Annotated in this window: 116 protein-coding genes and 2 tRNA genes (2 of these 118 only partly in view); 46 read left to right on the top strand and 72 right to left on the bottom strand. The window is 58.8% G+C overall.

All coding sequences use genetic code 11. The features are described from left to right. Together AC30D7_RS12865 and AC30D7_RS12860 are read left to right on the top strand one after the other, a co-directional pair. Window positions 1-64, top strand: partial view of an RNA methyltransferase gene (locus tag AC30D7_RS12865; RefSeq protein WP_007942196.1) — the 3' portion only. The gene continues 407 nt to the left of window position 1, outside the view; only the last 64 of its 471 coding nucleotides appear in the window; its start codon lies off the left edge, out of view; it ends in the stop codon at window positions 62-64. 80 nt (window positions 65-144) lie between these two features. Then, window positions 145-522, top strand: a complete 378-nt coding sequence (locus AC30D7_RS12860; protein ID WP_490134299.1) for a YgaP family membrane protein — start codon at window positions 145-147, stop codon at window positions 520-522. 111 nt (window positions 523-633) lie between these two features. Here the strand turns inward: AC30D7_RS12860 and AC30D7_RS12855 are convergent, their stop codons facing one another. Together AC30D7_RS12855 and AC30D7_RS12850 are read right to left on the bottom strand one after the other, a co-directional pair. Continuing rightward, window positions 634-1,863: a hypothetical protein gene (locus tag AC30D7_RS12855; RefSeq protein ID WP_490134298.1), complete on the bottom strand. Its 1,230-nt coding sequence runs from the start codon at window positions 1,861-1,863 to the stop codon at window positions 634-636. Window positions 1,864-2,005: 142 nt separating this feature from the next. Continuing rightward, a complete protein-coding gene (locus AC30D7_RS12850; RefSeq protein WP_007942199.1) occupies window positions 2,006-2,455 on the bottom strand; it encodes a YcgN family cysteine cluster protein in 450 nt (149 codons plus the stop codon). Window positions 2,456-2,733: 278 nt separating this feature from the next. Here AC30D7_RS12850 and AC30D7_RS12845 point away from each other — a divergent pair, with 278 nt between their 5' ends. Next, a complete protein-coding gene (locus AC30D7_RS12845) occupies window positions 2,734-3,327 on the top strand; it encodes a nitroreductase family protein (RefSeq protein WP_019648000.1) in 594 nt (197 codons plus the stop codon). 125 nt (window positions 3,328-3,452) lie between these two features. Here AC30D7_RS12845 and AC30D7_RS12840 read toward each other — a convergent pair whose 3' ends face one another. From AC30D7_RS12840 to AC30D7_RS12815, 6 genes are all read right to left on the bottom strand, one after another. Further along, window positions 3,453-4,385 carry a D-2-hydroxyacid dehydrogenase gene (locus AC30D7_RS12840; protein ID WP_490134297.1) on the bottom strand — a complete coding sequence of 311 codons (933 nt, stop codon included), beginning with the start codon at window positions 4,383-4,385 and terminating at the stop codon, window positions 3,453-3,455. Between the two features lie 120 nt (window positions 4,386-4,505). Continuing rightward, on the bottom strand, window positions 4,506-4,799 hold the full coding sequence (locus AC30D7_RS12835) for a YcgL domain-containing protein (protein ID WP_490134296.1): 294 nt from the start codon (window positions 4,797-4,799) through the stop codon (window positions 4,506-4,508). Beyond that, window positions 4,796-5,929, bottom strand: coding sequence for a ribonuclease D (gene rnd, locus AC30D7_RS12830; RefSeq protein ID WP_490134295.1), 1,134 nt, complete (start codon window positions 5,927-5,929; stop codon window positions 4,796-4,798). The genes AC30D7_RS12835 and rnd overlap by 4 nt, the downstream gene beginning before the upstream one ends. A gap of 123 nt (window positions 5,930-6,052) precedes the next feature. After that, a complete protein-coding gene (locus AC30D7_RS12825) occupies window positions 6,053-6,715 on the bottom strand; it encodes a class I SAM-dependent methyltransferase (protein ID WP_490134294.1) in 663 nt (220 codons plus the stop codon). Window positions 6,716-6,788: 73 nt separating this feature from the next. Then, window positions 6,789-8,438, bottom strand: a complete 1,650-nt coding sequence (locus tag AC30D7_RS12820) for a phosphoethanolamine transferase (protein WP_490134293.1) — start codon at window positions 8,436-8,438, stop codon at window positions 6,789-6,791. A gap of 166 nt (window positions 8,439-8,604) precedes the next feature. After that, window positions 8,605-9,912: a glutamine synthetase family protein gene (locus tag AC30D7_RS12815; protein WP_490134316.1), complete on the bottom strand. Its 1,308-nt coding sequence runs from the start codon at window positions 9,910-9,912 to the stop codon at window positions 8,605-8,607. A 540-nt stretch (window positions 9,913-10,452) separates the two neighbouring features. Between AC30D7_RS12815 and AC30D7_RS12810 the strand changes: the two genes are divergently transcribed. The 3 genes from AC30D7_RS12810 (at window position 10,453) to AC30D7_RS12800 (ending at window position 13,682) form a co-directional block, all read left to right on the top strand. Further along, window positions 10,453-11,637: a cyanate transporter gene (locus AC30D7_RS12810; protein WP_490134292.1), complete on the top strand. Its 1,185-nt coding sequence runs from the start codon at window positions 10,453-10,455 to the stop codon at window positions 11,635-11,637. A gap of 14 nt (window positions 11,638-11,651) precedes the next feature. Continuing rightward, window positions 11,652-12,599 carry a DMT family transporter gene (locus tag AC30D7_RS12805; protein WP_490134291.1) on the top strand — a complete coding sequence of 316 codons (948 nt, stop codon included), beginning with the start codon at window positions 11,652-11,654 and terminating at the stop codon, window positions 12,597-12,599. A gap of 147 nt (window positions 12,600-12,746) precedes the next feature. Continuing rightward, window positions 12,747-13,682, top strand: coding sequence for a LysR family transcriptional regulator (locus tag AC30D7_RS12800; RefSeq protein WP_490134290.1), 936 nt, complete (start codon window positions 12,747-12,749; stop codon window positions 13,680-13,682). Window positions 13,683-13,685: 3 nt separating this feature from the next. On the opposite strand, the gene AC30D7_RS12795 is transcribed toward AC30D7_RS12800, so the two are convergent. The 8 genes from AC30D7_RS12795 to dapA form a co-directional block, all read right to left on the bottom strand. After that, window positions 13,686-14,048: a 5-carboxymethyl-2-hydroxymuconate Delta-isomerase gene (locus AC30D7_RS12795; protein WP_019647992.1), complete on the bottom strand. Its 363-nt coding sequence runs from the start codon at window positions 14,046-14,048 to the stop codon at window positions 13,686-13,688. Window positions 14,049-14,100: 52 nt separating this feature from the next. Further along, a complete protein-coding gene (locus AC30D7_RS12790) occupies window positions 14,101-15,027 on the bottom strand; it encodes a LysR substrate-binding domain-containing protein (RefSeq protein WP_033064228.1) in 927 nt (308 codons plus the stop codon). A 169-nt stretch (window positions 15,028-15,196) separates the two neighbouring features. Beyond that, window positions 15,197-15,388, bottom strand: coding sequence for a YegP family protein (locus AC30D7_RS12785; RefSeq protein ID WP_490134289.1), 192 nt, complete (start codon window positions 15,386-15,388; stop codon window positions 15,197-15,199). 349 nt (window positions 15,389-15,737) lie between these two features. Next, window positions 15,738-15,827, bottom strand: a tRNA-Ser gene (locus AC30D7_RS12780). An 84-nt stretch (window positions 15,828-15,911) separates the two neighbouring features. Beyond that, window positions 15,912-16,625, bottom strand: a complete 714-nt coding sequence (gene purC, locus AC30D7_RS12775; protein ID WP_018926775.1) for a phosphoribosylaminoimidazolesuccinocarboxamide synthase — start codon at window positions 16,623-16,625, stop codon at window positions 15,912-15,914. Window positions 16,626-16,653: 28 nt separating this feature from the next. After that, the gene (locus AC30D7_RS12770) at window positions 16,654-17,412 is read right to left on the bottom strand and encodes an MBL fold metallo-hydrolase (protein ID WP_490134288.1); all 759 of its coding nucleotides are present in this window, start codon (window positions 17,410-17,412) and stop codon (window positions 16,654-16,656) included. A gap of 4 nt (window positions 17,413-17,416) precedes the next feature. Beyond that, the gene (gene bamC / locus AC30D7_RS12765; protein WP_018926776.1) at window positions 17,417-18,532 is read right to left on the bottom strand and encodes an NlpB/DapX family lipoprotein; all 1,116 of its coding nucleotides are present in this window, start codon (window positions 18,530-18,532) and stop codon (window positions 17,417-17,419) included. 17 nt (window positions 18,533-18,549) lie between these two features. Beyond that, window positions 18,550-19,428 carry a 4-hydroxy-tetrahydrodipicolinate synthase gene (gene dapA, locus AC30D7_RS12760; protein WP_007941448.1) on the bottom strand — a complete coding sequence of 293 codons (879 nt, stop codon included), beginning with the start codon at window positions 19,426-19,428 and terminating at the stop codon, window positions 18,550-18,552. A 329-nt stretch (window positions 19,429-19,757) separates the two neighbouring features. Between dapA and AC30D7_RS12755 the strand changes: the two genes are divergently transcribed. Continuing rightward, window positions 19,758-20,318 carry a glycine cleavage system transcriptional repressor gene (locus AC30D7_RS12755; protein WP_490134287.1) on the top strand — a complete coding sequence of 187 codons (561 nt, stop codon included), beginning with the start codon at window positions 19,758-19,760 and terminating at the stop codon, window positions 20,316-20,318. A gap of 10 nt (window positions 20,319-20,328) precedes the next feature. Then, window positions 20,329-20,802: a peroxiredoxin gene (locus AC30D7_RS12750; RefSeq protein WP_490134286.1), complete on the top strand. Its 474-nt coding sequence runs from the start codon at window positions 20,329-20,331 to the stop codon at window positions 20,800-20,802. 119 nt (window positions 20,803-20,921) lie between these two features. Here AC30D7_RS12750 and AC30D7_RS12745 read toward each other — a convergent pair whose 3' ends face one another. Both AC30D7_RS12745 and AC30D7_RS12740 read right to left on the bottom strand, forming a co-directional pair. Further along, a complete protein-coding gene (locus AC30D7_RS12745; protein WP_007941446.1) occupies window positions 20,922-21,992 on the bottom strand; it encodes an AI-2E family transporter in 1,071 nt (356 codons plus the stop codon). A 31-nt stretch (window positions 21,993-22,023) separates the two neighbouring features. Beyond that, entirely contained in the window at window positions 22,024-22,263 is a 240-nt protein-coding gene (locus AC30D7_RS12740; RefSeq protein WP_490134285.1) for a sulfurtransferase TusA family protein, read from the bottom strand. 98 nt (window positions 22,264-22,361) lie between these two features. Between AC30D7_RS12740 and AC30D7_RS12735 the strand changes: the two genes are divergently transcribed. Continuing rightward, window positions 22,362-23,795 carry a M48 family metalloprotease gene (locus tag AC30D7_RS12735; protein WP_490134284.1) on the top strand — a complete coding sequence of 478 codons (1,434 nt, stop codon included), beginning with the start codon at window positions 22,362-22,364 and terminating at the stop codon, window positions 23,793-23,795. Between the two features lie 78 nt (window positions 23,796-23,873). Here the strand turns inward: AC30D7_RS12735 and AC30D7_RS12730 are convergent, their stop codons facing one another. The 4 genes from AC30D7_RS12730 to rpoE form a co-directional block, all read right to left on the bottom strand. Further along, complete coding sequence (locus tag AC30D7_RS12730; RefSeq protein WP_490134283.1) at window positions 23,874-25,292, bottom strand: DegQ family serine endoprotease; 1,419 nt, start codon at window positions 25,290-25,292, stop codon at window positions 23,874-23,876. Window positions 25,293-25,541: 249 nt separating this feature from the next. Further along, entirely contained in the window at window positions 25,542-26,501 is a 960-nt protein-coding gene (locus tag AC30D7_RS12725; protein WP_490134282.1) for a MucB/RseB C-terminal domain-containing protein, read from the bottom strand. 8 nt (window positions 26,502-26,509) lie between these two features. After that, window positions 26,510-27,097: a sigma-E factor negative regulatory protein gene (locus AC30D7_RS12720; RefSeq protein WP_490134281.1), complete on the bottom strand. Its 588-nt coding sequence runs from the start codon at window positions 27,095-27,097 to the stop codon at window positions 26,510-26,512. Between the two features lie 30 nt (window positions 27,098-27,127). Then, window positions 27,128-27,709 (bottom strand): RNA polymerase sigma factor RpoE/AlgU, encoded by a 582-nt coding sequence (gene rpoE / locus AC30D7_RS12715; RefSeq protein ID WP_003172477.1) that lies wholly within the window; start codon window positions 27,707-27,709, stop codon window positions 27,128-27,130. A gap of 556 nt (window positions 27,710-28,265) precedes the next feature. Here rpoE and nadB point away from each other — a divergent pair. Further along, entirely contained in the window at window positions 28,266-29,882 is a 1,617-nt protein-coding gene (nadB, locus tag AC30D7_RS12710; protein WP_490134280.1) for an L-aspartate oxidase, read from the top strand. Here nadB and AC30D7_RS12705 read toward each other — a convergent pair. Both AC30D7_RS12705 and AC30D7_RS12700 read right to left on the bottom strand, forming a co-directional pair. After that, window positions 29,851-30,303, bottom strand: coding sequence for a protein YgfX (locus AC30D7_RS12705; RefSeq protein WP_490134279.1), 453 nt, complete (start codon window positions 30,301-30,303; stop codon window positions 29,851-29,853). The genes nadB and AC30D7_RS12705 overlap by 32 nt on opposite strands. Continuing rightward, entirely contained in the window at window positions 30,287-30,541 is a 255-nt protein-coding gene (locus AC30D7_RS12700; RefSeq protein ID WP_007898624.1) for an FAD assembly factor SdhE, read from the bottom strand. Before AC30D7_RS12700 ends, AC30D7_RS12705 begins: the two co-directional genes overlap by 17 nt. Window positions 30,542-30,690: 149 nt before the next feature. Between AC30D7_RS12700 and ygfZ the strand changes: the two genes are divergently transcribed. Then, window positions 30,691-31,632, top strand: coding sequence for a CAF17-like 4Fe-4S cluster assembly/insertion protein YgfZ (ygfZ, locus tag AC30D7_RS12695; RefSeq protein WP_490134278.1), 942 nt, complete (start codon window positions 30,691-30,693; stop codon window positions 31,630-31,632). A 35-nt stretch (window positions 31,633-31,667) separates the two neighbouring features. Then, window positions 31,668-32,489, top strand: coding sequence for an HDOD domain-containing protein (locus AC30D7_RS12690; protein WP_490134277.1), 822 nt, complete (start codon window positions 31,668-31,670; stop codon window positions 32,487-32,489). Window positions 32,490-32,614: 125 nt separating this feature from the next. Here the strand turns inward: AC30D7_RS12690 and AC30D7_RS12685 are convergent, their stop codons facing one another. Both AC30D7_RS12685 and AC30D7_RS12680 read right to left on the bottom strand, forming a co-directional pair. After that, the gene (locus AC30D7_RS12685) at window positions 32,615-34,003 is read right to left on the bottom strand and encodes a sensor histidine kinase (RefSeq protein WP_490134276.1); all 1,389 of its coding nucleotides are present in this window, start codon (window positions 34,001-34,003) and stop codon (window positions 32,615-32,617) included. Further along, the gene (locus tag AC30D7_RS12680; protein ID WP_007941432.1) at window positions 33,996-34,667 is read right to left on the bottom strand and encodes a response regulator; all 672 of its coding nucleotides are present in this window, start codon (window positions 34,665-34,667) and stop codon (window positions 33,996-33,998) included. Before AC30D7_RS12680 ends, AC30D7_RS12685 begins: the two co-directional genes overlap by 8 nt. A 234-nt stretch (window positions 34,668-34,901) precedes the next feature. Here AC30D7_RS12680 and AC30D7_RS12675 point away from each other — a divergent pair, with 234 nt between their 5' ends. The 5 genes from AC30D7_RS12675 to AC30D7_RS12655 are packed head-to-tail and all read left to right on the top strand — an operon-like array spanning window position 34,902 to window position 40,275. Beyond that, window positions 34,902-36,194 carry an OprD family porin gene (locus AC30D7_RS12675; RefSeq protein ID WP_490134275.1) on the top strand — a complete coding sequence of 431 codons (1,293 nt, stop codon included), beginning with the start codon at window positions 34,902-34,904 and terminating at the stop codon, window positions 36,192-36,194. A gap of 37 nt (window positions 36,195-36,231) precedes the next feature. After that, window positions 36,232-37,209: a Bug family tripartite tricarboxylate transporter substrate binding protein gene (locus AC30D7_RS12670; RefSeq protein WP_018926791.1), complete on the top strand. Its 978-nt coding sequence runs from the start codon at window positions 36,232-36,234 to the stop codon at window positions 37,207-37,209. 58 nt (window positions 37,210-37,267) lie between these two features. Further along, window positions 37,268-37,726, top strand: a complete 459-nt coding sequence (locus AC30D7_RS12665) for a tripartite tricarboxylate transporter TctB family protein (protein WP_018926792.1) — start codon at window positions 37,268-37,270, stop codon at window positions 37,724-37,726. A 1-nt stretch (window position 37,727) separates the two neighbouring features. Continuing rightward, complete coding sequence (locus tag AC30D7_RS12660) at window positions 37,728-39,242, top strand: tripartite tricarboxylate transporter permease (RefSeq protein WP_064619745.1); 1,515 nt, start codon at window positions 37,728-37,730, stop codon at window positions 39,240-39,242. Continuing rightward, entirely contained in the window at window positions 39,235-40,275 is a 1,041-nt protein-coding gene (locus tag AC30D7_RS12655; protein WP_490134274.1) for an AbrB family transcriptional regulator, read from the top strand. Before AC30D7_RS12660 ends, AC30D7_RS12655 begins: the two co-directional genes overlap by 8 nt. Before the next feature lie 129 nt (window positions 40,276-40,404). Here AC30D7_RS12655 and ung read toward each other — a convergent pair whose 3' ends face one another. After that, the gene (ung, locus tag AC30D7_RS12650; protein ID WP_490134273.1) at window positions 40,405-41,097 is read right to left on the bottom strand and encodes a uracil-DNA glycosylase; all 693 of its coding nucleotides are present in this window, start codon (window positions 41,095-41,097) and stop codon (window positions 40,405-40,407) included. A 132-nt stretch (window positions 41,098-41,229) separates the two neighbouring features. Between ung and dspII the strand changes: the two genes are divergently transcribed. Next, window positions 41,230-42,342 (top strand): enoyl-CoA hydratase/isomerase DspII, encoded by a 1,113-nt coding sequence (gene dspII / locus AC30D7_RS12645; RefSeq protein WP_490134272.1) that lies wholly within the window; start codon window positions 41,230-41,232, stop codon window positions 42,340-42,342. A gap of 53 nt (window positions 42,343-42,395) precedes the next feature. Here dspII and AC30D7_RS12640 read toward each other — a convergent pair whose 3' ends face one another. Together AC30D7_RS12640 and AC30D7_RS12635 are read right to left on the bottom strand one after the other, a co-directional pair. Continuing rightward, complete coding sequence (locus AC30D7_RS12640) at window positions 42,396-42,860, bottom strand: hypothetical protein (RefSeq protein ID WP_490134271.1); 465 nt, start codon at window positions 42,858-42,860, stop codon at window positions 42,396-42,398. Between the two features lie 212 nt (window positions 42,861-43,072). Next, window positions 43,073-43,321: a hypothetical protein gene (locus AC30D7_RS12635; protein WP_490134270.1), complete on the bottom strand. Its 249-nt coding sequence runs from the start codon at window positions 43,319-43,321 to the stop codon at window positions 43,073-43,075. Window positions 43,322-43,513: 192 nt separating this feature from the next. Here AC30D7_RS12635 and AC30D7_RS12630 point away from each other — a divergent pair, with 192 nt between their 5' ends. From AC30D7_RS12630 to AC30D7_RS12610, 5 genes are all read left to right on the top strand, one after another. Beyond that, a complete protein-coding gene (locus tag AC30D7_RS12630) occupies window positions 43,514-43,732 on the top strand; it encodes a cysteine-rich CWC family protein (protein WP_018926806.1) in 219 nt (72 codons plus the stop codon). 33 nt (window positions 43,733-43,765) lie between these two features. Then, the gene (locus tag AC30D7_RS12625; RefSeq protein ID WP_490134269.1) at window positions 43,766-44,458 is read left to right on the top strand and encodes a pseudouridine synthase; all 693 of its coding nucleotides are present in this window, start codon (window positions 43,766-43,768) and stop codon (window positions 44,456-44,458) included. A gap of 315 nt (window positions 44,459-44,773) precedes the next feature. Next, a complete protein-coding gene (locus tag AC30D7_RS12620) occupies window positions 44,774-45,658 on the top strand; it encodes an alpha/beta fold hydrolase (protein WP_490134268.1) in 885 nt (294 codons plus the stop codon). Between the two features lie 182 nt (window positions 45,659-45,840). Further along, window positions 45,841-45,914 (top strand) — tRNA-Gly (locus tag AC30D7_RS12615). 265 nt (window positions 45,915-46,179) lie between these two features. Continuing rightward, complete coding sequence (locus tag AC30D7_RS12610; RefSeq protein WP_490134267.1) at window positions 46,180-46,734, top strand: magnesium transporter; 555 nt, start codon at window positions 46,180-46,182, stop codon at window positions 46,732-46,734. Window positions 46,735-46,785: 51 nt separating this feature from the next. Here the strand turns inward: AC30D7_RS12610 and AC30D7_RS12605 are convergent, their stop codons facing one another. Genes AC30D7_RS12605 through AC30D7_RS12585 form a run of 5 tightly spaced genes read right to left on the bottom strand, consistent with a single transcriptional unit; the run spans window position 46,786 to window position 51,816 of the window. Then, window positions 46,786-47,103: a cytochrome C oxidase subunit IV family protein gene (locus tag AC30D7_RS12605; RefSeq protein ID WP_007935708.1), complete on the bottom strand. Its 318-nt coding sequence runs from the start codon at window positions 47,101-47,103 to the stop codon at window positions 46,786-46,788. A gap of 13 nt (window positions 47,104-47,116) precedes the next feature. Next, the gene (locus AC30D7_RS12600; protein WP_026286474.1) at window positions 47,117-47,830 is read right to left on the bottom strand and encodes a heme-copper oxidase subunit III family protein; all 714 of its coding nucleotides are present in this window, start codon (window positions 47,828-47,830) and stop codon (window positions 47,117-47,119) included. Between the two features lie 6 nt (window positions 47,831-47,836). Then, window positions 47,837-48,523 (bottom strand): cytochrome c oxidase subunit 3, encoded by a 687-nt coding sequence (locus AC30D7_RS12595; protein WP_490134266.1) that lies wholly within the window; start codon window positions 48,521-48,523, stop codon window positions 47,837-47,839. Beyond that, window positions 48,520-50,295, bottom strand: coding sequence for a cytochrome c oxidase subunit I (ctaD, locus tag AC30D7_RS12590; protein ID WP_490134315.1), 1,776 nt, complete (start codon window positions 50,293-50,295; stop codon window positions 48,520-48,522). Before ctaD ends, AC30D7_RS12595 begins: the two co-directional genes overlap by 4 nt. A 48-nt stretch (window positions 50,296-50,343) precedes the next feature. Then, window positions 50,344-51,816 carry a c-type cytochrome gene (locus tag AC30D7_RS12585; protein WP_490134314.1) on the bottom strand — a complete coding sequence of 491 codons (1,473 nt, stop codon included), beginning with the start codon at window positions 51,814-51,816 and terminating at the stop codon, window positions 50,344-50,346. 308 nt (window positions 51,817-52,124) lie between these two features. On the opposite strand from AC30D7_RS12585, the gene AC30D7_RS12580 reads away from it, so the two are divergent. From AC30D7_RS12580 to AC30D7_RS12570, 3 genes are all read left to right on the top strand, one after another. Then, complete coding sequence (locus AC30D7_RS12580) at window positions 52,125-52,460, top strand: hypothetical protein (RefSeq protein WP_018926814.1); 336 nt, start codon at window positions 52,125-52,127, stop codon at window positions 52,458-52,460. Between the two features lie 267 nt (window positions 52,461-52,727). Further along, entirely contained in the window at window positions 52,728-52,907 is a 180-nt protein-coding gene (locus AC30D7_RS12575) for a type II toxin-antitoxin system HicA family toxin (protein ID WP_007984690.1), read from the top strand. A gap of 36 nt (window positions 52,908-52,943) precedes the next feature. Next, window positions 52,944-53,351, top strand: coding sequence for a type II toxin-antitoxin system HicB family antitoxin (locus AC30D7_RS12570; protein ID WP_008074516.1), 408 nt, complete (start codon window positions 52,944-52,946; stop codon window positions 53,349-53,351). Between the two features lie 49 nt (window positions 53,352-53,400). On the opposite strand, the gene tam is transcribed toward AC30D7_RS12570, so the two are convergent. Further along, window positions 53,401-54,171, bottom strand: coding sequence for a trans-aconitate 2-methyltransferase (gene tam / locus AC30D7_RS12565; RefSeq protein WP_490134265.1), 771 nt, complete (start codon window positions 54,169-54,171; stop codon window positions 53,401-53,403). A 71-nt stretch (window positions 54,172-54,242) separates the two neighbouring features. After that, window positions 54,243-54,572: a YXWGXW repeat-containing protein gene (locus AC30D7_RS12560; RefSeq protein WP_490134264.1), complete on the bottom strand. Its 330-nt coding sequence runs from the start codon at window positions 54,570-54,572 to the stop codon at window positions 54,243-54,245. A gap of 443 nt (window positions 54,573-55,015) precedes the next feature. Here AC30D7_RS12560 and AC30D7_RS12555 point away from each other — a divergent pair, with 443 nt between their 5' ends. Together AC30D7_RS12555 and AC30D7_RS12550 are read left to right on the top strand one after the other, a co-directional pair. Further along, window positions 55,016-55,519, top strand: a complete 504-nt coding sequence (locus AC30D7_RS12555) for an inclusion body family protein (RefSeq protein WP_490134263.1) — start codon at window positions 55,016-55,018, stop codon at window positions 55,517-55,519. A 126-nt stretch (window positions 55,520-55,645) separates the two neighbouring features. Next, window positions 55,646-56,185: an AidA/PixA family protein gene (locus AC30D7_RS12550; protein ID WP_490134262.1), complete on the top strand. Its 540-nt coding sequence runs from the start codon at window positions 55,646-55,648 to the stop codon at window positions 56,183-56,185. Window positions 56,186-56,269: 84 nt separating this feature from the next. Here the strand turns inward: AC30D7_RS12550 and AC30D7_RS12545 are convergent, their stop codons facing one another. Next, the gene (locus AC30D7_RS12545; RefSeq protein WP_490134261.1) at window positions 56,270-56,800 is read right to left on the bottom strand and encodes an Lrp/AsnC family transcriptional regulator; all 531 of its coding nucleotides are present in this window, start codon (window positions 56,798-56,800) and stop codon (window positions 56,270-56,272) included. Between the two features lie 196 nt (window positions 56,801-56,996). On the opposite strand from AC30D7_RS12545, the gene bcaP reads away from it, so the two are divergent. After that, entirely contained in the window at window positions 56,997-58,385 is a 1,389-nt protein-coding gene (gene bcaP / locus AC30D7_RS12540) for a branched-chain amino acid transporter BcaP (protein WP_490134260.1), read from the top strand. A 202-nt stretch (window positions 58,386-58,587) separates the two neighbouring features. On the opposite strand, the gene AC30D7_RS12535 is transcribed toward bcaP, so the two are convergent. Then, a complete protein-coding gene (locus AC30D7_RS12535) occupies window positions 58,588-59,142 on the bottom strand; it encodes a TetR/AcrR family transcriptional regulator (RefSeq protein ID WP_081625760.1) in 555 nt (184 codons plus the stop codon). A 126-nt stretch (window positions 59,143-59,268) separates the two neighbouring features. On the opposite strand from AC30D7_RS12535, the gene AC30D7_RS12530 reads away from it, so the two are divergent. Both AC30D7_RS12530 and AC30D7_RS12525 read left to right on the top strand, forming a co-directional pair. Beyond that, the gene (locus AC30D7_RS12530; RefSeq protein ID WP_026286477.1) at window positions 59,269-59,937 is read left to right on the top strand and encodes a DJ-1/PfpI family protein; all 669 of its coding nucleotides are present in this window, start codon (window positions 59,269-59,271) and stop codon (window positions 59,935-59,937) included. A gap of 23 nt (window positions 59,938-59,960) precedes the next feature. Beyond that, complete coding sequence (locus tag AC30D7_RS12525) at window positions 59,961-60,491, top strand: DUF2867 domain-containing protein (protein ID WP_490134259.1); 531 nt, start codon at window positions 59,961-59,963, stop codon at window positions 60,489-60,491. Between the two features lie 166 nt (window positions 60,492-60,657). On the opposite strand, the gene AC30D7_RS12520 is transcribed toward AC30D7_RS12525, so the two are convergent. Beyond that, window positions 60,658-61,743, bottom strand: coding sequence for a type I restriction endonuclease (locus AC30D7_RS12520; RefSeq protein WP_204124961.1), 1,086 nt, complete (start codon window positions 61,741-61,743; stop codon window positions 60,658-60,660). Window positions 61,744-61,971: 228 nt separating this feature from the next. Here AC30D7_RS12520 and AC30D7_RS12515 point away from each other — a divergent pair, with 228 nt between their 5' ends. Then, window positions 61,972-62,382: a low affinity iron permease family protein gene (locus tag AC30D7_RS12515; RefSeq protein WP_490134258.1), complete on the top strand. Its 411-nt coding sequence runs from the start codon at window positions 61,972-61,974 to the stop codon at window positions 62,380-62,382. Window positions 62,383-62,426: 44 nt separating this feature from the next. On the opposite strand, the gene AC30D7_RS12510 is transcribed toward AC30D7_RS12515, so the two are convergent. The 9 genes from AC30D7_RS12510 to AC30D7_RS12470 form a co-directional block, all read right to left on the bottom strand. Then, complete coding sequence (locus AC30D7_RS12510; protein WP_490134257.1) at window positions 62,427-62,930, bottom strand: DUF4142 domain-containing protein; 504 nt, start codon at window positions 62,928-62,930, stop codon at window positions 62,427-62,429. 73 nt (window positions 62,931-63,003) lie between these two features. Next, window positions 63,004-63,162, bottom strand: coding sequence for a KGG domain-containing protein (locus AC30D7_RS12505; protein ID WP_490134256.1), 159 nt, complete (start codon window positions 63,160-63,162; stop codon window positions 63,004-63,006). Window positions 63,163-63,278: 116 nt separating this feature from the next. After that, on the bottom strand, window positions 63,279-64,628 hold the full coding sequence (locus tag AC30D7_RS12500; protein ID WP_490134255.1) for a sensor domain-containing protein: 1,350 nt from the start codon (window positions 64,626-64,628) through the stop codon (window positions 63,279-63,281). A gap of 104 nt (window positions 64,629-64,732) precedes the next feature. Next, window positions 64,733-65,371: a LysE family translocator gene (locus tag AC30D7_RS12495; protein WP_490134254.1), complete on the bottom strand. Its 639-nt coding sequence runs from the start codon at window positions 65,369-65,371 to the stop codon at window positions 64,733-64,735. Between the two features lie 62 nt (window positions 65,372-65,433). After that, window positions 65,434-65,850 carry a fosfomycin resistance glutathione transferase gene (fos, locus tag AC30D7_RS12490; RefSeq protein ID WP_490134253.1) on the bottom strand — a complete coding sequence of 139 codons (417 nt, stop codon included), beginning with the start codon at window positions 65,848-65,850 and terminating at the stop codon, window positions 65,434-65,436. A 220-nt stretch (window positions 65,851-66,070) separates the two neighbouring features. Beyond that, entirely contained in the window at window positions 66,071-67,402 is a 1,332-nt protein-coding gene (locus AC30D7_RS12485; protein WP_019580877.1) for an MFS transporter, read from the bottom strand. 176 nt (window positions 67,403-67,578) lie between these two features. Then, complete coding sequence (locus AC30D7_RS12480; protein ID WP_018926830.1) at window positions 67,579-68,505, bottom strand: hydroxymethylglutaryl-CoA lyase; 927 nt, start codon at window positions 68,503-68,505, stop codon at window positions 67,579-67,581. Beyond that, window positions 68,502-69,695, bottom strand: coding sequence for a CaiB/BaiF CoA transferase family protein (locus AC30D7_RS12475; RefSeq protein WP_490134252.1), 1,194 nt, complete (start codon window positions 69,693-69,695; stop codon window positions 68,502-68,504). The genes AC30D7_RS12480 and AC30D7_RS12475 overlap by 4 nt, the downstream gene beginning before the upstream one ends. Before the next feature lie 260 nt (window positions 69,696-69,955). Continuing rightward, window positions 69,956-70,864: a LysR family transcriptional regulator gene (locus AC30D7_RS12470; protein ID WP_490134251.1), complete on the bottom strand. Its 909-nt coding sequence runs from the start codon at window positions 70,862-70,864 to the stop codon at window positions 69,956-69,958. A 240-nt stretch (window positions 70,865-71,104) separates the two neighbouring features. Here AC30D7_RS12470 and AC30D7_RS12465 point away from each other — a divergent pair, with 240 nt between their 5' ends. Beyond that, on the top strand, window positions 71,105-72,340 hold the full coding sequence (locus tag AC30D7_RS12465) for an aminotransferase class I/II-fold pyridoxal phosphate-dependent enzyme (RefSeq protein WP_490134250.1): 1,236 nt from the start codon (window positions 71,105-71,107) through the stop codon (window positions 72,338-72,340). Window positions 72,341-72,359: 19 nt separating this feature from the next. Next, on the top strand, window positions 72,360-73,526 hold the full coding sequence (locus tag AC30D7_RS12460) for an MFS transporter (protein WP_490134249.1): 1,167 nt from the start codon (window positions 72,360-72,362) through the stop codon (window positions 73,524-73,526). Here AC30D7_RS12460 and yiaY read toward each other — a convergent pair. Next, window positions 73,523-74,671: an L-threonine dehydrogenase gene (gene yiaY / locus AC30D7_RS12455; RefSeq protein WP_490134248.1), complete on the bottom strand. Its 1,149-nt coding sequence runs from the start codon at window positions 74,669-74,671 to the stop codon at window positions 73,523-73,525. The genes AC30D7_RS12460 and yiaY overlap by 4 nt on opposite strands. A gap of 156 nt (window positions 74,672-74,827) precedes the next feature. Between yiaY and AC30D7_RS12450 the strand changes: the two genes are divergently transcribed. Then, entirely contained in the window at window positions 74,828-75,847 is a 1,020-nt protein-coding gene (locus AC30D7_RS12450; RefSeq protein WP_490134247.1) for a DUF4917 family protein, read from the top strand. 68 nt (window positions 75,848-75,915) lie between these two features. Here the strand turns inward: AC30D7_RS12450 and AC30D7_RS12445 are convergent, their stop codons facing one another. The 5 genes from AC30D7_RS12445 to AC30D7_RS12425 form a co-directional block, all read right to left on the bottom strand. Then, window positions 75,916-76,437 (bottom strand): hypothetical protein, encoded by a 522-nt coding sequence (locus AC30D7_RS12445; protein WP_490134246.1) that lies wholly within the window; start codon window positions 76,435-76,437, stop codon window positions 75,916-75,918. Continuing rightward, window positions 76,437-77,081 carry a hypothetical protein gene (locus AC30D7_RS12440; RefSeq protein ID WP_490134245.1) on the bottom strand — a complete coding sequence of 215 codons (645 nt, stop codon included), beginning with the start codon at window positions 77,079-77,081 and terminating at the stop codon, window positions 76,437-76,439. Before AC30D7_RS12440 ends, AC30D7_RS12445 begins: the two co-directional genes overlap by 1 nt. A gap of 158 nt (window positions 77,082-77,239) precedes the next feature. Next, window positions 77,240-77,584 (bottom strand): YegP family protein, encoded by a 345-nt coding sequence (locus tag AC30D7_RS12435; RefSeq protein ID WP_490134244.1) that lies wholly within the window; start codon window positions 77,582-77,584, stop codon window positions 77,240-77,242. 192 nt (window positions 77,585-77,776) lie between these two features. Then, a complete protein-coding gene (locus tag AC30D7_RS12430; RefSeq protein WP_019580887.1) occupies window positions 77,777-78,082 on the bottom strand; it encodes a ribbon-helix-helix domain-containing protein in 306 nt (101 codons plus the stop codon). A gap of 14 nt (window positions 78,083-78,096) precedes the next feature. Continuing rightward, entirely contained in the window at window positions 78,097-78,678 is a 582-nt protein-coding gene (locus AC30D7_RS12425; RefSeq protein WP_105348322.1) for a DJ-1/PfpI family protein, read from the bottom strand. Window positions 78,679-78,981: 303 nt separating this feature from the next. Here AC30D7_RS12425 and AC30D7_RS12420 point away from each other — a divergent pair, with 303 nt between their 5' ends. Further along, a complete protein-coding gene (locus AC30D7_RS12420) occupies window positions 78,982-79,896 on the top strand; it encodes a DMT family transporter (RefSeq protein ID WP_430954140.1) in 915 nt (304 codons plus the stop codon). On the opposite strand, the gene AC30D7_RS12415 is transcribed toward AC30D7_RS12420, so the two are convergent. From AC30D7_RS12415 to AC30D7_RS12400, 4 genes are all read right to left on the bottom strand, one after another. Next, window positions 79,886-81,112, bottom strand: coding sequence for a class I SAM-dependent methyltransferase (locus AC30D7_RS12415; protein WP_490134243.1), 1,227 nt, complete (start codon window positions 81,110-81,112; stop codon window positions 79,886-79,888). The genes AC30D7_RS12420 and AC30D7_RS12415 overlap by 11 nt on opposite strands. Window positions 81,113-81,385: 273 nt before the next feature. Continuing rightward, window positions 81,386-82,003 carry a TPM domain-containing protein gene (locus AC30D7_RS12410; protein WP_018926845.1) on the bottom strand — a complete coding sequence of 206 codons (618 nt, stop codon included), beginning with the start codon at window positions 82,001-82,003 and terminating at the stop codon, window positions 81,386-81,388. Between the two features lie 48 nt (window positions 82,004-82,051). Continuing rightward, the gene (locus AC30D7_RS12405) at window positions 82,052-82,792 is read right to left on the bottom strand and encodes a TPM domain-containing protein (protein ID WP_490134242.1); all 741 of its coding nucleotides are present in this window, start codon (window positions 82,790-82,792) and stop codon (window positions 82,052-82,054) included. 43 nt (window positions 82,793-82,835) lie between these two features. Then, window positions 82,836-83,447: a LemA family protein gene (locus AC30D7_RS12400; protein WP_490134241.1), complete on the bottom strand. Its 612-nt coding sequence runs from the start codon at window positions 83,445-83,447 to the stop codon at window positions 82,836-82,838. 247 nt (window positions 83,448-83,694) lie between these two features. Between AC30D7_RS12400 and bglX the strand changes: the two genes are divergently transcribed. Further along, window positions 83,695-85,986 (top strand): beta-glucosidase BglX, encoded by a 2,292-nt coding sequence (gene bglX / locus AC30D7_RS12395; protein ID WP_490134240.1) that lies wholly within the window; start codon window positions 83,695-83,697, stop codon window positions 85,984-85,986. 131 nt (window positions 85,987-86,117) lie between these two features. On the opposite strand, the gene AC30D7_RS12390 is transcribed toward bglX, so the two are convergent. The 5 genes from AC30D7_RS12390 to AC30D7_RS12370 form a co-directional block, all read right to left on the bottom strand. Further along, window positions 86,118-87,275: a phospholipase D-like domain-containing protein gene (locus AC30D7_RS12390; RefSeq protein ID WP_490134239.1), complete on the bottom strand. Its 1,158-nt coding sequence runs from the start codon at window positions 87,273-87,275 to the stop codon at window positions 86,118-86,120. Window position 87,276: 1 nt separating this feature from the next. Continuing rightward, the gene (locus tag AC30D7_RS12385) at window positions 87,277-87,867 is read right to left on the bottom strand and encodes a YceI family protein (protein WP_028939271.1); all 591 of its coding nucleotides are present in this window, start codon (window positions 87,865-87,867) and stop codon (window positions 87,277-87,279) included. A 99-nt stretch (window positions 87,868-87,966) separates the two neighbouring features. Continuing rightward, window positions 87,967-88,296 carry an amidase gene (locus AC30D7_RS12380; RefSeq protein ID WP_490134238.1) on the bottom strand — a complete coding sequence of 110 codons (330 nt, stop codon included), beginning with the start codon at window positions 88,294-88,296 and terminating at the stop codon, window positions 87,967-87,969. Then, window positions 88,293-89,387, bottom strand: coding sequence for a serine hydrolase domain-containing protein (locus AC30D7_RS12375; protein WP_490134237.1), 1,095 nt, complete (start codon window positions 89,385-89,387; stop codon window positions 88,293-88,295). The genes AC30D7_RS12380 and AC30D7_RS12375 overlap by 4 nt, the downstream gene beginning before the upstream one ends. Window positions 89,388-89,564: 177 nt before the next feature. Beyond that, the gene (locus AC30D7_RS12370; protein WP_490134236.1) at window positions 89,565-90,452 is read right to left on the bottom strand and encodes an acyl-CoA dehydrogenase middle domain-containing protein; all 888 of its coding nucleotides are present in this window, start codon (window positions 90,450-90,452) and stop codon (window positions 89,565-89,567) included. Window positions 90,453-90,606: 154 nt separating this feature from the next. Between AC30D7_RS12370 and olsB the strand changes: the two genes are divergently transcribed. Next, complete coding sequence (olsB, locus tag AC30D7_RS12365) at window positions 90,607-91,362, top strand: L-ornithine N(alpha)-acyltransferase (protein WP_305411414.1); 756 nt, start codon at window positions 90,607-90,609, stop codon at window positions 91,360-91,362. Further along, the gene (locus AC30D7_RS12360; RefSeq protein WP_490134235.1) at window positions 91,362-92,156 is read left to right on the top strand and encodes a lysophospholipid acyltransferase family protein; all 795 of its coding nucleotides are present in this window, start codon (window positions 91,362-91,364) and stop codon (window positions 92,154-92,156) included. The genes olsB and AC30D7_RS12360 overlap by 1 nt, the downstream gene beginning before the upstream one ends. 22 nt (window positions 92,157-92,178) lie before the next feature. Here AC30D7_RS12360 and AC30D7_RS12355 read toward each other — a convergent pair whose 3' ends face one another. After that, window positions 92,179-92,748, bottom strand: coding sequence for an acyl carrier protein phosphodiesterase (locus AC30D7_RS12355; protein ID WP_490134234.1), 570 nt, complete (start codon window positions 92,746-92,748; stop codon window positions 92,179-92,181). A gap of 155 nt (window positions 92,749-92,903) precedes the next feature. Between AC30D7_RS12355 and AC30D7_RS12350 the strand changes: the two genes are divergently transcribed. From AC30D7_RS12350 to AC30D7_RS12340, 3 genes are read left to right on the top strand one after another with little or no spacing between them, the layout of a single operon-like run. Further along, window positions 92,904-93,206: an ArsR/SmtB family transcription factor gene (locus AC30D7_RS12350; RefSeq protein ID WP_105348352.1), complete on the top strand. Its 303-nt coding sequence runs from the start codon at window positions 92,904-92,906 to the stop codon at window positions 93,204-93,206. Between the two features lie 34 nt (window positions 93,207-93,240). Then, a complete protein-coding gene (locus tag AC30D7_RS12345; RefSeq protein WP_490134233.1) occupies window positions 93,241-94,410 on the top strand; it encodes an MFS transporter in 1,170 nt (389 codons plus the stop codon). 21 nt (window positions 94,411-94,431) lie between these two features. Continuing rightward, a complete protein-coding gene (locus AC30D7_RS12340) occupies window positions 94,432-95,481 on the top strand; it encodes an alkene reductase (protein ID WP_490134232.1) in 1,050 nt (349 codons plus the stop codon). Window positions 95,482-95,756: 275 nt separating this feature from the next. Here the strand turns inward: AC30D7_RS12340 and emhR are convergent, their stop codons facing one another. After that, window positions 95,757-96,389, bottom strand: coding sequence for an efflux system transcriptional repressor EmhR (emhR, locus tag AC30D7_RS12335; protein ID WP_490134231.1), 633 nt, complete (start codon window positions 96,387-96,389; stop codon window positions 95,757-95,759). Between the two features lie 265 nt (window positions 96,390-96,654). Between emhR and emhA the strand changes: the two genes are divergently transcribed. From emhA to emhC, 3 genes are read left to right on the top strand one after another with little or no spacing between them, the layout of a single operon-like run. Further along, a complete protein-coding gene (gene emhA / locus AC30D7_RS12330) occupies window positions 96,655-97,812 on the top strand; it encodes an efflux RND transporter periplasmic adaptor subunit EmhA (protein ID WP_490134230.1) in 1,158 nt (385 codons plus the stop codon). Between the two features lie 3 nt (window positions 97,813-97,815). Then, complete coding sequence (gene emhB, locus AC30D7_RS12325) at window positions 97,816-100,977, top strand: efflux RND transporter permease subunit EmhB (protein WP_490134229.1); 3,162 nt, start codon at window positions 97,816-97,818, stop codon at window positions 100,975-100,977. Continuing rightward, entirely contained in the window at window positions 100,977-102,437 is a 1,461-nt protein-coding gene (gene emhC / locus AC30D7_RS12320) for an efflux RND transporter outer membrane subunit EmhC (RefSeq protein ID WP_490134228.1), read from the top strand. Before emhB ends, emhC begins: the two co-directional genes overlap by 1 nt. Window positions 102,438-102,508: 71 nt before the next feature. On the opposite strand, the gene AC30D7_RS12315 is transcribed toward emhC, so the two are convergent. From AC30D7_RS12315 to AC30D7_RS12300, 4 genes are all read right to left on the bottom strand, one after another. Next, window positions 102,509-104,479, bottom strand: a complete 1,971-nt coding sequence (locus AC30D7_RS12315; RefSeq protein ID WP_490134227.1) for a multinuclear nonheme iron-dependent oxidase — start codon at window positions 104,477-104,479, stop codon at window positions 102,509-102,511. A 16-nt stretch (window positions 104,480-104,495) separates the two neighbouring features. Further along, a complete protein-coding gene (locus AC30D7_RS12310) occupies window positions 104,496-105,656 on the bottom strand; it encodes an aKG-HExxH-type peptide beta-hydroxylase (RefSeq protein WP_490134226.1) in 1,161 nt (386 codons plus the stop codon). A gap of 14 nt (window positions 105,657-105,670) precedes the next feature. After that, window positions 105,671-106,147 (bottom strand): GNAT family N-acetyltransferase, encoded by a 477-nt coding sequence (locus tag AC30D7_RS12305; protein WP_490134225.1) that lies wholly within the window; start codon window positions 106,145-106,147, stop codon window positions 105,671-105,673. Between the two features lie 122 nt (window positions 106,148-106,269). Further along, window positions 106,270-106,533 (bottom strand): Os1348 family RiPP precursor, encoded by a 264-nt coding sequence (locus tag AC30D7_RS12300; RefSeq protein ID WP_490134224.1) that lies wholly within the window; start codon window positions 106,531-106,533, stop codon window positions 106,270-106,272. Window positions 106,534-107,153: 620 nt separating this feature from the next. Here AC30D7_RS12300 and AC30D7_RS12295 point away from each other — a divergent pair. Continuing rightward, a complete protein-coding gene (locus tag AC30D7_RS12295; protein ID WP_490134223.1) occupies window positions 107,154-108,413 on the top strand; it encodes an OprD family porin in 1,260 nt (419 codons plus the stop codon). A gap of 108 nt (window positions 108,414-108,521) precedes the next feature. Here the strand turns inward: AC30D7_RS12295 and pcaC are convergent, their stop codons facing one another. The 3 genes in view from pcaC to AC30D7_RS12280 are tightly spaced (at most 11 nt apart) and all read right to left on the bottom strand, a layout consistent with a single transcriptional unit that may run on beyond the window. Beyond that, window positions 108,522-108,914, bottom strand: coding sequence for a 4-carboxymuconolactone decarboxylase (gene pcaC, locus AC30D7_RS12290; RefSeq protein WP_007935810.1), 393 nt, complete (start codon window positions 108,912-108,914; stop codon window positions 108,522-108,524). Between the two features lie 10 nt (window positions 108,915-108,924). Then, window positions 108,925-109,731, bottom strand: a complete 807-nt coding sequence (gene pcaD, locus AC30D7_RS12285) for a 3-oxoadipate enol-lactonase (protein ID WP_096479633.1) — start codon at window positions 109,729-109,731, stop codon at window positions 108,925-108,927. 11 nt (window positions 109,732-109,742) lie between these two features. Continuing rightward, on the bottom strand, window positions 109,743-110,402 hold the 3' end of the coding sequence (locus tag AC30D7_RS12280) for a 3-carboxy-cis,cis-muconate cycloisomerase (protein ID WP_490134222.1). Its footprint extends 705 nt past the window's final position; the window shows 660 of its 1,365 coding nt (coding positions 706-1,365); its start codon lies beyond the right edge, outside the window — the gene reads right to left on this strand; its stop codon occupies window positions 109,743-109,745.

Raw genomic sequence — 110,402 nt, 5'->3', positions numbered from 1 at the left:
CGTGGTGCTGTATGACCGCATGGCCAAGGGCAACAACACCCGATCGGGCCCGAAATTCCGCTGATTCACCGCACATCCGATGGAACGAGCCGCCCGCCTCGGCAGTCAGCTTAATTATCCATTCTTGAAGCCTGGAGACAGATCATGAGCGACCTCAAACGCGTAGAGCGCATCGAATCCACCCCGTTCCAGACTCAGCCCGGGCAGAACGTCCAGGGTTGGGAGCGCATCGGTTCCCTGGCCGGTGGCGTGGTGATGGTCGGCAAGGGCCTGAGGCGCGGTGGCGTGTTCGGGTTGATTCAAGTGGCGATTGGCGGCGTGGCGCTGGCGCGGGGTATTACCGGGCACAGTTCGGCGAAAAGCTTTCTGGAGAAGAGCCGTCAGGACATGGTTAACGCTCGGGCCAGGATTGAGCGTGCCGGGGCGGAGTTGAGTCGGTTGAAGGCCAATGCTGAGGCGGCGACCAAAACCGCCACCGTGACCGGGAATGATTCTTTGAAGTCGCCGAAAGCCGGGGTTTGATCCGGAATTTGCGGTGAGGCTCAGGGCCTCTTCGCGGGCAAGCCTCGCTCCTACGGACAATAACGCGATCGCCACAACCTGTAGGAGCGAGGCTTGCCCGCGAAGGCGGTGTTACTGAAGCAACCCGCTATCAAGCACCTTGGAAGACTCGCCAATAACGCTCTCACTGAGCTGAACGAATTCCTTGGTATCGACACTCTCCAAACGCATCGCCCCACGCAATACATCATCCAGCGAACGCTTGTTGCGGGTCTTCAGGCGAATCTCGCGATCCAGTTCCTGTAGCAACACCACCGCTTTGGCCACCTGCGCCGGGTTGATCTGCTCCCCGCGCAAGGTCGTGACCTTCTGGCTGGCCTTGGCCAACTTGCTCTGCAGGCCCTCATACCGCTCATCACTCATGCCGCCCGCTCGGCGCACCAGTTCGATGGCGTAATACTCGGCAAACCCTTCGCTGATCCAATCGCTGCGCTGGCTGTCGTTGATCCGCCCGAACACCTGAGCCAATTCACGCATCAAGGCACTGGTGCCGCTTTCGCTGACCAGCGGCAGGCGGCTATTGAGGTAGATCGACTCCCGCGCGGCGAGGCTGCCACGCCACATCGGGTCATTGGCGCCGACGATCAGCAGTTTGCTGGGGTGACGCGGAAAAACTTCCTGCACTTGCGGCCAGACAAAGGTCAGCAGCGTCAGCACATCCATGCGGCGCATCCCCTGGCCTTGGGGCGAGGCCACGGTGACTTCGGTTTCCCCCAGCCGCGTGCGACGGCTGCCGAGGTTACCGGCGAGCATCCAACCGGTAGGACGGTCGAATAGGCGCGAGACGTTATCGATGCGGAACTTGTTTTTGCCAATCCGCGGCCAGGCGGTTTCGACGCTTTTCCAACCCGTGGGCAATTCGAATTCCAGGCGTGACACCAGCTCGATACCGTCCTGCTGATCGAGTTTGGCCGCGGGCACCAGGTCATCGCCACGCATCAGCGCCCACGTTGGTGTCATGCGCGTGTCGAAGCTGCCGCTCTTGCGCCCATGGCTGATGCGCACGCGGTAGGTCAGGCTGGCCTTGTCGGCGGCCGGGCGCCAGACACCACGGGCCTGCGTGCCCGGTGTGAGCTGCCATTGGCCATCGGCCTTGAAATCGCTGTAGTGACTGCCATCACCCAAATCGAAATCCAGACTGCGCACTGCCGAGCCTTGGGCCAGGGTCAGGCGCATTTCGACCTGATCGCTTTGCGGCAACAGGCGCACGTGATAATCCAGATCGACTTTCTTCGCCGCCCACACGGGCGAACTCAAGGCCAGCAGACCGACAGCCAACGCCCGCAGCACTCCCACCGCCATACACACTCCTATTGTGGCGAGCGAGCTTGCTCGCGCCGGGCTGCGTAGCGGCCCAAAATTCTCGTGATCACCGCCGATTTTGTGAGTGCTGTGCACTGGAGCGCCAGCCCGGTCAAGCGGGAGCAAGCTCCCTCGCCACAAATTAACCCGCGCGAAAAATCAGATGATCTTCCCAATCGTCTTCGGCCACGCTGCCTTCGGCGAGCATGCGCCCGGACTGAGAAATACGTTCGTGATGCACCGCATCACGATCACCGCACACCAGGTGATGCCAGAGCGGCAGGTCCTTGCCTTCGCTGACCAGTCGATAACCGCAGGTTGGCGGCAACCATTTGAACTCGTCGGCCTTGCCCGGCGTGAGCTGGATGCAGTCGGGCACAAAGTCGCGGCGGTTGGGGTAATCGGTGCACTGACAGGTTTTGAGGTCCAGCAGTTTGCAGGCGATGCGCGTGTAGTAGACGGCGTTGTCGTCTTCGTCCTCGAGCTTTTGCAGGCAGCACAGGCCACAACCGTCGCACAGCGATTCCCATTCCTCTTGATCCAGTTGATCGAGGGTTTTGCGTATCCAGAACGGTTCGACTTTGGCGGCCATGGCTCAAGCATCAACATCAGGTGGTGAAAAGGCCGCCAGTCTAGTGCCAAGGCAGCGGCGGGCCAAGCATTGGCGACTGCCGGTATGACGGCACTTGTCAGTTTCTGCTCCACCCAGTAGCTTTGCCAGTCGCAAGGAGCCCTGCCCAAGTGCCATTAACGCTCAACCGCGTTGCATTCAGGTGAACTGCCGGCTCAAGAAATCCTGGCGCTCAGCTCAACTGTACCCGCCGGTTTTTTTACGACGACCCCCACTTTCAAACGTAAAGGAATCTCTTGATGAGTGCTAATCCACGCGTTGCCGATTACGCCATTCACCCTCAGTTCACCGATCGCTGGTCGCCCCGCGCCTTCACCGGCGAAACCATTCCCGAAGAGACCCTGCTGAGCTTCTTCGAAGCCGCCCGCTGGGCGCCATCGGCGTACAACTCGCAGCCTTGGCGGTTTCTCTATGCGCGTCGCGACACGCCGAACTGGGAGCGTTACCTGGGCCTGCTGAACGAGTTCAACCGCAGCTGGGCGCAGCACGCCTCGGCACTGGTGATCGTGATTTCGAAAACCACCTTCGTGGCACCTGGCGCCAGCGAAGAAACCCCGGCGCTGTGGCACACCTTCGACACCGGTTCCGCCTGGGGCCACCTGGCGTTGCAAGCGAGCATCAGCGGCTGGCACACCCACGGCATGGCCGGTTTCGATCAGGAGCTGACCCGCAAGGAACTGAACATTCCCGAGGGCTATGCGCTGCACGCCGCCGTGGCGATCGGCAAGCTGGGCGACAAGGCGACGTTGGCCGAGTACCTGCAAGCGCGCGAAGAGCCAAGCCCGCGTCGTCCGCTGAGCGAGTTGGCGGCCGAGGGTGATTTCACCCTCTAAGCCAAAATGAAGACCTAATGTGGGAGCGGGCTTGCTCGCGAAAGCGGTTCGTCAGTCACCTTGTATAATGACTGACACTGCGCCTTCGCGAGCAAGCCCGCTCCCATTTTGATTAGGGGGTGGATTCAATACCCGCGCGCGAAATCCACTTCCCCACGCAACGCTTCGCCCACCTGATACGCCCGCAGGTTCTCGATAAACAGTTTCACCATCGCCGGTGGAGAGGTCGGTGCCGAACTGTGGCCGGTCAGCAGCAGCCCCCACGCGGTCCAGAATGGATGGCGTTGCGGCAGCGGCTCCTGACGGCAGACGTCGATCACAGCCCCCGCCAGATACCCTTCCTTCAAAGCTTCCACCAGGTCTGCATCGACCACCGCAACGCCGCGCCCGACGTTGATGAACAACCCCGTCGCCTTGAACTGCTTGAACAGCGCGGCGTCATACAGGTCGTGCGTACTCGGGGTGTTCGGCAACAGATTGATCACGTAATCCACCTCACCGACCAGTCGCGGCAAATCGCTCAGCGCACCGACTTCGACAAAGGGCGCCTGCTCCCGGGCGGTGCTGGCGATACCGTATAACTCGACGCCAAACGGCAGCAGAAACTGCGCCACTGTCTGACCGATGTCACCGGTACCGACGATCAACACCTTGCGTCCAGCCAGGCTTTGACCCTGGCGATTGTCCCATTTACGCTCGACCTGGCTGACCAGCCGCGCCAGCACTTCGCGTTCGTGACCGAGCATGTAAGTCAGCACGTATTCAGCCATGACCTGACCGAAAATCCCCACCGCGCGAGTCAGCCGATAGTGCCGTGGCAAGCCATCGGCCAGCAGAGGCGTGATGCCGGCCCAGGTCGATTGCAGCCATGCAGGCAAGTGGCCCTGACGCAACAGCGTCGCCAGCAGGTCCGGCTGGCCGAGCCAGACCTGGCAGTCGGCGGCTTGACGGGCCAGTTCGGCGGAGTCGCCGCTGGTCAGTACTTCCAGGTCAGGCGCTGCCTGACGCAACAATTGGGCATACACAGGGTGGTCGTGTTCAGCAATCAGAACGCGCATGTTTCAAACCTTTCAAAAACAGTGCAGACGGCCGCCGACGGAGGATCACTCCATCGTCACGGCTATCGCCAAAATCATTCCAGTGTTTCATAAAGGCTCTGAGTAGAGCCTGTCTGGCGATTACATCGGGTCGTTGCGGCGCAGCAATTCTTCCGGCAAGTGTTCGATGTATTCGTCTTCGGCCGGAGGCATTTGCAGGTGGTAGCCCTGCTTGTCGAGGTTTTCCAGTACGACAGTAATTTCTTCGCGCGACAGCTTGCGCTCGGGGGTCAACACCATGTCGAAAGCGTGGATGGCTTTGCCGAAAGCCGCCATCAGGGGTTCAGGCACGCGCTCCAGTGCATCACTTTTAAGCACATAGAGGTACATCCCGTTTTTCTTCGAGCTTCGGTAAATCGAGCAAATACGCTTCAAGGCTGTTCTCCGGCGGTGGCCAGGCTGTCGAGCAATGCCTGGCCCATCAATTCGCGGCGCCAGCCACGCAGTGAATCGGGCAATTGATAAGGACCATTGGGGAAGCCGCTCTTGAGCAGCGCTTCCAGGGTTTTCTTGCGCAGCATCAGCTCTGGCGCGATGTTCAGGCGTTCGGCTTCGGCCTGGCCGATGGCACGCAGCTGTTTGACCAGCGCGGCGGCTTCCATCGGCAATGGCTCCGGTACCGCGGGCGGCCATTGATCAGGCGACACACTGCCAGAGCGCTTGATCAGTTCAAGCAGAAATTCACCGTCCTGACGCACGGTGCGCGGGTGCATGTCTTCGATTTTCGCCAATGCGCCGAGGTTGTCCGGCTGGGTGCGCGCCAGCGGCCACAGGGAATGCTCACGGACGATGCGGTTGCGTGGCAGATCGCGGGCACGGGCTTCACGCTCGCGCCAGGCGCAGAGTTCGCGCAACACGGCGAGTTGGGCACGGGACAACTTCCAGGCCAGCTTGGCGTCGCGATAGACCTCGTACGGGTCGACCTCGCGCCGCAGATTGGCGACCAGTTCGGCACCGTCTTCCAGGACCCAGGTGTATTTTTCGTCAGAAAGCTTGGGACGCAGCTGTACGAAAACCTCCGCCAGATGCACGGCATCTTCGGCGGCGTAGCTGATTTGAGTGTCGGACAGTGGACGTTGCAGCCAATCGGACCGGGTCTCGCCCTTGGGCAAGTCGATGCCGAGCACTTCCTGCACCAGCCGCGAGTAGCCCATGGAAAAACCCAGGTTCAAGTAAGCGGCAGCCAGTTGGGTGTCGAACAGCGGTGCCGGCAGGCTGCCGGTCAGACGCAGCAAGACTTCGAGGTCTTCGCTGCACGCATGCACGACCTTGACCACCGCCGGATTTTCCAGCAATGCGGCCAAGGGCTGCCAGTTGTCGATGGTCAGTGGGTCAATCAGGTAAGCGCGTACGCCATCGCCGACCTGCAGCAGGCCTGCGATCGGGTAAAAGGTGTCGACCCGCATGAATTCGGTGTCGAGGGCAACGAATGGCAGCTGCTGCCACTCGGTGCAAAACTGACCGAGGCTATCGTTGTCGCGAATCCAGTGAATATCGATGGCCACACGGCTCTCCCTTGAAGAATGGCGCGCAGTATATATCGCCCCCAGCGATTTCCGCGCATCCACTGAACAAGAGCTTTAGCGAAAATACCTGCCGGACAGCAAGAATTGTCTGACGGGAGGAGACTAGCTGTCCTTACGCAACACGTAGACCCGCATCTGCGCGCAACCCGGCACCAAGTCCTGATGACTGAGCAAGCAGAAACCCGCTTGCCTGAACTCGGCCTCAAGCTCGGCCTTACTGGTCTGTGGCTGGGCCTGTGCCCCCTCCACGTCCGATCGCCCGAACTTGAAACGCCCATCAACCCGCACCGCCACAATCACCGTATCGCGACTGACCCGATGGAACTCGCCCAACATGGCCAACCGATGCTCGGAACAGTCGATGCGCTGAAACAGTTGCAGGCAAAAAATGCAGTCAACCGCATTCGCCGACAAGCCGATGGTGAAGGCTGAACTCTGAAAGGTCTTGATCCGTTTCAGCAGGCTCTGCGGATGGTGGGTACGAGCATGATCGAGCATGTCCTGAGACGGGTCGGCCGCGAGGATCACCCGGTTCGCATGCTCGGCCAGCACCGGCCAGAAACGCCCCGCACCGCAGGCCACATCAAGAATCAATCCCGGCTCGCCGGCGACCTGCAGCGCATTGCGCACCAATCGTTCTTCGCGCCAGAACGTCAAACGCTCCGCCAGGCCACGCGGTCGCGGCTGATGACAGACGCGGGCGTGTTCCTGATCGTAGCGCCGGGCGAACTCAAGTTCGAAGGCGGATGGGGGCTGCGCGGACATGTGTAATGGCTCTTGTTGGATGTTCCAGGCGCCGCAGATTAGCGGTCGTTACGTGAAAAAAAGGTCGTATCACTCATTTTTTGGCCAGCACACCGTCGATCATTGCGCCGCGGCATCCGGCGAACATATCCAGATCCGGGTTGTAGGTCTTGCTGTTGACCTCCAGCAGACCGAGCATCGAATGGAACAGGTTGTCCTGGCTCAAGGGCTTTTCACGACTCAGTTGCAGGCAATGGGTGTCCACCGAGAACGACTTTTGATAGCTGTCGGAGAACCACGCCATCATCGCTACATGCTTCTGTTGTTCCGGTGCGAGCATGTAAGGCGTGCCATGCAGGAACAGGTTGTATTCGCCCAGCGACTCACCGTGGTCCGACAGATACAGCATCGCTGTATCGACTTTGCTCTGGTTGCTGCGCAACAGATCGATCAGCGTCGACAGCACGTGGTCGGTATACACCAGCGTATTGTCGTAGCCATTAACGATGCTTTCGCGGCTGCAATTGTTCAGGGCATTGCTTTCACACACGGGTGTGAAGTGTTCGTATTCTTTCGGATAACGCTTGAAGTATTCCGGACCGTGACTGCCCATTTGGTGCAGCACCAGCACCGTGTCTTTATCCAGCGTGTCGATGAAGTGCTGCATACCTTGCAGGAGAATTTCATCGCGGCACTCGCTGTTGGCGCACAGTACCGGGTCTTTCAGGTTACTCACGTCGTCGACAGTGACCCGATCGCAGGTGCCTTTGCAGCCCGACTGGTTATCGCGCCAGATCACCTCGAGACCGGCACGCTTGAGCACGTCCAGCAGGCCTTCCTGGTTCTTCGCCTTGCTGGCGTCGTAATCCTTGCGGCCCATGTTGGAGAACATGCAGGGCACCGACACCGCCGTTTCCGTGCCGCACGAATGCACATCGGTGAAGGCAATCAGGCCGGATTCCTTACTCAGTTTCGGCGTGGTGTCGCGGTCATAACCCAGGATGCCGAAGTTCTCGGCCCGGGCACTTTCGCCCACTACCAGTACCGTCAGGGATTTACGGTCGTGGGCCTGCCAGGCCGGTTTTTTCTGGGCATCTTCACCCAGTTTGGCGAAAGGTTGCCGTGCAGACACCACTTGCTCACGCAGATAACCGAACGAGGCACCGATGTAGTTGCTCGGCACCACCATCAGGCGCAATTCATGGTGATTGCGAAACAACGACGACAAGCCTTGATAGTTGACCAATGCGACACCGCCGATCACCGCAACCGAGGCGACGCTCACCAGCACTTTACTTAATAACTCACGGTGCCAGCGACGGTAGTTAACCGGGATTTTCCACAACAACCACGACGGCAAGACGCCGAGCAGCACGATATAAACAAATAGTTTTGGCGAGAGTAAATCACGTACTTCCGTCGCGTTGGTTTCGGCGAAGTTGCGCAACATACCGGCGTCGATCAGCACGCCATATTGGCTCATGAAATACGCCACACCGGCACTGATCAGAAAGATCAGCGTCAACAGCGGTTTCATCACGGGCCGGAATGCCAGCAAGGTCAGCACAATGTTGAAGGCCGTCAGAATCATCACCCCGAACGCGACACGCATGACGATGCCTTGACCGTCTGCAGCGGTGATATCGAAGAGGTGTTGCCAGAGAACTAAATTGAACCCTGCCAATAGAAAAGCACTGGAAACCAACGTCACCCATTCGGGGCGCACGGCTTTGAACTTCAACATGTGATCGGCTGTTCCTGAAAAGAAGTGCCCGCGGCAAATGTGAAAATTTCATTGACCGAGAGGCCAAACATCTTAAGCAGCCAACCATCAATATTTCGTGAAAAAGAAGCCAACGAATAGTTGGCTCATGGCATTTGGCCAGAACTTGCAACAGTGGAGATCCGCTTCAGGCCTGATGCAGATACCAGCGCCAGTCCTGCTCACCGACTTCGCCCATGAATTGCCGGTATTCGGCTCTTTTAACCGCCAGATAGACGCCAAGAAACTCATTGCCGAAGGCTTCCCGGGCCCAATTCGAACCTTCCAGCGCTCGCAATGTGGTCAACCAGTCGGTCGGCAACAATTGCGTGGCCTGGGCATAACCGTTGCCCTCCACCGGCGCACCGGGGTCAAGTTGCTCGCGGATGCCGCGATGAATACCTGCCAGGATCGCTGCGGCCGCAAGGTATGGGTTGGCGTCGGCACCACAGATGCGGTGCTCGATATGCCGGGAAAATGCCGGCCCGCCGGGCACTCGCAAACTCACGGTGCGGTTGTCCACGCCCCAGGTAGCCGCCAGAGGGGCGTAGCTGTTGGTCTGGAAACGGCGGTACGAGTTGGCGTTCGGACAGAACAACAGCAACGCATCGAGCAATGTGGTGAGCATTCCGCCGACCGCGTGTTTGAGCAACGGCGTGCCGTCCGGGGCTTCGCTGGCGAACAGGTTATTGCCGTCCTTGTCCGCCAGGCTGACATGCATGTGCATGCCGGTGCCAGCCAAGTCATCGAACGGCTTGGCCATGAAACATGCCGTCATACCGTGCTTGTGCGCCACGCCCTTGACCAGCCGCTTGTAGCGCACGGCTTCGTCCATCGCCTGCAAAGCGTCGGTGCGGTGTTCGAGGGTGATTTCCACCTGCCCCGGCGCGTATTCGGAAATCGCCGTGCGTGCCGGAATGCCCTGGAGCTTGCAGGCGCTGTAGAGGTCGGCCAGAAATGGTTCGATTTGTTCCAGTTCACGCAAGCCGTAGACCTGAGTCCCGCGTGGCCGCCCGCCATCGACATCCCGTGCCGGCTGCGGCCGACCGTTGCCGTCGCGCTGCTGATCCAGCAGATAGAACTCCAGCTCCGCCGCCATCACCGGGTAATAACCGTCGGCCTGCAAGCCTTCGATAACCTTGGCCAGCAGATGCCGTGGGTCGGCGATGGTCGCGGGCATGCCCTCTTGCGGATGCATGCTGACCTGCACCGCCGCCGTGGGAATCAGTCGCCACGGCATGCGCTGCAAACTGCCGCTGACGGGATAAGCACGGCAATCGATATCACCGACGTCCCAGACCAGACCGGAGTTTTCCACGTCATCGCCATTGATGGTCAGGCCCAGGATGGTACTCGGCAGCGGTCGACCGCTTTCGTACACCGCCAGCAATTCATCGCGATGCAGCAATTTGCCTCGTGGCACACCGTTGTTGTCGAGGATGAACAGCTCGAACATCTCGATATCCGGGTTCTGCTCAAGAAAGGTCAGGGCTTGCTCTTTGGTAGCGAAGGATGTCTTGGCACAGCTCATGGGAATTCTCGTCTATCCGCGTCAGGCAAACGCACAGGCGCCGCCGGTTTGATCCCGGCGCATGGCGCGGGACCTGTCAGAACAATCAACGGGAGATGCAAGAATCCGGTGGGCGCGCGTGACGGCAGTGCCACAAGGCCCAGAAGGCGAGTTCGGAAGGGAGTGCGACTGGACAACCGTCCATAGAGAAGACCGCAGTAAACAGATGCGCAGCAGCGTCACACGGGCGGTTAAGCCGTTAAATCGGGATTTGAAGAACCTTGGGTTTGGATTGGCTAAACATTCACCGAAACCCTCAAGCGAACACAATCAGCCAAACACTACATCCCCCTGTGGGAGCAAGCCCCACATTGGATCTGCGTTGCATCACCATTATTTAATTTTTAAATACTGCTCCGGACTTTCTGATTTGCCGGCTCTGGCCCCCGCGCGCCTAATCGGCTCCTTGTTCCTGAAGGTCCGATCATGGAAAACGTTCACGCAACCTCCCGCCCTGCCCTCTGGCTGATGCTCAGCATCATTCTTGTCGCCCTGAACCTGCGTCCGTCCATGGCCGCTGTCGGCCCTTTGCTGTCAGCGATCCGCAGTGACATCCCGCTGAGTTTCAGCCTGGCCTCGCTGTTGACCATGCTGCCCGTCATGGCCATGGGACTGGCGATGTTCTTCGGTATCGGCATCAGTCAGCGCCTGGGCGAGCAGCGCACCGTGGTGCTGTCGCTGATAATTATCGGCCTGGCCACAGTATCGCGGTTGTTCCTTGATTCAGCGGCGGAATTGATCCTGAGCGCCGTGTTGGCCGGCGTCGGCATAGCGCTGATTCAGGCGCTGATGCCCGCCCTGATCAAGTCCCGTTTCAGCGACAACGTTTCCGTGTGCATGGGTCTCTACGTGACGTCGATCATGGCCGGAGCGGCAATTGCGGCGTCATTCGCGCCGTTGGTGATGACCCGCACCGGCAGTTGGCGAGTGGGGTTGGCGATCTGGTCGGTACTGGCGCTGACGGCATTGCTGTTCTGGCGCGCTCAACGCTCGGGGATGCCAGCATTGGGGGAGAAATCGTCCCGCAAAGAATCCTTTTTCAGCAATTCCCGCGCCTGGTTACTCGCGATCTTCTTCGGCCTGGGCACGGCGTCCTACACCTGTGTGCTGGCCTGGCTGGCGCCGTACTACGTGGAAAAAGGCTGGAGCGAGCAACAGGCCGGCTTGTTGCTGGGCTTTTTGACGGCCATGGAAGTGTTGTCGGGGTTGCTGACACCCGCCATCGCCAACCGCAGCCGTGACCGGCGCCTGGTGCTAGTGGTGTTGCTGGCACTGATCATGGCCGGTTTTTGCGGGCTGATTCTGAGCCCGCAACACCTGAGCCTGCTGTGGCCGTGCCTGCTGGGACTGGGCATCGGCGGGCTGTTCCCGATGAGCCTGATCGTGTCGCTGGACCATCTGGACAATCCCCAACGTGCGGGCGGGTTGACCGCCTTCGTGCAGGGCATCGGTTACCTGATCGCCGGCCTCTCGCCGCTGATCGCCGGGATGATTCGCGATCAACTGGGGAGTTTCGAATGGGCCTGGTGGTCACTGATGGGCGTCATGGCACTGATGATTCTGATGGTTCTGCGCTTCGATCCGCAGCATTACGCCAAACACATTCATTAACCCGGAACCCCATCATGAAACGCACAGGTTTTGCTGCCGCTCACGTCGGCATGTTGCTATGGGCACTGTTGATTGCCGTCTCGTTTTCCGCGGCAGCCCAGGTCAGCCAGGCCATCGACCCGATTCTGCTGACCGGGTTGCGCTTGCTGTGTTGCGCCCTGGTGTTTTTGCCCTTGTTGCTGTTCAAGGGCGATACCGCCATGACCGCCCGCGGCCTACTCGGTCATGCCGTGCTCGGTATGCTGCTGGCGCTGTACTTCGGTTCGCTGTTCGAAGCATTGCGCTACACCTCGGCGGTGAATACCGGGACGATGTTCACTCTGGTGCCGTTGCTGACGCTGCTGTTCGAAGCCATCCTGACACCCGACAGCCGCCTGAAACAACGCGTGTTACCCATGCTGGTTGCCGCGGCCGGCGCCGTGCTGCTGGTATTGAAAGGCGCAGGCCCCGGCGAACTGCCGTCGCTGTATGCGGTATCGGTGTATGCGGTCGGTTGCCTGGCAATGGCGCTCTACTCGCCCCTGAGTCAACGGCTCAAGGCCAATAGCCTCAAGGGGCGCGGCCCGGTGGGCATGACTTTCTGGAACATGCTGTTCGGCGCACTGTTTCTATTGGCGTTTTGTGGATTCAGCGGCGGCTGGCGTTCGGCGTCGTTGCTGAGCGCGAGCGATCTCTGGTGGCTGATCTACCTGGCCCTGTTTGCCACGCTAGCGACTTTCTGGCTGCTGCATCGAGCCATTGGCGTGATCGCCCCTTCCTCAGTCATTTCCTACATCTACCTGAGCACCCTGTTCATCACACTGTTCCACTGGTTGTGGCTACACCAGTCGCCACGCGCCCTGGAAATCATCGGCGCGTTGCTGGTGGGCGTCGGCATGTTGACGCTGTTAATATCCAGCCGCGACGCGATGCCTGTACAGCAATCAGCGCTGAAGGCCCCTGACCATGTTTCGGGTGATTGAATTCACAGGTCGTGTTCATAACACTATCTGTCCCACAACTGACCATGAAAAATCCTACAAGGCATTCTCTTGGCACTATCGTTCCGTTAGGATCGTTCGCACACGTTTGCGCACAGTCGGCGCAAGGAGCACAGCGAGACAGAACGGATGCTGAACAGTAACTTGCTTAGAAAGCTCGATATGCAAGACCTCATGGTGTTTGTCGCCGTGTATGAGCAAAGCAGCGTCACCGGTGTGTCGGAGGCGCTCTGCGTCAGCCAGTCCACCGTGAGTTACTGCCTGAAGAAACTGCGTACCAGTTTCGAAGACGAGTTATTCATCAATACCCGCACGGGTATGCGCCCCACCTACAAAGCCAGCACCATGTATACCCATGTGCTGAAGATTCTCGAAAGCATCAACCTGTGTCACGCCGGGACACCGACGTTCGATCCAACCTTGCAACCGGTCACCTTCAATATCTGTGCGCCGGAATACTTCGAGCAGTTGATCCTGCCGCGCCTGTTGAAGAGCTTCGATTTCGCCGACTTGCCCGTGATGGTCAACATGCACAAGTTCGAAACCGACATCCCGGCCGAAGAACTGCGCGACGGCAGCCTCGACCTGGTGATCTGTTTCGGCCCGAACTTTCATCGAAGCCACACCGACTTCAACTCCAGACGGCTACTGGAGGACGATCTGGTCTGCGTCTTCGACAAACGCGCCACGCCGCTGGAGCCGCGCTTGAGCCTGCAAGCGTTCACTGAACGTCGGCATGTGTTCCCGACGCCCTGGACGTCCACCACCAATATGGTTGATGGCTGGCTGGCTCAACAGGCCCATAAACGGCAGATTGTCGCGCGCTCCAATAGCTACAGCGCGGCGCTGAAGATGATCACCGGCACCGACTTCATCCTGACCTTGCCCCGGCGTATCCAGCAATTGCTGGCCAACGAGGCGATCTTCAATCACTGCGAGGCGCCCAATGGCTTACCGGGCTTCACCCTGGACATGCAGTGGAGTCAAAGCGTCGACCAGGACAGCGCCAATACCTGGTTGCGCGAGCAAGTGATCAAGGCCTGCGCCGAGCAGGAAATGGCCTGAAACTCAGAGGCCGATGGCAGTCTTGGTGTAGGACTCTCGATCGATGTCGATGATTTCCACACATAGCTGGACCTCAACACCGACCGGCCATTCGCACACATCCTGCACCACCGCCAGCAGGCTGTCTGATAACTGCTTCTTGATCTGCGGCGAGCGACCGCTCAACAACGACAGCTTTACATGCATGAACGCCCGCTCGCCCGGTGCGGTACCCACCCTGAAAGTCTCGACCTTCACCGCACGAGCCTTGATGTCGAACTCTTCAAACTGCCCCGAAGCGACCAGCGCGTTGTTGAGTCGCATCAATGCCACATCGGCATTCAGTTCGGACAGGTTGGCGGTGTATTCCATGTGCAGGTGGGGCATGACGGGGTTCCTGAGGATTGGCAGAAAGATCGTAGATATAACACCGCCCTGCTCACTCTGTCAGCGGAAGGATCGGACGTTCACTCATGAACGCCTCCAGGCGCGAGCGCAGCCAGCGTTCAGCCGGATCGCTGTCGACATGGCTGAGCCAGACCATGGACAGGTCCAGGGTCGGCGTCTTGAACGGAAACGGCTCTTTGAATAGTTGGCCTGACGCGGCCATCGCCTCCGCCGTGTAATCCGGCAGGCTGGCGATCAGGTCGGTGCCGGCGAGCAAGGCCGGCAATGAACTGTATTGCGGGACGGAGAGCACGACGTGGCGCGTACGGCCGATCTCCGCCAGCCATTCATCGGCGTAGCCGCTGACGTTGGCAGTGTGGGACACCAACACATGCGGCCGCGCGCAATATTCATCGAGGGTCAACGGCGTATCCGACGCATCTGCACGCAAAATACTGGGCTGGATATGACGCAACAATTTGCGCTTGGCGTTGGCCGGCAGACCGCGCGTCTGGCTGATACCAACGGTGATATCGCCAGACGCCAGCAAGTCGGGAATGCGCCAGTAGTCGACATGCTGGACCACGAACACCACCTTCGGCGCCTCCTGGCGCAAGGCGCGCAGCAACGGTGGCAACAGGCCGAACTCGACATCGTCCGACAGCCCGATGCGAAACGTCATGGTGCTGCTGAGCGGATCGAAATCGTGGGTCAGGCTCAAGGCCACCGACAGCGAATCCAGTGCCGGCGACAGGTGTTGAATGATTTCCTCGGCCCGCGCTGTTGGCTCCATGCGATGACCAACCCGAATGAACAACGGATCGTTGAACATCGTCCGCAAGCGGTTCAGCGCCGCACTGATGGTCGGCTGACCGAGGAACAGCTTCTCCGCCACCCGCGTGACGTTGCGTTCGAGCATCAATGTCTCGAACACCACCATCAGGTTGATGTCGGCCTTGCGTAGTTCGTTGCGATTCATCCGTTGCACCCCGGTCCCCATGACTGGGTGACAGTTTAGGGAGGTGTCGCAATCGGCGTCTATGCAGGTTGGCAAACGACCCGATCCATAAAAACCAGGGGCACTCACAACTCAAGAGCGCCCGGCTGAAACGAAGCTGCTCTGACTGAGCAGCTTCACCGCCTTTACCCTATATCTCCTTGACCGGAGTCTGCTCTTGAGTCCCTTTGATCAAACTGATGGCATGCACGCAATCAGACTTATTGACGTAAGCCTCTCCACTGGCAATCGTTTCATGATTCCCCGCCCGCAAACGCCAGCGCCATTGGCCCTTGCCGGTCTGTGAGGTGCCACGGGTTTGCCTGTAAATCTCAAAGTACATTGATCGCTCCTTGCGATGGCTGATTACGACAGATCAGTGATCTGCGAAACCAGAGTAGATGAGGAATTTTTGCGGCAAAGTCTTTCAATGTCAGGGGATATTTCGAAGGAAAAACCTTGATTGCCGAAACGATCAATGAATACGGGGGGCGGTAATTAGAACGACTTGGTGGAGTTACTTTTCCTGTGGACGGACATATCTTTCTTACGCCGTTGTGCTGAGTTTTCCGACATCAAAAACTCCGGAGAAAAGCAGGACGGATACGCAAATGGCCAAATGAAAAAAGCGGCGCAAACGAAAAAGCCCCCGTAATCATCAATGATTACGGGGGCTTCGTCTTGTTCAATAATGGCGGAGAGATAGGGATTCGAACCCTAGGTACCGGTGAAGGTACAACGGATTTCGAATCCGTCCCATTCGGCCACTCTGGCATCTCTCCAACGGCGCGCATCATAACAGCACAATCGCTGGAAGCGAACCCCCTTTAGCGATTTTTTTCCGTGCTATCAGATGCTTGCGTCGATTAAAGCGGTACGCCTAGACGGTTGGCGACTTCTTCGTAGGCTTCGATGACGTCACCGAGGCCCTGACGGAAGCGGTCCTTGTCCATTTTCTTCTTGGTGGCCTTGTCCCACAGACGGCAGCCGTCCGGGCTGAATTCGTCGCCCAGAACGATGGAGCCGTCGGAGAACACGCCAAATTCGAGTTTGAAGTCGACCAGCAGCAGGCCGGCGTCGTCGAACAGTTTGCTCAGGACTTCGTTGACCTTGAGCGACAGTTCTTTCATGCGAACCAGTTGCTCGGCGGTGCCCCAACCGAATGCCACGACGTGGGATTCGTTGATGAACGGATCGCCCTTGGCATCGTCCTTCAGGAACAGTTCGAAGGTGTAAGGGTTGAGCTTCATGCCCTCTTCAACACCCAGGCGCTTGACCAGGCTGCCGGCGGCGTAGTTACGCACGACGCATTCGACCGGGATCATGTCGAGTTTTTTCACCAGGCATTCGTTGTCGCCCAGCAGTTTGTCGAATTGAGTCGGCACGCCGGCTGCTTCGAGTTTCTGCATGATGAAGGCGTTGAACTTGTTGTTCACCATGCCTTTGCGGTCGAGCTGCTCGATACGCTTGCCGTCGAACGCCGAGGTGTCGTTGCGAAACAGCAGGATCAAGCGGTCAGCGTCGTCGGTCTTGTAAACCGATTTGGCTTTGCCGCGGTAGAGTTCTTCACGTTTTTCCATGATGGGCTCCGCTTGCTAAGTAGGTGGGCTAGGCGATGTGTCGCCAGTCGAGCCCTGAATCTTGATCGGCCAGTTGCAGCCAGTCCGGGTCGCACCCGAGGGTGTCGACAAAACATTGCCGGGCCAGCTGCGGCAGGTTGTTCTTGCTGCTCAGATGGGCCAGGACCAGGTGTTGCAGGCCTTGCCAGCCCAACTCGGCCACCAGGAATGCCGCCTGATGGTTGTTCAAATGTCCCAATTCACCGCCCACCCGTTGCTTGAGAAAATACGGGTAGTGACCGCGAGCCAGCATGTCACGGCAATGGTTGGCCTCGATCATCAACGCATCGAGGTCCCGATAGCCATCCAGCACCTTGTCGCAGTATGAGCCCAGGTCGGTCAACAGGCCGAAACGCCGCTGACCGTCGCTGAAAACATACTGCGTCGGCTCCTGTGCATCATGGGCCACGGCAATGACGCCGATGCTCAGAGGGCCGATTTGCAGTTGCTCGCCGCCAGCCAGAAAGCCTGCGGGTTCAATCGGTTTGCGCATCCCGCGCAGGGTCCCGCGACTGAGGTAGACAGGCAGATTGTAGCGCCGAGACAGCAAACCCACGCCATGCACATGATCGGCATGTTCGTGGGTCACAAGTATCGCGCTCAACTGCGCCGGGTTCACACCCAGGCGCAGCAGGCGTTTTTCAGTTTCCCGCAGGGAGAAACCACAATCTACCAATACGTACGTGTCATCGCTGGCTACCAGCGTGCCGTTCCCTTGGCTACCGCTGCCGAGAACGGCAAAACGCATGTGATCAGCCCAGATTGTCCTGAATCACGGTCAACACTTTGCGCGCCACGTCTGCTGGCGCCACGGTGTTGATGTTTTTCTCGACGGTGACTTGGACGTTCTCGCCGACCTTGCTCAGGCGAACCTGATAACGCTCGGCGCGGGCTTCAACTTCTTCCTTGTTCGGCTTGCTGCCGAACAGGCTGCCGAAGAAACCTGGCTGCTCATCCTTCTTCTCGGCCTTTTCGGCGAGGTTGATGTAGTACAGGCCCAGGCTGCGATTGATGTCTTCAACGCGCCATTCGCCCTGTTCCAGCGCACGACCGACGCTCGACCAGGCACGATCCAGGTCGGTACCGACGTTGAGCACCGGGTTGCCGCTGCCGTCTTCAGTCAGGCTGACACGGCTTGGCGTATCGAAATCACGCGAAGCCAGCATCGAGACCGAACCGCCCTTCTCCGAAGTGCGGCTCATGCTCGCGAGCATGTCGTCGACCAATGCTGCGTCCAGGCCGGTATTGACCGAACGATTGGTGAAATCGACGTTGGCGGTGCTGCCGGCAGGGCGCTCGGCGCTGACCACGTAGACTTCACTGGTGTTGCGTTGCACGCCCGGCTCGATACGCACCCGCACGCGGGTTTCGCTGTCGGCGCCGACACCGGCTGCGCTCAGGCGCTTGGCCATGGCTGCGGACAGTTCGTCGGAATGCTGCCAGGTAGTCGTGAACTCACCGGTTTGCGGGCGCTGTTCGTCCAGACGGAAACCGTTGTCCTGGAAGAACTGCACGGCCACTGGCCAGACTTCGGCCGGTGGGTTCTGAGCCATGATCCAACGCGAATCGCCGCTCTTCTGCAAGGAGTAGGCGCTGATATCAGCCGCTGCCGACAGCGGCTGCGGACGAGGCACGACATATTCGCCCTTGGCTGTATCGTCGGCCACATTGCGCGGGATCGGCAACAGTGGATCCAGACGCTTGGAGGTGCTGACGTTCGGTGGCAGTTGCATCGGTGCAGTCTGTTGCGCTTCCAGGTAATCGCTACCACGGTCACGGAAGTAACCTTCCGGGCCCCAGATCCATCCGCAGCCACTGGTGCTGGAGATAATCAAGGCAAGTGCGGAAAGTCCGGCCATTCGCTTCATGCGTAGTACTTCCTCAATTAAACCAGGACGCCGGACTGGCGCATGGCCTGCCGCAGCGGTTCGTGACAGGCAGCACTGAGCCAGGTGAGCGGCAGACGGATACCGTCCGGCATCAAGCCCATTTCATGCAGCGCCCATTTCACGGGGATAGGATTGGATTCGATAAACAGGGTTTTATTGAGCGGCATCAGCTTTTCGTGGATCGCACGGGCCTTGACGGCATCGCCGGCCATTGCAGCGGCGCACAGCTCGCTCATGGCGCGTGGCGCAACGTTGGCGGTTACCGAAATATTGCCCTTGCCGCCAAGCAGCATCAGCTCGACCGCGGTCGCATCGTCACCGGAATAGACCAGGAAGTCGCTGCTCACGCCGGCCAGGATGTCCTTGGCGCGCTGCAGGTCACCCGTGGCTTCCTTGATGCCGATGATGTTCTTCACGGTCGACAGGCGGATTACCGTCTCTGCCTGCATGTCGCACGCGGTACGACCCGGCACGTTGTAAAGAATCTGCGGGATATCGACCGCTTCGGCGATGGCGCGGAAGTGCAGGTACAGGCCTTCTTGCGTCGGCTTGTTGTAATAAGGGGTTACCAGCAGGCACGCATCGGCGCCAGCGTTCTTCGCGTTGGTCGTCAGTTCGATCGCTTCGCGCGTCGAATTGGCGCCCGTACCGGCGATCACCGGAATACGCCCTGCAACCTGGGCAACCACACGACGAATCACTTCGATGTGCTCGTTCACGTCAAGCGTGGCCGACTCACCCGTAGTGCCGACCGCCACGATGGCGTTGGTGCCCTCTTGCAGGTGGAAGTCCACCAGTTTGCTCAGGCTGTCCCAGTCGAGACGACCCTGTGCATCCATGGGTGTGACCAGTGCCACCATACTGCCCGCAATCATGCAACCGCTCCTGCCGGAAAAAGAGAGCGGTAATGGTACTGGCGCCAAGATGCTTGTACAAGCGAAGTACTGCGCTGCCGCCATTCCCCTTGGCGCTGCTTTTCGCTACCCTTCAGACTTTGATCGGTACTGATCAGCTCGTACGCCGGGTTCCAGCCTCCATTTTCGGCATCACAAGCCCCGATCCAGCGTTGCCACCCCTCGCTCTTGCCACACTGGAGCACGTTGCAACCTTCGGCTGGGGGTTTGTGAATTCGCATCCGCAGGCTCGTCCCCGGTAAAAAAGGCTCATAAACAGTATCGACCGCTCATCGCTTTAGGAATGCTGCATGTCCACCCCCACAGTTCGCGAACAATTCCTTGTCATCAGTGCCCTCGGCGCCAACCCCATGGAGCTGACTAACGTCCTGTGCCGCGCCAGCCATGAAAACCGCTGCGCCGTGGTCACCTCTCGCCTGACGCGTCATGGCGAATGCAGCGCGCTGATCCTCGAGATCTCCGGCAGCTGGGACGCCCTGGCGCGCCTCGAGGGCAGCCTGCCAGCACTGGCCAAACGGCACGCCTTCACCGTCAACGTGGTGCGTAGCGCAGCCCTGGAGAACCGCCCCCAGGCCCTGCCATACGTCGCCTACGTCAGCTCGGCCTACCGCCCGGACATCATCAATGAGCTGTGCCAGTTCTTCATGGACCACAATGTCGAGCTGGAGAACCTGACCTGCGACACCTATCAGGCTCCGCAGACTGGCGGCACCATGCTCAACGCCACGTTCACCGTAACCTTGCCGGCCGGCACCCAGATCAGCTGGCTGCGGGACCAGTTCCTGGATTTCGCCGACGCCATGAACCTGGACGCACTGATTGAACCGTGGCGCCCACAAAACCCAATGTAAGGAAGCTTTCATGGCCGTAGCCATCGACCAACCGGTTGCCGACTTCGAAGCGCCCGCCACCAGCGGGCAGACCGTCAGCCTCGCGGGCCTTAAAGGCAAGCAAGTGGTGATTTACTTCTACCCGAAGGACAGCACGCCGGGCTGCACCACCGAAGGCCAGGGTTTTCGCGACCAGTACGCAGCGTTCAAGGCGGCCAACACCGAGGTGTTCGGTATATCTCGCGACAGCCTGAAGTCTCATGAGAACTTCAAGTGCAAGCAGGAGTTTCCCTTCGAGCTGATCAGCGACAAGGACGAAGCCATCTGTCAGCTGTTCGACGTGATCAAGCTGAAAAAGCTCTACGGCAAGGAATATATGGGTGTTGATCGCAGCACGTTCCTGATCGACAAGAACGGCGTGCTGCGTCAGGAATGGCGCGGCGTGAAGGTGCCGGGGCATGTGGATGCGGTTTTGGCTGCTGCTCAGGCCCTCGATAAAGCCTGATTCATCTAGTGCCCGCCCGGACGTCATCGCGAGCAGGCTCGCTCCCACAGGTTTGCGCAAATCCTGTGGGAACGGACGCGAAGAGACCAGCAACTTCGCCGCATAACCAGCACTGACCGTTAAAGCAGCGGCGCCACCTCCGGCTCCTTGCGCGGCCAGGCATCCAGCACGGCTTTGAACAGCGTTGCCAGGGGAATCGCAAAGAATACGCCCCAGAAGCCCCACAACCCGCCAAACAGCAGCACCGCGCAGATGATCGCCACCGGATGAAGATTGACCGCTTCCGAGAACAGCAGCGGCACCAGCACATTGCCGTCCAGCGTCTGAATGATCCCGTAGACCGCCATCAAATAGATGAACTGATCGCTCCAGCCCCACTGGAACAGTGCAATCAACAGCACCGGCACGGTCACCACCACCGCCCCCACGTAAGGCACCACCACTGAAACACCCACCAGCAACGCCAGCAACGCTGCGTAATTGAGTCCCAGCGCCACGAAAGCGATGTAAGTCACGCCCCCGCAAATGAAGATTTCGATGACCTTGCCGCGAATGTAGTTGGCAATCTGCCGGTTCATTTCCTGAGCGACCCGGGTGATCAGCGCTCGCTCCCGAGGCAGGTAACCACGAACCCACTGACCGATCATCTCCCGGTCCTTGAGGAAGAAGAATACCAGGATCGGCACCAGCACCAGATAGATCATGATGTTCACCAGCAGCGGCAGGCTCGACAACGAGAATGTCAGCGCCCACTGACCGAATTTGCCGATCTCGCCCCGCGCCACTTCGATCGCCTGCAGCACTTGCTCGTCCGACACCAGATGCGGATAACGCTCAGGCAGCAATAACAGAAGCGACTGCCATTTCGCGAGCATGCCGGGCAATTCGTTGAACAGCGTAATCAGTTGATGCCAGAGCAGAGGCACCACCACGATGATGAATACCAGCAACCCCCCCATGAACAACGCGAACACCAGCCCCACCGCCGCGGCTCCCGGCAGGCGCAGACGCTCGAGGATCACCACCAATCCCTGCATCAGATACGCCAGCACCATCCCGGCCAATACCGGCGCAAGCATTCCACCCAGGGTGAGTACGGCGGTAAATGCCAGAAACAGCAGCACCGCCAACACCACGGCCTCTTCATCCGAGAAATAGCGCTGAATCCAGTCGCGTAACACTTTGAACATCAATAATCCTTAGGAACGAACGCAGCAGATTTCAGGCTTTTTTCAACCAATAGCGGTAAACGCCCGCCTCATCTTCTTCACGAAGCAGCGTATGACCGGCCAATCGGGCAAAGGTGCGAAAGTCACGCTGAGAGCCTGCATCAGTGGCAATCACCTTGAGCACCGCACCGCTGGCCATTCGGTTGAGTTCCATCTTGGCTTTGAGCAACGGCAATGGACAATTCAGACCGCTGGCGTCCAGTTCGGCGTCGTAGGTTACAGCGTCAGTCATCGATTCACTCCGAAGCAGGGGGGTTGAGCCGCTAGAATATCTGGTCCCAAGCGTAGTGTCCGGCTACAGTAAGGTCTTTGTCGACTAAGGCTTTGTGCATGACTTTTTTGCGCCCTACCCTGCTGACGCTCGCTTGCCTGCTTGCCTCACCGGGCTTCGCCGACGACTTGCCGTCACTCGGTGACGCCAGTTCTGCCATCGTCTCGCCACAACAGGAATACCAACTGGGCCGCGCGTGGCTGGCGATGCTGCGCAGCCAGGTGTCGCAACTCAACGATCCGCAACTCAAGGATTACGTCGAGTCCAGCGTCTATCGGCTGGTGGAAACCAGCCAGGTCAATGACCGGCGCCTGGAATTCATCTTGATCAACAGCCCGCAGCTCAACGCTTTTGCCGCGCCGGGCGGAATCGTCGGCGTCAACGGCGGCTTGTTTCTCAATGCCCAGACCGAAGGCGAATATGCTTCGGTACTGGCCCACGAACTGGCGCACTTGTCGCAGCGTCACTTCGCCCGTGGTGTCGAAGCCTCGCAACGCATGCAAGTGCCCATGATGGCAGCGCTGCTGGCCGGGATCGTGATTGCCGCTGCCGGTGCAGGCGATGCCGGGATCGCGACCATTGCCGGCACCCAGGCAGCGGCGATGCAGGAACAGCGACGCTTCTCGCGCCAGAACGAACAGGAAGCCGACCGTATCGGCATCATGAATCTGGAGAAGGCCGGTTACGATCCGCGCTCGATGCCGACCATGTTCGAACGGCTGATGCGCCAGTACCGCTACGATGCCAAGCCTCCGGAATTCCTGCTGACTCACCCGGTGACCGAATCGCGTATTGCCGACACCCGCAACCGCGCCGAACAGGCCAAACCGGGCGGTATTGAAGACAGCATGCGTTATCAGCTGATTCGTGCACGCGTGCAGCTGATCTATGAAGAAACCCCAGGTTTGGGTGCCAAACGCTTCCGTGCCCAACTCGATGAAAACCCGAAAAACGACGTTGCGCGCTATGGCCTGGCAATCGCCCAGATCAAGGGCGGCCAGTTGAATGAAGCTCGTGAGAACCTCAAGCTGCTATTAGCCAAATCGCCGAACGAGATCATCTACAACCTGGCGCAGGTCGATCTGGACATCACCAATAATCGTCTGCCCGATGCTCAATCACGGGTCGATCGGATGCTGACTCAGTATCCGGGCAATTACCCGCTGAATCAGGTGCGTGTCGACCTGCTGCTCAAGCAGAATCGAGCGGCCGATGCGGAAAAAGCGTTGGAAAGCCTGCTCAAGACACGTCCCGACGATCCAGACGTCTGGTATCTGGTGGCCGAGACTCGTGGCCTGTCGGGCAACATCATCGGCCTGCATCAAGCCCGCGCAGAGTACTTTGCGCTGGTTGGCGATTATCGCCAGGCAATCCAGCAACTGGACTTCGCCAAGCGCAAGGCGGGCAGCAACTTCCCGCTGTCATCGCGGATCGATGCACGGCAACGCGAGCTGATGGAGCAGGAGCGCATGGTCAAGGACATGATGGGCTGACGCCTTCAGGGACAAAAAACCCAGACAAAAAAAAACCGCCTCTTTCGAGGCGGTTTTTTATTCAGCCGACAACCGGTTTTATTCAGCCAGTTTGAAGGTGATGAAGCTCGCGCGACCCTGGCGCAGAACCCGCATCGACACCGAGCGATTCTTCGGCAATGCCTTGGCAATCTCGGTGAACTCCTTGGTGGAGCCGATCGCCTGGTTGTTCAGGTGAGTGATCACATCACCAGGCTGCAAGCCGATCAGGGCAGCAGGACCGTCCTGCACGTCCTTGATTACCACACCACCTTTGAGGTCGTAGGCTTTCTTCTGCTCATCGGTCAACTCAGCCACGGAAACACCCAGGCGATTGCTGCTGCGCTCGGCACCAGATTTAGGCTGGGCGTCCAGCTCTTTGCCTTCTTCAGGGATAGCGCCGACGGTCAGCTCGACATTCTTGCGTTTGCCTTCGCGGATCACCTCAAGATTGGCTTTCGAGCCGGCCTTCAGCGCACCCACCAAGTGCGGCAGATCAGCGGACATGACGATCGGTTGACCGTTCATGCTCAGGATCACGTCGCCCACTTGCAGGCCACCCTTGGCAGCCGGACCGTCATCCTGGATCTGAGCCACCAACGCACCGGCCGGTTTCTCAAGACCGAACGACTCGGCCAGATCCTTGCTTACTTCCTGGATCACCACACCCAGCCAGCCACGGCTGACTTTACCGCCGCTTTTCAGCTGATTGGAAACGTCCATCGCCACATCGATAGGGATTGCGAACGACACGCCCATGAAGCCGCCGGAGCGGGTGTAAATCTGCGAGTTGATGCCGACCACTTCACCGGCCAGGTTGAACAGCGGACCGCCGGAGTTACCTGGGTTGATCGGCACGTCGGTCTGGATGAACGGCACATAGTTTTCGTTCGGCAGGCTGCGACCGATGGCACTGACGATGCCTTGAGTCACAGTGTGATCAAAGCCGAACGGCGAGCCGATGGCCACGACCCATTGACCGGCTTTCAGATCCTGCGATTTGCCGAGCTTCAGAACCGGCAGGTTCTTGCCTTCGATTTTCAGCAAGGCGACGTCGGAACGCGGATCGGTACCGATCAGCTTGGCTTTCAACTCACTGCGATCGGCGAGGCGCACGAGAATCTCATCGGCATCGGCGATCACATGGTTGTTGGTCAGGATGTAGCCGTCAGGCGAAATGATGAAACCCGAACCCAGGGACTGCGCTTCGCGCTGGCGATCACGTGGCTGCGGCGGCATGCCACGTTCGAAAAACTCGCGCAGCATCGGCGGCAAGCCTTCAAGGTCTGGCATTTGCTCACTGGACACTTTGCGATCCGGCAACTTCTGGGTAGTACTGATGTTCACCACCGCGGGCGAGGCCTGCTCGACCAGTTGCGTGAAGTCGGGCAAATCGGCCGCTTGCGCAGTGACCGCCTGACCGAGCACCAGCACGGTGGCAAAAATGGAGAGATAAGACTTCAAGCGTGGTATCGACATACGGCTCCCGTTACGACGAGCATGGTTAAGCGATATGGAGCAAGGAACACCGGAAACGATACGCCGGTATTTTTGTTCCGGGAACAACAAACAAGGCCAGAGCCGAGGGGCTCTGACCTATAAAAAATTTTCGGGATATTTGCAAATGAAAATGCTCGGCAAAACATTTCGAGGCCTCAACGACGGGGCAGCCATTGCGACTTCCCGCTCCATCCAGACTCCGATCGATGAGCATGGCTGATCAGCTCATTACTTGCTGGTAGCCGCAGCATCGTTGCGCATGGACAGCGCAATCCGTTCGGCGGTGCCTATCGGTATTTCACCGACCACGGTCACCATTATTTCGCCTTGCGGAGTGGTCAAGCGACGGGACACAGCGACTGTTGGCCCCAGTTGGGTACGGGTGTCGGTAACTGTTGCCCCATTCAATGGCTCAAGGAACACCGAGAATCGGGCCAGACCGTCGTCGAACATCAGGCTGCTGACCTGGACCTTAGTATCCGGATCCTTGTGAGAGGTACTGCTGGTCAGTTCGAAACCTGGCGGCAACCAGTCCGAATGCCAGACCTGTGCGGTCTTGACGGCGGACGCCTTGTCACTGTCGAGGTTAATGGGCTTGCACTCGGAACCTGCCTGCAATTCGCTGTCGGAAGGTACCTCGGCAGTATCCAGCCGGGTGAACTGGAACCGTTCCAGCAGTTGCCCCTTGTCATTGAGCAACAATGACTTCAACGGCAAGCCGGTTTCCTTGTCCAGATGCAGCTCAAAACCATAACGGTGCTGATCGCGAGGTGTCAACGAGACGATCACCGCCGAACGCCCGGCTACGCGCGACTTGCCGATGACGGCAAGGTCGTACCAATTCTTTAGCTTTTGTGGATCGAGTGCACGAGCGGCGGAGTTGGGTGAGTCCCCCAGCCCTGCTATCAGGGTGCCGCTGACGCATTGAGTATGCCCATCAATGCGCACGACTTCCTGGGCCGAACCGTCGAGCTGGAGTAAACGCTCTTGGACTTTGCCATCCTGGACGCGATGCCAGATGTTATGGGTAGAAAAACTACCGTTACGCTCGTAGACGAAAGTACCGTGAAAGCTCTGCGTTTGCTCCGCCTGTCCCAGACGCTTCAGCCAGTCCTGGGCTTCATCGGCGTGGGCTGGAACAATAAACCAGCCACTGAGCAGAAGCGTAAGTAGAGGTATGGCGCGCATGATCCTCCTTAACGGTTTTCCAGGCTTGCTGCACGAGCGTAAGGCAGAGCGCTCTCAGTACCTTTCAGTGCAGCCTGTTGAGCATGTTGGCGCAAGTAACCTGGCAGACGCTGATCGTGCCAGCCTGGCTGACCTTGCAATACACCGTTGGCCATAGGGCCAGTGGCATCCGAACTCTCATTGTAGCCTGCCAATACAGCGGGGCCCTTGACCTGAGGAGTGGCCAGACCCGGCTGATTCGATTGCTGAGCCAGTTCGACACCTGCGATCTCGTCCTGGTTGTACAGACGAACACCCGCCAGCACGGCAATGGTCACCGAAGCAGCAACTGCCAGACGACCCAGGCTGCGCCATGGACCGCGGGAGGCTTTTGCCGGTACGGCTTCGTCAGCCAGCGCAGCAGAGACTGCCGCAGCGATGTCCAGACGAGGAAGCAGCAGGTCTTTGTGCATGACCGCCCGAGCGATCTGGTAACGAGCCCAGGTATCGCGGGTTTCAACATCGTCAAAGGCATTCAATACCCGACGCAATTCCAGTTCGTCCGCTTCGTTATCCATCACTGCGGACAGCGATTCCTGCAGGGCTTCACGACTCATGGCGTTCCTCTCTTGGCTGTCGCCGCTGTCTCAGTTTTCCTGCAACAACGGCTGCAGGGCTTTATCGATGGCCTCCCGGGCGCGGAAAATCCGGGAGCGCACGGTACCCACCGGACACTGCATGACGCTGGCAATGTCCTCGTAACTCAGACCATCGAATTCACGTAAAGTTAAAGCCGTACGCAAATCTTCTGGCAGTTGCTGAATGGTTCGATGGACGGTGCCTTCGATCTCATCCCGCAGCAATGCACGTTCTGGCGACTCGAGATCCTTGAGGCCATGATCGCCATCGTAGAACTCTGCATCCTCGGAACTGACATCGCTATCCGGCGGCCGACGGCCGCGTGAAACCAGATAGTTTTTCGCCGTGTTGATGGCGATACGGTAAAGCCACGTATAAAACGCGCTGTCTCCGCGAAAATTACCAAGTGCACGGTATGCCTTGATAAAGGCTTCCTGTGCGACATCCTGGGCTTCATGGGTGTCGTGCACGAAACGCACGATCAACCCGAGAATTTTGTGCTGGTATTTCAGCACTAGCAGATCGAAAGCTCGCTTGTCGCCGCGTTGAACGCGCTCGACCAGCTGCTGATCCTCTTCCTGGGTTAGCATGAACACTCCTCGATAAGCTCGAAGGAGGCTTGCATTACTGAACGACCAGACTTGCAAACATAGACTCGGGCTTTTCGCAAAAGTTCTCCCCCTTCAAGCAAGTTTCCTGCGGGCTCTGATTTGGCACGCACGAAAAACGCAGCGCGGGAAACCCAGGCTGCGCGAATAATCTTGTCATCGGATTCGTCAGCAAGGACCTAACCGCAAGTCCCGCACCGAAACCGACACTGTTCCTTGTTTCAGGCAACCTTCTATTGATCTTGAGCCTTTGGCAAAAGTTCCATATTTATAGCCGCCTGATACCGACATTGTGCAACCGTGAAGCGAAAAAGACTGTTAAATCCACGATACAGTCGCCTTGTCGCCAAAGCATGCAAAAAAACTTCCGACGAAGCGTCCAGTCTTTTCCGTCACAGTAGTTTCACAATGCCATGTGGGCTCGACTATTGTGCCGCTCCCCCCCTCTATATACTAGAGGGCTGTGCGGTTGTCTGACCTCGCCTGTCCAGATGTCCAGCGCCACCCCGAACCGGGTCGCTTTGAGCGGAATCCTGAAATGAGCCAACAGTTTCAACACGATGTACTGGTAATTGGCAGCGGCGCTGCCGGCTTGAGCCTTGCACTGACCTTGCCCGGTCATTTGCGCATCGCGGTATTGAGCAAAGGCGACCTCGCCAATGGCTCGACCTTCTGGGCCCAGGGCGGCGTGGCCGCCGTTCTGGATGATACCGATACTGTCGAATCTCACGTCGACGACACCCTCAACGCCGGAGGTGGCCTGTGCCATGAAGACGCAGTGCGTTTTACGGTCGAGCACAGCAGAGAGGCAATTCAATGGTTGATCGACCAGGGCGTGCCCTTTACTCGCGATGAACAGTCCGGCACCGAAGACGGTGGTTTCGAGTTTCACCTGACCCGCGAAGGTGGTCACAGCCATCGGCGCATCATCCACGCCGCCGATGCGACCGGTGCGGCGATCTTCAGAACCCTGCTCGACCAAGCCATACAGCGCCCCAACATCGAACTGCTGGAACAGCGGGTCGCGATCGATCTGATCACCGAAAAGCGCCTGGGCCTTGAAGGCGACCGCTGCCTCGGCGCCTACGTCCTCAACCGCAGCACGGGTGAAGTCGACACTTACGGTGCGCGCTTCGTGATCCTTGCGTCGGGCGGCGCGGCGAAGGTCTACCTCTATACCAGCAACCCTGATGGCGCCTGCGGTGATGGCATCGCCATGGCCTGGCGTTCAGGCTGCCGGGTGGCGAACCTGGAGTTCAACCAGTTCCACCCGACCTGCCTTTATCACCCGCAAGCCAAGAGTTTCCTGATCACCGAAGCCCTGCGCGGCGAAGGCGGACACTTGAAGCTGCCCAACGGCGAACGCTTCATGCAGCGCTTCGACCCACGGGCCGAACTGGCACCACGGGACATCGTCGCCCGCGCCATCGACCATGAAATGAAGCGTCTGGGTATCGACTGCGTTTACCTGGACATCAGCCACAAGCCTGAAGACTTCATCAAGACGCACTTCCCGACGGTCTATGAACGCTGCCTGGAATTCTCCATCGACATCACCAAACAACCGATTCCGGTGGTACCGGCGGCGCATTACACCTGCGGCGGCGTGATGGTCGATCAGCGGGGCCGCACCGACGTGCCGGGCCTGTATGCGATTGGTGAAACCAGCTTCACCGGCTTGCATGGCGCCAACCGCATGGCCAGCAACTCGCTGCTGGAATGTTTCGTTTATGCCCGTTCGGCGGCGGCGGACATTCTTGAGCAGTTGCCAGCGGTGTCGATTCCGACCGCCCTACCCGTCTGGGATGCCAGCCAGGTCACCGACTCTGACGAAGACGTGATCATCGCGCACAACTGGGACGAACTGCGGCGATTCATGTGGGACTATGTGGGCATCGTGCGCACCAACAAGCGCCTGCAACGGGCCCAGCACCGAGTGCAGTTGTTGCTGGACGAAATCGACGAGTTCTATAGCAACTATAAAGTGAGCCGAGACCTGATCGAGCTGAGGAACCTGGCTCAGGTAGCAGACCTGATGATCCGGTCGGCCATGGAGCGCAAGGAAAGTCGCGGCCTGCATTACACCCTCGACTACCCGAACCTGCTGCCGGTCGCCCTGGACACTATTCTGGTGCCGCCCACCTACGCCGACTGAATTTGAGCCGAACACGCAGGCGTCGATGCACATCCGCCGCCTGCGAATCCCACGGCACACAGATCGCCCTGCCCCATCGCTCGCCCCGCAGGCGAAAGCGCAGCACCACGACCAACGGCAGCGCCAGGCTATCCGGCTTTAGCTGCACCGGTTGCCAGCCCTCTGCCTGATTCCACAACTGCCAGCCATCGGCATCGCGACGCAAGCCGCGAAAGGCCTGTGGGTGTGTCAGCAGAATCTGTCGCGGCAATACCCAAATGCTGTGAGCCACGCACAACATAACGCCGAGCAGACTGGCCCAGAGCGGTATCGAGAGAAGAAACAGCGAACCCAGCGCGAACAACTGGGCGAGAAGATAAGCCGCCAGCAACTGCCGTGAGGCATGCCAGCGGCATTCGAACGCATTACTTGGGCTGGACACGATCCAGGATCATGCGGACCATGCGCTGCAGTTCCGGATCTTCCGATTCGGCGCGTTCCATGAACCAGCCGAACATGTCCTGATCTTCGCATTCGAGCAGCCTGACGTAACATGCGCGATCAACTTCGTTGAGATGCGGGTAAACCTCTTTCACGAACGGCACCAGCAACACGTCAAGTTCAAGCATGCCGCGGCGGCTGTGCCAGTAGAGGCGATTCAGTTCAACATCTTCGACCATGGAGCGCTCCTCAAATAGGCCGCAAGTATACAGCCCCGAGGCGAGCCGAACAGTCGGCTTTGGTCGGGCGTCGACGAACCTTTGTGAACTACCCATTTCATGGGCGCCCCCTTATGATGTCACTCAGACTCTTTACCCTGCGATGACCCATGGCCGATTCTGCTTTTTTCTGCACACTGTCTCACGAAGGCGTTCTCGCGGTACGCGGCTCGGATGCCAGCAAATTCCTGCAAGGCCAATTGACTTGCAACCTCAATTACCTGAGCGACACCCAGGCCAGCCTTGGCGCACGTTGCACGCAAAAAGGCCGGATGCAGTCGAGCTTCCGCATTCTGCTGGAAGGCGACGGTGTGCTCATGGCAATGGCCAGCGAACTGCTGGAGTCGCAACTGGCGGATCTGAAAAAATACGCGGTGTTCTCCAAATCGAAACTGACCGATGAAAGTGCCGGCTGGATTCGTTTTGGCCTTGAACATGGCGATGCGGCACTGGCCAGCCTGGGCCTGGCGCTACCGGCAGACACCGACAGCGTCGTGCGCAATGACGGCTTGATCGCGATTCGCGTATCGCCTGAGCGCGCTGAACTCTGGGTGGGTGCCGATCAAGCCGACACTATCAAGGGCAAACTGTCCGTCCAGTTGGCCGAAGACGATCTGAATCAATGGCTGCTGGGCCAGATCCGTGCAGGGATCGGTCAGGTCATGCCAAGCACCCGCGAACTGTTCATCCCGCAGATGCTCAATCTGCAAGCCGTCGGCGGCGTGAGTTTCAAGAAGGGTTGCTACACCGGTCAGGAAATCGTCGCGCGCATGCAATACCTGGGCAAACTCAAGCGTCGCCTGTATCGCCTGCAATTGGAAGGCAGTGAACTGCCTGAACCCGGCACTCCACTGTTCTCCCCGACTCACGGAAGTTCGATCGGTGAGGTGGTGATCGCAGCCCGCGCCGAGCAAAACATTGAACTCCTGGCGGTACTGCAAGCCGAAGCTGCAGAAGATGGCAACCTGCACCTTGGTGCACTCGAAGGTCCGGGCCTGCATTTGCTCGACCTGCCTTACCAACTGGATCGTGATCGCGAAATCCAGCGTTAACAGCAGCACTTGTCGCAATACCCTAGAGAAAAGAAATGAGTGAGCTGGCGGATAAGGTCCAACAGGATTTGGTTGAGGCCATCGATAATGATGACCTGGTTCTGCCAACATTACCGGAAGTGGCCCTGCAGATTCGCAAGGCCGCCGAAGACCCGGAAATCAGTGTCAGCACCCTGAGCAAAGTGATCGGCCGTGACACCGCGCTGTCGGCGCGCCTGATCAAAGTGGTCAATAGCCCGTTGCTGCGCGCGACTCAGGAAGTAACTGACTTGCACACGGCCATCACCCGGCTGGGGGTCAATTACAGCAGCAACCTGGCCATCGGCCTGGTGATGGAACAGATCTTCAATGCTCGTTCCGAAGTGGTAGAACAGAAAATGCGCGAGGTCTGGCGCAAAAGCCTGGAAATCGCCGGCGTCAGCTATGCGCTGTGCCGCAGCTACACACAACTCAAGCCTGATCAAGCTGCGCTCGGCGGGCTGGTGCATCAGATTGGTGTGCTGCCGATCCTGACCTACGCCGAAGATCACTATGAATTGTTATCGGACCCGGTCAGCCTCAACCATGTGATTGACCGTATTCATCCGCTGCTCGGCGATAAATTGCTCAGGGTCTGGGAGTTTCCGGAAATGCTGGTGCAATTGCCGGGGCTGTATCTGGATTTCAAGCGGCAATCGGAGCGGGTCGACTATGTCGACCTGGTGCAAGTGGCCAGCCTGTACTGCCACAAGGACACCGACCATCCTCTGGCCCGTATCGACCCGTTCAGTGTGCCGGCCTTCAAGAAGCTGGGGATCGATCCGGAGAACGAGGCGATGTACAAGGATCTGGAAGAGTCGCGGTCGATGTTTTACTGATTTCTGTGGCGAGGGGGCTTGCCCCCGTTGGACTGCGCAGCAGTCCCTTCTTGGGGCCGCTTCGCAGCCCAACGGGAGCAAGCTCCCTCGCCACAACAAGCCTCTCTCCACAGGTGTGAGTATGTTCACTCCCCCGCAATAAAACTCACCCGCACTTTCAGCCCCGCCAACTCGCCATCGTGCAGGCTGATCTGCGCCAGATGGGCGCGGCAGATCTCGCCGACAATCGCCAGCCCCAATCCCGATCCAGCCACCTGCTGATTGCGCCGGTAAAAACGCTCGAACACCCGTTCCCGCTCATCAAGTGGAATCCCCGGGCCATCGTCCTCTACCTCCAGCACTGCCGGCGCCGTGACCCGCAGAATCACATTGCCGCCCGGTGGCGTGTGGGCCAGTGCGTTGTCCACCAGATTGCTCAACAGCTCGTTCAGCAGCGTCGGCTCGCCACGCATCCACACCGGCTCGTCAGCTTCCAGCGCCAGTGCCACACCACGAGCATGGGCCAGCGGCGCCATGGCCATGCCCAGTTCACGGGCCAACTGACTGAGGTCAAGCAACTGCGCGCCGCCCTCGGCGATGGCCCGGGCGCCATTCTCGACCCGTGCCAGCGAGAGCAGTTGATTGGCCAGATGGGTCAGGCGATCCGTACCCTGGGCGGCCGCTTCCAGGGTGCTGCGCCAGGTTTCGGGCTCATTTGAGCGCAAGCCCAGTTCGAGTCGTGCCTTGAGCGCTGCCAACGGTGTGCGCAGTTCATGGGCGGCATCGGCGATGAACTGCGCCTGGCGCTCGAACTGCCCGCGCAAACGCTCGGTAAAGTGATTGAGCGCGCGCACCAGCGGCCCCAATTCGTGCTGCACTTCCACCAGCGGCAAGGGCCGCAAGTCATCGGGCTGACGCTCTTCCACCGCGGTGCGCAAGCGCTCCAGTGGACGCAGCGCCGCACTGACCGCAAACCACACCAGCAGCAACGCACCAATCGCCAGCATGCCCAGGCGCAACAAGGTGTCGGCCATCAGACTGCGAGCCATGCGGACCCGCGCCTCATCGGTTTCCGCCACGCGGATTTCCGCCATGCCGTTCATGTTCGGTTCGCTGACTGCTTTGAGCAGGCTGACCACCCGCACGTTCTGCCCTTGGTAAGTGGCGTTGTAGAACCGCGCCAGCGCCGGATAATCATCGGTGCGAGGCGTTCCCGGCGGCGGTGCCGGCAGGTTTTCGTAGCCCGAGATCAGCTTCTGGTTGATGTCGTTGACCAGGTAAAAAATCCGCCCGGCGCTGTCGTAGGCGAACGTGTCGAGAGCCACGTAAGGCACGTTGGCGCTGAGGCTGCCGTCGCGCTGGGACAGGCCGGCGGCGATGGTCCGCGCCGAGGCCAGCAAGGTCCGGTCATAAGCAGTGTCAGCGGCTTCGCGACCATTCCAGTAGGCGCTCAAACCACTGGCGAGCATCAACACTACCAGCAGCAGCGCGAGGTTCCACAGCAACCGCCAACGCAGGCTGCTGAGCTTATGCATCGCGGCTTTCCAGCAAATAGCCAAGGCCACGGAAGGTCACGATGGCCACCGGTTGGCCGTCGAGCTTCTTGCGCAAGCGGTGGACGTAGATCTCGATGGCATCGGGACTGGCCTCCTCGTCCAGGCCGAAGACCTGAGCCGCCAATTGCTCCTTGCTCATCACCCGGCCGGGACGGGCGATCAGGGCTTCGAGCACTGCCTGCTCGCGGGAGGTCAGGGTCAGCAATTCTTCGCCGAGGGTGAAGCGCCGGGTGTCCAGGTCATAGGCCAGCACGCCACAGCGCTGCTGACGCTCACCGCCGAGCACACTGCGGCGCAGCAAGGCTTTGACTCGTGCCTCGAGCTCAGTCAGTTCGAAGGGTTTGGCCAGGTAATCGTCGGCGCCGAGGTTCAGGCCATGGACCCGGTCCTTGACGTCGCTGCGGGCGGTCAGCATCAGCACCGGCAGGTTCTTGCCCCGGGCTCGCAGTCGCGCCAGCACTTCGAAGCCATCCATGCGTGGCAAGCCGACATCGAGAATCGCCATGGCGTATTCCTCGCTGCTCAAGGCCAGGTCGGCCGCCACACCGTCGTGCAGCACATCCACGGTCAGCCCGGTGCTCTTGAGCGCCTGGGCGACACTTTCGGCAAGCTGCAGATGGTCTTCGACGAGCAGAACACGCATGGATCTTTACCTCATTCAGGGATGGTCGACGCCATTCTTTGGCGCGGAGTTTACAGCCGCATCCGTCGCTGTGAAGCCCGAAAACCGTGAAAGTCAGCTGAAAGGTTAGCGAAAGGTTGGCCGGTTAGAGTCCAGCCACGGACAGTTTCGACTGCCGTCGCTACCGCACATAGCGTACGAAAAACGCCTCGAAGCGTTTTCGCCAAATAAGAACAATAAACGGAGTATGTCACCATGCTGTCCATGCAGCTTCAGGCTCGCCCGCCTGTTCGTTTTTCCCGCCTCAGCCACACCGCCCTTGTCAGTGCCGCCGCCCTCGCCGGCTTTTCGCCGTTGAGCCAGGCTGCCTTCTTCGAAGACAGTAAGGCAACCTTCGAAACCCGCAACATGTATTTCAACCGCGACTTTCGCGACGGCACCAGCGCCCAGCAATCCAAGCGGGACGAATGGGCCCAAGGGTTCATGCTCAATCTGCAATCGGGTTACACCGACGGCACCGTGGGGTTCGGTGTCGATGCGTTGGGCATGCTGGGGGTAAAACTCGATTCGAGTCCGGACCGCACCGGTACCGGCCTGCTGCCAACCCATGACGACGGGCGCGCGGCGGACGAGTATTCCAAGCTCGGCCTGACCGGCAAAGTGAAGATCTCCGCCACGGAACTGAAAATCGGCAGCCTGATTCCGGAACTGCCAATCCTCAAGCCCAACGACGGACGCATTCTGCCGCAAACCTTTGAAGGCGGGATGCTGACCTCCAAAGAGATCAAGAACCTGACCTTCACCGGTGGGCGTCTGGAGAAAGCCAAGGACCGCGACAGCACCGACTTCGAGGACATCGCCCTCAACAACAAGAACAGCCGCTTCGCCGGCACCGTGGCCGGTAAGCACTTTGACTTTGGCGGCGTGGACTACAAGTTCACCGACAAGATCACCGGCAGCTATCACTTCGCTCAACTCGATGAAGTCTACAACCAGCACTTCCTCGGTGTTGTCGCTTCGCAACCGTTCGGCCCCGGTACTTTCGGTACCGACCTGCGATTTGCCATCAGTGACGACGAAGGCGCGGCCCGTGGCGGCAAAATCGACAACAAATCCCTGAACGGGCTGGTGAGCTATGCCTTGAACGGGCATAAACTCAGCGCCGGCTATCAGCACATGTCCGGCGACAGTGCCTTCCCCTACGTCGATGGCAGCGATCCGTACCTGGTCAACTTCGTGCAGATCAACGACTTTGCCGGCGCCGAAGAACACTCTTGGCAGGCACGTTACGACTACGACTTCGCCAAACTTGGCATTCCCGGCCTGAGCTTCATGAGCCGTTACGTGAGCGGTGACAACATCAAGCTCAAGAACGGCGACGAAGGCAAAGAGTGGGAACGCAACACCGAGATCAAATACGTCGTACAAAGCGGCGCCCTCAAGGACGTTGCCGTACGTCTGCGCAATGCCACCTACCGTTCCAACTACTCCGCTCGCGATGCCGATGAAGTGCGTCTGCTGGTGAGCTACAGCGTTGCCCTTTGGTAATTCAGTACGTCCATAACAAAAACTTAAGGAGACTTGAATGAACCTGTCACTGCGTAAAGTTGCTCTGGCCACCGGCATCATGCTGTTCGCCGGCCAATTGCTGGCCGAACCCAAACGCCCGGAATGCATCGCCCCGGCCTCGCCGGGCGGCGGTTTCGACCTCACCTGCAAACTGGCGCAAAGCGCGCTGGTCAACGAAAAACTGCTGACCAAACCGATGCGTGTGACCTACATGCCCGGCGGTGTCGGTGCGGTGGCGTACAACGCGGTGGTCGCACAGCGCCCGGCCGATGCCGGTACGCTGGTGGCCTGGTCCAGCGGTTCGCTGCTGAACCTGGCGCAAGGAAAATTCGGGCGTTTCGATGAAAGCGCCGTGCGTTGGCTGGCCGCCGTTGGCACCAGTTATGGCGCCATCGCGGTGAAAAGCGATTCGCCTTACAAGACCCTGGACGATCTGGTCAAAGCCCTGAAGAAAGATCCGAGCTCCGTAGTGATCGGTTCCGGCGGTACCGTCGGCAGTCAGGACTGGATGCAAACCGCCCTGATCGCCAAGGCGGCCGGGATCAACCCGCGCGACCTGCGTTACGTCGCCCTCGAAGGCGGCGGTGAAATCGCCACCGCGCTGCTCGGCGGCCACATCCAGGTTGGCAGCACCGACATCTCCGACTCCATGCCACACATCCTGAGCGGCGACATGCGTCTGCTGGCGGTGTTCTCCGAGAAGCGTCTGGACGAGCCGGAAATGAAAGACATTCCGACCGCTAAAGAGCAAGGCTACAACATCGTCTGGCCGGTGGTTCGCGGCTTCTACCTCGGGCCAAAAGTCAGCGACGAAGACTACGCCTGGTGGAAAAACGCCTTCGACAAACTGCTGGCCTCCGAGGATTTCGCCAAGCTGCGCGATCAGCGTGAACTGTTCCCGTTCGCCATGACCGGCCCGGAGCTGGACACCTACGTGAAGAAGCAGGTCGCGGACTACAAAGTGCTGGCCAAAGAGTTCGGCCTGATCCAGTGATCGCCTCTGTCTAGTGGCTGCGGCCCCGGTTCTCGGGGTCGTGGCCCAGGAGTTCCCCATGCTCATACAACGCATTTTTGCTTCGGTGCTGTTGCTGGCCTGTGTCGGCCTGGCGCTGATGGCGTGGCCGTATCAAGCGGCTTTTTCCTACGAACCGGTCGGGCCTCGCGCCTTCCCCCTGCTGATGCTCGGCCTGATGGGCCTGGCTTTGCTGTACATGGTGTTTCGGCCGGCGCCGATCGTGCACAGCGACGACGACCCGAAACTGGACCGCGAAACCCTGATCAAGATCGGCATCTGCGTGGCGCTGTTGCTGGTGTTCGCCGGGGCCTTCGAACCTCTTGGCTTCATCGTCGCCAGCATTCTGATCGGGGTCCCGATGGCACGCCTGTATGGCGGCCGCTGGCTGCCCAGCGCGGTGATCATCAGCCTGATGGCCATCGGTCTTTATCTGCTGTTCGACAAGTTGATGGACGTGCCACTGCCGTTGGGCGTGCTCGACGTTCTGGAGAACTGATATGGATACTCTTGGCTATTTGGGTCAGGGCTTCGGCGTTGCGCTGAGCCCGTACAACCTGGTGACCGCACTGTGCGGCACCTTGATCGGGACCGTCGTCGGCCTGCTGCCGGGGCTGGGTCCGATCAACGGCGTGGCGTTGCTGATTCCGATCGCGTTCGCTCTCGGCCTGCCACCGGAGTCGGCGTTGATCCTGCTGGCGGCGGTGTACCTGGGTTGCGAATACGGCGGCCGGATCAGCTCCATCCTGCTGAACATTCCGGGCGAAGCCTCCACCGTCATGACCACCCTCGACGGTTACCCGATGGCCCGCAAGGGTCTGGCCGGTGTAGCGCTGTCGCTGTCGGCGTGGAGTTCGTTCATCGGTGCCTTCATCGCGACTTGCGGCATGGTGCTGTTCGCCCCGCTGCTGGCGAAATGGGCGATTGCCTTCGGACCGGCGGAGTATTTCGTACTGATGGTGTTTGCGATTGTCTGTCTCGGCGGCATGGCCGGCGACCGACCGCTCAAGACCTTCATTGCAGCGCTGATCGGCCTGTTTCTGTCGAGCGTCGGCATCGATGCCAACAGCGGCGTATACCGTTTCACCGGGGATAACATTCATCTGACAGACGGCATTCAGTTCGTCGTGCTGGTATTGGGCCTGTTCTCCATCAGCGAAATCCTCTTGCTGCTGGAAAAAACCCACCGTGGCCAGGAAGCGGTGAAAGCCACCGGGCGCATGATGTTCAACTTCAAGGAAGCTTCGGCGGTGTTCGTGGTGAACGTCCGTTGCGGTTTGCTGGGCTTCATCATGGGCGTGTTGCCGGGTGCCGGCGCGACGCTGGCCAGCGCGGTGGCCTACATGACCGAGAAACGTATCGCCGGTGCCAAGGGCACTTTCGGCCAAGGCGACATGCGTGGCCTCGCGGCTCCGGAAACCGCCATCGGTGGCGCAGCCTGCGGTGCCCTGGTGCCGATGCTGACCCTCGGTGTTCCAGGCTCGGGTACCACGGCGGTGATGATCGGCGCACTGTCGCTGTACAACATCACCCCGGGCCCGCTGCTGTTCCAGCAACAACCGGACATCGTCTGGGGCCTGATCGCGTCGTTGTTCGTCGCCAACGTGATGCTGGTGATCCTCAACATCCCGATGATCCGCATCTTCACCCGCATCCTCGCCGTGCCGAACTGGGCACTGGTGCCGGTGATCGCGATCATCACCGGGATCGGCGTCTACGCCGTACACGCCACCACCTTCGACCTGTTCCTGATGATCGGCATCGGCATCTTCGGCTACATCCTTCGCAAGCTGGACTTCCCGTTGTCGCCGGTACTGCTGGGCTTCATCCTCGGTGGTCTGATGGAACAGAACCTGCGTCGCGCGCTGTCGATTTCCAACGGTGCACTGGAAATCCTCTGGTCGAGCCCGATCACGTTCGGTTGCTGGGTGCTGACTGCCATCATGTTGCTGATGCCGCTGCTGCGCATCTGGCGCAAACGTTCGGTCGCCCGGCGCGCTATCGCCGATGCCTGATCGAACACCCTTCAAAGCCTGGTGGGGTACACCGCTGGTCGGTCTGCTGGGCGGTTACCTCGCCAGCCAGATCGGCTGGCCTCTACCGTGGATGGTCGGCTCGTTACTGGCGATCATCCTCGTGCGCTGCCTGACACCCTGGCAATTGGCGGAAATCCCTGGCGGGCGCAAGTGCGGCCAGTGGGTTGTCGGCATCGGCATCGGCCTGCACTTCACCCCGGTGGTGATGGAGCAGGTGCTGAGCCACTTCGGTCTGATCTTCTTCGGTGCGTTGGTCACCAGCCTGTCCGCGGTGGTCGGGGTCTGGTTGATGCGGCGTACCGGCGAAGATCGCGCCACGGCGTTCTTTTCCAGCATGCCCGGTGGCTCCGGGGAGATGGTCAACCTCGGCGCCCGCAATGGCGCGGTGCTCAGCCGTGTCGCGGCGGGACAAAGCTTGCGGGTGCTGGTGGTGGTGCTGTGTGTGCCAGCGGCGTTCAAGTATCTGTTGGGCGATGGTGCGCCGACCTTGCATGCAGCGACCGTCAACTGGTGGTGGCTGGCCCTTCTGTTCCCGGCGGGCGCCCTGGCCGCCTGGATCTGGGAGCGCCTGCGGCAACCCAACCCCTGGCTGTTCGGGCCGTTGCTGGTGAGTGCGGCAGTGAGCATTGGTTGGGACCTGCACATCGGCTTGCCCAACGGCGGCAGTCAGATCGGCCAGTGGCTGATCGGCAGCGGGTTGGGCTGCCACTTCAATCGACAGTTCTTCCGACGGGCACCGTCCTTCATGGGCCGGACCCTGATCGGCACGGTCTTGACCATGTTGATCGCCACGCTGGCGGCACTGGGGTTGAGTGTATTGACCCACCTGGATCTGCGTTCGCTGACGCTGGGCATGATGCCCGGCGGGATTGCCGAGATGAGTTTGACGGCTGAAACCCTGCAACTATCGGTACCGCTGGTGACGGCGATGCAGGTGATGCGGCTGTTGTTCGTGTTGTTTTTGGCAGAGCCGTTGTTCAGGTATTGGAACCGGGAGCCGGATTCCGTCTGATAGACCGCGTCGCCTCTTCGCGAGCAAGCCCGCTCCCACACTGGATCTCTGGTGATCACAAATAGTGTGTCCACAGACGATCCAGTGTGGGAGCGGGCTTGCTCGCGAAGAGGCCCTTACGGTCACGCATCAGGCCGGCGGCAACCGCCACTCAATCGGCGTCTCGCCATTCTGTTCCAGAAATTTGTTCGCCCGGCTGAAATGCCCGCAGCCAAGGAAACCGCGATAAGCGGACAGCGGCGACGGGTGAACCGACGTCAACACCAGATGCTTGGTGGCGTCGATGAGTTTCTGCTTGCTCTGGGCATGCGCGCCCCACAGCAGGAACACCAGATGTGGTCGGTGTTCGCTGACCACTTCGATAATCCGGTCGGTAAAGTGCTGCCAGCCCTTACCCGCATGGGCGTTGGCATTTGCGCGCTCCACGGTCATGGTGGTGTTGAGCATCAACACGCCCTGCTCCGCCCAACTCTGCAAGTAGCCATGGTTGGGGATATCGATGTTCAGGTCGCGCTTCAACTCTTTATAGATGTTCACCAGCGACGGCGGCGCCGGTACGCCCGGTTGCACCGAAAAGCACAGCCCGTGGGCCTGGCCGGGGCCGTGGTATGGATCCTGCCCGAGGATGACCACCTTGACCTTGTCCAGCGGCGTGGAATTGAGCGCGTTGAAGATCAACGGTCCTGGCGGATAGATCTCCTTGCCCGCCGCGCGCTCCTGTTGCAGGAAAGTGCGCAACTCTGCCATGTAGGGTTTGTCGAATTCGGCACGAAGTGCCTCCTTCCAGCCCGGTTCGAGTTTGATACGGTCGTCAGCAGTCATGGTTACATCCGGCAAAAACAATGGGGCGAACCCTAGGAAAGCCCATCACGCTTGTCAATTGATCTGACGCAGATCCGGCACTTTCCTATAGAGCGATCATACTGAACGCTCAAATTCCCGATCGAGGTCACGATGAATCTGCACTTCGAAGAACTCACCGGCACCGACGGCGCACGCATCGGCATCGCCAGCCTGGATGCCGAAAAGTCCCTCAACGCCCTCTCGCTGCCGATGATCAACGCCTTGCGCGATCAACTGGATGCCTGGGCCAAGGAACCACAGATCGTTTGTGTGCTGCTGCGCGGCAATGGTGCCAAGGCTTTTTGCGCCGGCGGTGAAGTGCGCAATCTGGTGGAAGCGTGTCGTGCCCATCCCGGGGAAGTACCGCCCTTGGCTGCGCACTTCTTCGCGGCAGAGTATCGCCTTGATTTCAAGCTGCACACCTACCCAAAACCATTGATTTGCTGGGGCCATGGTTACGTGCTTGGCGGTGGCATGGGGCTGCTGCAAGGGGCAAGCATTCGGATTGTTACACCGAGCAGCCGCTTGGCGATGCCGGAGATCAGTATCGGTTTGTACCCGGACGTCGGCGCCAGTTGGTTTCTGTCGCGACTGCCCGGCAAGCTCGGATTATTTCTCGGCCTGACCGGCGCCCAGATGAACGGTCGCGATGCAATCGATCTGGACCTGGCGGATCGCTTTTTACTTGATGAACAACAGCAAGAACTGATCGAAGGTTTGCTGCAATTGAACTGGCAGGAACAGACCGCCATGCAGCTCAACAGTCTGCTCAAGGCTTTGCAGCAGGAAGCGCTCGTCCAAATGCCCGAGGCTCATTGGCTGCCACGACGCCAGCAGATCGACGAACTGCTGGATGTCAGCGATGTTCGTTGTGCCTGGAAGGCCATCAGCCTGTTGCGTGATCACCCCGACGTGCTGCTCAGTCGAGCTGCCAGGACCATGATCAAAGGCTCACCCCTGACCGCTCATCTGATATGGGAACAGATCGCCCGCGCCCGGCACCTGTCACTGGCTCAAGTCTTTCAGATGGAATACACCATGAGCCTCAATTGCTGCCGTCATCCGGAATTCAGCGAGGGCGTGCGTGCGCGGTTGATCGACAAGGACCAGAAACCTCACTGGCACTGGCCGGATATCAATACGGTGCCGGAAGCTGCGGTGGAAGCGCATTTTCACAAGGTTTGGGAAGGTCGGCACCCTCTGGCCGATCTGTCGGAATACTGAAATCCGGGCACAAAAAAAAAGCGGCGCTTCATGCGCCGCTTTTTATTGAGCAATTAGCGACGGCCGCCTCGGCCATCGTTGTCGCCATGATCGCCTCTTCCGCCACGGTGATCCCGCCCACTGTGGCCACGAGAATCATCGCTCCAATTGCCGCGACTATGGCCGCCCCAACCGTCGCGACGACCATCCCAACCGCCGCGGTCATGACGGTCCCATCCGCGATTCTGGTTGCCGCGATAGTCGTAATAGCGCGGCGCCGGTTGATAAACCCGCGGCTGGTAGTAATAACGTGGCGATGGCTGGTAATACCGTGCAGGCGGTGAGTAATACCTGCGCGGAGCTGTGTAGTAACCACCATCGGAGTAGTAAGACCCGCCACCGGAGTAATACGGCGCTGGGGACGTGTAAACCTCGGAGCGGTAGTAGCTGTCGCCATCGGAATAGGGCACGCACGCACCAAGAAACAATCCCGATAGAACGATCAGCAGAATTTGGTGGAGCTGTTTTCGACAGAGCATGGCGGCCTCCTGGACCGCGAGTGAGCCACACCAGCGACGCTGGCAGGCGACAATCAATTGTTCGGCGACTGTCGAAAGATCAGACAGTGAAATCGGGATCTGGTGCGTTTCTGTAACACGCCGAAACAAGTAGCCGATGAAAGGTTTTTCATCCTGCCCAAAAGAAAACGGCGCTTGCGTAAGCCGCAGGCGCCGATGTATTCATGAGTTGATTAGTGGTGCCCGCGACCGTATCCGCCGCGGTAATAACGGGGTCCGTGTCCACCGTAGTAATAATAGCGATAGCCACCGTAAACACGCGGGCCGTAATAGCCGCCGTAATAGTAAGGAGAGTAATAGCCGGGGTAGTAATAAGGTGCCGGATAAACATCGGCAGGACCTACGTAGTAGTAACACCCGGACAGACCCAAACCAAAAAACACACTGAGCAGTATTTGGCGGAGCTTTTTCTGACAGAACATGGAGGCCTCCTGAAAGACCTGCAACGGCAGTCGAGTCACACCTGTTTTGACTTTAAAACAGGCTCCGAGTGCCTGATCGCATCAACCTTCAGATCAGCGGCTAGCATTACGCCTGGCTTGCACATGACGGCTTGCCGACCGATCATGCGCAGCTCGGGCCAAGCAAACCGGCCATTACCGAATAACCCTTTCATGAATAAGCCAGACCTCTGCCCGGCCTGCGGCGCTTCCAACGACTGCAGCCTGGCCGACCCACGAACCGTCGATCGTGCCTGCTGGTGCTACGGCGTCAGCATCGACCCGGCGGTGTTCGAAACGCTGCCGGCCGAGCTGCGTGACAAGTCCTGCCTGTGCCCGGCCTGCGCCCGGGTCGAGGCGCAGTTGCAAGCAACCGCCTGGCCGATCACGTAACATACGCAGCCCTTTTCCCACCGATCCCTGGCCATGCGCGTTGACCGTTTCCTCAGCAACCTGCCCCGCTTCAACCGCAAGCAGGTACGCCTGTTGCTGGTGGAAAAGCGCGTCAGGGTCGACGGAACTATCGTCAGCGATCCTCACACCGAGGTGCTTGAGTTCAGCCGCGTGGAAGTCGACGAAGAAGTGCTGCAAGTCGGCAAACCGGCCCGCTACTTCATGCTGCACAAACCGCCCGGTTGCGTCAGTGCCACCCGCGACCCGCAACACCCGACGGTGCTCGACCTGATCCATGAAGCGGACAAGGATGACCTGCACATCGCCGGTCGCCTGGACTTCAACACCACCGGCCTGATGCTGATCACCAACGACGGCACCTGGTCGCGACGCCTGACCCAGCCGCAGACCAAACTGCCCAAGGTCTACTACGTCGAGACAGAGCAGGAGATCACTGCCAACTACGCGATCACATTCGCCAAAGGCCTGTACTTCGCCTTCGAAGACCTCACAACCCAACCTGCCGAACTGGTCTTGCTCGGGGCAAAATCGGCGCGCCTGAGCATCGTCGAGGGCCGTTATCATCAGGTAAAACGGATGTTCGGCCACTTCGACAACAAGGTGTTGCGCCTGCACCGTGAACGCATGGGGCCGCTGCTGCTCGACGACGCGTTGAAGCCCGGCGAATACCGGCCGTTGAGCGTCGAAGAGATCCGATTGATCTAAGCAGACGACCGCTCAGCAGAAGTTGTCGAACATTTTTCGAAAGATACTTGCGCGATGACGTGACCCCTGCTTGAATCAGGACGTCGGCGCGAAATGTGACCGGCGAGTCACCAAAACTACTCTAAGAAACTTTTTGCCGGCAGAGAACCCTCAGGTTCCGCCTTCCCCCGGCAAACTGCCCGCTTATAACAATACCCGTCGACCGGCGTGCAATGGATCGACATGGGCCTTCAAAATTCCAGGCGTATGCCTACCTGTCACAAAGCTCGTGCAATCTGATTTGCGCGCATACCCGCTTGCCAGGAGTCTTATGTCATGAGGCCAGAAATCGCTGTGCTGGATATACAGGGTCAGTATCGGGTTTACACGGAGTTCTATCGCGCAGACGCCGCAGAAAAGACCATCATTCTGGTCAACGGCTCGATGTCCACGACTGCGTCGTTTGCCCAAACCGTGAAAAACCTTTATCCGCAGTTCAATGTGGTGTGCTACGACCAGCCCTACGCGGGCAAGTCCAAGGCTCACAACCTGCATGAGAAAATGCTGACCAAGGAAATCGAAGGGCAGATCCTCCTGGAGCTGATCGACCACTTCGCCGCCGAACACGTGCTGTCGTTCTCCTTTGGTGGCGCCGCCACGCTCGTCGCCCTAGCCCACCGGCCACGGCGCATCGAAAAGGCTGTGATCAGTTCGTTCTCGCCGGTGGTCAACGAGCACATGCTCGACTACCTTCAGCGCGGTGTCGATTACCTCGGCAACCGGGACGGTGACCGCGTCGGCCACCTGGTGAACAGCACCATCGGCAAACACCTGCCTTCGCTGTTCAAGCGCTTCAACCACCGTCACGTCAGCTCGTTGGCCGAACACGAATACGGGCAGATGCACTTCCACATCAGCGACGTGCTCAACAGCGACCGCCACTGCTATCTGAACACGGCAAAGAAAATCAACGTGCCGGTGCTGTTCATGAACGGTGAATGGGACGAGTACACCGCCGCCGAGGATGCCAGGCTGTTCGCCGGCCATGTGCAACACAGCACCTTCAGCACTATTCAGGCCACCGGCCACTTTCTCGACATGGAGCACAAATCCGCCTGCCAAGACAGCCGTAACGCACTGCTGGGCTTCCTGAAACCGACGCAACACGAGAGCCGACCGCGTTACCACTACGTCCAGGACCACCATGCATTGGCAATCTGAAACAGAGTCGTCGCGAGCAAGCCCCGCCCTACTGTGTTGAACGCACTCCCGTAGGCGCGAGGCTTGCCCGCGAATGACTGCCAAGCGGTCCCTGTTTGTGTTTCACCCGGCGCTAAAGCCATCGCGCATAAAGAAAAACTTCAAATCCGCGCTCACATCTGGTACAAAGTCAGCCGCTCTGAGCGGGTGTCGTATAATGGCATTACTCCAGCTTCCCAAGCTGATAACGAGGGTTCGATTCCCTTCACCCGCTCCAATCAGATTTCAGTCTCACGTCGTTTTTTGACGGGGGATGCAAGTAAAGAAAAAACCGGCCTTGATGGCCGGTTTTTTTGTGCCTGGGATTTGGGGGCCCTCCAGTCCTTGACACCTCCGGCCCCGCATACTAGCGAATGCTATACTTCCTACGAATTGCATGAAGTGTGCAACGTTCCCCACGGGCGCAGATACCGACTGCAAATCTCAGTTTACGGCTGCAAGACAGAGGAGGCCTGCAGCTAACACGAGATGGGAGGTGTGGCATGAACCGACACTATTACATCAGTGACAATCTCGACGATCTCGAAGCCCTTGAAACCGAACTGGAAGCCAACGGCATCAATACCGAACAAATTCATGTGCTCAGCGAACAAGTGGCTGATGTTGAAGAACACCATCTCCACGAGGTCAACTCGTTGATGAAACAGGATGTTGTTCACTCTGGCGAGATTGGTGCAGTGGTTGGTGTGCCACTCGCAGCGCTGATCCTTGGCGGTGCCTATTTGCTGGGCTGGACCGAAACCGCCGCAGGCTGGGTGCCTTTTATCTTTCTTGCCATTGTTATATTTGGCTTCTGCATCTGGGAAGGCGGCTTTTTTGGTATTCAGGTACCTAACGCGCACTTCCGCAACTTTAAACAGATGGTGGAAGACGGCAAACATATCTTCTTCGTGGATGTTGATCCGAATCAGGAGCCGGTATTGGATCGGGTCATTGAACATCATCCAAAGCTGAAGATCGCCGGCACCGGTGCAGCATCCCCTCACTGGACAGTCGCCTGGCTGCACAAATGGCATCAGTTCAAGCGAACGATATAGCGCCATTTACTGCGGGTTGAACCCGGAGGCTCAAGACCCTCCGTAAGCTGTTTATTGACCGAAGAAAATGACCCGGCTGAGGAAAACATAATCCGCCTCGGTGGCCATCAGCCCGACGAGCACCAGCAAACACAACGGCGGCACCAATATGGCGTATACCATGGCCAACCGTTCCCAGGCCATGTGCATGAAGATGGAGACAATTAAACCTGCCTTCAACAACATGAAAGTGATAATCAGGGCCCACCGAAGGTAGCCATGGAAGTGAAAGTAATCGACCAGATACGACATCGTGCTGAGGACGAATAACAGCCCCCAGATTTTGAGGTACAGACTAATCGGATGTTGTTGACCCTGAGCATGCGCCATCACCCGTGCTCCTCTACCATAAATAGAAGAAAGCAAAAATAAACACCCACACCAAGTCCACGAAGTGCCAGTAAAGCCCGGCTATTTCGACGTTCTGATAATTTCCGGAGCGCTCATAATCTCCTCGCATGACTTTCATCGCCACAATGCTGAGGTAGATGGCGCCGATTGACACATGCAGTCCATGAAAACCGGTAATCATGAAGAAGCTGGCCCCAAATTGAGCCGCGCCCATGGGGTTCCCCCAGGGACGCACGCCTTCGGCGATAAGCTTGCTCCATTCAAATGCCTGCATGCTGACGAAGGTCACGCCCAAGGCAGCGGTCGCCAGCATCAGGGCTGTGGTTTTCGCGCGATCACGGCGATAGGCGAAGTTAACAGCCATGGCCATGGTGCCGCTGCTGCTGATCAGCACAAAGGTCATGATGGCAATCAGAATAAGCGGGATTTCTCTACCGCCAATCGTCAATGCGAACACTTCACTGGGGTTCGGCCAGGGGGCGGTGATGGTCATGCGGACCGACATGTAGCCGGTTAAAAAACAGGTGAATATAAACGTGTCGCTGAGCAGGAATATCCACATCATCGCCTTGCCCCAGGGGACCTGCCTGAAAGCCTCCCTATCCGAGGCCCAGTCGCTGGCGATGCCCTGCCATCCCGGGGCAGGCGGCGGGCTTGGTGGATTGGATGAACTTGACTCGGCCGGTGCTAATGGGTGCGATGCCATGGCTTTTCACCTCAGGCCGCAGAATCTGGCGATGGCTTCATAGGTTTGCGGCGTGCTGGTCAGCAGCGCGAAGAGCACGAACCAAAGACCCAATAAGTAGTGCCAATAGGTGGTACAGAGCTCTACGCTGACGCGCAGTTGCGGCAACGGCACGTGACGCAGGAATTTAACGACGGTTATGCCCCAGGCAATCAACCCGCCCAGCAGGTGAAGGCCATGCACACCGGTCAACAGGTAGAAGAAACTGTTGGCCGGATTGCTGGCGACAAAGTAGCCCCAGGCGACAAACTGCTGCCAGACCCAGACTTGTCCCGTCAGAAAGGCAATTGCAAATACCCCCCCCACGACAAAACCCATGACCGTTGCGTCCAGTCGAGCCTGTCGGGCGGCCATGCGCGACCACTGCAGTGCGATGCAACTCAGTACAAGAAAAGCCGAATTCACCCACAACGGCCATGGGTTGGCTAAAGGCGCCAAGGGGTCTGTCAGGGGTAGCCAGTCGACCATTTGTGAGCGGGCAATGAAGGCGAGCAGGAAGAGAAAGAATAACGAACTCACCACAGCCAGAAACAAGCGCAGGCCTACCCTTGCGGTTCGGCTTCTATCGGCGTCGGCCTGAATACCTTCAGGATCGCGATTCCAACTGCCGCCGGGGTCAGCGTCGTCGGCGTTTCTCAATAGCAGTCTGTTCATGTTTTAACGTCCGCTATCTTGGTTCCGGCACTGAGTTGCCGCATTTGCTCCAGCTCCTCGGCAGAGACCGTTTGCGGCACGAAATCCTGCTCTATCCCCGGCACGCTGTAGTCATAGGCCCAGCGATGCACCACCGGCAATTTCGCTCCCCAGTTACCGTGTACCGGTGGGGTGTTCGGCGTTTGCCATTCCAGACTGGCCGCGCCCCAGGGATTACTGCCTGCGGGCTTACCTTTAAATACACTCCAGGCCAGGTTGAACACGAACAGCAACTGGGAAACGCCGACGGTTAATGCGACCACCGTGATGAAGGCATTCAACTCTTGCGCCGACTGCGGGATGAACGCGTAGTTTTCATAGGCGTAGTAACGGCGCGGCATGCCCTGGAAACCCAAGTAGTGCATGGGGAAGAAAATGGCGTAGGTGCCCAGAAAGGTAATCCAGAAATGCAGCTTGCCCAGGGTGTCGTTAAACATGCGCCCGGTGACTTTCGGGAACCAATGATAGATGCCGCCGAACACCACCAGTACCGGTGCGACCCCCATGACCATATGGAAATGGGCGACGACGAAATAGGTGTCCGAGAGCGGAATGTCCACGATCACATTGCCGAGAAACAACCCGGTCAGACCGCCCACCAGGAAGGTGACGATAAAGGCCAGGGCAAACAGCATCGGCACGGTCAGATGAATGTCGCCCCGCCACAGGGTCAACACCCAGTTATAGACTTTCAGTGCAGTCGGCACTGCGATGATCAAGGTGGTGACGGCGAAGAAAAAGCCAAAGTACGGGTTCATCCCGCTGACATACATATGGTGCGCCCAGACCACAAAGCTGAGCACGCCAATCGCAATAATCGCCCACACCATCATTCGGTAGCCGAAGATATTTTTACGCGCATGGGTGCTGATCAAGTCGGAGACCAGACCAAATGCAGGAAGAGCCACGATGTAGACTTCCGGGTGGCCGAAGAACCAGAACAGGTGCTGGAATAATATCGGGCTGCCGCCCTGATGATTGAGCTGCTGCCCCAGCGAGATGATCGCCGGCATAAAGAAGCTGGTGCCCAATAGTTTGTCGAACAGCATCATGACCGCGCTGACAAACAGCGCCGGGAAGGCCAGCAAGGCCATGATCGAGGCCATGAAGATTCCCCATACGGAGAGCGGCATGCGAAACAAGGTCATGCCGTGCGTGCGTGCCTGCAACACCGTGGTGACGTAGTTCAAACCGCCCATGGTGGCGGCGACAATAAAAATCGCCAGTGAGATGAGCATCAGGACAATGCCCCACTCGACCCCCGGTGTCCCCTTGGTGATGGACTGCGGCGGATAGAGCGTCCAGCCCGAACCGGTGGGACCGCCCGGCACAAAGAAACCGGCGAGCAATACCAGTACCGCCACCAGGTAGAACCAGTAGCTCAGCATGTTGACGTAGGGGAAGACCATGTCGCGGGCGCCCACCATCAGTGGGATCAGATAGTTACCGAAGCCGCCCAGAAACAGAGCCGTCAGCAAATAAATGACCATGATCATGCCGTGCATGGTCATCGCCTGATAGTAAGTATTGGCGTCCATGAACGCCAAACTGCCAGGGAAGCCTATCTGTAAGCGCATCAAGTCGGACAACACCACGGCGATAAGCCCCACGAACAGAGCCGTCAAGGAATATTGAATGGCTATGACCTTGTGGTCCTGACTCCAGATGTATTTGGTCAGGAAACTTTTAGGCTCGTGCAGTGCTTCTGTTTCGGCTTGCTCCGCATAGGCCATCACGTCATCCTCCTGTCGAAGTTTCGGTGTACTGCTGGCGGCTTACGGCTATTTCCCTGGCTGCGCCTTGCTCGTATCAGCGTCGGCATTCGCTTTGGATTTGATAAAAGCGATCAGTGCATTCAACTCCTTATCGCTGGGAGCAAAGACCGGCATGACGGGTGCATATCCCTTGACGATTTTGGCAGCGGGATTAAGAACCGAGTCTTTTATATAGCCCTCATCGACCTTGATGCTCGTACCGTCGGCAAGGGTTTCGGTCTTGCCGTACAGACCCTGCCAGCTGGGACCGATGCCCTTGCTGCCATCGACACTGTGGCAGGCCAGGCAGCCGAGCGATTCAGCCAACTGCTGTCCCTGCGCCGCCAGGTCCTCACCTGGGCCCGGCGCTTGGCCGGCAGCAGATTCGTCGCCTTGTCGCGCAGCACCCAGTGATTTGATCAGGGCGATGAGTGCACCCAGTTCATCGTCATTGAGAGTATAGGTCACCATGACTGGCGGGTAGCCTTGTACCAGGCGGGCCTTCGGATCGAGGATCGACTCTTTCAGGTAAGCCTCATCGACCTGCACACTGCTGCCATCGGCAAGCTGTTCAGTGCGGCCATACAAGCCCTTCCATCCCGGGCCGAGACTGGCACTGCCATCCTGGCTATGGCAGGCCCCGCAACCGTATTTTTCGACCAACTGGCGGCCTTTTTCCAGCACGCTGTCCTGACTGGGCTTGGCAGCCGCGGCTAATGTCTGTGCAAACGTCGGTTGGCTTTTCAGCCATTGATCGAAGGCGCCCTGCTCTTCCACGATCATCTGGCCGCGCATGTTGTAATGACCGACACCACAATATTCAGCGCAAAGAATTTCATACTTTCCGGTTTTGGTCGGAGTAAACCAAAAGTACGACACCATACCCGGCACCATGTCCATCTTGCTGCGGATTTGCGGAACATAGAAATCGTGCAGCACATCTTTGGATCGCAATAAAACTTTCACCGGCTTATCGAGCGGAAGACGAACTTCATTGCTTTTTATCAGTACATCGTCCTGCCCGGCAGGATCATTGGGATCAAGGCCGAGGGGGTTGGTGGAATCAACAAATTTGATATCTGTCTTACCCAACTTCCCGTCTTGGCCGGGGAAGCGAAAGGCCCACTGCCACTGCTGGGCGATCACTTCAAGTTCATAGGCATTTTTCGGTACCCGGATAAAATCATCGTAAACAACCAGGCCTGGCGCCAGCATGGCGACAATACCTACCGAAGTAACGATAATTAACCATAGTTCCAGTTTTTTACTTTCTGGTTGGTAGTGCGCCCTGGATCCCTCCTTGTGACGATAACGCATCACCGCCACCGCCATAAAAACCGTGATGGCGATGAAAAATATTCCGCTAATGATCAGGGTGATAAACAGGGTGGTGTCTATGGATCCCCAGTTGGAAGCTGCCGGTGTTGCATGCCAAGGCGCGAGTATATGGAAGAGTACTGATGCAATAACGATTAGTATCAAGATAATTGCTATTGCCATGTTCTCTTCATCCTGTTCCTGTTGCTCATTGGTTATGCCAAAGCATCGCCACTGACGTCCAAGCAGGGCAGACAACTGCCACCCATCCCGGTGGCAAAGTCAGTAAGAAGTATAGAGCCATCGGGCTGTACCGTGAGGCGGGCAAGCGAGGCCCGGTTGCCAGCTATACTCAATTTCAGATTACGGACGGCAGGGATCGGCCAGAAGCGGCCCAAAAGACGAACCCTGCCTGTGCGTAGCAGTCAGATAAGTGATGGTATTGAGAACAACAGCCACAAAATCCAGCAGTCCACGACGGAGGTTTCGTCATGAGTGCCCTGACGATCGAAGGCTGGTGCAAGCCCAGCCCCGACCAGAAGTCCATCCCGATCGGTGAGATCCATTTTGACGTCGATGACCCCCTTCATCTGCGTCTGGAGCAAGCTGAAGAACGTCTACAAGAGACCCATGAGCCCGAAGCCATGGTCGATGTCGACATGAGCACAATGGATTTGGTCTTGCCAGAGGGATATGGCCCCTTGTCCGACTGCCAGATGCGCGTCTATCTGCATTACGAGCGCGGTCAGTTCCATTTGGTCGGGCATCGAGCGAGCGATGGAAGCTTGATCTACACCAATGCGGTTTTGATTGATCAGTTGCTTTAAAAACGCCGCATGATGCGCGGGAACGCAAAAAACCGGTCCGCAGCGGCCGGTTTTTTATGCCTGAAATTTGAGCATTCCTGGCGCTTCGGCGCTGCGGCAAAACCCTGCAATACAGAAAACGGGTTCTACCCAAACCATCGCGACATGCCCTCCTGGACTCGTTTCATGCAGCTCTTCCATCCGTATCCAGGGTGCGTTGGTGGTTATAGTGTTGATTAGTGATTCTCAGTAGGTATAGTAACCATAAGCACACCACAGGGAGGTGATGTGAATAGCCGGTTTTTGATAAGCCAAATCGTTGCGGACGGCTGGTATCTGGTACGAATCAGGGGGAGTCATCACCACTTCAAGCATCCGACCAAGCCTGGACTGGTGACGGTTCCTCACCCGAAAAAGGACCTGCTCAAGAAAACGGCCATTAGTATTTTGCAACAGGCGCTGCTCTGACGAACCGATGGACTGCGCCCTCGGAGGATAACGAACATGCTTTACCCCATCGCGATTTCCATGGGTGATGACGAACACGCCTGGGGCGTAGAAGTTCCGGATATTCCAGGTTGCTTCTCCGCCGGGGAAGATCTGGATGACGCCATGGCCATGGCTCGCGAAGCCATCGAAGGTCATTTCGAGATTCTGGCCGAAGACGGATCACCGATTCCGCCCGCCAACAAAGTGACCCTGCATGCGGCTAATCCACAGTACGCAGGGTGTACGTGGGCCGTGGTGGATATCGATGTCACCAAATACCTGGGCAAGGCCCAGAAACTCAACATCACCCTGCCCGGCTATCTGCTCAACCGCATCGATGAATACGTACTGCACCATCCGGAAGAGAAAAGTCGCTCCGGGTTTCTAGCCTCGGCGGCGCTCAAGGTTTTGCAGCAAGGCTGATGGCCTGAATCGGGTCAATCAAGGGGACAAATGTGTCCCCTTTGATTCCTCAGCGCGTCGCCACCATAAACAACCGCGGAAACGGCAGCAGCACCGAACCATCGCTCAGCGCCGGATAGGCCTGCTCGATTGCCGCCTGATACTGCTTGAGATAGTGCACCCGTTCCACGTCATCCAGTGCTTCGAGAAAAGGCCGCAAACCGGAGCCCTTGAACCACTCAACCACGCCCGATGCGCCGTCCTTGAGCGGATGGTAGTAAGTGGTGCGCCATACATCGACGCGAGTGCAGTGGCCACGCAGCATTGAGTAGTAGCCGCTTGCACCCTCCATTTCCGTTCGCTGGCCGGCAGCCCTTGCCAGCTTGTCAGCCCAAGGGCCGTTCGCTGCGACCTCGCGCATCAACCGGTGCGACGGTTCGTTGAGATTATCGGGCATCTGGATCGCCAGGCTGCCGCCGGGCGTGAGCCTGTTCACCAGCGACGGCAGCAACCTGGCGTGATCCGGCACCCACTGCAGCACCGCATTGGCGAAAATCACATCGAACGGGCCGGCCTCGTTCCAGGTATCAATGTCAGCGGTGTCGAAACGCACCTGAGGCAAGCGCTTGCGGGCGGCCTCGATCATATCGGTCGAACTGTCCAACCCACGCACCGCGGCATCGGGAAAGCGCTGCATCAGCAACTCGGTCGAATTACCGGGCCCACAACCGATGTCGATGGCCGAACGGACGTCCACCGCAGGGATGGCGGCCAGCAAGTCACGCGCCGGGCGCGTGCGCTCATCTTCAAAAGCTACGTATTGTTTGGCGGACCAACTCATATCGCTCTCCTGTCGGGTGCATTGTTGTCGCCAGGGGCAGACAACCGGTTGGCTACGATACATCGTCCGCGTCAGTTAACCCACGCCCCCACCCGCCAATGCCAGCCATCGTTACGTTGCTCCCAGTGCGGATGCACATAACGATACCCCGGTCGCTCCGGGACCCAATGGCCATGAACCGCGACATAACGCCCGCCTTCCCAACGCCAGTACCCCCTGGACCAGAGGTAACCCGGTCGCCCCGCAGGCTCTACCTCGATAACGCGTTCCGGCGGCGGCTGCGGTGCGATGACCTCAACATATTCACGCTGCACCGGACGCCGGTCATGAACGACCCGTTCCTGCACACAACCCGCTGCGGTAACCACCACTGTCAGCAACACCATGTAACGTAACAACATGCCGCCTCCTCTGGCTTGAAAGCCAAGTTGAGTAAACCAGCAAAAAAAACGCCCCCCTTTTCCACCATGCTCCTGCCTGGTTCATTGCTTTTTTAACAGGTCTTATCTGTCTATTGCCTGAACCCGGATCACTTGACGATCGGAAAACACAGGGGATCCGAATGAGCCTTTTTTATCGCCAAATCGTAGGAAGCCATAACCGAAATGACCGTTCGTCGACCGAACAGCAAAGCAGTTTTGACAGTATAAAAATGGCATCTATAGTCCTATCGCGGCCTGTTGGAAGGAACCCAACCCGTCATTTCAAGGCAAGGAGCAAGGCCAGCTCGTACCCGTGATCGAGTGGGTTCCCCAGTAGTGTGTTCGCAACGGCCACAAGGCAAGCAAGCGTTGTCGTGCCTGGTAAGTAGCCAGACAATCACTATGTTCAAAGGAGCTTCACTATGTCTCGAGTCACGGATGTACTTGTTTCCATCGACACTGAAACCATTCTGAAAAACTACCCGAACATCAGCAAAAACCCTGCTTCGCCGACGCTGATCGACTGGAAGCACGTCTACATGGTCACCAATCAGGACAACGTGGTCAGCGGCCAGGCCGGTGGCGAGCTGGACCTCAAGGCCCAGGTTGGCGATCTGATTCGCTGGCGTGAAACCAGTCTGTCCCAGAGCTTCGAAACCGCCGTAATTTTCTACAAGTTCATCGGCAACTCAGGCAACGAGCTGATCTCCCCACCCTCGCCGCGCCGCGCTACCGCGTGCGTTGCAGTCCCCAACACCAGCAATCCGTCAGTGCCTAGCTGCCAGAAAGTCGACAACCATTACTGGTCCTCGGAAACCCTGGCGTGTGGTCGTGTGACCTACCACTTCAACTTCCTGATCGTCGACCGCAACTGCCAGATCATCGGCTGCTGCTCGTGGGACCCATTCATTTCCATCCATAACTGATGATGGAATCGACCCCTCGGCAACGAGGGGTCACCCCAGTTCGTTGCCGCCTCGGCTGGAACAGGATGTCTTGCTTGAAACCGAAGCGGCTACCGTTTTGCGTCAACATCATGAAAGGAATCCATGATGACTTCCGAACCGATTACCCCTCCTTCGGCGAGTACCGTGACCGCCAATAGCGTGCTGCTGGTCGTCGATGCCGAATCGCTGCTTTCGCGCTATCCACAACCCAGCCTTGACCCGCAAAAGCCGACCGTGATTGAAGATGGTTTCATCTTCGGCATCAGCGCTACATCAGCAGCAGAAAATATTAAAAATGACAGTAAAATCACACTAACTACCAACAACGGAAAAGTCTTTCACATTCGCGGCAGGACCGTCAGTTTGCTGGCTGAACAGAGCGTGGTATTCCACAACATCACAGTGGACGATACCGGGATCCTTTCTCCGCCCAAGCTGATCGTCCACGGCGACCAGACCGTCCCCGCGCCCGACCCCGCCAACCCGAACCAGCCGGGCAGCCACAAGGCCGATGATCATTATTGGGAGTGCTCGCAACTGAGCACGGGCGTGGCAACCTGCGAACTGAGCTTCATGCTGATCAACCAGCGCTGCGAAGCGCTCGGGTATTTCAGCTGGAAGACCAAGGTGACGCTGTCGGCGTGAATAGAGATTATCGAGTAGGAGGCGGCTTCACAGCCGTCGTCCTCTCACACCACCGTAGGTACGGAAACAAGCAAGTCCAGGCACTTACAGTGGCAAGGTATTGCAGTGCTTGATCTCCTTGAGCGAAAAACCGGTGTACATTTCCTTGATATTGCCGAGCGTACGTATGCGATGCATGGCGAGTTCATGGAATGCCTCCATGTCTTTGACGACTACCTGCAGGAGGTAGTCGTATTTCCCCGACACTTTGTGACAGGCAATAATGTTGGGCAGCGCCAGGACGCCCGCTTCGAAATGTTCCATGGCTTGCTCGGAGTGACTATCGAGGGTGACGCTGATGAAAGCAAAAAGTCCAAGCCCTATGGTCTTCGGGTTCAAGTGCGCGTGATACCCGACAATCACCTCCTCTTCCAGGCGCTTCAGGCGCTTCCAGCAGGCTGGCGCTGACAGGCAAACACGAGCGGCGATCTCGGCGTTCGTCAGGCGACCATTCATTTGCAGAATGTCCAGAATTGAACGATCAACCTTATCCATTTCCGCCATGTGTTCTCTCCCTTTAACAATGCGTACGCGGTAGGGCGATTGGTCCCATCCCGCAGGTCCTTGATCAAGCATCCATTTCTAGAAACTACAAATACTAGAAAGAAAATTACATAAAGAACACATTTTGGATAATTAACGACTGAAAAATAACTAAATACAGACTCGTTTCGAAAACTAATTTTCAAGGCACTGAAATACAATTTCTTGTCATTTCCGACACCCAAGCCACTGGCTCTGACAATAAAAATAAGTAACAACGGAGGCAATATTGAGTATTTTCAGAACAAAAGACCTGGACGCAATGATTGCTGCTGCCCGAGCGCCTGCAGGGTTGAAAAAAGTGCTGGGGCCGATGGATTTGGTCCTGATTGGTATCGGTGCAATCGTGGGGACGGGCATCTTTGTATTGACCGGAACCGGCGCATTGACTGCGGGACCAGCCCTTATGGTTTCATTCCTGATAGCGGCGTTGGCCTGTGCTTTTGCAGCGCTCTGTTATGCCGAATTCGCCTCATCTGTACCGGTAGCAGGCTCGATTTACACCTACAGCTACGCGACGCTGGGAGAGTTGGTGGCCTGGATGATCGGCTGGGATCTGATGCTCGAATACGGACTGGCCAGTTCGGCTGTGTCTGTTGGGTGGTCGGGTTACTTCCAGTCCCTGCTGAGCGGATTTGGGCTGAGTCTTCCGGTTGTGCTTACGGCAGCTCCAGGCTCTTTGCCCGGCGTGGAAACCTGGTTCAACCTACCCGCGCTGGTGATTATGCTGGCAATTACCTGGATGCTTTCCATGGGCATCAAGGAATCCGCGCGCGTGAACAACGTGATGGTGATCATCAAAATCGCCGTGGTACTGCTCTTCATCGCCGTTGGTGTGCGACATGTTCAGCCGGCTAACTGGCAACCATTCGCGCCCTTCGGCGGCCATGGCATTTTGAGTGCTTCGGCCTTGGTTTTTTTTGCTTTTATTGGTTTCGATGCGGTTTCCTCTGCCGCCGAAGAAGTGAAAAAACCGGCGCGTGACCTCCCCATCGGTATTATCGGTTCCTTGGCTGTTTGTGCGGTGTTATACGTTGCCGTTTCAATGATCATGACCGGCATCGTGCCCTATGCCCAATTCCTTGGCGTTGATCATCCGGTTTCATTGGCGTTGCAACATGCCGGTGAAAGCTGGGTTGCCGGGTTCGTTGATTTAGGCGCGATAGTTGGCATGACGACTGTCATTCTGGTGATGGCTTACGGTCAAACCAGGATCATCTACGCAATGTCGCGCGACGGACTGCTTCCCCAGCGCCTTTCCAGGGTTCATACACGATTCGGCACCCCATTTTTCGCCACCTGGATGGTCGGAATAGTCTTCGGGCTGATCTCGGCACTGATTCCGCTGAACGTCCTCGCCGAGTTGATCAACATCGGTACGTTGGCCGCATTCAGTCTGATCTCGGTGGCAGTGATCGTATTGCGCAAGACCCGACCTGATCTTCCTCGCGCATTCAGATGCCCGGGCGTGCCCATTGTTCCATTGCTCGCCATCGCGTTCTGCGTAACCTTGATGACCTTCCTCAAGCAGACGACCTGGCTGGCATTTGGGGCGTGGTTGGCAATTGGCCTGGTGATCTACTTTGCCTATGCGAGGCGCCGCTCGTTATTGCATTAATCCAGCATTTCGTCAGGTCTGGAGTATCAATCAACCTCCAATAGTTTTCAGGTGCGAAACTGCATTCCAGTTGCGCACCTGATTACATTCGCCTGTCAATCCTCACCTCATTTGTCCTGTTTTTAGCCCTAGGAGACCAGTGGCGCGCATTGGCAGTGGCACGCGAACTCTATTTATTCAGTTACCCCATTTAACTCATGACTTAGGCCCGCCACGGTGGAAGAGCCCCTTCGAAAAGTGAAAAGGCTCGATGCAGGAAACCGTTGAAGCGAGCAGCATCACGCCGCAGCCCTGCCTGTTGACCACCAATCAGGCACAGATGGGCCACCTGACCAATCACTTCTGCTTGGCCTGGCATATGGACCAAGCGGCGGCACGTGCGTATCGCGAAGTCCAGTCGTCTTGTATCAACACGCTGCTGAAACTCGCCTACCAACGGATCATGCAGCGACCAGGCTCGGATGGAAATTTCCCGCCCAGGTTGTTTCTCAGCGGCAATACTCAAGTAGCGTTTCAAGGTTTCGCCCGCGCTACGACCCTGCGCCGCATAAGCGAGCATGCGCTCCGTGTAGTCTTCTTCCCAAGCGGCCAGCAAGGTGCGGACAAAGTCTTCGCGATTGCGGAAATGGTGATAAAACGATCCGCGGGTCACATTCAATCGGCGCGATAGACTCTCGGCCGAAACGCCAATGTGCCCGATTTGGTCGAGAGCCTCAAAACCAGCCGCGATCCAATGGTTACGAGTTAGTTTTCTCACCCGTTATTTCGCTCCATGTTTAGCGCCATACAGACTGTGTATGGTGCGCAACCGATTGATACGCTGCGAACACCAGCAAAGATGGCCGTTGCGTTTTGCACGCCAGCACTTTTCATGGAGCTCGCCTTGAAGAAAATCGTTCTGGTTGCTTTCGACCAATTCACTGATATCGACCTATTCCTGATGTGGGACATCTTAGGCCGCAACACCGAGGACTGGCACGTCCGAATATTGGGTTCCAGCTCTATCGTGCGATCGGCGCACGGCCTGCCTGTTTCGGTGCACGGTCCGCTTTCCGAGGCCAATAGCGCCGACGCGGTATTGTTCGTCAGCGGCAAGGAAGGGATACCCGCTGCACTTGCCGCCCCAGATTTCCTGCCGTCGTTTGAACTTGACTCCAGACGCCAGCGAATCGGCTCCATATGCGCCGGAGCTTTCATTCTCGAACGGCTTGGGCTACTCAGCGGCCAAGCAACTACACATCCGGATGCACGATCGAGCTTGCAAGCTCTGGGACTTGAGCCCCTGGACCAGCCTCTTGTATGCCAGGGGAACGTTGCAACCGCTGGCGGATGCCTTTCGGCGCTCTATCTGGTGGGATGGTTGGTTGAATCCTGGTTCGATGTCGACAAGCGCCGTGCGACGTTGCTCCCTGTTCTGCCAGCCGGGCAGCAAGAGCTCTATGATGCCTTGATCGGGTTCAGTATCCGACAAGCACTTACAGGGCGACAAGGAGCGTTACACGACAAACCATCGCAACAAGAGACGCGACATGGCATGTCGTCTAATTGGTAGTTAGAACTCAGGAGAGATCCCCGATGCCCCGAGAATTTGAGCTCATTATGTCCGTGCCAGTCCCCTCGAGGTCCGGCATCACCCACCTTTACAAGTCGATGAACCTGGCGGACGCTTTTGCGATTCGGCTCCCTGCGGGCACATCCAGCAATCCAGATTTGCTAGCTCGATTCATCCTTTCCCACCAGCCATCCTGGATCGGATGGCTCATGAAAGTCCGAGACACTATCGCTGCCTGTTTTGGTCTCAAGATAGCCAAACATTTAGCATCACTTGCTAATCGGATTGGAATCTTCAAGGTCTACAGCACGAACCAGACTGAAATCGTGTTGGGAGAGGACGACAAGCACCTCGACTTCCGGATATCGATCCTATGTTCTGGAGAGACAGGGCCAGAAGGCAGTCGCCAACTCGTTTTTTCAACCGTGGTCCAGTGCCACAACCGTCTAGGCCGGGCCTATATCTTCGTTATTGCCCCATTTCACCGCTTGGTTGTTAAGGCCAGCCTCCTCAGTGCTGCGCGCATCGGTTGGCCTCTGGCTACCTGCCCCTAAGGCTGAGAGCGCTTCTAACCCTTCCATCGAAAGGCTGTTCTTGCAGGCCTGGCCAAGTCTCTCATGTCAAACGTCAGGCCTCTAAGATGCATTCAATATCTCTACGGCGCACCACAAAGAACCGGCCTCAAAGGCCGGTTCTTTTTATGGTACGTATCCAACAGTGCTAGTCGTAATAGCCAACAGTCTTCTTCAAGTGGTCCGAATAATCATAAATCTCATCAACCGATCCAATCGGATGCCGCGTCTCGTTTTTTTCTTCGTCAAAAATCCCAATGTACTTTTGTGAACGATTGAAGTGAAGGCGACAAATCGGTTTGCGATTGTTGTCATCCAGCAAAATGCCAAAGTAGCTTTGCGTGTCGCGTTGCACTATCCGTTTAGCATCCACAACCGAACGAACCACTGCCCGGACAATGTGATACCCCTCCAACTCCTCCAGAGTCGTCAGGACTTTATCCTCTGATTCATCACGTTGACCTGTCTGATCACTGCCGCCAGCAGGAACCGGTACCGATGCCAGCGCAGGCTGAATGGCACCACTCATAGCTGATTTGAGTCGGTCATTGATCTGATCATTGAGAAACTGCACGACCGCTTTTCTCGTTAGCTCTTGAAACTGCTCACGGACTTTCTGGGTGATGACCCCGTCATACACTCGAGAGGCAAAGACTTTTACAAAGTCGTCATCAGGCTTGAGGACCTGCGAAGCAATGACCTTCTTGATCTGACTGACGTATTTCAACTCACCCGCGGCGTTGATGATCGAATCCACATCGAATGCAGACTTGGTGAGCTTGATCAATTCGGGGACGGAGTACTCGTCGATATCCAGAAGATCGAGTTCAAGAAACGGTTTTTCATCCATCTTGTTGGGCGCATCCAGGTCGGTGAAGAATTTGTAGACCTGGCCGTTGGTGAGGATGGAGATTCGAGCGCTGGTGACATGGAAATAGCGAAACAGCTGGGAGGCATGATTGATGTGCAGCGGCTCGCCGATTTTTTTGCACTCGATGAGGATCTGTACCTCCCCTTCTTTCATGATCGCGTAGTCAATTTTTTCTCCTTTTTTGGTTCCGATATCGCAAACGAATTCCGGAGTCACCTCACTCGGATCAAAGACATCGTAGCCCAGCACTGTACTGATAAAGGGCATGACGAAAGCATTCTTGGTGGCCTCCTCTGTCTGAATGGCAGCGCTTTGCAAACGAACCTTGGCGGCTAGACTTGCTAACTTCTCAAAGAATTCCATGAGTGACCTCTTACTTGATGTCGATCCGTGTGTTTGCGTACTGGCAAATTGACTTCCATTGATACTAGACACAAACCGGCACAAAGAAAGATTCCAATCAAAGATTCCAAATGCAGCAATTTCCCTTCAAAGCCCTTGGCTGTTCATCGACAGTGGGACTTTCCAGCAGAATTTTCATCACACTCGTGCGGTCTGAAAATCAGGCGCATCCGTATAAGGAGCACGGCAATGAAATTCGCGAAAATCGCACAGAAACTCTCCCTGTGGGCGGGCCAACCCCGAACATTCATGGGGGCGATCATTTTGATTTTCCTTTGGGGGCTGAGCGGGCCGATTTTTCATTTCGACGATACCTGGCAGCTGATCATCAACACCTCAACCACCATCATCACCTTCCTGATGGTGTTCCTGATCCAGAACACCCAGAACCGCGACACGGACATTCTGCACTTGAAGATCGATGAGCTATTGCGGGTAACCAAGGAAGCGCAGAACGCGATGCTGGGGCTCGAGTCGCTGGACCTCAATCAGCTGGAAGCGTTGAGAAAGAAATATCGCAACCTCGGTGAGGGTGAAACGATTTCGCTGGACGGCACGGTCGTCGAGGAAACAAAAAAGCAGGATTTGAATCAATGCTGATCTACGTCCCGCGGGTGGCCGACATCACCCGCGGGGGCAAGCAACTAGCGACTGGCTTGCAGTGCCCTGGCCATTTGCAGATGGTTTTGCAGCTTGGGCAGGGTTTCTTCGGCGAACGCTTTGATTTGCGGCACGTCCGTGGTCTGCGCTTGTTGTTGAAGTTGCTCGATGGCTTCCTGGGTGGTTTTTACCTGACTGTCGACGTACGCCTGATCGAAAGAGGTATCGTCCTTAATCTCCGGCATCAAGGCTTTGGCCTTGTCGACCACCTCCTCGCGAGGCGCGACCGGTAAATCGAGTTGCTTGGCAATTTTCGCCAGATGCTGGTTGGCGGTGGTGCGATCGTTGATCACCACGATGGTGTAATCCTTGACCTCTTTGGATTCGGTTTTCTGGTGCGCCAGACGACTGGCTTCGATGTCGGCAATGCCTTGGGCCGAAGCCTCATTGACGAATTCGGTGGGAGACTGGGCAAAGGCACTGCTGGCACACAGGCCCAGTAATGTGGCAAAACCGGCATTGCGTAAACGGGTGGCCATCCGGCTCATGGTCGCGCCCTCCTTCTTGAAATTCAAACGGGAGCTTGCGCCCCCGTCTATTAAACAAAACCACCTTCACCTGTTACCGAGACTTCTGACCGCCTTTGCGGTCCATGCTTCCTTTCGAAGAGTCTTTATCAACGGTCGTCGTGGTGGTTTTCCCACCTTTGCGACCGGCTTCAGACGCCTTGGTTCGATCGTTGGCGAAGCCTCCCGGGTTCGGATTTTTTGAAGTAGGCATGGTTCTCATCCTCTTGGTGATGATCACAGCGAGCAATCGCCCGCATAGGATATGAATTTCCATGCCAAAAAAGGTTTAGAAAACCTGGCAGCGCCGCGACGAACGGTGACGGATTTTCAGACCCCGAGACGTGAATGGTGCTGGCGCTTGGAGGCGTACATCGCCTCATCCGCATGCCTGAACAGCTGCTTTTCTTCAGTACCATTTTCGGGGTATCGCGCGACGCCGATGCTCGGCTGGATCGTCAGGCTGTGCCCGTCCAGACGCAGGGGCTGAACCAGCACCTGACGGATTTTCCCCGCCACATTCTCGGCGTCTTCCGCGACGTGGATGCTGTGCAACAGCACGACAAATTCATCACCGCCAATGCGCGCCACCGTGTCGGTTTCGCGCACGCAGCCCTTGAGCCTATTGGAGACTGCTTGCAGCAGCATGTCGCCGACCGCATGACCGAAGGTGTCATTGACTTGCTTGAAGCGGTCGAGGTCGACATAGAGCAATGCCATTCGACCGGAGTCTGCCCGGGCCAGTGCCAGCGAGGCTTTCAGGCGTTCGCGCAGCAATTCGCGATTGGGCAGCTGAGTCAGTTGATCGTACTGGGCCATGCGCTGGAGCCGGGCATGCAATTGCTTGCGTTCGATCGCGGTCGCGACCTGGGCACAAACATACTGCAGCAGCTCCTTGTCTTGCTCGGTGTAGCGCTCGCCGCCCGGCACGCTTTTGACGATCAGAGCGCCAATGGTGCCGTTTTGCGAACTCAACGGCACGCCCAGCCAGCAGGGTGAGTCGTGGCCCCTGACCAAAGCCGCAAACCCTTCAGGCAGATTGTCCTGATCCGGGGTCAGCAGAATCGGCAAGCCACTGCGAATCACTTCTGCGCACAAACGCCCGGTAACAGTCCCGGGATCCTCGGGTTGCAGCTCATGGTCGTCGACGTGATAGGGGAAATTCAGCTGCGCACAGTGCTCGTCATACAGCGCCACGGAGAAATTCAACGCCGGCAGCCATTCGCCGATGATCGAATGGATGCGTTTGAACAGCGCCAGCAAATCTTCCGCCGCGTGGGCCGCTTCGGAGATCGCATACAGCGCCGCTTGTCGGGACTCGGCCTGTTTGCGCTCGGTGATGTCGCGAGCCACGGCGATACGCAACTGATCGACCTCCGACCAGCGTGCCGACCAGAGTATGTGCACCACCCTGCCGTCCTTGCGCAGGTAACGATTTTCAAAGTTGAGCTTGGGTTCGCCCCCCATGATATCCCGCGCGGCGTCGAGGGTACGCTGTCGGTCGGCGGGATGAACCAGGTCGATCATCGACTGACCGATCAGCTCGTCGGGGGTGTAACCGAAAATGCGCTCGCAGGCCGCGCTGACAAATACGAAGCGACCTTGTTTGTCCACCGCACAGACGGCATCCAGCAAGAGGTCGATGTAACTCGCCAGTGGCGCGGAATTTCTGGTTTCCATGATGCCGAGCGCGTGTCCGGACAATGCAACAATTGAACAACCCCTCCCTGACCGGTCATACGCCCGAGCGATGACGTGCAGCCGACGCGTCCCTGCGTTCAGCCTCAAGCCTTGTTCGTCACCAGCCCTGGCAGCGCATGCACCAGGGCATTGATGGCGAAGCCGATGAACATGACCCCGCACAAGCGGGTGATCGCCAGTTCATGACGCTGATACAACGTGCGCACCTGACGCGCACCGACGATGCTAATGAGAATAGCGTAGGCCAAAAGGCCACCAATGAAGCTCAAGATGATCAACCAGGGCAACATGGACCAATGCAGCAACTCTGCACGGCTGGACAACAGCGCAGTAAAGGTCGCCACCGCCACCGGGTATGCCTTGGGGTTGGTCAGGCCGAACAGGATGCCGTGCCAGAACGGCTGCCGCGCCGGGCCCTGAGGCGCCTCGGCACTGGCGCGACGAGCGCGAACCGCGCGCAGCCCCAGCCAGAACAAATAAAGCCCACTGAGCACACCCAGCACATCGAACGCAGTGCTGCCGATTTCCCGCGCACCGACAATCGCAATCAGTGCAGTGCTGCACCAGACCACGTCGCCCAGCAAATGCCCGCACAGAAACCCCGCCCCGGCCCGCCGTCCGCGTGCCGCGCCGATGCCGAACACCGCCAACACACCGGGCCCCGGCGTAATGCCATAAATGAAGCCCGAGGCGAGAACGGCCATTAGCAGCGATGGAGTCATGGAAATTCCTGAGGACGCCGGGTGAAGGGGCGCAATTCTATCTCAGGACGCCGAACATCGACTCACTGATCGTCGAAGAACTTCATCCCCGCATAGGGTCGCTGCCGACAAGCCACCAGCCGCGACGCCAGATCCCCGACATGCGCCTCAAGCTTGTGCCCATCCGGGTCGAGAAAATAGAACGACGCACCTTCACTGCGGTTGTCCCGCCATTCCCGCACGTTGGCGGATCGCAGGCGCTCGACGAACGGCAGGAAGTCCACAGCTTCGAGGCTGAAGGCGTAATGGGTGTAGTCGGCGGCCGGCACGGACTCGCGCCGTGGATCGAGAGAAAGGCACAGCCACAGACCGGGTAGCGAGAGATAGGCGCCGGTGTCCCAAGTGGCTGCAAGCTGAAGTTGCAGCAGATCGCGATAGAACGCCACGCTGCGGTTCAGGTCAGTGACGGCGAGGGTCAGGTGGTTGAGGCCGGTTAGCATGGGTTGGGTAACCTTGAGTCTCTCTGGGTGGTCGCGAGCGGAGAGTAAAGCTTAAACATCCTTGAGCGTACAGCCGACGGGGGCTTTGTTGGCTGAGAGTCAGTCTTCGCGAGCAAGCCCGCTCCCACAGGGAGTGGCGGCGGGCACGAATCCTGTGCCCGACGCGGTCAATGTGGGAGCGGGCTTGCTCGCGAAAGCGGTATTTCTGACGCCGCGAACTTCAGAACTTGTCGAGCGTGCGCAGCTTCTGCGGCAACCCCCACAGCAACAACGCAGCGGCGATCAGCGCGGCGACACCGATGACGTACAGCGCGGGGGTGGTGCTGCCGGTCAGGTCTTTGATCCGCCCGACCATGACCGGGCTGACGATCCCACCGAACTGGCCAAGGGTATTGATCACCGCGATCCCGCCAGCGGCGCCTGCCCCGGCACCGGCCAGGAGTTTCGGTGGCAGGGTCCAGAAGCTCGGGATGGACGCGATGATCCCGGCACCGAGCAAGCCCAGGGCAACAATCAGGAAAGTCGTGTGGTTGGCGAAAATTCCTGCGCAGAAGAAACCCACCGCACCTGCCGCCACCAGACCCGCGACAAACTTGCGCCGCTCACCGGTGGCGTCTGATAACCGCCCGATCACCACCATGCTGATGGCGCCGCAGATGTAGGGAATGGCGGTCAGCAAGCCGATCATCACCGGGCTCTCGGTGCCGGCACTGCGGATCAGTTGCGGCGCCCAGAAATTCAAGCCGTAAGACGCCACCTGAATCAGAAAGTAGATCAGCCCCAGCATCAGGAAACCCGGAATCCGGAGTGCGGCCAGCAAGGAGCCGCCGCTCTTGTGGGGTTCGTGGTGCGCGATACGGCTGGCGAGCAGTGTCTTCTCCGACGGGGTCAACCAATGGGCATCTTCGATGCGGTCCTTGAGCACGGTCAGCACCAACAAGCCAAGGCCGATGCAAGGAACGCCACCGAGCAGAAACAGCCAATGCCAGCCGCGCATATCGAGGAAGCCATCAAGGTGTTGCAGCACCAACCCGGAGAACGGTGCGCCAACCAGCCCGGCAAACGCCGACGCGAGAAACAGCATCGAGGTGATGCGCCCCCGATAGTGCTGCGGGAACCACAGCGTCAGGTAATACAACACGCCCGGAGCAAAACCCGCCTCCATCGCACCGATCACGAAACGCAGGGCGTAGAACTGCCATTCGCTGTTGACGAAGACCATGGCCGCCGTCGCGAGCCCCCACGACATCATGATCCGGGCGATCCAGCGCCGGGCACCCACCTTGTAAAGCATCATGTTGCTCGGCACTTCAAAGATCACATAACCGACTACAAACAGCCCGGCGCCGAGGCCGTAAGCGGTATCGCTCAGGCTCAGGTCGGCCTGCAACTGGAATTTGGCGAAGCTGATGTTGATGCGGTCGAAAAACGCGAACAGGTAGCAGACCATGATCAGCGGCATCAGTCGCCAGGCGACTTTGCGGACCAGGGCTTTTTCGGCGTCGTGACTAACGGACGGGCTCACGCCCGCCTCCAGAACATTGAGGCTCATCGTGGTTTCTCCAGGCAGACGTCCCGTGGGCGTCCGATTGTTTTTGTTGTCTGGTTCGTTGTGGCTTTTGTAGGAGCGAGGCTTGCCCGCGAAGGCGGTGTGTCGGCCTCCATCGATGCTGAATGTCAGACCGCTTTCGCGGGCAAGCCTCGCTCCTACAGTGTTTGTTCGGTGGTTCAGGACGGTGTCGGGTGCAGGTCGCAGTTACGTCCGGCCTTGGCGAGCTGCCCGGGCACTTCATGGCCCAGCAATGCGGGTAAGCCTCGCGACAATCGCAGCAACAACGGCAAGTCGATGCCGGTGCGAATGCCGACTTCATCGCACAGATTGACCAAATCTTCGGTGCAGATATTGCCCGAGGCACCCGGTGCAAACGGGCAACCGCCAAGACCACCGAGGGCTGCGTCAAAGCGCCGGGCTCCGGCCTCGTAAGCTGCCAATACGTTGCACAGACCGAGGCCGCGCGTGTTGTGGAAATGCAGGGTCAGATCAGCCGGTGAAACCCGTTGCAACACCCGTCGCACCACACGGTCGACCTGGCGTGGATTGGCCATGCCGGTGGTGTCGGCCAGGGTAATGCCCGTAATGCCGAGCTCCTGATAAGCCTCGACAATCTGCAGCACGCGATCCTCATCGATCGTGCCTTCAAACGGGCATCCGAAGGTCGTGGCGATGCTGCCGTTGAGCCGCACCGGCGTGCTGCGAACGAACTCGACGATCTCGCCGAACGCAGCCAATGACGCCTCGCAGCGCATCCGCATGTTCGCCAGGTTGTGGGTCTGGCTGGCGGACATCACCAGGTTCAGCTCGTCGGCCCCCGAGTCCAGTGCTCGTTGTGCGCCTTTGAGGTTAGGGATCAACGCGACATAGATCACGCCCGGCTGTCGGGCGATGCCCTTGAACACTGGCTCGCCATCGCGCAGCGCCGGAATCGCCTTGGGCGACACGAACGAACCGGCTTCGATGCGGCTGAAACCCGCCAGCGACAACTGATCGATCAACGCAATCTTGTCGGCGGTTTCGACCCAGGTAGGCTCGATCTGCAAGCCGTCACGCGGGGAAACCTCCTGAACGATCAGCGTCTGGGAATAATCAGTGATCATTGCACCACCCCTTCAGCTTTCAACCGTTCGATGTCCTGGTCAGTCAGGCCCAGCCCCGCGAGGATGCCGTCGGTGTGCTGACCCAGGCTCGGCCCCGACCAGTTCACGCCACCAGGGGTCTCGGACATTTTCGGTACGATGCCCGGCATCTTCACCGTGGCACCGCCCGGCAGTTCGGCGTTGAGCAGCATGCCCCGCGCCTGATAGTGAGGATCGGCAACGATGTCGGCCACCGAATAGATGCGCCCGGCCGGGACTTCGGCAGCTTCCAGAGCCGCCAACACCTCATCGATCGGCAGGCTGCTGGTCCAGTGAGTAATGGCTGCGTCGAGCACGTTACTTTTGGCGGCGCGGCCATCGTTATGCGCGAACTCCGGCGCTTCGGCCAGGTCGGCCCGGCCAATCACCGCCATCAGACGCTTGTAGATCGGGTCGCTGTTGCCGGCGATCACCACGTAGGCACCGTCGGCAGTCAGGTAGGTGTTGGACGGCGCAATACCCGGTAACGCCCCGCCGCTGCGCTCGCGCACATGACCGAGCATGTCGTATTCCGGCACCAGGCTTTCCATGACGTTGAACACGCTTTCGGCCAACGACACATCAACCACTTGCCCGCCGCCCTGCCCGGTCTTGACCCGCAGCAGCGACATCAAGGCACCGATGACCGCGTGCAGCGAAGCCAGGGAATCCCCCAGACTCACCCCCACTCGGGCCGGCGGCGAACCGGGAGTACCGGTGGTATAGCGAATCCCGCCCATCGCCTCGCCGATCGCCCCGAAACCCGGACGATCACGGTACGGGCCGGTCTGGCCGTAACCGGAAATGCGCACCAGCGTCAGGCTGGGATTGAGGGCATGCAACACGTCCCAGCCCAGGCCGAGTTTCTCCAGGGCGCCGGGGCGCAGGTTTTCGATCAGCACATCGGCATCGGTCGCCAGTTGCTTGACCAGCTCGATGCCTTCAGGGGATTTCAGATTCAGCGCCAGGGACTTCTTGTTTCGCGATTGCAGGTACCACCACAACGAAGTGCCTTCGTGCAGCTTGCGCCATTTGCGCAAGGGATCGCCCTGGCCCATGGCTTCGATCTTGATCACTTCGGCGCCGAACTCGGCCAGCATGCGCGCGGCAAACGGTGCGGCGATCAGTGTGCCGATTTCGATCACTTTGATTGCACTCAAGGGGGCAGTCATCGCGGGGTACCTCTTGTTCTTGGAATATGCGCCAAGGCTAGAGGACCGGGTGTCCAGGAATCCAACCTTCTGTTGGCAACGACCGTTCGCGAAACGCGAATGCCTGGCTGGAGATGATCGCGACCTCAAGTCAGTCTTCGCGGGCAAGTCAGATCACCGCACCGCTCGCTCCTACAGGATTTCGGTTAGTCGTGTATTTGCGTCCGCCTGTAGGAGCGAGGCTTGCCCGCGAAGAGGCCCGTCCATGCAATCGAGAACTGTCAGGCCTGGCCACGCAAATGCTCAAACAACATCCGGCTCACCGGCGACAGCGCCGCTTGATCGCGCACCACCAGAATCAACGCACGATCCGACCAGTCATCCGTCAGCGGCACCGCGTGCAACCCCAGCGCCCGGCCAAACAGTTCGTAGGCCTTCAGCGGCAGGATGCCGATGCCCATATTGGCCTGGACCATCCGGCACATGGCGTCGAACCCCGGCACATGAATTCGTAGCCTCAGTACCTTGCCGGCCTTGCGCGCGGCTGCATGGGTGCGCATGTTGATGGAACTGGCCGAATGCAGACCGACATAATCGCTGTCCAGCGTGTCGGCAAATGCCAGGGTCGAACGACTGGCCAGCGGATGATCGGCCGGCATCAGCACGACCAGTTTATCCTGGCGATAAACAACACTGTGCAGTCCCTTGACGTCGCTGTCGCTGGAACAGATCCCAAGGTCCGCCACACCATCGAGCACACCCTGAATCACCCCACTACTGGGGCGCTCCTCGAGGTCGGTCTTGACCTGCGGATGGCGCGCGGAAAAGTCCCGCAGGTCTTCGGGCAGGAATTGAATGATCGCCGACAGATTGGCGAGCATCCGCACATAACCGCGTACACCGTGGCTGTGTTCGCCCAGCTCGAGGCCCATTTTCTCAACGTTGAACAGCATCTGCCGGGCATAGTGCAGCAGGGTTTCACCGGCCGGTGTCAGGGTCATGCCCTTGGCCTGACGCACGAAGAGGCTAATGCCCAGCGCCTCTTCCAGTTCCATTAAGCGCTTGCTGGCCGCCGACACCGCGATCGCTTCGCGGGCGGCGGCACGGGTCAGGGTGCCCTCTTCGTGGACGGCCACAAACAGCTGGAGAGTGATCAGGTCAAGGCGGCGGATCAGGCTTTTTTGCAGCATGGCTGGGCTCGATGATTTCGGTGCGACTGAGTCGGCAGGATAGCCCGGATTCGATTCGTGCCCGCCATCCAATGACCCACAGCACTCCGGGGCATCGCCCTACAACAAATTCTCTTACAACTCTCAGTACTACCGGAAACAGCCGATTCAAAGCCCAGCGGGACTCTCTGTAAAGTCTGGCAACACACACAAACTGCAACAAACCCACGGATAGATTCACTCAAGGAATGTCACTCACACATGAACCAGATACCGTACACGGCGCACACCTTCACCAACTACCGCAAACTCGTTTCATTGGCTGATCATGATTGGGAGACCGCCGAAACCGGAAAAATCGCGGGGCTCAACGTTGAGATAAAAAGTGCCAACCGCATGCTCGATCAGTATGGGAGAGCGTTTCATCATTTCTGTACAACGTCATACCTGGGTCTGGATCACCATCCCGATATTCTCGACGGTGCCATGACCACGCTGTGGGAAACCGGCACACTTCGCATCGCCAATTCCAAGAACCGCTGCAAGCTGGCGATTCTGGACCAATACGAAACCGAACTGTCCGAGTTGTTCGGCGCCAGTTGCCTGAGCACTCTGTCGTGCAGTGCGGCGAGCGCCGGAATCCTGCCGTTGCTGGCCAGCGGCGTATTCACGGAAAATCGCCCTCCAGTGATGGTTTTCGACCGGTTGGCGCACTACTCGATGAATCACCTGAAAGCCGCCTGTGCCGATGAAACCACGGTCGTGACGTGCCCGCATAACGACATGGATTTCCTCGAGACACTGTGTCAACGGCACACCAGGGTCGCGTATATCGCCGACGGCGCCTACAGCATGGGCGGGGTTGCGGACATGGACAGCCTTTTGTATCTGAAGGACCGCTATGGGCTGTTTCTCTATCTGGACGACTCCCACGCACTTTCCGCTGTAGGAACATTCGGCGCCGGTCTCGTGCGTCCCAGGCTGCATACCCTGGATGATGACTGTCTCATTGTCGCCTCGCTGGCCAAGTCGTTCGGCGCCAGCGGCGGACTGGTGATGCTGGGCAGTGAACGGCAGAAGAAGCTCATTGCACGTTACGGCGGCCCCAGTAACTGGTCGCAAAGCCTGAACAGTGCAGCCATTGGCGCGGGCCGGGCATCCATCCAGCTACACCACACCCTGGAATTCGCCGCATTGCAGGAAAAGCTTCAGGTTAATATCCGCCTCTTCGACAGCCTCATACGAACCGGACAACACAACAGCAACATGGCGATTCGACTGGTCAATTGCGGTGAGGCATCGTTGGCCAACACCATCGCCATTGAACTGGCCAATCACGGATTCTTCACCTCGGCAGTCTTTTTCCCGGTAGTTGCACAAGACAAGGCAGCCATCAGAATCACCCTGCGCGCCGACATGGAGACGACGCTGATCCGCCATTTCTGTGAACTCATCACCGAGCTTTTACGCACGCACGGCCGGGACATCGGCAGCTGAAAAATCCAGGGAAGATCAAATGAAGAGCAGCACCACCCTCCTCATCACCTGCTGCACGGTTTTTCTCGCTCAATTGGGCATGAGCATTTACCTGTCGGCGCTGCCGGAAATTGCCGGTGATCTGTCCGCCGATGCCTCGCAGGTTTCATGGGGATTGGCGGTGTATCTGATCGGCATGGCGCTGCCGATGCTGTTCTGGGGCAGCCTGGGCCAGCGCATTGGTCGCAAGCCGGTGTTGCTCGCGGCGCTCGGCCTCTATGGGCTGGGCAACCTGGCCCTGCCCCTGGGCCAGACACTTGAATCGTTCCTGGTTTTTCGCCTGATTCAGGGGATTGGCGCCAGCGGGATTTCAGTCATGGCCCGGGTGCTGATCCGCGACAGTTTTCGCGGCGATCTGCTGGCCAAGGCGTTGTCCTGGATATCGATTTCCTTTGTGGTGGCGCTGGGCATCGGTCAATACTTGGGATCGATCATCCAGGTGACACTGGGCTGGCCAGCGATTTTCTACTTATTGGGTGGTGCGAGCCTGTTAATGGCGCTGGTAGTGGCACGGGTCATGTTCCCGATGCTGGCAGAAGAGAACACACCATCATCGGCCTGGACGAGCTACGGGCACATTCTGCGTCATCGGGCCTTCCTGTTTCCGGCCCTCGCCGGTGGCTTGGGGTATGGGGTGATTGTCGCGTTCAACACCGCTGCACCGCTGATTCTGCAAGGCGCCTTCAAGTGGTCGGCAGTGGAATACGGCTTGTTGGGCTGGCCCATCAGCGCGGCGTACTTTCTCGGGGCCGTGGCGGTCAATCGCTTCGTACTGCATACCGGTCAGCAATGGCTGATGACGGCGGGCGTCGGGCTGATACTGGCCGGCAGCGCAGTCATGTTGCTGGGTAGCCTCGCAGGCACGTCTATCGCGCTGCTGTTCTGGTTGCCCTATTGTTTTGCAGTATTCGGCCAATCGCTGATTTACCCGATCAGCCTGTCCCTGGCCAACCACGGTTCGCCGGTCGGCGGTGCTTATGCGATGGCATTGAGCGGTTTCATTCATCAACTGATGGCCGCCGTTATCGGTGGTATCGCCAGCCTGATAGCCAGCCAGCAGGCATGGCCGTTGTCGCTGTTGTGCACCTTGCTGGCCTTGGGCGCGCTGCTTTGCGTAGTGCTCGCGCCCGGCCGTCGAACCGCTTAGAACGCGCTGCGGAAAATCTCCTCGATCTGCCGCTGATCCGCCGCCCGTGGGTTGGTCAGTCCACAGGCGTCCTTGAGGGCATTGCCGGCAAGGACCGGGATGTCATTGAGCCTGGCACCGAGTTCACGCAAACCGGCGGGAATGTCCACATCCCTGGCCAGGCTGCGGATCGCCGCGATCGCCGCCTGCGCGCCCTCTTCCGGACTGAGCCCGCGAATGTCGGCCCCCATCGCATGGGCAACGTCGGTCAGGCGAGGGGCACAAACCAGCGCGTTGAAGCTCTGCACGTGAGGTAGCAGCACCGCGTTGCACACACCATGGGGCAGGTCGTAGAACCCGCCTAACTGATGGGCCATCGCGTGAACGTAGCCAAGGGACGCATTGTTGAACGCCATGCCCGCCATAAATTGCGCGTAGGCCATGTTTTCCCGAGCGATCATGTCACTGCCGTCCCGCACCGCCTGGCGCAGGTTGTCGCTGATCAATGTGATGGCTTTCAGCGCACAGGCATCGGTAATCGGGTTGGCTGCCGTGGAGACGTAGGCTTCGACGGCATGGGTCAATGCGTCCATGCCGGTGGCGGCGGTCAGGCCCTTGGGCATGGCGACCATCAGTTCCGGGTCGTTGACTGACAGCAGCGGCGTAACGTTGCGGTCGACGATGGCCATTTTTACGTGGCGCGATTCATCCGTGATGATGCAAAAACGGGTCATCTCGCTGGCAGTGCCGGCGGTGGTGTTGATCGCGATCAACGGTAGCTGGGGTTTGGCCGACTGATCGACACCTTCGTAGTCACGGATCGTCCCACCGTTTGTGGCGCACAAGGCGATACCCTTGGCGCAGTCGTGAGGCGAACCGCCGCCCAGAGACACCACGAAATCACAGCGACTTTCCTTGAGCAGGCCAAGGCCATGCTCGACGTTGGCGATGCTCGGATTCGGCTTGGCGCCGTCGAAGATCACCGAGTCGATGTCCTGCAACGCCAGTTTCTCGGCAATCCTCGATGCCACGCCAGCCTTGGCCAGCCCGGTGTCAGTGACGATCAGTGCCTTGCGAAAACCATACTTGCCAATGGCGTCCATGGCTTCGTCGAGGCAACCGGTGCCCATGATGTTCACGGCGGGAATGAAAAACGTACTGCTCATGCGCGAGTCTCCTGGCTGAAACCGAATCGGCAATGCCGATTCGGCGGGTGCGCACAGGGTCGACCGATCAGTCACGCGGTATGTTGATCTGGCTCAACGCCGGGGCGTGATAAAGTCGCCGTCCATCAGACCTTTTGCTTCGAGACGACAAACGCAATGACCGATTTCCAGGATGTCGATGCCCAACTTGAAGACTGGAACGCCTTGCGCACCACCGCCTCGTTCGGCGGCCTGCTGGTGGGTAACGGCGCCAGCCGCGCCGTGTGGGACGACTTCGGCTACGACTCGCTGTTCGAAAACGCCCGCACCGTCGAAGAAAAGCCCCTGAGCCAGTCCGAGCTGAGCGTGTTCGACGCAATGCAGACGCGCAGTTTCGAGCAGGTTCTCGGCGCGCTGAAAACCACCAGCCGAGTCAACAAAGCCCTGGCTGTCAGCTCCGCAGCACCGCGCAATCGCTATTACGCGATCAAGGAAGCGCTGATCAACACCGTGCACGCAGTGCACATCCCGTGGCGGCTGGTGAAGCCTTCGACGCTGGCGACGATCAATCAGGAACTGGGCAGCTATCGGACGGTGTTCACCACCAACTATGATTTGCTCAGCTATTGGGCGATCCAGCATCGACCGGACGTCATTACCGACCTGTTCCAGGGTGCCGAGCCCGGCTTCGATCTGAGCGCCAGCGCCACCGACAAACCACGTTTGCTGTACCTGCACGGCGGCCTGCATCTGGTGCGCAATCAGGACGGCACGGCGCGCAAATTGATGTCGACCGAAGGGACGTTGCTCGGCAATTTCGCGATCAACAATACGATCAAGACCCTCGACGACGTGCCGCTGTTCGTCAACGAAGGCCCGGCGCAGGACAAACTCAAGACCATTCGCAGCTCGGATTACCTGTCGTTCTGTTACGACCAGTTACTGGGCCATGGCGACGGGTTGTGCATCTTCGGGCATGCCCTTGGCGAGCAGGACAGTCACATCGTTCATGCGTTGCGCCTGGCGAAGCCGAAGGTGGTGGCGATCTCGATTTACCCGCGCAGCAAAGCGTTCATCCAGCATCAGAAACGGCATTACGCGAAGGTGTTCGAAGGGACGGGTGTGGAGTTGCGGTTTTTTGACTCGAAGACCCATGCGCTCGGTAACCCTAAGCTCACAGTTCCAGTCGAGGTTTAGGTCAAGATCAAAAGATCGCAGCCTTCGGCAGCTCCTGCGCTGTCGGAGGCTGCGATTTTTTTTATCGGCTAAATGCCCGCTGCGTTCTTTAAAGCTTCGCGCCGGAACGGCTGATCTTTCAGCACCTGAGCGATAAAGGTGTCTGCAATCAACTGCACATGCTCGAACTGTCCTCCGGATGCGTTGAATGCACCGCGCCAGGATTTGGTTTGGTTATGGACCGTGTAGACACCCAGCACCTCTGTCCCATGGCTGAGGCTAAAGATCAGCGTACTGTCCCAACTTACTGGCACCGGAACCAGAAACAGCGTGAAAGCGCTCAAAAACATCTGTGGCTGCAAGGCGCCGACATCGCTGTTGGCAATGACCAGCACATTGTAACCGTCAGCGCTTCGACCGGCCTTGACCTCGTTGAACGTACCGCGGCGGCGCAGTTCGTCCCGCAGCATCCAGCTGGGGAGCCCCATAACACTGACATTGATCGCCGGCAGTTGCTGGTTGTAATCAACCTCTGGGGCTTTAAGCGTATGGGTTGCCTGACAGCCGCCGAGCAGCAGGGTCAGCCACAGAAACAGTGCTTTGGTGCGCATTAAAGTTTTCCTGAGAGCATGGATTTGTAAACGGAGGAGCTCGCTCCATCCTCTTCGCGGATGAACGGCGTTGCCGAATAAAGGTTTGGCAGGTCCAGCCGTTGCAGTCCTGGTACTTGGGGATATTTCGCCCGCACCAACGCCGAGTCACGCTCAAGGTGGTCGCTGTGCAAAAAGAGGCAAGTAGAATGTCCGGGTGTCACGCAGCCCGCACGGAAATCACCGATGTAGTAAGCCTTGCCGGCTTCTAATTGAAACGGGATGGTGAAATCTTCCCGGCTCCAGGAAACCGAAGAGCCATGATCGAAGCGCAGGTTATAGAGTTCATAACGCCCGGGTTTGAGCGGCATGACAAACAGTGTGCCGATTCCGTGCCCGGTCTCGCGCACGTCCCGCGGTGTGCGAGCGTAAAACTCGTTGTGCAAACGCGCCGTGGCAAAGTTGTCGCTGCCTCGCTGGCGAATCATCAGCATTTGGTCCTGTGCGGTATTGACCGCCTTGGGCCAGATACCGACAACACCCACCACATAAGCCACGCCTGAGCCGGCGTTGGGCGTGAGTTCTTCGTCGATGTGAATCGGGGACATGCTGTGACAACCCGCCAGGCCCAGCAGCAATGTCAGTAGAGCAAAAACGCGGATCATGGAAGAAAACTCTCTTCAGTGAATATTTGAAGACGTCACGAAAGAGGGCTTGCAGAACCACTTCCATGTAATGGACGCGGAGAATAATGGAAATGATGGCACTTGGCCAGAATTCGGTCGCCAATGATTTGGCGACCGTTGATGGAAGGCATTTTCGATCAGAGCACCGGCAAGGTCTTGTCCTTGATCACCGTGGTCGGGCCGTTGGCCTTGACGCTGGCGATGCCTTTTTCCCGCGCGGCATCGGATGAGTAAGACTCGCTGCTGCCGATGATTTGATGGTTGGCAGCCTTGAGGTTGAAGTAAGGATGGCCGTCCTTGGTGCTTTTTTTCTCGTAGCGTTCATCCAGCGGGCTGTTGGCCTGGACCGAGGCGATTCCGCTATCGACCGCACCGCGCGTGGTGTACAGCTCACTGACCAGAATGGTTTCGGCGTTGGCCGCTTTCAACACAAACTTGAACTGACCATTGCTGGTTTTGCTCACTTCGTACCATCCAGACATGCTTGTTCTCCTTGGCGATTGAGAGGTTTCGCGCTTCAGAGTAAAGACCAAGCCAGGTTTTCTGTCGCCTGTACCGGCCTCTTCGCGGGCAAGCCTCGCTCCTACAGATATCTGTGATCGCGGATATCGCGTACATCCGTAGGAGCGAGGCTTGCCCGCGAAGGCGCCCCCGAGGCCGATACAAAAACCGCCCTACTTCACCACCGTCCGCACCACCGACAACTCAGGCGCCTGCACCCGGCGCTGGCTCAGGTAGCGCATGCAGCTGACCCGCAAGAACGAGGCGAAATTCACCACCTCGCCGCGGTAGTCCATCACCTCTTCATACAGTTTGGCGATCAACTGATTGGTGGTCATGCCGTCGACCTCGGCGATTTCGCTGAGGATGTCCCAGAACTGGTTCTCCAGCCGCAGGGTGGTCACCACCCCGCAGATGCGCAGCGAGCGGGAGCGCGATTCGTAGAGAATCGGATCGGCCTTGACGTAGAGCTCGCACATGGACAGGTCCCTCGTTACAGCGTGATTTTGGTGCCCAGCAACCCGAGGAAACCGGCCAGCCAGCTCGGGTGCGCCGGCCAGGCCGGGGCTGTGGCCAGATTGCCTTGAACGTGGCCTTCCGTCACCGGGATATCGATGTACGTGCCGCCAGCCAGGCGCACTTCCGGGGCACAGGCCGGGTAGGCGCTGCACTCGCGACCTTCAAGAATGCCGGCAGCGGCCAGCAATTGCGCGCCGTGACACACGGCCGCGATCGGTTTGCCAGCCTTGTCGAACGCTTGCACCAACGCCAGGACTTTTTCGTTCAGCCGCAGGTACTCCGGCGCACGACCGCCCGGGATCAGCAGCGCGTCGTAGTCCGCCGCATCGACCTTGGCAAAATCGAAGTTCAGGGCAAACAGGTGACCGGGTTTTTCGCTGTAGGTCTGGTCGCCTTCGAAGTCATGGATAGCCGTGCGCACGGTCTGGCCGGCGGATTTGTCCGGGCAAACGGCATGCACCGTGTGACCGACCATCAGCAGCGCCTGGAAAGGCACCATCACTTCGTAGTCTTCGACGTAATCGCCAACCAGCATCAGGATTTTTTTAGCAGCCATGGGGAGGACTCCTCTGGAAAATGCGTGGGCCTGCAGGAGTATTCAAGGTAGTCCTTATCCGGCGGGTCGGGTAATAACCAGTTACTACCTGATGGACCGCGTCATCGTTCATCGCGGGCAAGCCCGGCTCCCACAGGTACTGTGTTGTTCTTGAGGGCGATGCAAAACCTGTGGGAGCGGGCTTGCTCGCGAAGGCGTCCTCAAACTGTACGCCTATCTTTGCGCCTAGCTGTAACAGCGGCATGCCCCGCGTTTATGGCTAGATAAAGGCTCTTCCCGCCACCCTCGATACTGGTTGCCATCATGTCCTCGCGCGAAAACACCGGCATGGCCCTCGGCCTGATCGGCGTCGTTATCTTCAGCCTGACCCTGCCCTTCACACGGATCGTCGTGCAGGAACTGCATCCGCTGCTCAATGGCCTTGGCCGGGCGCTGTTCGCGGCGATTCCGGCTGCGCTGTTATTGCTGTGGCGCCGGGAAAAATGGCCCACCTGGAAACAGGTCAAAGGCCTGACACTGGTGATCGCCGGGGTCATCCTCGGCTTCCCGGTGCTGTCGGCCTGGGCCATGCAGACGCTGCCCGCCTCCCACGGCGCACTGGTCAACGGTTTGCAACCACTGTGCGTGGCGCTGTATGCCGCGTGGCTGTCCCATGAGCGTCCGTCGAAAGCCTTCTGGGCCTGCGCCGCGCTGGGCAGTGCGCTGGTGCTCGGTTATGCGCTGATCAGCGGCGCCGGCAGTATTCAGGCCGGTGACTTGCTGATGCTCGGGGCGATTGCCGTGGGTGGGTTGGGCTATGCCGAAGGCGGCCGGTTGGCCAGGGAGATGGGCGGCTGGCAGGTGATCTGCTGGGCGCTGGTATTGTCGACGCCGCTGCTGATCGGGCCGGTGCTGTACCTGGGGTTGCAACATCAGGGCGAGATTTCGACCAGGACCTGGTGGGCCTTCGGTTATGTCTCGCTGTTTTCGCAGTTCATCGGCTTCTTTGCCTGGTACGCCGGGCTGGCCATGGGCGGCATCGCCCGGGTCAGTCAGATCCAGTTGCTGCAGATCTTCTTCACCATCGCGTTTTCGGCGTTGTTCTTCGGTGAGCACGTCGAGCCGATTACCTGGCTGTTTGCCACCGGGGTGATCGTGACGGTGATGCTCGGGCGCAAGACCGCAGTGCGCCCGGCGCAACCGGGCACGTTACCGGCGGGGGTTCAGCTCAAGCCTTAGCGACCAGGAACCCATCAGCCCGCAGCAGGGTTTCCAGGCAATGTTCGCTGATGTGGTAGAAATCCTTCAGTTCCTGAATCTTCACCAACAACTGAGCCGGGTCCACCGGCTCGGCGCGTTTGACCGCCAGAATCATCTTGTTCTTGTTGGTGTGGTCCAGTGAGATGAACTCGAACACCTTGGTCTCGTAGCCGCAGGCTTCCAGGAACAACGCACGCAAACTGTCGGTGACCATTTCCGCCTGCTGGCCCAGGTGCAGGCCGTATTGCAGCATCGGCTTGAGCAGCGCCGGGCTCTGGATCTGCAGGCGGATCTGCTTGTGGCAGCACGGCGAGCACATGATGATCGCAGCGCCGGAACGAATGCCGGTGTGAATCGCATAGTCGGTGGCGATGTCGCAGGCATGCAACGCGATCATCACGTCCAGCTCGCTCGGCGCCACGCTGCGCACGTCACCGCATTTGAACACCAACCCTGGATGCTCCAGCTTCGCCGCCGCGCTGTTGCACAGTTTGACCATGTCTTCGCGCAGCTCGACGCCAGTCACCTCGCCCTCGGCTTTCAGGGTGTTGCGCAGGTAATCGTGGATCGCGAATGTCAGATAACCCTTGCCCGAGCCGAAATCCGCCACCCGCACCGGTTTGTCCAGCGCCAGCGGCGAGGAGGTCAGCGCATGGCTGAAGACTTCGATGAACTTGTTGATCTGCTTCCACTTGCGCGACATCGCCGGGATCAGCTCATGCTGGGCGTTGGTCACGCCGAGGTCTTTGAGGAACGGCCGGTTCAGGTCGAGGAAACGGTTCTTTTCGCGGTTGTGCTCGGCGGACGGCACTTCACGCAATTGCTGGGGTTTGCTCTTGAACAGCGAAGATTTGCCCTTTTTGCTGTATTCGAGCTGGGCTTCGTCGGTCAGTGACAGTAAATGCGCATTTTTGAACGATGCCGGCAACAGCGCGGCAATGGTCGCCACACCTTCGGCAATCGGCAGGTTCTTGGTGATGTCGCGGGTCTTGTATCGGTAGACGAAGGACAGGCACGGCTGATCCTTGACCGTCAGCTGCTTGATGATCAACCGCTGCAAGTCCGCTTCGCCACCAACGTACTTGGCCAGCACCAGTTTGATGAAGGCATTGGCATCCAGGCTGGTTTGCAGCAGGTCGATGAACTGGGCGTGGTGATCCGGCGCGAGGCTGGCGGGAGTGACGGTGACAGACATGGAAAAAACGGCCTCGGGCGGTGCGAATCGGGGAATGGCGGGTATTTTAGGGGGGATGCGGTTCAGGAACACTGTTATTTGCCAAACGGCAAAGATTCTGTGGCGAGGGAGCTTGCTCCCGCTCGGCTGCGCAGCAGTCGCAAAGCAGACAACGAGGTGTGTCTGACAGCGTGTGTTTGCCGGTTTTGGGGCCGCTTCGCAGCCCAGCGGGAGCAAGCTCCCTCGCCACAAAAGCTGCCGAAAGCTCGGGCCGCGTTCGGACGATTTTTTGATTCAGCTCAACACCACCAACCGATTCGGCAACTCATTGCGTACCTGTGTCACCGGCACGTGCACCTTGAGCAACTCGCCGCACGCCTCGATGCACGTCACAAACCCCTGCAACGTCTGCCCCTGCTTCACTTGCTGGGTAAACGTCGCCACAATCGCGTCCCAATTCTTGTTGTCCAGCCGTTTGGAAATCCCTTCATCCACCAGAATTTCCACATAGCGCTCGGCCTCGGAGACAAAAATCAGCATGCCGGTGCCGCCCACGGTGTGGTGCAGGTTCTGCTCCAGGAACTGCCGACGCGCCAGGTTCGACGCACGCCAGTGACGGACCGAGCGCGGGATCAGGCGCGTGGTGACTTTCGGAATCCGGAACACCAGGCACAACACGATGAAGCTGACCCATTGCACCAGCAACAGACTGTGCATGGTCAGCCAACCGGTCAGGTAATGCACGATACCCGGCACCACCAGCGCCAACAGGCTGGCCCAGAGCAGCGGGATATACGCATAATCGTCGGCGCGGGCCGCGAGCACTGTCACCAGTTCGGCGTCGGTGTCGCGCTCGACCCGGGCAATCGCCTCGGCGACTTTGCGTTGTTCGTGTTCAGTCAGTAATGCCATGTTTATGAATGCCTGCTCGCTATTGTTGTTGTGTTTCCTGCCGTGTCATCACCAGCCGCCCGACGAACCGCCGCCACCGAAACTTCCCCCGCCGCCACTGAAGCCCCCGCCTCCGCCGCCAAAACCTCCGCCACCAAAACCGCCCCGGCCTCTACCCCCTCCACTTGGCAGAATACCGAACATCTGGCCGACGAAGACCGTCAGGATAAACAGCAGCACCAGGAACACGAATACCCCCGGATGCCGCGCAACGAAATCGCTCTCCTGATTGCCACGCGGCTCATACACCGTCGACGGCTCGTTCAGCGGATTGCCCCCCAGCACCACCAGCATCGCCGAAACGCCATCACTGATGCCCTTGCTGAAATTACCGGCCTTGAACGCAGGCGTGATCACCTGATTGATGATCACCGAACTCTGCGCATCGGTCAGGCGATCTTCCAAGCCATAACCGACTTCGATCCGCAATTTTCGCTCGGCACGCGCGACGATCAGCAGCGCGCCGTTGTTCTTGTCCTTCTGGCCAATGCCCCAGTAGCGTCCCAGCTGATAACCGAAATCCGCGATGTCGGCGCCCTGCAGGTCCGGCAACGTGACCACCACCAACTGCTCGCCGGTGGATTTCTCGTGGGCATTAAGCTGCTGAACCAGCTGCTCGCGCACCGCTGGCTCGATCATTTGGGCGTTGTCCACCACCCGTCCGGTCAGTTCCGGAAACTTCAACCCGGCCTGGGCCGTCAGGGCAAATACCCAGAACAACAGCACCAGGCCCACTTTCAACACACGCATTGGCAACCTCATCCTTGGTGGCACTTCAAACCCGGTCCGGCGCCTACTTGAACTTCACTTCAGGCGCTTTCTCGGCTCCGGGGCTGGTGGCCTCGAAAGTTTCGCGGATCGGCAAGTCGCTGTACATCACGGTGTGCCACAAGCGACCGGGGAAGGTGCGAAGCTCGGTATTGTATTTCTGCACCGCGAGGATGAAGTCGCGACGCGCCACGGCGATGCGATTCTCGGTGCCTTCAAGTTGCGATTGCAGCGCCAGGAAGTTCTGGTTGGCCTTGAGGTCCGGATAACGCTCGGACACCACCATCAACCGACTCAGCGCGCCGGTCAGCTGATCCTGCGCCTGCTGGAACTGTTTGAGTTTTTCCGGATTGTCCAGCGTGCTGGCATCCACCTGGATCGACGTCGCCTTGGCCCGGGCTTCAATCACCGCCGTCAGGGTTTCCTGTTCGTGCTGGGCATAGCCCTTGACGGTTTCCACCAAATTAGGGATCAAGTCGGCGCGGCGCTGGTACTGGTTCTGCACCTGGCCCCAGGCAGCCTTGGCCTGTTCGTCGAGGGTCGGGATCGTGTTGATGCCGCAACCGGCCAGCAGTGTGGTCAACAACATCAAGGCTGCAACCTGCAGGCTCGACCGATAGGGGTGTCGTACATTCATCTGGTTGATGCTCCCTTGCACATTGCGTTGATAAAACAACCGGCGAACTCTGGGCCCGGCTCTTGGGGCATAATCTGCGCCGCTACTGGATTGCAGCGAGCCAATGGGCTAAAAGATGCCCAGCGAAAAAACAGTAAGAAGTGTGCTGCATTTTTCTGAGCAACACCCGAACAACAATAGTCGCTCCCAAAATTTTGGCTGACCGGCGCGTATTCATTGCCGCTTGGGCCTTTTGAGAAAAACATTCATGAAGAAGCTGTGTTTGCTGGGCCTGTTCGTCAGCCTGGCCAGTCATACCGTATTGGCCGCCACGACGCCCGCTCCGATAGAGAACAAGGACGCCTTCATCAGCCACCTGATGAAGCAGATGACCCTCGATGAAAAGATCGGCCAGTTGCGCCTGATCAGCATCGGCCCGGAAATGCCTCGGGAGATGATCCGCAAGGAAATCGCCGCCGGGAATATCGGTGGCACCTTCAACTCGATCACCCGCGCAGAAAACCGTCCGATGCAGGACGCAGCCATGCGCAGCCGGTTGAAGATCCCGATGTTCTTCGCCTATGACGTGATCCACGGCCACCGCACCATTTTCCCGATTCCCCTGGCCCTGGCCTCGAGTTGGGACATGGACGCCATTGGCCGGTCCGGGCGCATCGCCGCCCAGGAAGCCGCGGCTGACAGCCTCGACATCACTTTCGCGCCGATGGTCGACATCTCCCGCGACCCACGCTGGGGCCGCACCTCCGAAGGCTTCGGTGAAGACACCTACCTGGTTTCGCGAATCGCCGGCGTGATGGTCAAGGCCTTGCAGGGCAGCGGTGCGAACGCAGCCGACAGCATCATGGCCAGCGTCAAGCATTTTGCCTTGTACGGCGCGGTCGAGGGCGGTCGCGACTACAACGTCGTCGACATGAGCCCGGTCAAGATGTACCAGGATTACCTGCCGCCGTACCGCGCCGCCATCGACGCCGGTGCCGGCGGGGTGATGGTTGCGCTGAACTCGATCAACGGCGTACCGGCCACCGCCAACACCTGGCTGATGAACGACCTGCTGCGCAAGGAATGGGGCTTCAAGGGCCTGGCAGTCAGCGACCATGGGGCGATTTTCGAACTGATCAAACACGGCGTCGCCCGCGACGGTCGTGAAGCGGCGAAGCTGGCGATCAAGGCCGGCATCGACATGAGCATGAACGACACGCTCTACGGCAAAGAGCTGCCGGGGCTGCTCAAGTCCGGCGAGATCGAACAGAAAGACATCGACAACGCCGTGCGCGAAGTGCTCGCCGCCAAGTACGACATGGGCCTGTTCAAAGACCCGTACCTGCGCATCGGCAAGGCCGAGGATGACCCGGCCGACACCTACGCCGAAAGCCGCCTGCACCGTGCCGAAGCCCGTGATGTCGCGCGCCGCAGCCTGGTGTTGCTGAAGAATCAGGGCGACACCCTGCCCCTGAAGAAAACCGCGAAAATCGCCCTGGTCGGCCCACTGGCCAAGGCGCCGATCGACATGATGGGCAGTTGGGCCGCCGCTGGCCGTCCGGCGCAATCGGTGACCCTGTTCGACGGCATGACAAATGCCCTCGGCGCGCAGTCGACGCTGATCTACGCCCGTGGCGCGAACATCACCGACGACAAGAAAATCCTCGATTACCTGAACTTCCTCAACTTCGACGCCCCGGAAGTGGTGGACGATCCGCGCCCGGCCAACGTGTTAATCGACGAAGCGGTGAAAGCCGCCAAGGATGCTGATGTAGTAGTAGCTGCGGTGGGCGAATCCCGTGGCATGTCCCACGAATCGTCGAGCCGCACCGACCTGAACATCCCGGGCAACCAGCGCGAGCTGATCAGGGCGTTGAAAGCCACCGGCAAACCGCTGGTGCTGGTGTTGATGAACGGCCGTCCGCTGTCGATTCTCGAAGAGAAAGAGCAGGCTGACGCGATTCTGGAAACCTGGTTCAGCGGCACCGAAGGCGGTAACGCTATCGCTGACGTGCTGTTCGGCGACTACAACCCGTCGGGCAAGCTGCCGATCACCGTTCCGCGTTCGGTGGGTCAGATTCCGACCTACTACAACCACCTGAGCATCGGCCGGCCGTTCACTCCCGGCAAACCGGGCAACTACACCTCGCAGTATTTCGAAGACACCACCGGGCCGCTGTTCCCGTTCGGCTTCGGCCTGAGCTACACCCAGTTCAGCCTGACCGACATGGCATTGTCGTCGACCACGCTGAACAAGACCGGCAAGCTCGATGCCAGCGTCGTGGTGAAGAACACCGGCAAGCGTGACGGCGAAACCGTGGTGCAGTTGTACATCCAGGACGTGACCGGCTCGATGATCCGCCCGGTCAAGGAACTGAAGAACTTCCAGAAAGTGCTGCTCAAGGCCGGCGAACAGAAAGTCGTGCACTTCACCATCACCGAGGATGACCTGAAGTTCTACAACGCCCAGCTCAAGTACGCCGCGGAACCAGGCAAATTCAACGTGCAGATCGGCCTGGACTCCCAGGACGTGACGCAGCAGAGTTTTGAGTTGCTGTAACCGTTCAAACACTGCAAAAACCTGTGGGAGCGGGCTCGCCCGCGATGAGGCCATCACATTCAACATCATTGTTGACTGTCAGGCCGCCATCGCGGGCAAGCCCGCTCCCACAGTGTTTTTTAGTGTGACAACTATCCGCGCCGATCCAGCAGATTCACCACCACCCGATCCACCCATCCCCACACCCTTTGCTTGACCCGCCGCCACAACGGTCGGCGCTTCCACGCCTCCAGGCTGACTTCCTGGCTCAGGGTAAAGTCATTCTCGAAACTCGCCGCCACCGCCCGGGTCAGTCCGGGGTCCAGGGCTTCGAGGTTGGCCTCCAGATTGAAGCGCAGGTTCCAGTGATCGAAGTTGCACGAGCCGATGCTCACCCAATCGTCGATCAACACCATTTTCAGGTGCAGGAAACACGGCTGGTATTCGAAGATCTTCACCCCGGCCCTGAGCAGTCGCGGATAGTAGCGATGCCCGGCGTAGCGCACCGACGGGTGATCGGTACGCGGCCCGGTTAGCAGCAAACGCACATCGACGCCACGATTCGCCGCCCGGCGCAGCGAGCGGCGGACTTTCCAGGTTGGCAGGAAATAAGGCGTGGCCAGCCAGATTCGCTGCTTGCCGCTGTTCAGTGCGCGAATCAGCGATTGCAGAATGTCCCGATGTTGACGGGCGTCGGCATAAGCGACCCGGCCCATGCCCTCGCCCATCACCGGCACTCGCGGCAGGCGCGGTAAACCGAAGTGCGAAACGGGTTTCCAGGCACGCCGATAGCGGTTGGCGATCCATTGGCGGTCGAACAGCAATTGCCAGTCGATGACCAGGGGACCGGTGATTTCCACCATCACTTCGTGCCATTCGCAGGTGTCTTCGCCCGGTGACCAGAACTCATCGGTGACCCCGGTGCCACCGACGACCGCCAGGGATTGATCCACCAGCAGCAACTTGCGGTGATCGCGATAGAAGTTGCCCACCCAGCGTCGCCAGCTCAGCCGATTGTAAAAACGCAACTCGACCCCGGCGGCCATCAGGCGCTGACGCAAAGTCAGGGTGAAGGCCAGGCTGCCATAGTCATCGAACAGACAGCGTACCCGCACGCCACGCTCGGCCGCCTGGACCAGCGCCTGAACCATCGCCTCGGCGCACGCTCCCGCCTCCACCAGGTACAGCTCCAGTTCGACTTGCTCTTCGGCGCGCGCAATCGCCACCAGCATGCGCGGGAAAAACTGCGGGCCGTCGATCAGCAGTTCGAAGCGATTGCCTTCGCGCCACGGAAAAATTGCACCACGCATGTCAGCGCGCCGTGAAAATCAGCACCGCACCCACCGGTACCGACAGACTGATGGCCGACAAACCGGCGAGCTTGCGCAAGCTTTCCAGGCCTGGGGCCAGGTCGAAATCTTCGGCGCTGATCACCAAAGGCTCGAGGGTCACCACTTGAAAGCGCCGGTCATCGAGACGGGTCGCCAGCAGTTCGGCGTTGTATTGGTGTTGCTTGCCATGCAGGTTGACGGTCACCGGCAAACGCAATTCCAGTTGCGCACCGGGTGCCAGGTCGTTGATTGGCCGCAAATCGATTTGCGTGGTAATCAGCGCCTCGGGAAACGTCTGGATCTGGAACAGTTCCTTGCGCATGCGTTCGTCACGCAGCGGAATGCCGCTGTTGACTGACTCCAGCTCGACTTCTACCTCGGCCAGCCCCTTGGGGTCGACCTTGCCATGCAGCACCAGAAAGCGCTGCACTTCGGAGATGTTGGCGTTTTTGGTGCTGACAAACGACAGCCGCGAGGACTCGCCGTCCAGATACCAATTGGCCTGGGCCGACACGGTGACACCGGCCAGCAGCAGGGAAGCGAGGGTTTTGCAGATGAACCGCTTGAACATAGAAACTCGGGGGCAGATAAACCTGAGCGAACCATAACTGTCCGCGAGGGAGTTGCAAACCTGTAGCCGCTGCCTTCGGCAGCTGCTACAGGGGAAAGTTCAGGGTTGCAGGCGACATCCCTGCCGTTCGCCAACCCAAGCGGCGTTGTTGCTGCGCCCCATACCGCCGACCGTCACCCGCTTGCTCGCGGCATCATCGACGAACACGCTGGTGGGTAAATACTGCTTTACGTAACCCTGGCAATACGCCGCCGGATTGTTCATCACGTAACGGCACGAGCAGTATTCCTTGGCAGTGTAGGCGCTGATGATGTCCGGGAACGCCCACAGCGCCACGCGCTCCTGCCAGCCCCAGCCGAGCAACGCGATCAGCAGCACCAGCAACAATGTGCTGAACGGCCGACGGCGAATAAAACTGCGACGGCTCATGGCTGCACCTTCATGGCAAACGCCTTGAGCGCGAGTTTGAGCAACTCGTTGTGCCGGTAACTTCCATCACGATCATCGCCGTAGCGGACGATCACCAGTTTTTCGCTGGGAATCACATACATCGCCTGGCCCCAATGGCCCAGCGCGGCGAAGGTGTCGACGGGCGCATCGGGCCAGGGTTGTGCTGCACCGTCCGCCGCTCGATTGAGCCACCAATGGCCGCCGGGCACCGCTTCATCCTGGTTGGCTCGGTAGCGGGCGAACGGCTCGCGGCTGAAGTCGACCCACGCCTTGGGCAGCAGCTGCCGCTCGCGCCAGCGACCGTCGCGCGCCATCAACAGACCGACCCGTGCCAGGTCCCGGGCGGTGAGGTAGGCATAGGACGAAGCGACAAATGTCCCCGTGGCATCCGCCTCCCAAACCGCGCCGCGAATCCCCAAGGGTTCGAACAATGCGGTCCACGGATAATCCGGATAACGGCTTGGGCCGACGATATTTTTCAACGCGGCGGCCAACAAGTTGCTGTCGCCGCTGGAGTAACGGAAGGCCTGACCGGGCCTGGCGTATGCGTCGTGGTCGGCGGTAAACGCAGCCATGTCGCGATGACCTCGGGTGTAGAGCATCGCCACCACCGAGGACTTCAACGGTGCGTACTCATAGTCTTCCTGCCAATCCAGGCCAGAGGCCCAGTGCAGCAAGTCGGCCATGGTCATGGCGGGATGTTTTTCCAGCGCTGGATAGAACTGCACCACCGGGTCCTGCAATTTGAACAGACCTTCGCCATAAGCCACGCCGAGCACCGTGGCCATCAGGCTTTTACTGATCGACCAGGTGAGGTGCGGGGTGTCGGCGCGGGTTGGATCGGCGTAGCGCTCATAGACGAGTTGGCCGTCATGGATCACCAACAGGGCATCGGTGCGGATGCCCTCGCGGGTGGTGTCGTCGCGGGGTGGAAAAGCGTAGTTTTCCAGGGCCTGAACGGCTGGGCCGGTGACTGTCGGCCCCGTTGGCCACTGCTCGGCCGGCCAGTTTTCGGCCTGCGCCGTGAGGCTGAGCAGCAGAGTGATAGTCAGGGACAGGCCTTTGAACATGGTGGGAGGCTCGGAGAATGAACCTGCAGAGCCTAGTCGAGCTTGATGACAGTTTTGGAATTTGCGTCGTCCAAGAGATCGCCTTCGCGAGCAAGCCCGCTCCCACAAGGGATTGTGGTGAGCACAAAATGTGTGAACACCGCAGATCAACTGTGGGCTTGCTCACGAAGGGGCCCGTCAGCCCAACGAATATGCCGCCAACGCCTTGGCCAACCGCTTGCCCCGCGCCCCTGCCGCCAGATCCATCACCGCCTGATCGCGCTGCCACATTGCCGCCCACTGCGGCGGGCCGTCGGTCATGGCCTGATTCACTTCAGCCTTGAGCCCATCGAACTGCGCAAACAAACCGCCCAGCAACACATGCCCGGCCGGGTTGTTCGGCGCCTGGCGGCTGACTTCCGCGCACCCGGCCAGCAGCGCCAGTAAACGCAGTTGCAAGGTGTGCGGCCAGTCGTTGTCCTGACCAATGCCGAACAGCCACGCGGTCATGGCGCTCAGCACATAAATGTCTTCCAGGGTGCGGAACGGTTTGACGTAAGCATCCCAGCCATCCCCCGCCAGCAATTCGCACAGCGCGTTGTCGAGAAACAGCCGACCGTGGCTGATCTCGGGCATCAACGGCAACGGCGCGAGTTTCTCCAGACGCACGCCCGGTTCACCGGGGTAAACCACTGCCAGACTCAGGCGCGGGTCGCTGCCTGGCTCTTCGCTGCGAGCGGCGACCAGCAGCCAGTCGGCGGCATCGCCAGCGGTGACAAAATCCTTGCGTCCGCTCAGACGCAGATCCCGCAGCCGGGTCTGCATGTCCGCCACCCGCAAGCTGCGCTGCTCGGTCGCGCACAACGCACCGAGGCTCAGCGGCGCGCTCGGCCAGAGCATCCGCAGCGCCGCCTGATACCCCACCAAAAACGCCAACCCCGGTGTCGCCATCAGCCGTCCTCCAGCCACCGCCAGATCGAATGGCGTGACCGTGCCCAAGCGGTGCAGCAAGGTCGCGAAACCTTCGCCAAGGTCGGGGTCGGCGGGCAGGCGATCGCTGCGGTTCAACAGGGTTTGCCAGGGCATAAGAGGCTCCTTGTGGGCTGTCATATAAGCATCACCAAAGCTTCATGGCGATGACACCGGGGCTACATAGCCTGACTTTGCACAACACGGCTGCATAAAGAAAGTCGATCGGCTGCAACCCAAGACGGGTGGCCAGCCCGTACGGAGATTCGCAATGACTCAGATCGCCCGCATCAGCGACACCGGCAATGAACGCCGCCTGCAAGCCGAACGCCTGGTGGGCGCCGAGGCGCTGCAGGAAGCCCAGGCCTTGCGCTTCAACGTGTTCAGCGGCGAATTCAACGCCAGGCTGAAAGGCGCGGAATTGGGTCTGGACATGGATGACTATGATGTTCACTGCGCCCACATCGGCGTACGTGACTTGAACACCGGGCGCCTGGTGGCGACCACTCGTTTGCTCGACCACACGGCCGCCAGCAGCCTGGGCAAGTTCTACAGCGAAGAAGAATTCAGCCTGCATGGCCTGGTTCATCTGAAAGGCCCGATCCTGGAAATCGGTCGCACCTGCGTCGACCCGGCTTACCGCAACGGCGGCACCATCGCCGTGCTCTGGGGTGAACTGGCCGAAGTGCTGAACCAGGGCGGTTATAGCTATCTGATGGGATGCGCGAGCATTCCGATGCAGGACGGCGGTATCCAGGCTCACGCAATCATGCAACGTCTGCGCGAACGCTACCTGTGCACCGAACATCTGCGGGCCGAGCCGAAGAAGCCGTTGCCAACGCTGGCTATTCCATCGAACGTCATCGCTGAAATGCCGCCGCTGCTCAAGGCCTATATGCGCCTGGGGGCGAAAATCTGCGGCGAGCCGTGCTGGGACGAAGACTTCCAGGTGGCCGACGTGTTCATCCTGCTCAAGCGCGACGAGCTCTGCCCGCGTTACGCCAAGCACTTCAAGGCGGCTGTGTAATGAGCCGTTTACGGGTGTACGCGCGAATTGCGCGAGTGCTGATGGTGGTGGCGCTGGGCTTGAGCATGGCCAGTGTGTTCGGATTATTCGAGCGGCTGGGGATTGCCCATTCGATGGTCCGCCGCCAGCGCTGGTCGCGGTTTTTCATGGCGCGGCTGAGCAATGCCCTGCCCTTTCACGTCACCGTCCATGGTCAATTGCCGAAGGCGCCGATGCTCTGGGTCAGCAACCACGTGTCCTGGACCGACATTCCACTGCTGGGCATGCTCACGCCGCTGTCGTTCCTGTCCAAGGCCGAAGTGCGCACCTGGCCGGTGGCGGGCTGGTTGGCGGCCAAGGCTGGCAGCCTGTTCATTCGCCGTGGTTCAGGCGACAGTCAGTTGATCCGCAAACAGATGACTCGCCATCTGGAACAGGAACACCCGCTGCTGATGTTCCCGGAAGGCACCACCACCGATGGTCGTTCGCTGCGCACATTCCACGGTCGTTTGCTGTCCGCGGCGATCGATTCCGAAGTGGCGCTGCAACCAGTGGCGATTCGTTATCTGCGCAACGGCGAGCTGGATACCCTGGCACCGTTCATTGGCGATGATGATTTGCTGTCACACCTGATGCGCTTGTTCGCCAATGATCGGGGTGAGGTGGAGATTCATCTGCTCAAGCCGATCGAGTGCCAGGACCGGGAACGCGCGGCGCTGGCGTTCGAGGCGCAGCAGGCGGTGCAGAAGGCGTTGTTTGGTGAAGTCGCGAAACCTGCCGAGCCACGGCGTGCCGGCGAACTGATCGCCGCCTGATTTTGCGTTTGTAGGATTGGTGTCAGCGGTTTTGTGCGAAGTCTTGAAGCTGCGGATAGAACAACCGGAAATCCTCGCTCAACGGTTCATACAACCGCCGCAACTCCTGCATTGCCGCGGCCAGCTCCTCGGGCCGCGTCAGTCGCCGTGAAATCCCCCGCAGCACCTGCTCAAGCACTTCGAATTCCTGATAAGCCCCCAACCAGTCATTGGCCACCATGTGCGGTGCAATCTTCGCCAGGCGCTCCGGCAACTGCGGCTCGGCCAGCAGCACCCGGTAAACATCCGAGGTGAACTGCGTAAGCGGACGGTCGGCGTACAGCGCCCAGTCCCGCGCCAGGCAATGGTCGAAAAACACGTCGAGCACGATCCCGGCGTAACGCCTGCGCATGATGGAAAACCGCGACAAGGCGATGTCCACCAACGGATGGCGATCGGTAAACACGTCAATGCTGCGATGCAACTGGATGGCCGTTTCGATCTCCGGATCGAACTGCCCTTGCAGCCGTCCCTTGACGAAGTCGCCATACAGACTGCCGAGCATTTGACCGGGGCGTTGGCCACCGAGGTGCAGATGTGCGAGATAGTTCATGGGCGCAGCTTAGCACCGCCTCACCAATATCGTTATAACCCGATATACCGATTTATGAAGTCATCAGACCGAAATCATATTGGTATATCGCGAAATACCGATTTAAAGTTCGCCCCATCGCGATATAACGTTTTACTCATCACGAGTCCCAAGCCATGAACCTCGACCTCGACGAAATAATAAAAGCCCTGGCACACCCGGTACGGCGAGAAATCCTGCACTGGCTCAAAGACCCGACCGTCGAATTCCCCGACCAGACCCACAGCAACGAGCACGGCGTCTGCGCCGGGCAGATCGATCAACGTTGCGGTTTGTCGCAGTCCACGGTGTCTGCACACCTGGCAACCCTGCAACGCGCCGGCCTGATCAGCAGCCGCAAAGTCGGCCAGTGGCATTTTTTCAAACGCAACGAGGAAACCATCCAGGAATTCCTCCGCACCTTCAGCAAAGAGCTCTGACCCTTTACGTCAGTACGCCGATAAGGAATCAACCATGCCCCTCTCGCTAATCATTCTGGCCTTGAGCGCCTTCGCCATCGGCACCACCGAGTTCGTCATCATGGGCTTGCTGCCCGATGTGGCGGCGGACCTCGGCGTGTCGATCCCCGGCGCCGGCTGGCTGGTGACCGGTTACGCCCTGGGCGTGGCCATCGGCGCGCCGTTCATGGCACTGGCCACCGCCAGGCTGCCGCGCAAGGCCGCATTGGTAGCGTTGATGGGGATTTTCATCGTCGGCAACCTGCTCTGCGCCCTGGCCAGTGACTACAACGTCCTGATGTTTGCCCGTGTGGTCACCGCCCTGTGCCACGGCGCGTTCTTCGGCATCGGTTCGGTGGTGGCGGCAGGTCTGGTGCCGGCCAACAAACGTGCGTCGGCCGTGGCCCTGATGTTCACCGGCCTGACCCTGGCCAACGTCCTCGGCGTACCGCTGGGCACCGCGCTCGGCCAGGAAGCCGGCTGGCGTTCGACCTTCTGGGCAGTGACCGTGATTGGTGTGATTGCGCTGATCGGTTTGATCCGCTTCCTGCCGGCCAAGCGCGATGAAGAGAAACTCGACATGCGCGCCGAACTGCGCGCCCTCAAGGGGGCCGGTATCTGGCTGTCGTTGAGCATGACCGCCTTGTTCGCCGCGTCGGTCTTCACCTTGTTCACCTATGTCGCCCCCCTGCTGGGCGAAGTCACCGGTGTTTCCCCGCGCGGCGTGACCTGGACTCTGGTGCTCATCGGCCTGGGCCTGACGGTCGGCAACATCATCGGCGGCAAGCTGGCTGACAAAGGCATGGCGGCGACGTTGATCGGCGTGTTCATCACCATGGCGGTGGTCTCCACCGTGCTGACCTGGACCAGCGTGGCCCTGATCCCGACCGAAATCACCCTGTTCCTCTGGGCCACCGCGTGCTTTGCCGCCGTGCCGGCCCTGCAAGTCAACGTGGTGACCTTCGGCAAGGCTGCACCGAACCTGGTGTCGACCCTGAACATCGGCGCCTTCAACGTCGGCAACGCACTCGGTGCCTGGGTCGGCGGCAGCGTCATCGCCCACGGCTTCGGCCTGACCCGCGTGCCGCTCGCGGCCGCCGCACTGGCGGTGCTCGCCCTGCTGGTGACCCTGATTACTTTCCGTCAGAGCGGCGACCCCGAACTGGCCCCTGTTACTTCTAACTGATCTCCAAAAGAGAGCTATTAAATGACGACTATTTTCGATCCGATCAAACTGGGCGACCTCGAGTTGGCCAACCGCATCATCATGGCACCGCTGACCCGCTGCCGCGCCGACGAAGGCCGTGTGCCGAACGCGCTGATGGCCGAGTATTACGTGCAGCGCGCCTCTGCCGGCCTGATCCTCAGCGAAGCCACGTCGGTTACGCCGATGGGCGTCGGTTACCCGGACACTCCCGGCATCTGGTCCAACGACCAGGTGCGCGGCTGGAGCAACGTGACCAAAGCGATCCACGGCGCGGGCGGCAAAATCTTCCTGCAACTGTGGCACGTGGGTCGGGTTTCCCACCCTTCGTACCTGAACGGCGAAGCACCGGTCGCACCGAGTGCGATCCAGCCTAAAGGCCATGTCAGCCTGGTTCGTCCATTGGCCGACTACCCAACCCCGCGCGCCCTGGAAACCGCTGAAATCGCCGACATCGTCGACGCTTACCGTGTGGGGGCCGAGAATGCCAAGGCCGCCGGTTTCGACGGCGTGGAAATCCACGGCGCCAACGGTTACCTGCTCGACCAGTTCCTGCAAAGCAGCACCAACCAGCGTACCGATAACTATGGCGGCTCCCTGGAAAACCGTGCGCGCCTGTTGCTGGAAGTGACTGACGCTGCGATCGAAGTCTGGGGCGCTGGTCGCGTCGGCGTGCACCTGTCACCGCGCGCCGATTCCCATGACATGGGCGACGACAACCTGTCCGAGACCTTCACCTACGTTGCTCGTGAACTGGGCAAACGCGGCATCGCGTTCATTTGCTCTCGTGAGAAAGAAGGCGCCGACAGCCTCGGCCCGCAATTGAAAGCAGCCTTCGGCGGCCCGTACATCGCCAACGAGCGTTTTACCAAGGACAGCGCCAACGAGTGGCTGGCCAGTGGCAAGGCTGACGCGGTGGCATTTGGTGTGCCATTCATCGCCAACCCGGACCTGCCGGCGCGCTTGAAGGCCGACGCGCCGCTGAACGAGCCGCGTCCGGAACTGTTCTACGGCAAGGGCCCGGTCGGTTATATCGACTATCCGACGTTGTAAGCCTCAACCATTGAAATGCAAAAGCCCCGGCTCTTTCGAGTCGGGGCTTTTGCATTTGGAAGATCAAAAGATCACAACCTTCTGCAGCCTTGCAGCCTGCTCATTCACACTCATTCACACATGCGACACAAAATCCCTACAAAATACGTAGCTCGCTACCTATCAACCTGGCGAACGTACGTATATAAAAGCACCCGATTACATAAAGGCGAGCGAAGTAGCAAGATTCCCCGCTTCGAGTATTGACATAAACGGATCCAATTACGCATTTTGTTTCATTTGCGCAGACTGGGACTCAAGCGCAGCATATCCAAACCTGTATCGACCCAACGCTCGGCTTCGGCGTGCAGTTGGAAACTCTCGGGCGCCAACAGCCACTGATACAGGATGCCATCGATGTATGCATGCAGGCTGATGGCCGCGCGGGCAGTGTCGAGGTCTTCCGGCAACTGACCCCTATTCACTGCATTACTCAGAGCCAGCGCGATTCGCACATTGCAATCGAGATTGACCGTTCGGCGCTGCTGGCGCAGGTCGCACATTTCATCGGTGAATTCGCACTTATGAAACAGAATCTCGTTGATGCGTCGGGTTTTCGGGTCCATGGCAACTTGATGAAACAAATGAATCAGCAGTTTGCGCATGCAGCCCAGCGGGTCGAGTTCGTCTTCGCTTTCACTGGCCTTGGCCATTTCATTCAACGGCTCGTGCAAGGTATCGAGCATCGCCTGCAACAGATCCGCCTTGTTACTGAAATGCCAGTAGATAGCCCCGCGAGTCACACCGGCCAGGGTGGCGATATCCGCCAGCGTCGTGCGTGCCACGCCTCGCTCGAAAAAGGCTTTTTCTGCCGCTTCGAGTATCTGGCTTCGGGTTTCTTGAGCTTCCTCTTTGGTGCGACGGACCATGGCAGTACAACCTCAATCAGGGGGCCTCAGCGATGTCTGAATATCCGCTGAATAAAAGTGGAACGAGCGCTCTCGGGCTTCGTCTCCGGCCTAAAATTCGAACCTTTGAACGGCTTTTGTAACGGTGTGGGTACGCCGCCAAGGTATTTACAAACAACCATGAATGTAAGTATATTCCTTAGCAAGCTACTTATCCACCCGGTAGAATTTTTTTACCCTTTCACCTTTCTTGTGCGCTATTTGCGCGCCTGACCCGAGGATCTTCATGCAATTCAAGCCAGCTGTTACCGCTCTGGTTACTGCCGTCGCCCTGGCATCGCTGCTCAGCGGATGTAAAAAGGAAGAGGCGGCACCTGCCGCACCCACCCCTCAGGTCGGCGTCGTAACCCTGCAACCACAAGCCTTCACCCTGACGTCTGAACTTCCGGGGCGCACCAGTGCGTTCCGCATCGCCGAAGTTCGCCCACAGGTCAATGGCATCATTCTCAAGCGACTGTTCAAGGAAGGCGGCGACGTCAAGGCTGGTCAGCAGCTGTATCAGATCGACCCGTCGGTTTATGAGGCGACCCTGAAAAGCGCCGAAGCCAACCTGCGTTCGACCAAGTCGATCTCCGACCGCTACAAGCAACTGGTCGACGAGCAAGCTGTCAGCCGCCAGGAATACGACACGGCACTGGCCAACCGCCTGCAATCGGAAGCCTCCCTGCAGACCGCTCAGATCAACGTGCGCTACACCAAGGTCTACGCACCGATCTCCGGTCGCATCGGTCGTTCGTCGGTGACGGAAGGCGCGCTGGTCAGCAGTGGCCAGAGCGACGCCATGGCCGTCATCCAGCAACTGGACCCGATCTATGTGGACGTGACCCAGTCCTCGGTGGAGCTGCTTGAGTTGCGCCGTGAACTGGAAAGCGGTCGTCTGCAAAAAGCCGGCGACAATGCCGCCGCGGTCAAGCTGACCCTGGAAGACGGCAGCCAGTACGCAGTGGACGGCAAGCTCGAGTTCTCCGAAGTCTCGGTTGACCAGACCACCGGTTCCGTGACCCTGCGCGCGGTGTTCCCGAACCCTGATCACACCCTGCTGCCGGGCATGTTCGTTCACGCTCAGTTGCAATCCGGGGTGAATAGCGCGGCGATTCTGGCTCCGCAACAAGGCGTGACCCGCGACCTCAAAGGCACCCCGACCGCGCTGGTCGTCGGTCCGGACAACAAGGTCGAACTGCGTCAGCTCAAGGCCAGCCGTACTGTCGGCAACCAATGGCTGATTGAAGACGGCCTGAAGGCAGGCGATCGCCTGATCACTGAAGGGCTGCAATTCGTCAGACCTGGTGTTGAAGTCAAGGCCACTGAAGCCACCAACGTCAACGCCAAGAGCCCGGTCCCCGCACAGGCAGCCAAAGTCGCTGTCGGCGGCAAAGGGGAGTAAATCATGTCGAAATTTTTTATCGACCGTCCGATTTTCGCCTGGGTAATTGCCCTGGTGATCATGCTGGTCGGGGCTTTATCGATCCTCAAACTTCCGATCAACCAATACCCGAGCATTGCGCCTCCGGCCATTGCGATCTCCGTGACTTACCCCGGCGCCTCTGCACAAACCGTGCAGGACACCGTGGTGCAGGTGATCGAGCAACAGCTCAACGGTATCGACAACCTGCGTTATGTCTCGTCGGAAAGTAACTCCGACGGCAGCATGACCATCACCGCGACCTTCGAGCAGGGCACCAGCTCCGATACCGCGCAGGTTCAGGTCCAGAACAAACTGAACCTGGCCACCCCGCTGCTGCCGCAAGAAGTGCAGCAGCAGGGCATCCGCGTGACCAAGTCGGTGAAAAACTTCCTGATGGTCATCGGTGTGGTGTCGCGTGACGGCAGCATGACCAAGGACGACCTGTCCAACTACATCGTGTCGAACATGCAGGATCCGATCTCGCGGACCGCCGGTGTCGGTGACTTCCAGGTCTTCGGTGCCCAGTACGCGATGCGGATCTGGCTCGATCCGGCCAAGTTGAACAACTTCAACCTGACCCCGGTGGACGTGAAAACCGCCATCGCGGCGCAGAACGTCCAGGTCTCGTCCGGTCAACTCGGCGGCTTGCCCGCCCTGCCCGGCCAGCAACTGAACGCTACGATCATCGGCAAGACCCGCCTGCAGACCGCCGAGCAGTTCAAGGAAATCCTGCTCAAGGTCAACAAGGACGGTTCGCAGGTTCGCCTCAAAGACGTCGCCGAAGTAGGCCTGGGTGGCGAGAACTACAGCGTCAGCGCCCAGTTCAACGGCAGCCCGGCTTCCGGTCTGGCAGTAAAACTGGCCAACGGTGCCAACGCCCTCGATACCGCCAAGGCCCTGCGCAAAACCATCGATGACCTGAAACCGTTCTTCCCGCAAGGGATGGAAGTGGTGTTCCCGTACGACACCACCCCGGTGGTGACCGAGTCGATCAAGGGTGTGGTTGAAACCCTGGTCGAAGCGATCGTGCTGGTGTTCCTGGTGATGTTCCTGTTCCTGCAGAACTTCCGCGCCACCGTCATCACCACGATGACCGTGCCGGTGGTATTGCTGGGTACATTCGGGATCCTCGCGGCATTCGGCTTCAGCATCAACACCCTGACCATGTTCGGTATGGTGCTGGCCATCGGCTTGTTGGTGGACGATGCCATCGTCGTGGTGGAAAACGTCGAACGGGTCATGAGCGAAGAAGGCCTGTCACCCAAGGAGGCCACCAAGAAATCCATGGGGCAGATCCAGGGTGCGCTGGTCGGTATTGCCCTGGTGTTGTCGGCGGTACTGCTGCCGATGGCGTTCTTCAGTGGCTCCACCGGTGTGATCTACAAGCAGTTCTCGATCACCATCGTTTCGGCCATGGCCTTGTCGGTGCTGGTTGCATTGATCTTCACCCCGGCGCTTTGCGCCACCATGCTCAAGGCGATTCCGAAAGGCGAGCATGGCACGCCGAAACGCGGCTTCTTCGGCTGGTTCAACCGCAACTTCGACCGTGGCGTCAAAAGCTACGAGCGCGGCGTCGGCAACATGCTCGCGCACAAGGCTCCGTACCTGCTGGCATACCTGATCATCTTGGTCGGCATGATCTGGCTGTTCACCCGCATACCAACGGCGTTCCTGCCGGAAGAAGACCAGGGTGTACTGTTTGCCCAAGTGCAAACCCCGGCCGGCTCCAGCTCCCAGCGCACGCAAGTGGTCGTGGATGAAATGCGCGAGTTCCTGCTGCGTCCGAGCAAGGATGGCGGCGAAGGCGATGCGGTGGCCTCGGTGTTTACCGTGACCGGCTTCAACTTCGCCGGCCGTGGCCAGAGTTCGGGCATGGCGTTCATCATGCTCAAACCGTGGGACGAACGTAACGCCGACAACAGCGTGTTCAACCTGGCGGCCCGTGCCCAACAACACTTCTTTACCTTCCGCGATGCCATGGTGTTTGCCTTTGCACCACCGGCGGTACTGGAACTGGGTAACGCCACCGGTTTCGACGTGTTCCTTCAGGACCGCGCCGGTATCGGTCACAACAAGCTGATGGAAGCCCGTAACCAGTTCCTCGGCATGGCGGCGCAAAGCAAGGTCCTGTCGCAAGTCCGTCCGAACGGCCTGAACGACGAGCCACAATACCAGCTGGAAATCGACGATGAGAAGGCCAGCGCCCTGGGCGTGACCCTCACCGATATCAACAACACCCTGTCGATTGCCCTGGGCAGTAGCTATGTGAACGACTTCATCGACCGCGGTCGTGTGAAGAAGGTTTACGTGCAAGGCCTGCCTGGCGCTCGCATGAGCCCTGAAGACCTGAAGAAGTGGTACGTGCGCAACAGCGCCGGCACCATGGTTCCGTTCTCGGCGTTCGCCAAGGGTCAGTGGATCTACGGTTCGCCGAAACTGGCCCGTTACAACGGCGTGGAAGCGATGGAAATCCTCGGTGCCCCGGCGCCCGGCTATTCCACCGGTGAAGCCATGGCCGAAGTCGAAGCCCTGGCCAAGAAACTGCCGGCAGGTGTCGGTATTTCCTGGACCGGCCTGTCGTACGAAGAGCGCCTGTCCGGCTCGCAAGCGCCAGCGCTGTACGCCTTGTCGCTGCTGATGGTGTTCCTGTGTCTGGCGGCGTTGTATGAAAGCTGGTCGATCCCGATCGCGGTCATGCTGGTCGTGCCGCTGGGGATCATCGGTGCGCTGATGGCGACCAGCCTGCGCGGCCTGTCCAACGACGTGTATTTCCAGGTGGGGCTGTTGACCACCATCGGTCTGGCGGCGAAAAACGCCATTCTGATCGTCGAGTTCGCCAAGGAGCTGCATGAGCAAGGGCGTAGCCTGCGCGATGCAGCGATCGAAGCCTGCCGGATGCGTCTGCGACCGATCATCATGACCTCGCTCGCATTCGTGCTCGGCGTGGTACCGCTGGCCATTTCCACGGGCGCAGGTTCGGGTAGCCAACATGCGATCGGTACCGGGGTGATTGGCGGTATGCTCACGGCCACGATCCTGGCGATCTTCTGGGTTCCATTGTTCTTCGTCACCGTGTCGTCCATGGGCCAGCGCAAAGTCGCTGACCAGGATGACGCCATTGAAACTTCTCAAGAGGCTGGCTAATGAGCAAGTCGCTACTCTCCCTGGCAGTCACCGCTTTCGTGCTGAGTGGCTGCTCGCTGATACCCGATTATCAGCGGCCTGAAGCACCGGTGGCGGGCCAATACCCGCAAGGCCCGGCGTATTCGCCGGCCCAGGCGCCCAACCAGGCAGCCGCCGAACAGGGCTGGAAGCAGTTTTTCCACGACCCTGCGCTGCAACAGGTGATTCAGACCGCGCTGGAGAACAACCGTGACCTGCGCGTCGCGGCGCTGAACATCGACGCTTATGCGGCTCAATACCGCATCCAGCGCGCCGATCTGTTCCCGGCGGTCTCGGCCACCGGCAGCGGTAGCCGTCAGCGGGTTCCGGCACGGGCCTCGCAAACCGGCGAAGCGAACATCAGCAGTTCCTACTCGGCCACCGTCGGCATCAGCGCTTATGAACTCGACCTGTTCGGTCGGGTGCGCAGCCTGAGCGAAGAAGCCCTGCAGAAGTACTTCGCCACTGAAGAAGCACGGCGCAGCACGCAGATCAGTCTGGTGGCCAGCGTGGCCAATGCCTATCTGACCTGGCAGGCCGACAAGGAGCTGCTGAAGCTGACCCAGGAAACCCTAGGCGCCTTCGAGGAGAGCTACAGGCTCACCTCGCGCAGCAACGAAGTGGGCGTAGCCTCGGCGCTGGATCTGGCCCAGTCGCGTACCTCGGTGGAAAACGCCCGTGCGCAACAGGCCAAATACACCCGTCAAGTCGCTCAGGATGAAAACAGCCTGGTGTTGCTGCTCGGCACCGGAATCCCGGCCAATCTGCAAGCAGCCAAGCCACTGTCGGACGACCTGCTGAGCGACGTGCCGGCCGGCCTGCCGTCGGACTTGCTGCAGCGTCGCCCGGACATCCTCCAGGCCGAATACAACCTCAAGGCCGCCAACGCCAACATCGGCGCGGCGCGGGCGGCGTTCTTCCCGAGCATCAGCCTGACCGCCAATGCCGGCTCGCTGAGCCCGGACTTGTCCGGTCTGTTCAAGGGTGGTTCGGGCACCTGGTTGTTCCAGCCGCAAATCAACCTGCCGATCTTCAACGCCGGCAGCCTGCGTGCCAGCCTGGATTACTCCAAGATCCAGAAAGACATCAGCGTGGCGAACTACGAGAAGTCCATTCAAACGGCCTTCCAGGAAGTCGCCGATGGCCTGGCTGCACGCCAGACCTACACCGAGCAGTTGCAGGCTCAGCGTGATTTCGTCAGCGCCAACCAAGACTACTACCGTCTGGCCGAGCGTCGTTATCGCATCGGGGTCGACAGCAACCTGACCTTCCTCGACGCCCAACGCCAGCTGTTCAGTGCCCAACAGGCGCTGATCACCGACCGCCTGGCGCAGCTGACCAGTGCGGTCAACCTGTACAAGGCGTTGGGCGGTGGCTGGAATGAACAGACGGCGAAGAACGAGCCGTTGAAAGAAGAAGCGCCGAAGATGAAGTTGTTCTGATAGCGCCGTAAACACGAAGCCCACCGATTGGTGGGCTTTTTGTTGGCCGTGAACAAACTGGCCTGTTCGCTTCACCTCCCAACACCATTGACCAGAAACACCGGCTCCTCCAGGTAATCGAGCCCCAAGCGGTTTTCGAACATTTCGTCGCGTAACGCCGCAGTGGTGAAGCTGCCCAAGCCCAGCGCGGTGGCCAACAGTGAAAAGGTCTGACTCAGATGCCCGGCATCCATCAGCGCCACCCGCAATGCGCGGCTGAATTCGTATTTCCAGGCCATCCGCTCGACCCGCGCCGTGGAAACGAACACCGCTGCCGCATCCTTGACCCACGCCTGTCCGCCACAGGCCTCGCTGATCCAGGCTCGCGGGTCTTCCAGGGAAAGCAGCTCCAGCCCGTGACGACGCACCGAATAATGGTAAAGACCCCGCTCGAAACCTTGCACATTCATCAGCACCGCATACACCTCGGTGCCCTGCAGCGAACCGCCCGCCGGCGAGGTTTTCTTCAGGAAATAGTCACCCATGCGGTTGTGCTGCACGACGGTCGCGCCCCAGGTGTAGTAGAGCAACAAAGACAGTTGTTCCGAACTCAACGGCTGATCACTGAAGGTTCGCGACGTGCGGCGATTGCACAGCGAGTCCAGCAGCGTCGGCTGAGCGATCGCACAGGCAGGCAGCAGCGGGTTTTCCAGGGCGATGAACGGATGGGACCAGTAGTCCTTGAACGCCGACGGCTGAGGTTGCGCCGAGGCCTTTTGCTCCAGCTCCGTTTCCAGCTCGGCAACGCTGATGTAGGGCGTGTGCGAGCCGGTCCGGGTACTCAGGTAAAACTCCAGCGCTGCATCCCAGCGGGTCCAAAGGTTGAGCGAATGCTTACCCTGGTTATACGTGACCGAACCCGATTGATTCACCACGGGCAGCAAAACACCGTGGCTGACCAGCGTCTTCAGGAATGCCAGGTTGTCGTCCTGCGCCGGACTCTGCAAAACCCCCGGCAGCAACAAGGCACTCTCCAGCGTCTGCGGGCTCAGGAAGTGGCGCAGTAACGGCAGCAACGTCACGTCAAACTCCAGGCTCAAGTCCTGCTGCCGGTCCCGGATAAAAAACGACGCCGAACCAACGCTGAGCCAGGTGCTTTCCCTGAGTTTCAGCAGGGTCTGCGCGCCCTCCGACGGCGTCTGTTGATCGCCCTGTTGATCAAGCCCCTGCCAGAACAGGGCCTTGGGCCTCAAGGACTTGATGGCCTTGATCAAGGTCAACAGTTCCGCGTCATCGGTTTTGCGCGAAATATCCCACTCCAGGGTGATCGCTTTCACCGGGGATGACTTAAACAATTCACGCAAAATGTCCCAATCCCGCCGTGGATGGCTGGTGTGAATTTCAATCAATCGGTCCAGCGGCAACGAACGCAAATAGTCGTTCAGGTCGTAACCCTGGGTTCTGGCGGTCGTGATCGCGCTGTCGAGATCCAGCAAAAATCCCGAGCCGCTGCGCTCCACCACACTGGAAATGAACTCGCCTTCGGACTGCTCTTGTGCGCCCGGCAATGAAAACAACCGCGGTGCGTTTTCCAGCACCAGCAGTGTGGCCGTGAGCTCGCGCAATTCGATGGCATTGGCCACCACCGTGTCAGCCACCTCTTGGGCCAGGGTCGGCAAAATGAAATGCTGCGTATCGCCACCGTGGAAACGCGACCAGGAAATATGCTCGGCCAGCCACGGCGAGCGGGTTTTGTCGCACAGTCTCCGCGTCATGTTCAGAAATTCGCGATCCATCGCGATGCCCACACTGCCCAGGGACAAACTGGACGAGTGCAGCAGGCTCGGTACTCGAGCGCTGACGTCAAGTAAACGAGGCTGCAGGATGCAGTGGGTCGGCTGAAACTCGACGTAATCGAAATGCGGCAAACCCTCAGCGAGAATTCGCTCGACCGTCGGGTCAAGTCCATCCTCCGACCGGTCATCCTGTGCCCTGCGCCGTGGCAAATGGTATTCCAGCCCTACTCCGGCCTCGGGATAGGACGAGGCATCAAACATCCCCATGTGAGCCTCCCCGGCTTCAGGCGGTCAGACCCAGCAAGCGTTGTTGCTCAGTATCAGTCCCCGATATCGCCAACAGCCCGGCATATTGGTTTTCCTGCGCTCTGACCTCTTTGGCGAGGTTTTCCAGAAGTTGACGTCCTTGTGGGGTGAATTCAGTGCTGGCCTCAAAGTCCGGCAATGCCTTGATCAAGCCTCGCAGAATGTACAGAAGACGGTTTTGCGCCCGTTGCAGCTCATCGGTCGAACGCGAACGAACCCGCCCCAGGTATTTGACCAAAGCGATGTACACGTAAAACGCGTGGAAGTAGCCATAAAAGTCACGCTTCTGTCCCGACCACGGCAAGGTGTACAACGGCTCCCGCGAGGTCTCTTCCTTAACGACCGGGCACGCCTCGACAATGTGATAGAGCAACTGATGAGTGGCCTCATGCACCAGGGACTCTTCCAGATCGAGTATCGAATCATCCCGGCTCGACAACAGGATGATTCCGGTGAAACGGGACGCCGAACAGCTTCGAAATGAACCATCGGGTAAATAGAAAATCGACTTGACCAGTTTTTTGATTTGCTCACGGCAGGCGGGCCATGTGTGCTCTATGCGCAACAGGGCAATATTCACCACGTCGCAAAAAAAACGTACGGAGTAACCGCTACGCTCCAACTGTTTGCGGACGGCTTCATCCTCCGGAAACTCATAGCTGGGCGGCATCACTATCGCTACCAGCGGATCGACATCAAACCGATGCACAGGGGGGCAATAATGATTCATGCGGGAACTATCGGATGCTTTGACACGCACTAACATCTCTGGAAATTCAAACAGCATTTTTTCCAGCTCACTCCTGTCCTCGGTCTTTTTCGTGATGACCAGATTGGCATAATGAGCGGTCAGTACATTCCACACTTGAAACACCGGATCATTAATAATCAAGCGCTGTTCACGGGTCGGAGGGACGATAAGATTAAATGCCTGTTCAAAAAACTCTGCCAGATGTGGCGCGTTGGGAAACAACTGAAAAAGTTCGGTGTACAGCGCAACAAAGCTGGTGTATCGATTTCGACTGACACGCTCCAGCAAGACTTCAAATCGCGAAGGCTCCGAATCCGCAAGGAAGGTCGTGCCCTGAAATAAATCCTCGACCGAGAGCTCACGTTGACCACTGTTACCGATGTCCATTTCTCAACCTTCCCTTAGGTTGGCGGCAACGGCTTCGCCATTGTCAGACTGGCAATGCCATAACCCAGTTGTTCATAAAGACGACGCGCCGCATCGTTGCGACCAAAGACATGCAACCGCACTTCCTTGCATCCCGCCTGGCTCGCCCATGATTCCAGGGCCAGCAGCGATTGTTTTGCATAACCCTGGCGGCGCTCGCCGGGGTCAATGTAAATATCCAGAATGAAGGCGATCCGACCGGCGCCAGCGTGTCGTTCGGCGACCCATAACTCACCGATACGCCGCGCTTGATCCTCGATCACCCAGAGTTGATTCTTTTCAGTCAGTCGCCCTTGCGGCAACAATTGCTCGAAGACACTTCGTGCCCTTTGCGACGCCTCCTCCTGGCCCCACTCGCCGGCGGCGACCATCCCGTCGCCATATTCAGCAAGGGCTCTTTCGGCGAACGTAACAAAGTCCGCGTCATTCATTGGAGCCAAGGTGACAGACATGCGTCATTCACTCCGCGCCCGAGCCGCGCCCGAGCGCTTCAGGTCATGAGTCTGATAAGGCCATTCGGCGTACCACCGTAAAAGCCCACCTTTCGTGGCACGCCAAATGGCATCACCCACCGTTAATCCATGCGCGCTTGTTGCTGCTGGTTCTGTGTATCAAATACCGCGCGTATCCCCAGGTTGTTCCGAATGCTGGAGGAAGCTGCCGTCAGTTTTGCAGCATCAATACCTTTAACCGCCGCGATCTCGTCAGTACTTAAGTGCACGCCAATATTTTTAGCCGCCCCTGCCGGATCACTGTGTAAGGCGTTGGCAAATTTTTCGTCCAGCACGGCCCGTCCCAGAACCGAGGCCAAACGTTCCTGATTGACTTTATTACCCATGGTACTTCTCCTTGTTATTTCGGCATGACGAAAAACATCCCCTGACGAAGCAAGAGAGTTTCTTTTGCCCGCCTGAGGAATTTGAATATAGCAAGGCCTCTTTTCTTTTCCAGCCAAGCCCATGGCTCTCTTTAAATCTTTTTACGATAACCGACAACACCAATTCTTAAGTTTAACCGGCGACTATTGATCTACCTTTAATGACAGCCAACACTGTAGGAAACGTCTTACAACTAAAGCAATAAACACTTCCATCTAACATCAGAAAAACAACAAGGCGCCATTAATAGAACACACCTGCGGACGCCCCTTATCAACCCGAATAACTATGGGATTTTATTAGGAATGCCTCATACCGTCCGCGCCCACGCTGACGTCGATTAGTGTTCGTTAATCGCCCAAAACCCCATCCCCCCCAATTGAATCCCCCCGCCCATCCCTCGCACCATTGTCCGCACCTGCAAAAATCAATAACAACAAGGTCCGACACCATGACTACGCGCCCTCTGCGCTCCGGCTGATCTCGCCCGCCCCCTTATCCGAATTCGATTTTTTGTCTGCGACCCCTTGGTTGCGGCTGAGTAGTGCTTTATCCCTGACAATTAGAGAGACCCGAGCCCATGACTTCCTCCACCACGCAGTATTTGTTTCCCAGCCTGATCGCCATCGCATTGGCCGGCGTGGCCCTGCCCGCCTTGGCCGAGGAAGCGGGCTTTGTCGAAGGAGCCAAGGTCAACCTGAACCTGCGTAACTTCTACATCAACCGTAACTTCACCAATCCGACCAAGAGCCAGGGCAAGGCTGAAGAGTGGACGCAAAGCTTTATCCTCGACGCCAAATCCGGGTTCACCCAAGGCACCGTCGGGTTCGGCATGGACGTGCTGGGGTTGTATTCGGTCAAGCTCGACGGCGGTAAAGGCACCGGCGGGACGCAGTTGCTGCCGCTGGATCACGATGGCCGCCCGGCGGACAACTTCGGTCGCGCCAACGTGGCGTTCAAGGCGAAGCTGTCCCAGACCGAAGTGAAGGTCGGCGAATGGATGCCGGTGCTGCCGATCCTGCGTTCGGACGACGGTCGCTCGCTGCCGCAAACCTTCCGTGGCGGCCAGATCACTTCGAAGGAAATCGATGGCCTGACGCTCTACGGCGGCCAGTTCCGCGCCAACAGCCCGCGCGACGACAGCAGCATGAGCGACATGTCGATGACCGGCAAAGCGGCCTTCAAGTCAGACCGCTTCAACTTCCAGGGCGTCGAATATGCCTTCAACGACAAGCGCACTCAGATCGGCTTGTGGAATGCTGAACTCAAAGACATCTACAGCCAGCAATACGTCAACCTGATCCACACCCAACCGCTGGGCGACTGGACCCTGGGCGCCAACCTCGGGTTCTTCTACGGCAAGGATGACGGCAGCGCCCGGGCGGGCGAGCTGGACAACAAAACCTGGTCGGGCCTGTTCTCGGCCAAATACGGTGGCAATACCTTTTACGTCGGCCTGCAAAAACTCACCGGCGACAACGCCTGGATGCGGGTCAACGGCACCAGCGGCGGCACCCTGGCCAACGACAGCTACAACTCCAGCTATGACAACGCCCGGGAAAAATCCTGGCAAGTGCGCCACGACTACAACTTCGCCGCTCTGGGCGTGCCGGGCCTGACCCTGATGAACCGCTACATCAGCGGCGACAACGTCCACACCGCCACCACCAGCGACGGCAAGGAATGGGGCCGCGAAAGCGAACTGGGTTACACCGTGCAAAGCGGCGCACTCAAAGACCTCAACGTCAAATGGCGCAACTCCACCATCCGCCGTGACTTCAGCAACAACGAGTTCGATGAGAACCGGTTGATCGTCAGCTATCCGATCAGCCTGCTGTAAGACTCTAAAACGCCTTCGCGGGCAAGCCTCGCTCCTACAGATCACACCACCTGTAGGAGCGAGGCTTGCCCGCGAAGACGTCAGCTCAAGCAACACAACTTTCGCGGATCACTCCCGCGACTCAACCCCCAACTCATCCCACACCGACTCGGCCAGGTGGAACGTCGCGTTGGCCGCCGGAATGCCGCAATAGATCGCGCTCTGCATGATCACTTCCTTGATCTCGCTGCGGGTCACGCCGTTGTTGGCGGCGGCGCGCAGGTGCAGTTTGAGTTCTTCGTTGCGGTTCATGCCGATCAGCATGGCGATGGTGATCAGGCTGCGGGTGTGGCGCGGCAGGCCCGGGCGGGTCCAGATGTCGCCCCAGGCGTGGCGGGTGATCATCTCCTGGAACTCCGAGTTGAACTCGGTCAGCGCGTTCAGGCTGCGGTCGACGTGGGCGTCGCCGAGTACTGCGCGACGGACTTTCATGCCCTCGTCGTAACGTTGTTTCTCGTCCACAAAAAACCCCTCAATGACCGGAAAGAAACGCCAGTACCCGCTCGCTGAACGCAGCGCCGGCCTGAACGTTGGACAGGTGCGCGGCGTAGAACTCGGCGTACTCGGCGCCCCGTACATGTTCCTGAATGAAATGCCCGCCAGACGGCGGCGTCACCGCGTCTTCTGTGCCGGCGATCACCAGCAGCGGCGCCTTGATCGAGGACAACTGATCGCGGAAATCGGCATCGCGCACTGCCGCACAATTGGCCGCGTAGCCTTCAGGCGAGGTGGCCGCAAGCATGTCGGTGATCTGCTTCGCCGCTGCCGGATTGGCGGCGGAAAAATCCGGAGTGAACCAGCGCGCAATCGACGCATCACGCAATGCGACCATCGCCGCCGCGCCGTCACGCAGCACGGTTTCGATTCGTGGGTTCCACACCGATGGATCGCCGATTTTCGCCGCGGTGTTGCACACGATCAGTTTGTTCAAACGCTGACCGGCGTTGATCCCCAGCCACTGGCCGATCAACCCGCCCATGGACAGACCACAGAAATGCGCGCGCTCGATGTGCAAGGCATCCAGCAGCGCCAGCACGTCGCGGCCCAGTTGCTCGATGCTGTACGGCCCTGGCGTCACCAATGACTTGCCGTGACCACGGGTGTCAAAACGCAGCACGCGGAAATGCTCGGTGAACGCCGGGATTTGTGCGTCCCACATGTGCAGGTCGGTGCCCAGTGAGTTGGACAGCACCAGTACCGGCGCTTCTTCAGGGCCATCGAGTTGCGGCCCTTGAATTTGGTAGTGCAGTTCGCCCTCGGCGAGTTGTACGAATGCCACAGCAGTCTCCTTCAGGCAGTCAACGCAAAATGTTCAGCCACCGCTCGCTCGACCCAGGTATGGGCCTGACCGAGGTAATGGGCGGGGTCCAGCAGATGATCGAGTTCAGCGTCCGACAACTCGGCGGTCACTTGCGGCTCGTCGCCGAGTACCGCGCGCAGATGACGTTGCTCGGCCACAGCACGCTTGCAGCATTGCTCCAGCAGATGATGCGCGGTGTCGCGACCGACCCGTTGCGCCAGGACGATGCTCACGGCTTCAGCGAGCACCAGGCCTTGGGTCAGGTCGAGGTTGCGGGTCATGCGCATCGCGTCCACTTCCAGTCCGTCGGCCACCAACAGCGCTTGTTGCAGGCTGCCCGACACCAAGCAGCAGATCTCCGGCAGGGTTTCCCATTCGGCATGCCACAGGCCCAGGCTGCGCTCGTGTTCCTGGGGCATCGCGCTGAACAAAGTCGAAAGTAAACCCGGCACCCGCGTCGCCGCACCGATCAGCACCGCCGCGCCCACCGGATTGCGTTTGTGCGGCATGGTCGAGGAACCGCCCTTTCCCGGTGCCGACGGTTCGAACACTTCGCCGGCTTCGGTCTGCATCAACAGGCTGATGTCGCGGCCGAGTTTGCCGAGGCTGCCGGCGATCAAGCCAAGCACCGCGCCGAACTCCACCAGACG

Source organism: Pseudomonas sp. DF5, assembly GCF_058148225.1.
Note: the sequence above shows the minus strand (reverse complement) of the source record. Positions and strands in the feature narration are given on the sequence as shown.

Bases quoted from the DNA above. Each gene is read 5' to 3' on its own strand.
- AC30D7_RS12860 (WP_490134299.1), top strand. From the start codon at position 145: ATGAGCGACCTCAAACGCGTAGAGCGCATCGAATCCACCCCGTTCCAG.
- AC30D7_RS12855 (WP_490134298.1), bottom strand. From the start codon at position 1,863: ATGGCGGTGGGAGTGCTGCGGGCGTTGGCTGTCGGTCTGCTGGCCTTG.
- AC30D7_RS12850 (WP_007942199.1), bottom strand. From the start codon at position 2,455: ATGGCCGCCAAAGTCGAACCGTTCTGGATACGCAAAACCCTCGATCAA.
- AC30D7_RS12845 (WP_019648000.1), top strand. From the start codon at position 2,734: ATGAGTGCTAATCCACGCGTTGCCGATTACGCCATTCACCCTCAGTTC.
- AC30D7_RS12840 (WP_490134297.1), bottom strand. From the start codon at position 4,385: ATGCGCGTTCTGATTGCTGAACACGACCACCCTGTGTATGCCCAATTG.
- AC30D7_RS12825 (WP_490134294.1), bottom strand. From the start codon at position 6,715: ATGTCCGCGCAGCCCCCATCCGCCTTCGAACTTGAGTTCGCCCGGCGC.
- AC30D7_RS12820 (WP_490134293.1), bottom strand. From the start codon at position 8,438: ATGTTGAAGTTCAAAGCCGTGCGCCCCGAATGGGTGACGTTGGTTTCC.
- AC30D7_RS12815 (WP_490134316.1), bottom strand. From the start codon at position 9,912: ATGTTCGAGCTGTTCATCCTCGACAACAACGGTGTGCCACGAGGCAAA.
- AC30D7_RS12810 (WP_490134292.1), top strand. From the start codon at position 10,453: ATGGAAAACGTTCACGCAACCTCCCGCCCTGCCCTCTGGCTGATGCTC.
- AC30D7_RS12805 (WP_490134291.1), top strand. From the start codon at position 11,652: ATGAAACGCACAGGTTTTGCTGCCGCTCACGTCGGCATGTTGCTATGG.
- AC30D7_RS12800 (WP_490134290.1), top strand. From the start codon at position 12,747: ATGCTGAACAGTAACTTGCTTAGAAAGCTCGATATGCAAGACCTCATG.
- AC30D7_RS12795 (WP_019647992.1), bottom strand. From the start codon at position 14,048: ATGCCCCACCTGCACATGGAATACACCGCCAACCTGTCCGAACTGAAT.
- AC30D7_RS12790 (WP_033064228.1), bottom strand. From the start codon at position 15,027: ATGAATCGCAACGAACTACGCAAGGCCGACATCAACCTGATGGTGGTG.
- AC30D7_RS12785 (WP_490134289.1), bottom strand. From the start codon at position 15,388: ATGTACTTTGAGATTTACAGGCAAACCCGTGGCACCTCACAGACCGGC.
- purC (WP_018926775.1), bottom strand. From the start codon at position 16,625: ATGGAAAAACGTGAAGAACTCTACCGCGGCAAAGCCAAATCGGTTTAC.
- AC30D7_RS12770 (WP_490134288.1), bottom strand. From the start codon at position 17,412: ATGCGTTTTGCCGTTCTCGGCAGCGGTAGCCAAGGGAACGGCACGCTG.
- bamC (WP_018926776.1), bottom strand. From the start codon at position 18,532: ATGAAGCGAATGGCCGGACTTTCCGCACTTGCCTTGATTATCTCCAGC.
- dapA (WP_007941448.1), bottom strand. From the start codon at position 19,428: ATGATTGCGGGCAGTATGGTGGCACTGGTCACACCCATGGATGCACAG.
- AC30D7_RS12755 (WP_490134287.1), top strand. From the start codon at position 19,758: ATGTCCACCCCCACAGTTCGCGAACAATTCCTTGTCATCAGTGCCCTC.
- AC30D7_RS12750 (WP_490134286.1), top strand. From the start codon at position 20,329: ATGGCCGTAGCCATCGACCAACCGGTTGCCGACTTCGAAGCGCCCGCC.
- AC30D7_RS12745 (WP_007941446.1), bottom strand. From the start codon at position 21,992: ATGTTCAAAGTGTTACGCGACTGGATTCAGCGCTATTTCTCGGATGAA.
- AC30D7_RS12740 (WP_490134285.1), bottom strand. From the start codon at position 22,263: ATGACTGACGCTGTAACCTACGACGCCGAACTGGACGCCAGCGGTCTG.
- AC30D7_RS12735 (WP_490134284.1), top strand. From the start codon at position 22,362: ATGACTTTTTTGCGCCCTACCCTGCTGACGCTCGCTTGCCTGCTTGCC.
- AC30D7_RS12730 (WP_490134283.1), bottom strand. From the start codon at position 25,292: ATGTCGATACCACGCTTGAAGTCTTATCTCTCCATTTTTGCCACCGTG.
- AC30D7_RS12725 (WP_490134282.1), bottom strand. From the start codon at position 26,501: ATGCGCGCCATACCTCTACTTACGCTTCTGCTCAGTGGCTGGTTTATT.
- AC30D7_RS12720 (WP_490134281.1), bottom strand. From the start codon at position 27,097: ATGAGTCGTGAAGCCCTGCAGGAATCGCTGTCCGCAGTGATGGATAAC.
- rpoE (WP_003172477.1), bottom strand. From the start codon at position 27,709: ATGCTAACCCAGGAAGAGGATCAGCAGCTGGTCGAGCGCGTTCAACGC.
- nadB (WP_490134280.1), top strand. From the start codon at position 28,266: ATGAGCCAACAGTTTCAACACGATGTACTGGTAATTGGCAGCGGCGCT.
- AC30D7_RS12700 (WP_007898624.1), bottom strand. From the start codon at position 30,541: ATGGTCGAAGATGTTGAACTGAATCGCCTCTACTGGCACAGCCGCCGC.
- ygfZ (WP_490134278.1), top strand. From the start codon at position 30,691: ATGGCCGATTCTGCTTTTTTCTGCACACTGTCTCACGAAGGCGTTCTC.
- AC30D7_RS12690 (WP_490134277.1), top strand. From the start codon at position 31,668: ATGAGTGAGCTGGCGGATAAGGTCCAACAGGATTTGGTTGAGGCCATC.
- AC30D7_RS12685 (WP_490134276.1), bottom strand. From the start codon at position 34,003: ATGCATAAGCTCAGCAGCCTGCGTTGGCGGTTGCTGTGGAACCTCGCG.
- AC30D7_RS12680 (WP_007941432.1), bottom strand. From the start codon at position 34,667: ATGCGTGTTCTGCTCGTCGAAGACCATCTGCAGCTTGCCGAAAGTGTC.
- AC30D7_RS12675 (WP_490134275.1), top strand. From the start codon at position 34,902: ATGCTGTCCATGCAGCTTCAGGCTCGCCCGCCTGTTCGTTTTTCCCGC.
- AC30D7_RS12670 (WP_018926791.1), top strand. From the start codon at position 36,232: ATGAACCTGTCACTGCGTAAAGTTGCTCTGGCCACCGGCATCATGCTG.
- AC30D7_RS12665 (WP_018926792.1), top strand. From the start codon at position 37,268: ATGCTCATACAACGCATTTTTGCTTCGGTGCTGTTGCTGGCCTGTGTC.
- AC30D7_RS12660 (WP_064619745.1), top strand. From the start codon at position 37,728: ATGGATACTCTTGGCTATTTGGGTCAGGGCTTCGGCGTTGCGCTGAGC.
- AC30D7_RS12655 (WP_490134274.1), top strand. From the start codon at position 39,235: ATGCCTGATCGAACACCCTTCAAAGCCTGGTGGGGTACACCGCTGGTC.
- ung (WP_490134273.1), bottom strand. From the start codon at position 41,097: ATGACTGCTGACGACCGTATCAAACTCGAACCGGGCTGGAAGGAGGCA.
- dspII (WP_490134272.1), top strand. From the start codon at position 41,230: ATGAATCTGCACTTCGAAGAACTCACCGGCACCGACGGCGCACGCATC.
- AC30D7_RS12640 (WP_490134271.1), bottom strand. From the start codon at position 42,860: ATGCTCTGTCGAAAACAGCTCCACCAAATTCTGCTGATCGTTCTATCG.
- AC30D7_RS12635 (WP_490134270.1), bottom strand. From the start codon at position 43,321: ATGTTCTGTCAGAAAAAGCTCCGCCAAATACTGCTCAGTGTGTTTTTT.
- AC30D7_RS12630 (WP_018926806.1), top strand. From the start codon at position 43,514: ATGAATAAGCCAGACCTCTGCCCGGCCTGCGGCGCTTCCAACGACTGC.
- AC30D7_RS12625 (WP_490134269.1), top strand. From the start codon at position 43,766: ATGCGCGTTGACCGTTTCCTCAGCAACCTGCCCCGCTTCAACCGCAAG.
- AC30D7_RS12620 (WP_490134268.1), top strand. From the start codon at position 44,774: ATGAGGCCAGAAATCGCTGTGCTGGATATACAGGGTCAGTATCGGGTT.
- AC30D7_RS12610 (WP_490134267.1), top strand. From the start codon at position 46,180: ATGAACCGACACTATTACATCAGTGACAATCTCGACGATCTCGAAGCC.
- AC30D7_RS12605 (WP_007935708.1), bottom strand. From the start codon at position 47,103: ATGGCGCATGCTCAGGGTCAACAACATCCGATTAGTCTGTACCTCAAA.
- AC30D7_RS12600 (WP_026286474.1), bottom strand. From the start codon at position 47,830: ATGGCATCGCACCCATTAGCACCGGCCGAGTCAAGTTCATCCAATCCA.
- AC30D7_RS12595 (WP_490134266.1), bottom strand. From the start codon at position 48,523: ATGAACAGACTGCTATTGAGAAACGCCGACGACGCTGACCCCGGCGGC.
- ctaD (WP_490134315.1), bottom strand. From the start codon at position 50,295: ATGGCCTATGCGGAGCAAGCCGAAACAGAAGCACTGCACGAGCCTAAA.
- AC30D7_RS12585 (WP_490134314.1), bottom strand. From the start codon at position 51,816: ATGGCAATAGCAATTATCTTGATACTAATCGTTATTGCATCAGTACTC.
- AC30D7_RS12580 (WP_018926814.1), top strand. From the start codon at position 52,125: ATGAGTGCCCTGACGATCGAAGGCTGGTGCAAGCCCAGCCCCGACCAG.
- AC30D7_RS12570 (WP_008074516.1), top strand. From the start codon at position 52,944: ATGCTTTACCCCATCGCGATTTCCATGGGTGATGACGAACACGCCTGG.
- tam (WP_490134265.1), bottom strand. From the start codon at position 54,171: ATGAGTTGGTCCGCCAAACAATACGTAGCTTTTGAAGATGAGCGCACG.
- AC30D7_RS12560 (WP_490134264.1), bottom strand. From the start codon at position 54,572: ATGTTGTTACGTTACATGGTGTTGCTGACAGTGGTGGTTACCGCAGCG.
- AC30D7_RS12555 (WP_490134263.1), top strand. From the start codon at position 55,016: ATGTCTCGAGTCACGGATGTACTTGTTTCCATCGACACTGAAACCATT.
- AC30D7_RS12550 (WP_490134262.1), top strand. From the start codon at position 55,646: ATGACTTCCGAACCGATTACCCCTCCTTCGGCGAGTACCGTGACCGCC.
- AC30D7_RS12545 (WP_490134261.1), bottom strand. From the start codon at position 56,800: ATGCTTGATCAAGGACCTGCGGGATGGGACCAATCGCCCTACCGCGTA.
- AC30D7_RS12525 (WP_490134259.1), top strand. From the start codon at position 59,961: ATGCCCCGAGAATTTGAGCTCATTATGTCCGTGCCAGTCCCCTCGAGG.
- AC30D7_RS12520 (WP_204124961.1), bottom strand. From the start codon at position 61,743: ATGGAATTCTTTGAGAAGTTAGCAAGTCTAGCCGCCAAGGTTCGTTTG.
- AC30D7_RS12515 (WP_490134258.1), top strand. From the start codon at position 61,972: ATGAAATTCGCGAAAATCGCACAGAAACTCTCCCTGTGGGCGGGCCAA.
- AC30D7_RS12510 (WP_490134257.1), bottom strand. From the start codon at position 62,930: ATGAGCCGGATGGCCACCCGTTTACGCAATGCCGGTTTTGCCACATTA.
- AC30D7_RS12505 (WP_490134256.1), bottom strand. From the start codon at position 63,162: ATGCCTACTTCAAAAAATCCGAACCCGGGAGGCTTCGCCAACGATCGA.
- AC30D7_RS12500 (WP_490134255.1), bottom strand. From the start codon at position 64,628: ATGGAAACCAGAAATTCCGCGCCACTGGCGAGTTACATCGACCTCTTG.
- AC30D7_RS12495 (WP_490134254.1), bottom strand. From the start codon at position 65,371: ATGACTCCATCGCTGCTAATGGCCGTTCTCGCCTCGGGCTTCATTTAT.
- fos (WP_490134253.1), bottom strand. From the start codon at position 65,850: ATGCTAACCGGCCTCAACCACCTGACCCTCGCCGTCACTGACCTGAAC.
- AC30D7_RS12485 (WP_019580877.1), bottom strand. From the start codon at position 67,402: ATGAGCCTCAATGTTCTGGAGGCGGGCGTGAGCCCGTCCGTTAGTCAC.
- AC30D7_RS12480 (WP_018926830.1), bottom strand. From the start codon at position 68,505: ATGATCACTGATTATTCCCAGACGCTGATCGTTCAGGAGGTTTCCCCG.
- AC30D7_RS12475 (WP_490134252.1), bottom strand. From the start codon at position 69,695: ATGACTGCCCCCTTGAGTGCAATCAAAGTGATCGAAATCGGCACACTG.
- AC30D7_RS12470 (WP_490134251.1), bottom strand. From the start codon at position 70,864: ATGCTGCAAAAAAGCCTGATCCGCCGCCTTGACCTGATCACTCTCCAG.
- AC30D7_RS12465 (WP_490134250.1), top strand. From the start codon at position 71,105: ATGAACCAGATACCGTACACGGCGCACACCTTCACCAACTACCGCAAA.
- AC30D7_RS12460 (WP_490134249.1), top strand. From the start codon at position 72,360: ATGAAGAGCAGCACCACCCTCCTCATCACCTGCTGCACGGTTTTTCTC.
- yiaY (WP_490134248.1), bottom strand. From the start codon at position 74,671: ATGAGCAGTACGTTTTTCATTCCCGCCGTGAACATCATGGGCACCGGT.
- AC30D7_RS12450 (WP_490134247.1), top strand. From the start codon at position 74,828: ATGACCGATTTCCAGGATGTCGATGCCCAACTTGAAGACTGGAACGCC.
- AC30D7_RS12445 (WP_490134246.1), bottom strand. From the start codon at position 76,437: ATGCGCACCAAAGCACTGTTTCTGTGGCTGACCCTGCTGCTCGGCGGC.
- AC30D7_RS12440 (WP_490134245.1), bottom strand. From the start codon at position 77,081: ATGATCCGCGTTTTTGCTCTACTGACATTGCTGCTGGGCCTGGCGGGT.
- AC30D7_RS12435 (WP_490134244.1), bottom strand. From the start codon at position 77,584: ATGTCTGGATGGTACGAAGTGAGCAAAACCAGCAATGGTCAGTTCAAG.
- AC30D7_RS12430 (WP_019580887.1), bottom strand. From the start codon at position 78,082: ATGTGCGAGCTCTACGTCAAGGCCGATCCGATTCTCTACGAATCGCGC.
- AC30D7_RS12425 (WP_105348322.1), bottom strand. From the start codon at position 78,678: ATGGCTGCTAAAAAAATCCTGATGCTGGTTGGCGATTACGTCGAAGAC.
- AC30D7_RS12420 (WP_430954140.1), top strand. From the start codon at position 78,982: ATGTCCTCGCGCGAAAACACCGGCATGGCCCTCGGCCTGATCGGCGTC.
- AC30D7_RS12415 (WP_490134243.1), bottom strand. From the start codon at position 81,112: ATGTCTGTCACCGTCACTCCCGCCAGCCTCGCGCCGGATCACCACGCC.
- AC30D7_RS12410 (WP_018926845.1), bottom strand. From the start codon at position 82,003: ATGGCATTACTGACTGAACACGAACAACGCAAAGTCGCCGAGGCGATT.
- AC30D7_RS12405 (WP_490134242.1), bottom strand. From the start codon at position 82,792: ATGCGTGTGTTGAAAGTGGGCCTGGTGCTGTTGTTCTGGGTATTTGCC.
- AC30D7_RS12400 (WP_490134241.1), bottom strand. From the start codon at position 83,447: ATGAATGTACGACACCCCTATCGGTCGAGCCTGCAGGTTGCAGCCTTG.
- bglX (WP_490134240.1), top strand. From the start codon at position 83,695: ATGAAGAAGCTGTGTTTGCTGGGCCTGTTCGTCAGCCTGGCCAGTCAT.
- AC30D7_RS12390 (WP_490134239.1), bottom strand. From the start codon at position 87,275: ATGCGTGGTGCAATTTTTCCGTGGCGCGAAGGCAATCGCTTCGAACTG.
- AC30D7_RS12385 (WP_028939271.1), bottom strand. From the start codon at position 87,867: ATGTTCAAGCGGTTCATCTGCAAAACCCTCGCTTCCCTGCTGCTGGCC.
- AC30D7_RS12380 (WP_490134238.1), bottom strand. From the start codon at position 88,296: ATGAGCCGTCGCAGTTTTATTCGCCGTCGGCCGTTCAGCACATTGTTG.
- AC30D7_RS12375 (WP_490134237.1), bottom strand. From the start codon at position 89,387: ATGTTCAAAGGCCTGTCCCTGACTATCACTCTGCTGCTCAGCCTCACG.
- AC30D7_RS12370 (WP_490134236.1), bottom strand. From the start codon at position 90,452: ATGCCCTGGCAAACCCTGTTGAACCGCAGCGATCGCCTGCCCGCCGAC.
- olsB (WP_305411414.1), top strand. From the start codon at position 90,607: ATGACTCAGATCGCCCGCATCAGCGACACCGGCAATGAACGCCGCCTG.
- AC30D7_RS12360 (WP_490134235.1), top strand. From the start codon at position 91,362: ATGAGCCGTTTACGGGTGTACGCGCGAATTGCGCGAGTGCTGATGGTG.
- AC30D7_RS12355 (WP_490134234.1), bottom strand. From the start codon at position 92,748: ATGAACTATCTCGCACATCTGCACCTCGGTGGCCAACGCCCCGGTCAA.
- AC30D7_RS12350 (WP_105348352.1), top strand. From the start codon at position 92,904: ATGAACCTCGACCTCGACGAAATAATAAAAGCCCTGGCACACCCGGTA.
- AC30D7_RS12345 (WP_490134233.1), top strand. From the start codon at position 93,241: ATGCCCCTCTCGCTAATCATTCTGGCCTTGAGCGCCTTCGCCATCGGC.
- AC30D7_RS12340 (WP_490134232.1), top strand. From the start codon at position 94,432: ATGACGACTATTTTCGATCCGATCAAACTGGGCGACCTCGAGTTGGCC.
- emhR (WP_490134231.1), bottom strand. From the start codon at position 96,389: ATGGTCCGTCGCACCAAAGAGGAAGCTCAAGAAACCCGAAGCCAGATA.
- emhA (WP_490134230.1), top strand. From the start codon at position 96,655: ATGCAATTCAAGCCAGCTGTTACCGCTCTGGTTACTGCCGTCGCCCTG.
- emhB (WP_490134229.1), top strand. From the start codon at position 97,816: ATGTCGAAATTTTTTATCGACCGTCCGATTTTCGCCTGGGTAATTGCC.
- emhC (WP_490134228.1), top strand. From the start codon at position 100,977: ATGAGCAAGTCGCTACTCTCCCTGGCAGTCACCGCTTTCGTGCTGAGT.
- AC30D7_RS12315 (WP_490134227.1), bottom strand. From the start codon at position 104,479: ATGGGGATGTTTGATGCCTCGTCCTATCCCGAGGCCGGAGTAGGGCTG.
- AC30D7_RS12310 (WP_490134226.1), bottom strand. From the start codon at position 105,656: ATGGACATCGGTAACAGTGGTCAACGTGAGCTCTCGGTCGAGGATTTA.
- AC30D7_RS12305 (WP_490134225.1), bottom strand. From the start codon at position 106,147: ATGTCTGTCACCTTGGCTCCAATGAATGACGCGGACTTTGTTACGTTC.
- AC30D7_RS12300 (WP_490134224.1), bottom strand. From the start codon at position 106,533: ATGGGTAATAAAGTCAATCAGGAACGTTTGGCCTCGGTTCTGGGACGG.
- AC30D7_RS12295 (WP_490134223.1), top strand. From the start codon at position 107,154: ATGACTTCCTCCACCACGCAGTATTTGTTTCCCAGCCTGATCGCCATC.